The sequence below is a fragment of the Bacillus sp. 9.4 genome, from assembly GCF_055486415.1.
In genome coordinates this window covers 1-115343 of record NZ_JBVFMU010000003.1, presented here as the reverse complement: position 1 = coordinate 115343, position 115343 = coordinate 1, and the positions used below count along the sequence as shown (strand labels likewise).

Here is a 115343-nt window from a genome sequence, read left to right as displayed (position 1 = left end):
GCTGGACGACCAATCTGCCGCTTGATGATTTCTTAGCGGAAACTTCCCTTCTGGCTTATGCGCATAATGGCGAACCTTTAACCCCTGAACACGGCTTTCCGCTGCGGGGTGTATTTCCGCATCTATATTTTTGGAAAAGCGCCAAGTGGCTGCGCGGCATCCAATTTACGAAAGAAAATCACCCTGGCTTTTGGGAGCGGAATGGCTATCACATGAGAGGCGACCCATGGCAAAATCAAAGGTTTACATGGGATTAAGGTTCTATTTCAAATAGGACAATCCGCATCTTTATTAGGTTTTTATTTCCATATTGTTAGTCTGCAGGTACCTTATTTGATCAAGGTGCCTTTTTTATTCGGGAAAAAGTTGACTTTCTTTGGAAGAAAACCTATTATTTGAGGTGTCTAGTTGATAGTGAAAATCATTATCATACATTGCGGTTTAGTTTAAGGAGAGGAATGTCGTACTGCATGAAAGAGCAAACAACAGACCGGACAAATGGCGGGACATCAAACGCATTTACGATTCCTGGTACGGAAGTGCGTATGATGTCTTCACGCAATGAAAACCGTACCTATCACATTTTTATCTCGAAACCTAGTACGCCGCCGCCACCCGCTGGTTATCCTGTGATTTATCTGCTGGATGCCAATTCTGTCTTCGGAACGATGACGGAAGCCGTTCGAATACAGGGACGCCGACCCGAAAAAACCGGGGTGATCCCTGCAGTGATCGTCGGCATTGGCTATGAGACAGCGGAGCCGTTCTCTTCAGCACGCCACCGGGATTTTACAATGCCAACAGCCCAATCGAAGCTGCCGGAAAGGCCCGACGGCAGAGAATGGCCGGAGCATGGCGGAGCGGAGGGCTTTTTCAGATTTATTGAAGAGGATTTAAAACCGGAGATAGAACGAGATTACCAGATTGATAAAAATAGACAAACAATCTTTGGCCATTCGCTCGGAGGGCTTTTCGTGCTGCAGGTGCTGCTAACAAAGCCCGATGCGTTTCAAACGTATATCGCAGGAAGTCCGTCCATTCATTGGAATAAACCGTTTATTCTCGAGAAAACGGACCATTTCGTCTCTCTCACCAAGAAAAACAATCAGCCTATCAATATCCTGCTTGCCGCAGGAGAATTAGAGCAGCATCATAAAAGCCGGATGAATGATAATGCAAGGAAGCTTTATGAGCGGCTGGCCGTTTTATCTGAACAAGGCATACGGGCAGAATTTTGCGAGTTTTCAGGAGAAGGACATATTTCAGTTCTTCCTGTTTTGGTCAGCCGGGCGCTGCGTTTTGCGCTTCACCCTGACGGACCGCATCTTTCAATGGGCTGAGACATACTCAGCCTTGCCTTTAAAAAAATATTTGTCACTGAAATTATATTTGACTGTCACATGACATTTGGATATGATTATTTTTATAATTGATAATGATAATCATTATCAATATACTGCGTTTTTCAAGGCGCAGCAGTCTTTTTCGCTGGATGTCTGTTTGGCATTTAGAGCGAAGAAAGGAATTGATGATATGAATGCAAAGAGTATAGAGGGAAAAATTGCTTTTATAACAGGGGCTGCCCAAGGAATAGGCGAAGCTGTTGCGCGGACGCTTGCCAGTCAAGGCGCACATATTGCGGCAGTTGATTATAATCCTGAAAAGCTGGAAAAGGTTGTGAGCAGCCTCAAAGCAGAAGGCCGCCATGCAGAAGCTTTTCCTGCGGATGTGAGAGACAGCGCGGCGATTGACGAGATCACGGCGCGCATCGAACGTGAAATGGGGCCGATTGATATTTTAGTGAATGTAGCGGGTGTCCTTCGCCCGGGACTGATCCATTCGCTTAGCGATGAGGAATGGGAGGCGACGTTCTCAGTGAATTCGACTGGCGTATTTAACGCCTCGCGTTCAGTCAGCAAATATATGATGGACCGAAGATCAGGTTCGATTGTAACAGTCGGATCGAATGCTGCCGGTGTACCAAGAACATCTATGGCGGCATATGCGTCTTCAAAGGCTGCGGCTGTGATGTTTACGAAATGCCTTGGCCTTGAGCTTGCAGAATACAATATTCGCTGCAACATTGTATCTCCCGGATCAACGGAAACTGACATGCAGTGGTCATTATGGGCCGACGAGAATGGAGCGGAGCAAGTCATAAAAGGATCACTTGAGACATTTAAAACAGGGATCCCGCTCAAAAAACTAGCCAAGCCTTCGGATATTGCCGATGCGGTGCTCTTTTTGGTTTCTGGCCAGGCAGGGCATATTACGATGCATAATTTATGCGTAGATGGCGGCGCGACCTTAGGCGTGTAACTGAATTTAAAGGAGGTTCATGAGAATGTTGGATCAAAACGTTATAACAGAAACAAAAGCGGAGCATTTGCTTCATGAATATCAGCCGGGCGCCTTTTTCTTAGCGTCTCCTCATCGTGTACTGTTAGCGAAAGGTATATGTGAAATCGTACCGGAGGCAGACGGGCAAAACCAAATGGAAACCCTTTCTGGCCGAATTGCAGAGACGCTGCGTCAGGCAAAACAATCAGGGCAAAGCCGGCCGCTTGTTGTCGGGGCCGTTCCTTTTGATCAAGTAAAAGCAGCGCGGCTCGTTGTACCTGAAGAAGTGCGCTGGTCAGGACCGCTTCAATTTGATCATGAGGAAAAGGAACAGCAGGCTGGGCATACATACCACATAAAGCCTGTTCCTGAACCTGAGGATTATAAAAATGGTGTTGAACAAGGGCTGGCGCGCATTGCCGATGGAACACTCAGCAAAATCGTCCTGTCCAGATCGCTGCATTTGACATCGCCTGAACCGATTCAGACGGATGAATTGCTTCGCCATCTGGCTCAGCATAACACGCATGGCTACACGTTTGCCGCAGACGTGTCCAGTCAGGAGGAAACGTCTCCCCACCGAACATTGCTCGGAGCAAGTCCGGAGCTTCTCGTTTCAAGGATGGGAACACAGGTCGTTTCCAACCCATTAGCCGGCTCAAGGCCGCGCAGTAATGATCCTGTTGAAGACCAGCGCCGGGCAGCTGAATTGCTTTCTTCCGCAAAGGATCTTCATGAGCACGCGGTTGTCGCTGACGCGGTTGCGGCAGCGCTGAGACCTTTCTGCCGGACGCTGGAGGTTCCGGAGAAGCCTTCACTGATCAAAACGGAAACGATGTGGCACCTGTCCAGCGTGATTAAGGGAGAGCTTTCCGATCCGTCTGTAACCGCACTTGAATTGGCGGCGGCGCTCCACCCGACGCCAGCAGTCTGCGGAACACCGACTGATCTTGCAAGAGAAGCGATTCTCAGCATTGAACCATTTGACCGCGGTTTCTTTACCGGCATGGTCGGATGGTGTGACGATGCCGGTGACGGAGAATGGATCGTGACCATCCGTTGTGCAGAAGCAGAAGAACGCTCACTCCGCCTGTATGCTGGAGCTGGTGTTGTGGCCGGTTCAAAGCCTGAGGACGAGCTTCAGGAGACGTCCGCAAAGTTTCGGACAATGCTGCGGGCAATGGGCGTGGATCACATATGAACAGAATGAATTGCTGGAGGGATACAACATGCTGAAAGGATTTACGCCTTGGCCTGATGAGTTAGCTGAGACCTATCGAAAGAACGGCTGCTGGGCTGGTGAGACGTTTGGAGATTTGTTAAGGGACCGGGCAGCCAAATATGGTGATCGCATTGCCATTACATGCGGAAACACCCATTGGAGCTATCGAGAGCTTGACACAAGGGCTGATCGCCTGGCTGCCGGATTTCAAAAGCTCGGCATTCAACAGATGGATCGTGTTGTGGTGCAGTTGCCAAATATCAAAGAGTTTTTTGAAGTCATTTTCGCGCTTTTCCGTCTGGGGGCGCTTCCAGTCTTTGCACTGCCTTCTCATCGAAGCAGTGAAATTACATATTTTTGCGAGTTTGCTGAAGCGGCTGCATATATCATTCCCGACGCTTATTCCGGTTTTGACTACCGTTCGCTTGCCAGACAGGTTCAAAGCAAGCTGCCGACTTTGAAAAACATCATTGTCGCAGGTGAGGCAGAGGAATTTTTACCGCTGGAGGATTTGCATGGAGAACCTGTAAAACTGCCTGAAGTCAAATCTTCGGATGTGGCGTTCCTCCAGCTTTCTGGCGGGAGCACCGGGCTATCGAAACTGATTCCGAGGACCCACGATGACTACATATACAGCCTGAAGCGGAGTGTGGAGGTCTGCTGGCTCGACCACAGCACGGTGTACTTGGCCGCGCTGCCGGTGGCACACAATTATCCGCTGAGCTCACCTGGCGTTCTCGGCGTATTATACGCTGGAGGAAGAGTGGTATTATCTCCTTCTCCAAGTCCAGATGACGCATTTCCTTTGATTGAACGGGAAAAGGTCACGATAACTGCTCTTGTTCCACCTCTTGCGATGGTATGGATGGATGCGGCATCCTCACGCCGTGATGATTTATCCAGCCTCCAAGTGCTGCAGGTCGGCGGTGCCAAGTTTAGTGCTGAAGCCGCGCGCAGGGTAAAAGCTGTTTTCGGCTGCACGCTGCAGCAGGTGTTCGGAATGGCAGAGGGTCTCGTCAATTATACGAGATTGGATGATCCTGAGGAGATCATTGTCAACACCCAAGGAAAACCGATGTCCCCATATGATGAAGTGCGTGTTTGGGATGACCATGATCGCGACGTAAAACCTGGTGAAACAGGCCATCTGCTGACGCGGGGACCGTATACAATTCGCGGTTACTATAAGGCAGAAGAGCATAACGCCGCTTCATTTACTGAGGACGGTTTTTACCGTACGGGTGATATCGTCAGGCTGACACGAGACGGCTATATTGTCGTTGAAGGCCGGGCGAAGGATCAAATTAACCGTGGAGGAGAAAAGGTTGCGGCTGAAGAGGTAGAAAATCATCTGCTGGCGCATCCGGCTGTCCATGATGCAGCAATGGTCTCCATGCCTGATCAATTTCTTGGCGAAAGATCTTGTGTGTTCATTATTCCCCGGGATGAAGCCCCAAAAGCCGCAGAGCTTAAAGCATTTTTGAGAGAGCGCGGACTGGCGGCATATAAAATCCCTGATCGAGTTGAATTTGTCGAATCCTTTCCGCAGACAGGGGTAGGAAAGGTAAGCAAAAAGGCTCTTCGTGAAGCTATTTCCGAGAAACTTCTTGCAGGGTCAAAAAAATAAATCAACAATTTGAGAGGAAGTGTTCATATGGCTATACCTGCCATTCAGCCGTATCAAATGCCGACAGCATCTGATATGCCGCAAAACAAAGTCTCATGGGTGCCTGATCCAAATCGGGCGGTCCTATTAATACACGATATGCAAAACTATTTTGTCGATGCTTTCACAGCGGAAGCATCTCCGGTAATAGAGCTTTCAGCGAATATACGAAAGCTGAAGAATCAATGTGTTCAGCTTGGGATTCCTGTTGTCTATACCGCACAGCCGGGAAGCCAAAATCCGGATGACCGTGCGCTGCTGACAGACTTTTGGGGCCCGGGATTAAACAGCGGTCCTTATGAGGAGAAAATTATAACCGAGCTGGCACCGGAGGATGATGATCTTGTGCTGACAAAATGGAGATACAGCGCGTTTAAGAGAACGAATCTGCTTGAAATGATGCGCAAAGAGGGACGCGATCAGCTGATCATTACAGGAATTTACGCCCATATCGGCTGTCTTGTTACAGCATGCGAAGCATTTATGGAGGATATTAAAGCCTTTTTTGTGGGAGATGCAGTTGCTGATTTTTCATTAGAAAAACATCAAATGGCGCTGGACTATGCGGCTGGACGCTGTGCGTTTACCGTGATGACTGACAGTCTTCTTGATCAGCTGCAGAATGCGCCGACAGACGTTCAAAAAACGTCAGCAAACACTGGCAAAAAGAACGTGTTTACATGTGAGAATATCCGTAAACAAATTGCTGAGCTTCTACAAGAAACATCGGAAGACATCACAGATCAAGAGGATTTGCTCGATCGTGGTCTTGATTCGGTAAGGATCATGACATTGGTGGAACAATGGCGCCGTGAAGGGGCAGAGGTGACTTTCGTGGAATTGGCTGAACGCCCAACGATCGAAGAATGGCAGAAATTGCTCACAACCCGCAGCCAGCAAGTGCTGCCAAACGCGGATTATTTATAAAAGGAGGGTAAACAAACGGATGCCTGATACAAAAGATCTTCAATATTCTTTGACCGGGGCGCAAACTGGCATATGGTTTGCTCAGCAGCTTGATCCGGACAATCCAATCTACAATACAGCGGAATATATAGAAATCAATGGACCAATCAATATTGCTCTTTTTGAAGAAGCTTTGCGGCACGTGATCAAGGAAGCGGAATCGCTGCATGTCCGCTTCGGTGAAAATATGGACGGACCTTGGCAGATGATAAACCCGTCTCCGGATGTACAGCTGCACGTCATTGACGTCAGCTCTGAGCCTGATCCGGAAAAAACAGCATTAAACTGGATGAAAGCTGATTTAGCAAAGCCGGTTGATTTAGGGTATGACCCTTTGTTCAATGAAGCTCTGTTTATTGCCGGGCCTGATCGTTTCTTTTGGTATCAGCGCATTCACCATATAGCGATCGACGGCTTCGGTTTTTCCCTGATAGCCCAGCGTGTGGCAAGTACATATACTGCGCTTATAAAAGGACAAACAGCTAAAAGCCGTTCCTTTGGGTCTCTCCAGGCCATTTTGGAGGAGGATACAGATTATCGCGGATCAGAGCAGTATGAGAAGGATCGTCAATTCTGGCTGGACCGTTTTGCAGATGCACCTGAAGTTGTGAGCTTGGCTGATCGGGCGCCAAGAACATCTAACAGTTTTCTTCGTCATACGGCATATCTGCCTCCGTCTGATGTAAACGCGTTAAAAGAAGCGGCGCGCTATTTCTCAGGAAGCTGGCATGAAGTCATGATTGCGGTGTCAGCTGTTTATGTGCACCGTATGACCGGCTCTGAGGATGTTGTGCTCGGCCTGCCCATGATGGGTCGGATAGGGTCCGCGTCACTGAATGTACCGGCTATGGTGATGAACCTTCTCCCGCTCCGGCTGACGGTAAGCTCTTCGATGAGCTTTTCTGAACTGATTCAGCAAATTTCCCGGGAAATCCGCAGTATTCGGCGACATCATAAGTATCGCCATGAAGAGCTTCGGCGCGATCTGAAATTGATAGGAGAAAATCATAGATTATTTGGCCCTCAAATCAATCTTATGCCGTTTGATTACGGACTCGACTTTGCCGGCGCCCGGGGCACAACGCATAATCTTTCAGCCGGTCCTGTTGATGATCTATCAATCAATGTATATGACAGAACAGACGGCAGCGGGCTGCGAATTGATGTTGATGCGAATCCCGAGGTATACAATGAGTCTGATATTAAGCTTCATCAGCAGTGTATCCTGCAGCTGCTGCAAACGGCTTCTGCCGGAGAGGACATGCTGATTGGGCAAATGGAGCTTCTGTTGCCAGAGGAGAAAGAAAAAGTCATTTCTAAATGGAATGAGACGGCAAAATCCGAGAAGCTGGTCAGCCTTCAGGACATGTTCGAAAAGCAGGCAGTTCTTACGCCAGAACGTATCGCTCTCATGTGTGATGACATTCAAGTCAACTATCGAAAGCTCAATGAAGAGGCAAACCGCCTCGCGCGTCTGTTGATCGAAAAAGGGATTGGTCCGGAGCAATTTGTCGCTTTGGCGCTGCCGCGTTCCCCTGAGATGGTGGCCTCAATGCTTGGTGTGCTCAAGACTGGTGCGGCGTATCTCCCCCTTGATCCGGAGTTTCCAGCCGACCGCATTTCTTACATGCTGGAGGATGCGAAACCTTCATGCATCATAACGACTGAGGAAATAGCAGCCAGTCTGCCTGATAACCTGGCTGTACCGGAGCTTGTGCTTGATCAGGCTGTTACACAGGAGATTATAAAACGCTATTCGCCGGAAAATCCGGATGTATCGGTTTCTCTTGACCATCCTGCGTATATCATCTATACCTCAGGATCAACAGGAAGACCGAAGGGAGTTGTTGTGACACAGAAAAGCTTAAGCAATTTTCTGCTGTCCATGCAGGAGGCATTTTCTCTAGGAGAAGAAGACAGGCTGTTGGCTGTGACGACTGTCGCTTTTGATATTTCAGCATTGGAGTTATATCTTCCGCTGATTAGCGGAGCGCAAATTGTGATCGCAAAGAAAGAAACGATCCGTGAGCCGCAGGCATTAGCTCAAATGATTGAAAATTTCGATATTAACATCATGCAGGCGACACCGACACTGTGGCACGCTTTGGTAACGAGTGAACCTGAGAAACTTCGGGGGCTTAGAGTGCTTGTAGGAGGCGAGGCGCTGCCGAGCGGTCTTTTGCAGGCGCTTCAAGACCTTCATTGTTCAGTCACGAACTTATACGGTCCCACTGAAACAACGATTTGGTCTGCCGCAGCTTTTCTTGAAGAAGGGTTGCAGGGCGTTCCTCCGATTGGGAAACCGATTTGGAACACGCAGGTGTATGTGCTTGATAATGGATTGCAGCCGGTGCCGCCGGGCGTTGTCGGAGAGCTTTATATTGCAGGCACCGGCTTGGCCAGAGGTTATTTCCATCGCCCTGATTTAACGGCGGAGCGCTTCGTTGCAGATCCATACGGACCGCCGGGAACTAGGATGTATCGGACCGGAGACCAGGCCCGCTGGCGTGCCGATGGGTCTTTGGATTATATCGGGCGGGCGGATCATCAAATCAAAATTCGCGGATTCCGAATTGAACTTGGAGAAATTGATGCCGTGCTTGCCAATCACCCGCACATTGAACAGGCCGCGGTTGTCGTACGGGAAGATCAGCCGGGAGACAAACGATTGGCGGCTTATGTAGTCGCTGATGCTGCTATTGATACTGCAGAGCTTCGTCGTTATATGGGGGCCAGTCTTCCTGATTATATGGTACCGGCGGCGTTTGTGGAGATGGACGAGCTGCCATTAACACCTAATGGCAAGCTTGACCGGAAAGCACTGCCGGCACCAGACTTCAGCACATCTGTCAGTGATCGGGCCCCGCGGACTCCTCAGGAAGAGATATTGTGTGACTTGTTTGCAGAGGTTCTCGGTTTGGCACGCGTCGGTATCGATGACAGTTTCTTCGAGCTTGGGGGCCATTCTCTTCTTGCAGCCCGTTTGATGAGCCGCATTCGCGAGGTAATGGGAGCCGAACTTGGTATCGCCAAGCTCTTTGACGAACCGACAGTAGCCGGACTCGCTGCCCATCTTGATTTGGCGCAGAGTGCACGTCCCGCTTTGCAGAGAGCTGAGCGGCCTGAAAAGATCCCGCTATCATTTGCCCAGCGCCGGCTATGGTTCCTGCATTGTCTGGAAGGACCGAGTCCTACTTATAATATTCCGGTTGCTGTCCGTTTGTCAGGTGAGTTGGATCAAGGATTGCTGAAAGCGGCACTTTATGACCTCGTCTGCCGTCATGAAAGCCTTCGGACGATCTTCCCTGAATCACAGGGGACATCCTATCAGCATATTTTAGATGCCGATCAAGCCCATCCTGAGTTACATGTTACTGAAATTGCTAAGAAGGAGCTTTCTGATCGGCTTGCCGAAGCTGTACGCTACAGCTTTGATCTAGCAGCTGAACCTGCTTTTCGTGCCGAGCTTTTTGTGATCGGTCCTGACGAGTACGTGCTGCTTCTTCTCGTCCATCATATTGTCGGGGACGGCTGGTCCTTAACACCGCTGACCAGAGACCTTGGGACGGCTTATGCGGCTCGCTGCCACGGACGATCTCCAGAATGGACGCCTCTTGCTGTGCAGTATGCAGACTATGCGCTTTGGCAGCAAGAACTGCTTGGAAACGAGGATGATCCAAATAGCTTGATTGCCGGACAGCTTGCTTTCTGGAAAGAAACCTTGAAAAACCTGCCTGATCAGCTTGAACTGCCAACCGATTATTCACGTCCGGCTGAGCCGAGTCATGATGGAGATACGATTCATTTTCGTATTGAGCCCGAGCTTCACAAGCGATTGCAGGAGCTGGCTCGCGCAAATAGGGTGAGCATGTTTATGGTGCTTCAATCCGGTCTCGCCGCTTTATTGACAAGGCTCGGGGCGGGCACCGACATTCCGATCGGCAGTCCGATCGCGGGACGGAATGATGATGCGCTGGGCGATCTTGTAGGGCTGTTCATTAATACATTGGTGCTCAGAACTGATACGTCCGGTGACCCAAGCTTTCGTGAGCTTCTAGACAGAGTACGGGAAGTGAATCTGGCCGCCTATGACAATCAGGATCTACCGTTTGAGAGACTTGTAGAGGTGCTCAATCCGGCTCGTTCGCGTGCGACGCATCCTTTATTCCAAATCATGCTTGCGTTCCAAAACACACCGGACGCTGAACTGCATCTTCCTGATATGGAGAGCAGCCTGCGAATCAACAGTGTCGGTTCTGCCAAGTTTGATTTGACGCTGGAAATCAGTGAAGATCGCCTTGCTGACGGGACACCAAACGGAATGGAAGGACTGCTTGAATACAGCACTGATCTTTTCAAGCGGGAAACTGCTCAGGCTCTTGCTGACCGTTTGATGCGGCTGTTGGAGGCTGCCGAGTCTGATCCTGACGAGCAAATCGGAAATCTGGATATTCTTGCGCCAGAGGAACGCAGCAGCATGGTGACAGATTGGCAAAGTGAATCTGAAAAGATTCCGCACGCAAGTTTGCCAGAGCAGTTTGAGAAGCAGGCTGCTTTACGTCCTGATGCTATTGCCGTTGTATATGAAGATCAGGCACTGAGCTATGCAGAGCTGAATGAAAGAGCAAATCGGCTTGCCCGAATGCTGATTAGTGAAGGTGTCGGGCCGGAGCAATTTGTGGCATTGGCACTGCCCCGATCGTTGGAAATGGCTGTCGGCCTATTGGCGGTGCTAAAGGCCGGGGCAGCTTATCTCCCTCTTGATCCGGATTATCCGGCTGATCGAATTGCTTTTATGCTAAAAGATGCCCAGCCTGCGTTTATCATGACGAACACTAAAGCTGCAGATCACATTCCGCAAGTTGAAAACGTGCCGAAAATCGTGCTGGATGATCCCGAGCTGGCAGAGAAACTAAACACGTACCCTGCAGAGAATCCAAAAAATAAGGACAGGACTCAGCCGCTTTCGCCTTTGAATACGGCGTATGTCATTTATACATCCGGCTCAACAGGTGTTCCAAAAGGTGTGATGATTCCTCACCAAAATGTAACACGTTTATTTGCAGCGACTGAGCACTGGTTCCGTTTCAGCTCAGACGATATCTGGACCATGTTCCATTCCTATGCGTTTGATTTTTCGGTGTGGGAGATCTGGGGTCCTCTGCTGCATGGCGGACGTCTTGTGATCGTACCTCACCACGTCAGCAGATCGCCAGAAGCGTTTTTGCGCCTGCTTGTCAAAGAGGGGGTGACTGTTCTGAACCAGACACCGTCTGCTTTCTATCAGTTTATGCAGGCGGAACGGGAACAGCCGGATCTCGGACAGGCACTCAGTCTGCGCTATGTCATTTTTGGCGGAGAAGCGCTTGAACTCAGCCGTTTAGAGGATTGGTACAACCGCCACCCTGAAAATAGACCGCAGCTTATCAATATGTATGGTATTACAGAAACGACGGTGCATGTGAGCTATATCGAATTAGACCGAAGCATGGCAGCTTTACGGGCAAACAGCTTGATCGGCTGCGGCATTCCCGATCTTGGTGTATACGTGCTGGATGAACGCCTGCAGCCGGTTCCGCCGGGTGTTGCCGGAGAGCTGTATGTATCAGGAGCGGGGTTAGCACGAGGTTATCTAGGCCGGCCTGGTTTAACATCTGAACGCTTCATAGCTGATCCGTTCGGTCCTCCAGGCACCCGGATGTACCGCACTGGGGATGTGGCCCGCCTCCGCGCTGACGGTTCTCTCGACTATGTCGGCCGTGCAGATCATCAAGTGAAAATTCGGGGATTCCGGATTGAATTGGGAGAAATTGAAGCAGCGCTTGTTCAGCATCCGCAGCTTGAAGATGCGGCAGTGATCGTTCGTGAGGATCAGCCGGGAGATAAACGGTTGGCAGCTTATGTCATCCCTTCGGAAGAAACATTTGATACGGCGGAACTGCGCAGATATGCTGCTGAGAGACTGCCGGATTACATGGTGCCTGCTGCCTTTGTGACGATGAAAGAATTGCCGCTGACACCGAATGGAAAGCTTGATCGTAAAGCACTGCCCGCTCCGGATTTCGCAGCGGCAGTGACAGGACGAGGACCGAGAACGCCGCAGGAAGAAATTCTCTGTGACCTCTTTATGGAGGTGCTTCACTTGCCGCGTGTCGGCATTGATGACCGTTTCTTTGATTTAGGCGGACATTCCTTGCTTGCTGTACAGCTCATGAGCCGCATTCGTGAAGCGCTCGGCGTTGAACTCAGCATCGGCAACTTGTTCGAAGCACCTACTGTAGCCGGGCTCGCTGAAAGACTTGAAATGGGATCAAGCCAAAGCGCTCTTGACGTTCTGCTGCCGCTCCGAACAAGTGGAGACAAGCCTCCTTTATTCTGTGTTCATCCGGCAGGGGGGCTCAGCTGGTGTTATGCCGGTTTGATGACCAATATAGGAACAGATTATCCAATCTACGGCTTGCAGGCACGGGGAATCGGGCAGCGCGAGGAGCTTCCGAAAACACTTGATGACATGGCTGCCGATTACATTAAACAAATCCGAACGGTCCAGCCAAAAGGCCCATACCATCTGCTGGGCTGGTCCCTGGGCGGGAATGTCGTTCAAGCGATGGCTACCCAGCTGCAAAATCAAGGAGAAGAAGTATCCCTGTTGGTGATGCTGGACGCCTATCCGAACCACTTCCTTCCTATAAAAGAGGCACCGGATGATGAGGAAGCGCTTATTGCCCTTCTGGCGTTAGGCGGGTACGATCCAGACAGCTTAGGGGACAAACCGCTAGATTTTGAAGCGGCGATTGAGATTCTTCGCCGTGACGGCAGTGCGCTTGCGAGCCTGGATGAAACGGTCATTTTAAATTTGAAGAATACGTATGTCAATTCTGTCGGCATTTTAGGCTCCTATAAGCCGAAAACCTTCCGTGGAAATGTTTTGTTTTTCAGATCAACAATCATTCCTGAATGGTTTGATCCGATTGAACCTGATTCGTGGAAGCCTTATATTAACGGACAGATTGAACAAATTGACATCGACTGCCGTCATAAAGATTTATGTCAGCCGGAACCTCTGGCTCAAATCGGCAAGGTTCTCGCTGTCAAACTGGAAGAGTTGAATAAATAAGGGAGGAGAAATAGAATGGCAAATCCTTTTGAAAATGCGGATGGCACGTATTTGGTGCTGATCAATGAAGAAGGCCAATATTCCCTATGGCCCGGTTTTATAGATGTGCCGAGCGGCTGGACAGTCGTTCATGAGCAAAAAGGGCGTGAAGCTTGTTTGGACTATATCCAATCGCATTGGAGCGATATGAGGCCAAACAGCCTAAAGACTGTTGAAAATGTGTAATCGTATCAAAAAGAGACTGCTCGCCGCAGTCTCTTTTTCTATCTTACGCAGACGTTTGGGTATGATCACAATCTCTGACCGGGTTTCCGTTTTCATCGGTACACCAAGATTGGGATAAAAACGCTAAAAACACAGCGGCCCACTGATCTGCAAACTGAATCAGAATACCCCCGTCATGCCAAGAGCCGTTGTCTTTTTTCCAGCGCGTATCCATTGCATTCCCTTGATTCATATGGATATTGTGCATTCCGTTAGTCGGGGTAAAGCCGAATATTTTATCTGCAGCCTGTTCAGGGCCGAATTTTGAACCGAATATATAAACCGGCGCTTTCTCATCTTGTGCTTTCTTCATATAGGTTTCAATAAAATCATTTAAATCATTATCAGGTCCTGTGATTTCATGAGGCAAAGGCTTCATTTCCCGCGGGTCAAACAAATTGCCCCGCACATAATCCAGTGCCACTTCACGGTTTGCTTCATTGATCCTTGTATATCCATACGGCATGTTCGGAAGGATGGTAATTGAGCCCGAATCAAACTGATCGTCAGCCAAATACAATACTTCAGATTCCTCAGAACTGGACATCACATTGATGGCGCACCTGTAATACGTATTCTCTTCACCGAGCATTTTGACTTGGAAATGAGGACTGTCATCATCTGTTTCCCGCTTCATGTCTAAGACTATGCCTTTTAACACGCCATATTGCTGAACAGCCATATGAATCCTCCTTTATGATCAACTTCATAGTCATAATTCGTGAAATGGTCTCTTTTTTCCTTTTAAAAAATAAAAAAGCCTGCAGAAATCTTTCTGCAAGCTCAATGTGAATTAAGCACCCGCCACAGATGATTCATCCTGTAAAGCTTTCTCGGCAGGAATATACTCATAGCCTAGATCTCTTGCTACAGCTTCATAGGTCACGTGTCCGTTAGCGGTGTTTAAACCCGCTCTCAGTGCCGCATTGTCTGTGAGCGCTTTCACTGCCCCTTTGTTCGCGATTTGCAGCGCGTATGGAACAGTAACGTTAGTCAGGGCGATTGTTGATGTACGAGGGACTGCGCCTGGCATGTTCGCTACAGCATAATGCACAACCCCGTGTTTTTCATATGTTGGCTGATCATGTGTTGTGATATGGTCGACAGTTTCGACGATGCCGCCTTGGTCGATCGCTACATCAACAATGACTGAACCGGGTTTCATTTGTTTTACCATTTCCTCAGTGACAAGAGTCGGAGCTTTAGCACCCGGAATTAATACCGCGCAAATGAGGAGATCCGCTTCCGCCACAGCATCAGCAATATTGACCGGATTAGAAATTAACGTTTTAATCTGATGGCCGAAGATGTCATCAAGCTGGCGCAAGCGGTCTGCGTTTAAGTCAATGATCGTCACATCTGCACCGAGTCCGACAGCCATTTTGGCCGCGTTTGTGCCGACAACGCCTCCTCCGATAATTGTTACTTTTCCGCGGGAAACGCCAGGCACCCCGGCAAGCAGAATGCCTTTTCCGCCTTTAGGCTTTTCTAAGAATTGAGCGCCGATTTGCGCCGCCATTCTGCCCGCAACCTCTGACATTGGCGTCAGAAGAGGCAATGTCCGGCCTTCACTGACCGTTTCATATGCGATGGCAGTTACTCCTTTATCCTTCAAGGCCTGTGCAAGCTCAGGCTCAGCTGCTAAATGAAGGTACGTAAACAGCACAAGTCCTTTGCGGAAATAAACATATTCTTCCGGCAGCGGTTCTTTTACCTTCATGACCATTTCGGCGTCCCAGACCTGTTTCGGATCAGCAATGATTTCCGCTCCTGCTGACTCATAGGCTTCATTTTCAAATCCGCTTCCAAGGCCCGCGCCTGTTTCAACCAGCACCCGGTGGCCGTTTGAAATGAGCTGAGAAACGCCCCCGGGTGTTAATGCGACACGGTTTTCATTGTTTTTTATCTCTTTAGGAACCCCTATGATCATATCTGTCTCCTCCTGTATCCTGTGATATTTTTAGTGTAGCTTGATATTTTGGAAAATTCTTTGTTTGATTAAGAAAATAAAAAAACATGGATTTGTGAAATTTCACAAATCCATGTGCCGAAGTTTGATATCTAAATAGATGGTGAATTTTTGATTCACATTTTTCAAATCAATTTCAGCGATCTGGCTGATCCGCTTGAGTCGGTAATTCAACGTATTAACGTGTATATTTAACAGCTTGGAAGCGGTATTCACGTTGCTGTCCGCTTCAATAAAGCGCTCTAGCGTCTCTACCAGATTTGACTGGTGATCCCGGTCATATTGTTCCAGTTTGGAAAGCGAGTAATTATAATGGCCCGCCTGTTTCCGTTTTTCATATAAGACATCTAAGTATTGATAAATGCCTAACTCAGAAAAGCTGAAAAGATGTTTGGTCTCTTCAGTGAACCGTTCCTTCGTTTTTAAGACGGACAATGCTTCCTGATAGGAGCGGGAGACAAAAGAAATAGAGTTGTATATTCCGCCAAAAGCGATAGAAACGTCTTCTATTTTATACCGCTCCTTCAGCTGTTTTTGCGTACTTAAAGCAAACTGTTTTAAATCTTGAAAAGGATGATCTGTTTTGGGTGAGGTTAATATAATAAGTTCATTGGAATCTACGGTCGCCAGCAGCACGTAAACCTGCTGGGTCGTTTCCTGTAAATATTGCAGCTGCTGTTCGATTTTTTCAGTCAGCTCACCATTTATGCGGATGATCATAACGGAAAACTCTGAAGGAGCGGCCATTCCAAGCTTATGGAACCCATCCGCCATATCATCCTCCTGATGGATGTGTCCGGTCAGCATTTTCCAGAAAAATTCTTGGCTGCGTTCTTCATTTTTCGTTTTTCTGATTTGAAGTTTGAGAAGCTTGTTTTTCACTGCTTTTGCTGCCATTTGCAATGTCAGCAGATCTTCATCGGACAATGTTTTTTGGATCTCAAGCGCCCATATGAAGCCAAGCACTTGATTGTTTTTCCAAATCGAAATAGCGACGCGATTGCTCAGCCCGACTTCATCAATTTGCTTGACTCTGATCGGCTGGTCCGTTTTTAAGAGAGCTGGAATTGTCCCATCTTTCCACAACTTGTTAATCACCTTCTCCGGTACCCTTCTGCCAATAATGGTAGACGTCCGGGCAGGGTCTGTGCAGTCGCTGTGTGTACTGTAGGCAAGCAGCTTGTGGTTAACATCCTCTATGGTGATCGGGCACCGCAGAACGTCGCTGATATGATCAGCCACATCTTCAAGTCTGTCAAAACTATATTTAAACGGATCATTCGGCATGGTCATAAATCTCCCTACTTTTCGTGCTTGATTTCTCTTTGACATCTCATCCCCTTCCTTTTATTATGATTGTTGTTGTTTGTGAAAATCAACAACAAAGAACAGAAGCAAAAAAACAATTTCATGAGAGAAACGGTCTTTATACATTTGGCGGTGTAATCGCCTTTTTGCAGGACAGTTGTATGCCTCATATAACGACAGCTTATCCTATTAATCTTCTAAGAAAGTCATCGGAGGCGAGACTAATTAAGGAAAGAAAAAACTGAACCTTTCAGAAATGGTGCTGTAGCATCAAATTTTCTGAAAGGTTTTTTTTGGGAGTTGGGGAGTTATTTGGGTCTTTTGGATTATTCGGAGAATGCAGAGGAGAGTAAGAAAATAAACCTATTTACTTTACAGTATATGTCATTTTTAAGTGATTCGGGGTAAACCATTGGACTCATTTTGTAAAATTAAAACATATTTGTTTGACTATGCCGAAAAACTGTTTTTATAATAATGACGTTCTAAAAATAAGTGAATTAGCCCATATTTAGGCTGATGGCACAGGAGGTAATGAGGAATATGGCAGGATTAATTCGTGTCACACCCGAAGAGCTAAGAGCGATGGCGAAGCAATACGGCGTTGAAAGCCAAGAAGTATTAAATCAGGTTGATCGTTTAAACCGAATGATCTCTGATTTGAAAAGCATGTGGGAAGGTGCTTCAAGCGAAGCGTTCGCAGATCAATACGAGCAGCTCAAACCTTCATTTATCAAAATGTCAGATTTGCTTCAAGATGTGAATCAGCAGCTTGATCAAACAGCAAATACACTTGAGTCTACTGACCAAGACATCGCAAATCAAATCCGCGGATAACAGTATGAAAGGGAAGGAGCGCCTGATTCAAAAGAAGACGGCGCTCTTTCTATGTAAGGGTGATCCTAAATGTATATTGATATTACAATAGATTTGAAACATTATAACGGCAGTGTCTTTGATCTCAGATTGTCAGATTACCACCCGGTGAAAAAAGTAATTGATATTGCTTGGCAGGCCCAAAGCGTATCTATGCCTCCGCGCGAAGGGCACTGGATCAGAGTGGTGAACAAGGATAAGGTGTTTTCCGGAGAATGCAAGCTGTCTGATTGCGGCATTACAAACGGAGACCGGCTTGAAATATTATGAAAGGATCTGGTTGAATGTCAGGTAAACAAAAATCATATTTAGAAAACCAATTAGAAGCTGTTGCCGAGAAAACAGATGCCGGCTATACATTTACCTTTCAACGGGAAAAAATAAAGCTTCTCGACGGTCTTGAAGCTAACGTGATCAAAGATATAAATCCATTTTTTCATAAAGAAATCGATGTGACGGATGATGAAGTAATCATCACAATCCAACCTCCCTCCTCCTATAAAGCATTCCGCTTCATGAAAGCTAAGGATAAAAAAAGTAAATGGCAGTTTGCCTATCAGCTTGTTCAAGCCGTACAGCAGCACAATCTGTCTAGGCTGAATTTGATTGTCGCTCCTGAAAACATTGTATTCGATAAAGGGCTTACGCCTTATTTTCTCCATTATGGAGTAAAAGAAAGCATTCCTCCTTACGAGCGTGATGAGGAAAGAGTATGGCAGGAGCTGAAAGCGGCAGCGGCTTTGGCAGTTGACGGCGCTTTTGCGTTTGAAGACTACCTGAAATTCAATGAAACGCTGACGTTCTCCGCAGAGGCAAAGGCGATATTAGATGCTGAATCCTATGATGATTTGCTCGAGCTGATTCAAACCCATATTGATGAGCTCGAAGCCAAAGCAAAAACATACATACATATCCCGAGAAAGAAGTGGAACATCCAGCGATATATCGGCCTGGGGCTCATTGTTTTGCTTGTACCGGCACTTATTTATTCGATGTACGCCTTATTTTTCGCGCAGCCAAAGCACCAAGCGATAGTGGACAGCAATCGTGCGTTCTTAAACAAGCAGTACAGTGAAGTCATCAGCACACTGTCCAAGTACGATGCGGAAAGCCTGCCTGAATCGGTGCAGTATCAGCTGGCGACGTCCTATGTTGAGGTCGAAAACCTGGGGAGTGCAAAAACCAAAAATATAGAAAATAATTTAGTCACCCTTCAATCAGACCCTCAGCATTTCTTATATTGGATTGATTATGGTCGAGGAGAATACAAAGAAGCGATCAGTATCGGCCGCAAGCTGGAATACAATGATTATATTTACTTTGCCCTAGCTAAATATAAACAGCAGCTTTTATCTGAGGATACAAATGATGAAGATATACAAAAAGAACTTGATTCAGTAAATAGTGAGCTTGAAAAAGCGCAAAAAGAACGTCAAGAAAATAAACAGTCTAATTCTGAAACATCGTTAGTCGATACAAGCGAAGAACAGACACAAACAGACGAAGAAAAACAAGCAGAAGAGAAAGCGGCCGAAGAAAAAGCCGCAGCCGAGGAAAAAGCGAAAAAAGAAGAACAGAAGAAAAAAGAAGACGAGAAAAAAGAAACAGAAAAGAAAGATGAGAAAAAAGATGACAAATAACGTGAGACATGAAGCGCAGGTCATCGCATGCTGCCATTCGGCCGTAAGGGGGTTCGCCATTTGAGTCTATTATGGGTTTTTTACCAAAATAACGTTCAAAAATTAAATCTGTCTAACCTCCCGTCGTCTCATCCGGTGACCATAGGGCCTGATGTGAAGGATTCTGTTACGATCAGCTCCATTCCATTTAATAGCGGAGTCATTTCTCTTCAAAGAAAGGAATCCGGCGGCCAATACGAAGTTTTCCTGGGAAATGATTGTCTCGGCACGATTGAGACGGATATATCATTTACTCTCCAAACGGATCAGCAGGATATACGCTTGATATTGACGGGCAGTGAACCTGAGAAATCCGTTTATTTTACGGGAAATCGGGATGAAATTGTATGTTCCTCAGAAAAAACGAATGCAGATATTTATCTGAATCCGCAAGATTTTGCATTTGCAGAACAAAGCACGTTTTCTTTGCTTCGTGCAGGCGGCAGCTGGTCGGTCCGCCCTGAAAGCGGAACGATCTTCTTGAACGGAGAGAAAATCAACGCCAATACGCCGCTCAAGCCGGGGGATGAAATATTCTGGAACTTCACGCAAATGAGGGTGACGGAACAAGACCTTTTAGAAATTGTTCATTATGCCCAGTTTGAAACAGCGTTAACAGAAACGGTCAAACCGAGTACAGAGATGCAGAAAAAATATCCGCAGTACAGAAGAACGCCGCGGATGGTATACGATCTGCCGGATGACCGTGTTTCTTTCAGTTTTCCCTCTCAGGAGAGCGATCAAACCAACAGAGGGCTGTGGCTCGTCATCCTGCCTCCGCTTGTGATGCTGATCGTGATGGGCGTAGTTGCCATCATCCAGCCGCGCGGCATATTTATACTCGTTTCTTTGGCCATGTTTATGATGACTCTCATTACCTCGACAGTGCAATATTTCCGGGATAAAAACCAGCGGAAAAAACGCGAGGAAAAACGGGAGCGTGTATATAAGCTTTACTTAGACAATAAGCGGAAAGAGCTTCAGGCACTTGCTGAAAAGCAAAAGCAGGTTCTTGAATTTCACTTTCCCTCATTTGAACAAATGAAATACTTAACAAGTGAAATCAGTGACCGGATCTGGGAAAAATCACTTGAAAGCAAGGATTATCTCCAGCTGCGGCTTGGGACGGGAACAGTTCCGTCAAGCTATGAAATCAATATGAGCGGCGGAGACTTGGCGAATCGTGATATCGATGACCTCATGGAGAAATCGCAGCACATGCAGCGCGTCTATAAAGATATCCGCAATGCGCCGGTGACGGTCGATTTGGCAGAAGGTCCGATGGGGCTTGTCGGTAAATCACAAATTGTGAAAAATGAGATTCACCAGCTGATCGGACAGCTGTCGTTCTTTAACAGCTATCACGATTTGCGTTTTGTATTTATTTTTCATGAAGATGAGTATAAAGACTGGGAGTGGATGAAGTGGCTTCCGCAATTTCAAATGCCCCATATTTATGCAAAGGGATTTATTTATAATGAGCAAACGCGAGATCAGCTCCTGTCTTCACTTTACGAATTGATCAGAGAGCGTGATCTCGAAGATGACAAAGAAAAACTGCAGTTCAAACCGCATTTTGTATTTGTCATCACGAATCAGCAGCTGATCTCCGAGCATGTCATTCTCGAATATTTAGAAGGACAGCATGAGCATCTGGGCATCTCGACAATTGTCGCTGCGGAAACAAAGGAAAGCTTGTCGGAAAACATTACAACCCTTGTCCGCTACATCAATGAGCATGAAGGCGACATTTTAATACAAAAGAAAAAAGCGGTAAGAATTCCGTTCCGTCTCGATCATCATCAGCGTGAGGACAACGAACGGTTTTCACGCACACTGCGGACGCTGAACCACCAGGTCGGCATTACGAATTCCATTCCGGAAACGGTATCGTTCCTGGAGCTTTTTCATGCGAAGGAAGTAAAAGAAATCGGCATTCAGCAAAGATGGCTGACAAGTGAATCGTCGAAGTCGCTGTCAGTGCCGATCGGCTATAAAGGGAAAGATGACATTGTGTATCTGAACCTTCACGAAAAAGCACACGGTCCGCACGGCTTGCTTGCGGGGACAACGGGATCAGGGAAAAGTGAATTTCTCCAGACCTACATCTTGTCACTTGCAGTGCATTTTCATCCGCATGAAGCGGCTTTCTTACTAATTGACTATAAAGGCGGAGGAATGGCGCAGCCGTTCCGTAACATTCCCCACCTCCTCGGCACGATCACAAATATTGAAGGAAGCAAAAACTTCAGTATGCGTGCGCTTGCTTCCATTAAAAGCGAGCTGAAAAAAAGGCAGCGTCTGTTTGACCAGTATCAAGTCAATCACATCAATGACTATACAAAGCTATACAAGCAAGGGAAAGCAGAAGTGGCGATGCCTCACTTGTTCTTAATTTCTGATGAGTTTGCCGAGCTGAAAAGCGAGGAGCCTGATTTTATCAGGGAGCTTGTCAGCGCCGCGCGTATCGGACGAAGCCTCGGCGTTCATTTGATTTTGGCGACACAGAAGCCAGGCGGCATCATCGACGACCAGATCTGGAGTAACTCGCGCTTTAAAGTAGCGCTCAAGGTCCAGGATGCCACCGACAGTAAAGAAATTTTGAAAAACAGCGATGCCGCAAACATTACCGTAACAGGCCGCGGCTATTTGCAGGTCGGAAACAATGAAGTGTATGAGCTGTTCCAATCTGCATGGAGCGGGGCGCCTTACTTAGAGGAAGTCTACGGTACCGAGGATGAAATCGCGATCGTTACAGATACGGGTCTGATCCCGCTTTCTGAGGTTGATACCGAAGATATCGCGAAAAAAGACGTTCAAACCGAAATCGAAGCTGTAGTTGACGAAATTGAACGCATCCAAGATGAAATGGGAATCGAGAAGCTGCCAAGCCCTTGGCTGCCGCCGCTTGCGGAACGTATTCCGCGCACTCTTTTCCCTTCAGACGAAAAAGACCATTTCCACTTTGCGTATGTCGATGAACCTGATCTGCAAAGACAGGCGCCAATTGCTTATAAGATGATGGAAGATGGAAATATCGGCATCTTCGGCTCTTCGGGCTACGGAAAATCGATTGCAGCCGCAACGTTCCTGATGAGTTTTGCGGACGTATACACACCTGAAGAGCTTCATGTCTATATCTTTGATTTCGGAAATGGAACGCTGCTGCCATTAGCGAAGCTCCCGCATACCGCGGATTACTTCCTGATGGACCAGTCAAGAAAAATTGAAAAGTTCATGATTCGCATCAAAGAAGAAATTGACCGTCGTAAACGTTTGTTCCGGGAAAAAGAAATCAGCCACATCAAAATGTACAATGCGCTGAGCGAAGAAGAGCTTCCGTTCATTTTTATCACCATTGACAACTTTGACATTGTCAAGGATGAGATGCATGAGCTTGAATCGGAATTTGTCCAGCTTTCCAGAGACGGACAAAGCTTGGGTATCTACTTTATGCTGACAGCAACGCGGGTGAATGCTGTCCGCCAGTCATTGTTAAATAACTTGAAAACAAAGGTTGTCCATTATCTCATGGATCAATCAGAAGGATATTCCATTTACGGCCGTCCGAAATTCAATCTTGAGCCGATTCCGGGACGCGTCATCATTCAAAAGGAAGAGCTTTATTTCGCGCAAATGTTCCTGCCTGTTGACGCCGATGATGATATCGGCATGTTCAACGAGCTGAAATCAGACGTACAGAAACTTCAAGGGCGATTTGCTTCAATGGAGCAGCCAGCACCGATTCCGATGCTGCCTGAGAGCTTGTCTACGAGAGAATTTTCTATCCGCTTCAAGCTGGAACACAAGCCTTTATCTGTACCGATCGGGCTTCATGAAGAAACAGTCAGCCCAGTCTATTTTGATTTAGGCAAGCATAAGCACTGCCTGATTTTAGGCCAGACTCAGCGTGGGAAAACAAACGTCTTAAAAGTAATGCTCGAACATCTGATTGATGATGAAACTGAAATGATCGGCCTGTTTGACTCGATTGACCGCGGCTTATCTCATTATGCGAAGGAATCAGATGTTTCATATTTGGAAACGAAAGAAGATATTGAGCAGTGGATTGAAACAGCAGAAGACATTTTCAAAACTAGAGAGGCCATGTATGTAGAAGCCGTCCGCCAAGGAGACGCACAAAATCTGCGATTCTCACAAGTGGTGCTGATGATTGACGGGATAACGAGATTCCAGCAGACGATTGATACGAGAATACAAGACCGTCTCGCTAACTTCATGAAATCATACGCTCATCTTGGGTTCAGCTTTATCCCGGGCGGAAATCACAGCGAATTCTCAAAAGGCTATGACTCCTTGACGACTGAGATGAAGCAAATCCGCCACGCGATTCTGCTGATGAAAAAGTCTGAGCAAAATGTCATTCCTCTCCCGTACCAAAGACAGGAGCCTGAGATTCAGCCGGGCTTCGGATATGTTGTGGAAAACGGGAAGGAGCAAAAAGTTCAAATTCCTTTATGTTCTGCTGAAAGGGAGAGTGCTAGATGACAGAACAACGAAAAAGCTTGATCAAGTTAATATCCGCCGTCATCATCATTTTGCTGCTGCCGGTTTTGTTTTTCCGATTTATCGGAGACGATCCGACGAAAAAAGCAGTCAATTCCACCCGGCAAATCGCGGTGGTGAATGAAGACACAGGCGTATTGAGTGATGAGGTAAAGTCTGATGAAGAGGACAAATCCGCCCAGTTCGGCAAGGAAGTAGCGGCCGTTCTGGGTGAACGTCCTGATTATTCGTGGACGGTCGTAAACCGAAGCGCGGCCGAGACCGGTCTCGCTTCAAAGAAATATGATGCGATCGTCTACATTCCCTCAGACTTCTCAAAAAACATTTTGAGCTATGACAAAGACCATCCTCAAAAAGCAACGCTCGAATTCAGCATTCAAGATAACCTGAATGCGGTTAACAAAGAAAAAGTTCAGCGGGAGCTTGAGGATGCCCAAAAGACAATGAACAAAAAAATGTCGGCCTTATACTGGAACTTTGTTTCGCAAAAAGTGGACAACATCAGAGGAGAATTTGACAAGATCGTCAATAAAGAATCTGAATTCCAGAATGTCATGTACAACTTTTACAAACCAAGCTCTAATGATTTAGCAGGTGAAATCAAACAGCAAAAAGACTTAATCGATGAGCTGAAGAAATCAATGAATGAAGCGCAAGGCACGACAAAAGAAAAAGCTTCTACAGCGGAGGAAGCTAAAAACACGTTGAAAGAATTCATTGAAACAGTTGAAAGATACAAGGAATATCAAGAAAATCAGAAAAAGCTGCTTTTGGCAGCCCAGGATTCAACACAGCAGCAAATCCGGACAGGTCTGGATGCCATCCAAGCACAGCAAAAGGCGAATCAGTTCAGCGAACGCATGAGCGGATTGGCAACTGGGATCAGCCAAGCTAAGACACAGCTCGGACAAACCAGTAATGTGCTGGCAAACGCCCAGCAAATTAGGGAAGGCCAAGTGTCCCAGCAGGAACTTGGCATGGCAAAAATCCAAAGTAATTTAATCGAACAATATCAGGCCGCATCAAGACAGGCTGCATTAAATCAGGTGTATGAATTGCTTGTTCCGGCACGTCAGGCATTGACAGTTGCGAAAGGGGACGACCCAGTCATAGACGATGGTTCTGACAACAATGATAAAGATAAAGACCCTAAAGAAGAAGATCCTGAAGAACTCAAAATTGATCTTGAAAAACAGCGTGAAGAACTGAAAAATATCGCTGCTGATATTCAGGATATTTCAGACAATCTGAAGGAGCCTGAAAAAGAGGACCCAACACCGGAGGACCCGGGTACTGAACCAGACGATCCGTCCACTGATAATCCAGAAAAACCTGATGACGGGGGCAGTACAAATCCCGATGATACACAGGGCGACACAGGGAATGACAATAACAGCAGTGATACCGGTAATGACGGACAAACGGACGGCAGTACTCAGGATCAAGACCAGCAGAAGGGAACAGACGGTCAGGAGCAGAACGGCGATGCCTCTGATGGTGCGTCCGACAGCGGACAAACCGAAACGGGCACATCTGCCGAACAGACTGCATCTTCTGATTCAGCCCTTCAATTTATCAAGCTGGCAAATGAAGGCGGAACCGGAGATTCAGGAGATACCGGTAGCGGCGGAGATACGACGGAGCCTGGGGACCAAGATCAACCAGGAAACGATGACATTTCTGATATCGCCAAAGCAAAAGAACAGCTCAGCAAAGCGTCAGAACGAATTAAGCAAATCGAAGAAGAGCTGAAGGAAAAAGAAAATACACATAATGAAGCACTGAAGAAGAAGCTTCAAGAATTGAAAGAGCAAATGGACGATCTAAATGATGAAATAGATGATCTCAAAGACCAAGTGAAAACACTCGATGATAATCTCAAAAGACTCGAAGCGAAACGGAAGCGGGAGTTTGAAGGGATTTACAGTGCGATTCGCGAGCTTGAAAATAAAGATCAGCTTCAATTTTCAGGAGAAATCAATACAGAAAGCATCTCCGCTTTAATGAGATACTATAAATATCTATCTGTTTATGATTCTGTATTATCCGGTACGATTGACAGTGCTGCAAAAGCCGGCGCTATTGACGGCCAGCAGGGCAACGTCAAATCAGTCCTGGCTCTCTCACCTGAAGAATCAGCCAGCTGGGAAGATCTCAAAAACAACACGATGCAAACTGATGAAGATATTAACAGCTTCATCGACGGCATGACCAAATTTGCGGACGACTACAGCGGCTATATCCGTGACTCTCAAGCAGGTGTTCTCGACGAACTGACGAAAATCTCTGAAAGTGCCGCAAAAGCGTCAGAACAGCTTGTAACGGGCGCAACACAGGAATCTGCGACGTTCAGCAACGATGGGCTGTCTGGTACCATGGCACTGAGTGTCCAAGATACGGTCGGCCAGGAAGTGCTGCAAATGTCAGACATGATGGGTTCATTGTCTGATCGCCAGTCCGGCATCATTGATTACACAACCAACATGCAGCAAAGCGTCAATGATGTTCAAGCGAAAGCCGACACCTTAAACAACAACTGGGGGAAAAATGTCGCCTCCACGAAACTCGTGCGCAATGACGTATACGGCATACTCGGAAACACATTAGTAGACGGGCAAAACAATGGCTATGTATATGATTACTTAGCGAATCCGCTTAAAATCAGCGGAGAGGTTCCGGAAGAAAAAATTCAGACGGTACCGCCGGTTGTCATCCTTGTCATTGTGTTGATCAGCAGTCTGTTAATCGGCTATTTCAGCTCGTATTACCAAAACGCACCGCTTCTCGTCAAAGGAGCGTTATTCGGAATTCTGAATATCCTTGTCGGACTTATGATCAGCTTGTTCGGTTTGAATATTTATTCACTGCCGGACGATCAGACGATTAAGTGGTCGGTGTTCACGATTCTATTGCTGGTCGCAAGCTCTGCCTTCATCCGGACGGCATTCAGATTCGGATCAATCCCTGGCTGGGTTGCTTCAGCGGCAATGATCCTATTCTATGTCGCACCGCTTATTGATTTGATCATGCCGAACTTTACATTTGAAGATCCGGTTTCGAAAGTATATATCGACATCCAGTACGGTACTGGGCACTTGTTTACAATGGGAATAACAGTTCTGCTGATTATTACGGTGATTGCCGCGGCTCTGCCGCTGATTATCCGGCTGATGGCTGAACACACAGCAGAAAGCGATGAAACGTATGAAGCGTGATCGCAGCATGGAAAAGGGGATCATGATTTGTATGCTCTCCTTTTCCCTTTTCATACCCTCTGCAGCTGCTGCCCAAACTGAAGAAAATACAGATGTCGCGCCAAACCAGTATGAGAAAAAAGACATCGAAATCGATACGAATTATTTGCATGAAGATACCTACTATGAAGAAAAAACAGAACTGCCTGAGGAACAGAAGGATATCACTTTTGATAAACCGAAGGACAAGGACGCCGAGCTGATAAAAGATTTGTTTACATCAACAAATGCCGAGGATTCCAACACGATTGCGGCCCAGTCGAAACAGCTTGGAATTACATTTGCAGAAAAACCAATAACAAAGACATCATCAACGGAAACAGAAGATGAACAAGAAACATCATCATTGCTGCTGCCGATGATCTATGTCGTACTGATCCTGCTCGGAATTGCAGGCATCGTGTTCCTCATCCCAAAAGTCACAGCGCAGGAAAACAAGAAGGCGTAGGCCGCGTGCTTGTGTTGTGTAAAAGCGGTGCCGTACAATAATAACGGAAAAGGAGGTTTCCAATGGAACTTTATATCATCACCGGAGCGTCAAAAGGGCTGGGTCAAGCCATTGCATTACAGGCTTTAGAAAAGGGGCATGAAGTCCATGCCTTATCCAGAACGAAAACGGATGTCTCTCATGAAAAACTAACGCAGCATCAAATAGACCTCATCAATCTCGAAGAAGCTGAACAGCAATTTGAAACATTGCTCTCATCCATCGATCCAGATCGTTATTCCGGTATTACCCTTATCAATAACGCCGGAATGGTAACGCCGATCAAACGTGCTGGCGAAGCGTCTCTTGACGAGCTTCAGCGCCATTATCAGCTGAACCTGACTGCGCCCGTGCTTTTGAGTCAGCTGTTTACAAAACGATTTGCTTCATACAGCGGCAAAAAGACGGTTGTCAACATTACTTCAGGAGCCGCCAAAAATCCATATAAGGGATGGAGCGCGTATTGCAGTTCAAAAGCCGGGCTCGACATGTTTACGAGGACATTCGGATTTGAACAGGAGGATGAAGAGCTGCCGGTGAACATGATTTCGTTCTCACCTGGAGTGATGGACACTGAGATGCAGGCCGTCATCCGTTCTTCATCGAAAAAGGATTTCCACCACATTGAACGATTCCGGAAATTAAATGAAACAGGAAGCCTTCGCAGTCCGGACTTTATTGCCGGCACGCTGCTTTCTTTACTAGAAAAAGGGACGGAAAACGGCCGCATTTATGATATTAAAGAGTTTTTGTAGAGCAGATATTTTCTGCTCTTTTTTTTATACAAAAGGCTACAGCCATCGCATTTTATTGAACAGCCGCATATACTGACTGAAACGCTGCTTTTAGGGTATAACAATGATGATAAGAAGATCAAAATGATGTGACATAAGAATTGAGTTTCTCTGCAAATTATGTTAGGATTCTAAAAATATCTAAAGGAGGGGTTTCCATGAGAAAGGTTACATTAATGGATGTTTTCACCCATCCAATTGCACAAAAATATCTTCAGCGTTCCGGCGTGGCACATGCGATTGCCTGCGCTTATCATGCATACAGGCTGTCTGTGAAGGCTGACATTAATCCTGATTTAGCAGCAAAAGCGGCACTGCTTCATGACATCGGCCATTATGAATGGTATACAGACGGAAAGTGGGATTATGAGAAATACAAAAGAAATGACATTCATGCCATTAAAGGGGCGGAACGGGCGCATAAGCTTCTGATTCGGCTTGGCGAGGAACCGAAAGCGGCAAAAGAGATTGCACTAGCCATTTTGCTTCATACAGATTCCTATTTGCCTGAAGGCGAATTAGATAAAAACACGCTGCAGCAGATTGTCAAAAAAGCGGACGAACTGGATGAAGAGCCGGGCGGCCACCATCATTACCGCCAAATTGATCCTTCAACCGCACGAAAAAAAATAGAAAAGCTGGACCAATTAATCGACCAAGCCCAGGCATCCGTGATAAAGCCTGTATAAGTACGGAACAGCGCCAGCTTTCTTCGCTGTCTCCGCTTCATCGATACTTCCTTTACACCCGCTTCCAAACGTATTCTCCTAAAATCTCCGCACTCCTTTGTTTTATCAGGTAAGCCTGTGTCATTATCCATAAGCGCGGCATAAGCTGAGATAAAACACACAAAGGGGATAAAAGTATGGTCAACCAAGGTAGTCCGCAACTGGTCTCTTTAGTCGATCCTTATGTCTATCAGACCATTAAAAAGCTCATCGGCTCAAGGTTCGTTATACAGACAGTACGAGATACGGTCAGAGGCAGACTGATCGATGTAAAACCTGACCATATCACAATTGAAGGAGCCCGAAATTCTGTTTGTTTGATCAGAATCCAGCACATGATTTCCGTCACCCCAGATTACAGTGAGCGGGTCTAACAGTGCTTGCGCATGAAAAATAGGCGTACAACAGGACGTCCTATTTTTCAGTTAAGCGCTGTAAAAACGCACTATGATACATTGTTCCGTCAAGGTCAAAACCGGCAAATTCCTGATAGTCACCATCTGAAAAACAGAAAGTGACGCCGTACACCGTATAGCAGGAACGGACTGAAGCATGCTGACGGACACGAAAATGATAACCGTCTGAATCTTTTACATACAGCCGGGATTTCCCGGTAAATGGGGCACAGAGGTGTGCTGGCTCACCAAAACATTCGAATCCGGCAATTTTGCCGTCTTGGTCGATATCCAGCAGGATACAATCATTGACCTTAAGCTCCTCAGACCGCATATTCCTGTTCTTTTTCGGAGGATGAACATAGATATAAGCCAGTTCTGGATCTGTATCGTATGTCACGGCCTTCATCACCAACACTCCTTTCATTATATTAAGAGTTCTGATATGAGTTCATTTTTGTTACAATGATGGGGTATAAGTTCTTTTATCTGACAGACAAAGAAAAACTAGGAGGAACAAAGCTTGTTGAAATCAAAAGTCCATTTTTGGACATTGCAGATTTTATTTGTTTTGCTGATTATTTTTGTAGCAACAAAAGTTTCATTTGTATTTCAGCCGTTTATTGTTTTTATCTCGACATTGTTTTTCCCGATGCTGATTGCGGGAATTTTGTATTTCATATTTAATCCGGTCGTCCGCCTGCTTGAGAAAAAAATTCCGCGGACATTATCCATTCTATTGATCTATTTACTGTTTATCGGTTTGCTTGCCTTTATTTCAGCGTCAGTTGGACCTATCATCACCTCACAGGTGACAGGGCTGTTTAACAACCTTCCTGATTATATAAAACAGATTCAGGTGCTGACAAAGGATTTGTCCCATTCTCAATGGTTTACCTGGATGATGAACCAGGATTATGTATCGATATCAAAAATTGAACAGTCATTGACAAGTTTTCTCCAAAACCTGCCGCAAAATATCACGTCCAGTTTATCTGCGGTGTTTGGCGTCGTGACAAACATCACGCTTGTTATTATAACTGTTCCATTTATCCTTTTTTACATGCTGAAAGACGGACACCGCTTTCCGCATTTGGCAGTAAAAATTCTTCCGGCTTCTTATCGGACAGAAGGCTTAAAGATTTTTAAAGATTTATCCGATACGCTTGCGGCATACTTCCAGGGTCAGCTGTTAATCTGTCTTTTTGTCGGGACAGCGTGTTTTATCGGCTATTTAATTGCCGGACTGCCGTATGCTCTGATTCTTGGGATTGTCATGGCGATTACCAATATCATTCCCTATGTCGGGCCTTTTCTCGGTGCCGCGCCGGCTGTCATTGTCGGTTTTATGGACTCGCCGGCCAAAGCGCTGTTTGCGATTATTGTGGTCGTCATCGTTCAGCAGCTGGACGGAAACCTGCTGTCTCCTCTTGTGATCGGAAAGCGTCTGAATACCCATCCGCTTACGATTATTTTGCTGTTAATCGGAGCGGGAAGCTTCGGCGGAATTCTCGGCATGATTTTAGCGGTGCCGGTTTATGCGGTAGTGAAGGCGTTCTTCCTGAATATTGTCCGCTTGATCAAGCTGCGCCAGCGGTCACGACTCGAGGAAAACGCAAAGCCAGCTGAATAGGCGGGCACCATTAGCGGCTCTTTGCATATGATGCTGTAAATCAATGCGGAGGTGGGGAAATGCCTGCAATTGTGGGGCCGATTTATATCATGTCAGTTACGGGTAATGCCGCGGCAAGCTTTGGAGACGTATTTGCGATTTCGCCAAAAAGCGTCGCTCATTCAGGGGCGGGGTCAGGCGCATTTCAGCTTGGTGATTTTGTGAAGATTAACAACCAAACGAGTAAAACTCTCTTCAAAGATGCCGATATCACTGATGAAACAGTTTCGTTTAACGGGTAACAGCCTTTTCACAAGAGGCTGTTGCTTTTTTATTGTATAATATGGGTAGTCTTTAAATAGAGAGGTCATGTTATGAAAATCAGAAAAGCAAATATCAATACGCAAACCGGAATGATCACGGACGTGTATCTGCATGAAAACAGAAAAGAACTGCGCACGCTTGTAGCGGTACCGCAGCTGGAGTGGAGCACGATCATTTCCTATGAAGAAGATAAAGCAACTCTGCCTGAACGGCTGGAAGCGTCGTTGCGCCGGCATACAGAGGAAACCCCTGCTGGTGAGCTGGCCAAAAAAATCATTCATTGGGTAACAGAAATGTAAACGGCGCTTGAAAGTTTAGCTCCTGCCTGATCAGGTGATAATGAAGACAAACAAGACGGGAGGACAGGCTTTTGAGTGAAGACAAAATGGATCTCTATTTGCAGCAAGGAATGTATGGGCCTTTGGAGACAAAGCCTGACGAGCGCCATTTGTTTTTAGGCTCTTTAAGAGAAAGAGTCGTTTTGGCACTGACGAAAGGACAGGTGCTTAGAAGTAAACCGTATAAAGAGGCGGAGCACGAGCTGAAAAACAGCCATAACGTCACCCTTTTGGTTAATGGAGAGCTTCAGTATCAGTCTTACTCTCCTTATATCCAAATGGCGAACCGGTACGGAGTGCCCTTCAAGATTGTATCTGATCTTCAGTTTCATACGCCTTTAGGCCTCGTTATTGCGGCTGACATCGCTGTGAATCGTGAATTGATATATATTCAGGACGACATTTATAATCGGTCAGTGCTGAAATCTTAAGAGACAAACGGACCGTTTGTCTTTTTGTTCATGGCAATTCACTTACAACTGGAGATAAGATATAATGTTCTCATACTGATGGCGGGGAGGCCGGCTATGAAAAAAGCACTTATTTGTATTGATTATACGAATGATTTTGTGGCGAGTGACGGAAAATTGACCTGCGGGGAGCCCGGCAGAATGATTGAAGAGGCGATCGTCAATTTAACTGAAGAATTCATCACAAACGGTGATTACGTCGTATTAGCAGTAGATTCTCATGATGAAGGGGATCAATATCACCCTGAAACCCGTCTTTTTCCTCCGCATAATATAAAAGGCACGGAAGGAAAAGATCTGTACGGAAAGCTTTTGCCTCTATATCAGAAACATGAACATGAGCCTAATGTTTACTACATGGAAAAAACGAGATATTCTGCTTTTGCGGGAACTGATTTAGAGCTCAAACTCAGAGAGCGGCAGATTGGCGAACTGCACCTTGCCGGTGTCTGCACAGATATTTGTGTGTTGCATACAGCTGTTGACGCATATAACAAAGGTTTTGGGATTGTTGTGCATAAACAAGCTGTTGCCAGCTTTAATCAGGAGGGGCACGCATGGGCTCTTTCCCATTTTGCAAACAGCATCGGAGCGCAAGTGGCAGAGTAAGGAAGGGGAAAAACAGTGTTAGAGTACGGATTTAAAGATGACAGCCTGTCATTACATACAGACCTTTATCAGATCAATATGGCGGAAACGTACTGGAGAGACGGCATTCATGAAAAGAAAGCGATTTTTGAGCTGTTTTTCAGAAGGCTTCCGTTTGAAAATGGCTATGCCGTATTTGCGGGCTTGGAAAAGGCCATTGAATACTTGGAAAATTTCAAGTTTACGGATAGCGATTTGAGTTATTTACAGGATGAACTCGGGTATCATGAAGATTTTATTGAATATTTGCGCGGCTTATCTTTTACAGGTTCACTTTACTCCATGAAAGAAGGAGAGCTCGTTTTTAACAATGAGCCGATTATGAGGGTGGAGGCACCCCTGGTAGAAGCGCAGCTGATTGAAACAGCTTTGCTCAACATTGTGAACTATCAAACATTAATCGCAACAAAGGCTGCCCGGATTAAAGGCGTCATTGGTGATGAAGTTGCGCTTGAATTCGGAACAAGACGGGCGCACGAAATGGATGCGGCCATGTGGGGAGCAAGAGCAGCCTTAATCGGCGGCTTTAGCGCGACAAGCAATGTAAGAGCCGGAAAGCGCTTTAATATCCCGGTTTCCGGCACACATGCGCATGCGCTTGTGCAGGCTTACCGCGATGAATATACAGCTTTCAAAAAATACGCGGAAACACATAAGGATTGCGTCTTCTTAGTTGACACGTATGACACGCTTCGTTCAGGCATGCCGAACGCGATTAGGGTTGCCAAGGAATTCGGCGACCGCATTAATTTCATTGGCATCCGTCTGGACAGCGGCGATTTGGCGTACCTGTCAAAAAAAGCCCGGAAAATGCTTGATGAAGCAGGATTTACAGATGCGAAGGTGATTGCTTCAAGCGATTTGGATGAGCACACCATTATGAATTTAAAGGCTCAGGGAGCGCGCATTGATGTCTGGGGTGTCGGTACGAAGCTGATCACTGCCTATGACCAGCCGGCTCTCGGCGCAGTTTATAAACTCGTTGCCATTGAAGAAGATGGGAAAATGGTTGACACGATCAAAATTTCGTCCAATCCTGAAAAAGTGACGACACCGGGCAGAAAGAAAGTCTACCGCATTATTAATCAGTCCAACCATCATTCTGAAGGCGACTATATTGCGCTTTATGATGAGCAGGTGAATGATCAGAAGCGGCTCAGAATGTTCCACCCGGTTCATACATTCATCAGCAAATTTGTCACGAATTTTTATGCGAAGGATCTTCATGAGCTGATTTTTGAGAAGGGTATTCTTTGCTACCAAAACCCTGAGATTTCAGACATACAGCAGTATGTGCAGGATAACCTCAGCCTGCTTTGGGAGGAATATAAGAGAATCAGCAAGCCGGAGGAATACCCGGTTGATTTAAGCGAGGACTGCTGGAGCAATAAAATGCAGCGGATCCACGAAGTGAAAAGCAGAATTGAAGAAGAGCTTGAGGAAGAATAAAGAAAAACTGGCCTTTCGTTCGCGAGGGGCCAGTTTTCTTTATGTATATATTATTTTTCATGTTTAGACAATTTTCGTCAAATTATTTGATATACTTAGGGGTGAAAGCCGCGCGTATTGTAAGGGGGATAAATCAATGAGGGTGTTTGTTGCAAGACAGCCTATTTTTAATAGAAAAGAACAGGTTGTTGCTTATGAACTGCTGTATAGAGAAAGCGAAGAGAACGTGTATAGCGCTAAAGACGGCGATCAGGCAACAACAGATTTGGTGATCAACAGCTTTTTAAACATCGGAATTGAGAAGCTGACGGAAGGGAAACGCTGTTTTGTTAATTTTACGGAAAGCCTGATGTTTTCGAATCTTCCCACCTCCTTCAATCCGAAACAGCTTGTCATTGAAATCCTTGAAGATATACCGATCACGCCGGCCCTCATTTCTAGATGCAAAGAATTGAAAAAAATGGGGTATATGCTGGCGCTTGATGATTTTTATGCAATAAACCCGCAAGATGAGGACTTACTGGAAAAACTCATGAGCTATATTGATATATTGAAAATTGATTTTCTCAAAACAACACGAATGGAACGCAGAACAATTTTGCAAACCTACGGCTGCCGCGGCCTGATTTTTTTAGCGGAAAAAGTAGAGACCCGAAAAGAATATAAACAGGCGGTCCAAGACGGCTTTCAATTATTCCAAGGCTACTTTTTCAGCGAGCCGCGCATCATCAGCGGGCATGACCTATCGACTCATTTCTATTCTTACTATGAACTGCTTAACGAACTGAGTAAAGAGCAGCCTAACATAAAGCGTGTGACAGAGTACATAGAGCGGGATTTATCACTGTCCTATCAGATTTTAAAATTTTTAAACTCATCCCACAGCCGTTTGAGCCAGAAAATTGAAAGCATTCAACAGGCCATTATGCTGTTGGGATTTAATGAAATCAAACGGTGGATATATATTCTTTCCTTTAAGGATTTAAGCAGGAAAGGGCATTCCAGCAAGCACGAAATCATTAAGATTTCTTTGATAAGAGCAAAGCTTTGCGAACTGCTGGCGAGAAAGACATCCCGGCCGCAGCCTGCTTCTTATATGCTGATCGGAATGTTTTCTCTCATAGACACCCTCCTGCATAGAGAAATAGAGGAAATTGTTCAAGAATTGCCTTTAAAAGATGAAGTCGGGCAAGCATTATTAGGCCATCAAAACGACTACTACCAAATGCTTGAGCTTGTGAAATTAATTGAAAGCAACAACTGGGACACTTGCTCGGAATTAGGCAATCAACTCGACAAAGAAGAAGCGTATGAATGTTATTTAGAGGCTCTGGAATGGTGTCATAATCTTATGGACGCAAAATGATTGCGGTCCTCTGACCACCGCAAAGCAAGAATCATTCGGCTTTGTGTTCCGATAAGGCTGATATAGATGCCGTCGGGATTAAAGACCGTATCCACTTCATGCCGGACGCCCATTTGTTTGATTAGGCGCTTGATGGTTTGTTTATCGGACTGCTCGGCTGCGGTCAGAATGCGGCGCGAGAGCTCCCGCGAGCCCGCAATGCGGCTGAGAACAAGCTGGGCATCCGCAAATATCCCTCCGGCCTGCTTCGCTGAACGGATAAAGGTATCAATATTGTTGGCAGGAGCGGGCGGACGGCGTACCTCATACGGATACACGTAAAACCAGGGATAACGATATCTCATGGGAGCACCTCACAAAAAAGGGATGTTTCTATATGTATAGATCCCTAATTGCCGAATATGACAAAGCGAAAAGGCCACAACTTTAGCGTTGCGGTCTTTTTCGGTGTTTGTCGGTCAGGAAACGCCAAGAATCGCATATTCAATTTTGAAAATACGGTATGAAGGACTATAGTCTTACTTAGTAAAAATGCGAAACACGTTAAAATCAAGGGAGTTAAGAATCTTTCTCAATTTGAGCAGAAAAATACGCTTCTGCACATAGAAAAATAGTCCCGTTCTTGTTGTGATCTCTTTGAGTATAAGGGCCTATTGATATTTGCGGTGTCACGCAGGATCTTTTTGCATACTTTTCGGTGAAAAATGAGCCGAAAGCAGATACACTATTAGTAACAGATCAAATACCTAGGACTCGTTCACCATACACAATTCATTGATCTTTCAAAAAAAGGAGTGTGGAAACGATGGAAAAGAAACTTGAAGAAGTAAAACAATTGTTATTCCGACTCGAACTTGATATTAAAGAAACGACAGATTCATTACGAAACATTAACAAAAGCATTGATCAACTCGATAAATACAATTATGCAATGAAAATTTCGTGAAAAAGACTTGGAAACAAGTCTTTTTTTTCGTTCTACCGATACAATAAATGGATAAAGTATTATATGATTGTTAAAAAACGAAAAACCTGCTGTCCTTTAAATGTCCCATTTAGTAAAATGGAATGGGAGGGGGGAAGTCGTTATTGAGCAGATATGTTTAGATTCTGTCCGGATCAAGGAGAAAATGAAGGAGATTGTAGATGAAAATATTTCAAATGAAGACTTAAAAATAAAACTTATTTCTTTTATTGAAGAAAAAAAACAATTTTCATTTGCAGAATTAGCTTATCACCATTACATAGCATTTGACGGAAAAGATGTTACAGCAATTGAGTTGTTGGCTTCTGGTATAGAACTTTTAATTTTATCTGCTGACATTTTTGACGATATTGAGGATAAGGACAATCTTCAGGCTTCTTGGATGAAAATAGATCCTTCGATAGTGATTAACGCAGCTACTACACTTTATACATTAAGTTTGCAAGTGATAAGTTTAGTTTCAAACAATCCGCAACTTCTAAGTCTGACTTTACAATATTCACTTCAATCTTTACAAGGGCAACATGCAGATTTAAATGTAAAAATCTCTTCAGAATCAGAGTATATTGAAATGATTAAACTTAAGTCAGGTTCTCTTGTAACATTGCCTAGTGTTCTTGGTGTATATTTGGCAACTGGAGAAATTAATGAAACAGTCGAGGAGTATTCACTTTATTTGGGTATAGTCGAGCAAATTGCGAATGATCACCATGGGCTATATTATCCTGACAATAATGACATAAAAACTAGACACAATCTTGCCTTCTACTATCTAAAAAATAAATATAACCAATCATCGATTGACTTATTAAATTTTTATGCGCAAGAAAATAATCAGATAAATAACATGGATGAATTGAAAAAGAGGTTACAAGGATCAGGTGTAATCCAATACCTGAATGTTATTAAAAATATAGCACTGGAAAATTTTAAAGAATCATTCAAAAAACTGAGATTAGATGAACAAAGAAAGAATAAACTACTTGATCAATTATTAAGGGGGAATATAAATTGAAACATATCGATAAAATCATCAGCCATTTAGTAAACAATCCGGAAGCTTTTGATCAATTTAAGAATGGGAACTTAACCTTGCTAAATATAAATGAAAAAGAAAAGAAAGCAATATTATATGCGTTTGAAGAAGGAGAGGCACCGAGAACAAGCAATTGGCCCCCAATAGAAACTATCAGTAGTTTTTTTGAGGATGATAAAAGAAAAAGTTTTATTTAATTATGGGATGATGAGATGCACAGAAATAATAACTTCTATAAATATTTGTCTCTAGCTTTTATCATTTTAAGTTTTGTTTATGTGATCTACCTCTCTTATATTTCTGTTTTTAATATCTTTGTAGGTGCGGATGTGAAGATTAATGAACAGGGTAAGTTAGAGGTTACCAAAGTTGTGGATTATACAGATGAATATTATTCGGGTGTAAAAAAGGGTGACATCATTCTCGAAGTTAATGGGCAAAAAGGAAGTGAAATCCAGTTAGAAAGCGGAAGATTGGTCAATGTAGAAAGCTTAACTGTTGAAAGAGATAATAAATCATTTCATTTACAAAATGTAAGCCTAATAAGTGAAGAAAATTTATTTATGTATCTCATTCCGCTCATATCTTATTCAATCTGTTTATTTTGTATATTTTTTGTTTACAGAATAAATAAAGTAAGAAAATCACCTTCTGCTTTTGTTTTAATCTTATTTTTGTTATTTGTATCAGTAGCATATGTAAGTGCCTGCGGGGCAAGAAGAGGTGAAGAGGTTAGCACTTATCTACTTGTCCTTACTTTAGTAAGTTGTCCAATTTTATATATACATTTCATATATAAATACTTTGCGGAATTGGGTACAAAGTTATTCAAAAAGAAGATTTTAATCATTATGTATATACTTCCACTCGTAAACCTGTTACTAGAAGCTGTTTTGAGTAATAGATTAAATTCTTCGGCTTTTTTGTCAAACTTGAACTTGATTTCCTTTTTTGTCCTAGTCCTTACTGTATCTATTCTTATCCATCAAGGGATTAGAAAAATCAAACAAAATGAGCAAAAGTCAATTTTAAAAATCCTTGCTTATATAAATATCCTGTCTTTTAGTCCTTTTATTATCTTTTTTGTTATTCCCTATGTGTTGTTTGATAAGTATCTTTCACCCTTTAGTTTGGCAGCTTTTACACTTGTTATACCTTTTTCTTTAGTGTATCAATTTATGACAAATAGACTTTATAATATTGACTTTGTTGTAGGACGGCTTAAATACTATGGATTTTTAGCCATTACACCTACTGTTATTGTGGTCACCATATTTAATTACATTCAAAAACCAGAAGATAACTTTTACTCCGTTAAACTAACAGTTGTAATATATTTGCTTATGTTTGCTGTCTTTTACTTTAAAGAAATCATTGATTTTCGTTTCAAGTTGAAAAGATTTACAGAGAAATTTAATTATCAAGATGGGATTTTTAAATTTACTCAGTTGATTAAGCAAGCATCATCAGTAGATCAAGTACTTAATCACTTTAAAAATACAATCCTAGAAGTATTAAACATAGATAATGCTTGCGTGTATGATAATTCTAAAGGGGAAATCACCCTTCTTAGTAAGAACAACTTTAAAGATTTGACTTATAAAAATCATGAGCAATATGTGAAAAATTTTTCTGGTGATATCGGTAAAATTAAAGAGTTTAAACAAGGTTTTATTATTAAAATAGGTGAACGAGGAGACAGATCATTTTTAGTACTCTGTTTCTCAAGTTATAATACTTTTAAATTAACAAGGGATGAAATTGCATGGCTTCAAACATTAGCGTTTTATACAAATGTCTCATTGGAAAACGTTATGAAAATCGAAGAATTGATGGTGCATCTTGAGGATTTAAAACAACAAGAATCCAACCCCGTATGGCTCAAAAAACTCATGTACACGATCGAAGAAAAACAACGCTCTGATCTCGCCCGTGATCTCCACGATTCGGTTCTTCAGGACTTGATTTCCTTAAAACGCCAGTGTGAGCTGTTTTTGGGTGATTTTAAGAAGAATGATAATCCGTGCCGTGAAGAGGTGCAGGACAAGCTTGTGCAGATGAATGAGCAGATGTCTGATGTGATTTCGATGACGAGGGAGACGTGTCATGAGCTGCGGCCGCAGCTTCTGTATGATCTTGGATTGGTGAAGGCTCTGTCGAAGCTGGTGGCGCAGCAGCAGGAGCGGGTTCCGTTTCATATCCGTTTAAATACCGGGAGATTTACGGCTTCCCTTGATCTGGATTCGCAGCTAAATTTATACCGGATCATTCAAGAATTCCTGTCTAATGCGGTTAAACACTCTCAAGCCACAGATGTACTGATTATGCTCATTAGTATACAAAACAAAATCGTTCTTCATTATGAGGACGATGGCGTAGGGTTTGACCTTGAAAAAAATACCGAGCATTCCATGAGCATGGGGCTTTCTGGCATTAAGGAGAGAGTCAGGGCTTTAGATGGGCGCCTTCGGATTGAAACAAGTGAAGGAAAGGGCTTTAAGGCTGATATTGAAATCGAATTGTAATGGATTTATAACGGAAACGACTTGGCACAGGCCAAGTCTTTTTTATAAAATGGAAAAGAGTGAGTAAAAGGGAGGAAAACATGAAAAAGATACTAGTGATTGATGACCATCCGGCTGTCATGGAAGGCACCAAGACAATTTTGGAAACGGATTCGAATTTGTCTGTTGATTGTCTCAGTCCTGAACCGAGCGAACAGTTTATCAAGCAGCATGATTTCTCGTCATATGATCTCATTTTAATGGATCTGAATCTAGGCGGCGAGGTCAATGGGATGGAGCTTTCTAAACAGATTTTACAAGAGAATCCTCATTGTAAAATTATCGTGTATACCGGTTATGAGGTCGAGGATTATTTCGAGGAAGCGATTCGTGCGGGTCTGCACGGTGCCATCAGCAAAACGGAATCTAAAGAAAAGATCACCCAATACATATACCACGTACTCAATGGAGAAATTTTAGTCGATTTTGCTTACTTTAAACAGCTGATGACTCAGCAAAAAAACAAAGCCGGCTCCTTCCTCTCAAAAAGAACAAGATGTGCTCACACCTAGAGAATGCCTGATTCTTCAAGAAGTTGAAAAGGGATTTACAAACCAAGAAATCGCAGATGCCCTTCATTTAAGCAAGCGGTCCATTGAATACAGCTTGACATCGATTTTCAATAAGCTGAATGTCGGTTCCCGGACGGAAGCGGTTTTGATTGCGAAATCAGACGGTGTACTTTAAATGTTGGGGGTGTAGATGATGGATACGAAACACACATTGCTTGAAGCGCTTGGTATAGAGATTGTTGAAAACACAGCGGAACGATGCGTTGCGGTCATGCCTGTGGATCATCGGACGGTGCAGCCGTTCGGATATTTGCATGGGGGCGCTTCAGTGGCCCTGGCGGAAACAGCGGCGAGCGCAGGTGCACAGAACCTGATTGATCATTCAACACAGGCTTGTGTCGGTTTGGAGATTAACGCCAACCATTTAAAATCTGTAAAGGAAGGAACGGTAAAGGCGATAGCCGAGCCCGTTCATATCGGCAGAACGACGATTGTCTATCACATTCACATATATGACGAGCAAGAGAGGCTGATCTGTATATCCAGATGCACGCTGGCTGTCATCAAGAAATAAAAAAACAGCCGGAACTCTGCCTGTCCGGCTGCTTATTTTTATAAATATGAATCCTCTTTTCGTTTAATCACAAAGTTTCTGATTCCGTTATAGTCATCCTGTACGCTTCTCTCATCAAGCTTGACGCCGGAGTTATACGCAGCACGGCAGATCAAGTGCCCGCCGATAGGCGACGTAATAAAGATAAAGAGAATCCCAAGCAGGATTTTAGCGGAGAGTTCCCCCGTCACAAACCACAAATAGAAGAAGACACCAAGCAGAATCATATTGACACCCAATGTTGAGCCTTTAGAAGCAGCATGAGCGCGTGTAAACACATCGGGAAGGCGAAGTACGCCAAATGAAGCAATGAGGCATACAAGAGCACCCAGCAAAATGAATACAGCCACAACGACCTTAGCGATTTCGATCATTTTCGATAATCTCTCCTTTCTCCAGGAACTTGGAAAATGCGATCGTTCCGATAAACGATAAAATCCCCAGCAGCAAAATAATATCCAAAAACGCACTTGTTTTCAGCAAAATGGAGACAAGCGCCGTGATTGCGATCAGATTGATGCCGATTGCATCCAGAGCCACGACCCGGTCAGGCACAGTCGGACCTTTAATGACACGAATGACATACAAAAAGGTAGACACTGCCATAATGCCGAGCGCGATTTGCAGGATCAGCGTAAACATCACCGGCTCACCTCCTGTATGGCTTTTTCAAATGACTCCCGAATGTCAAAAATCGCTTTTTCCGCATCCTCGATATCCATTGCATGAATATAAAGTATTGTTCTGTCATCTGAAATATCCATCACCAAGGTTCCCGGCGTTAATGTAATGAGCAGAGAAAGCAGGGTGATTTCCCAGTCCTTCGTCAGTTCAGTTTTAAAAGCAAAAATACCCGGTCTGATATTCAGTTTTGGAGATAAGACTGATTTCATCACACTGACATTGGCAAGGTACAGTTCCTTTATAAAAATGAAACAGAGCTTGATGATAGAAATCAATTTCCATAGATAAAACTGGCGAGTGAAAAAGCGCCGGAAGAAAAAGAGAGAGAGCATTCCCAGAATATAGCCTGTAATGAATCCTGCGGCGCTTGGACTGTTGCTTAAGAACATCCAGCAAAAAGCGAGAAACACATTTAATAAAATTTGAAATGCCATGCGATCTACTCCTTCAGAACAGCTTCGATATATTTTTCCGGATTCAGCAGCGTCTCGGCCGCTTGATCAACGTAAGGCGACACCCATTCTGTACCCAACCCGAAGAGAAGAGACAGCAAGAGAAAAATAGCTGCCGGATAAAGAAGTCCTTTAGCTGTTCGATGATTTGGTTTTGGCGTTTCTTTTTCTTCGCCCCAAAACGCATGTATAAAGATCCTCAGCACAGAGTACAGTACGAGCAGACTTGAAAGCAGAATCAGCATGGATATCGTAAATTCACCTTCTGCGAAGCCGCCCTCCGCAATTTTAAATTTGCCGACAAATCCGCTCAGTGGCGGAATGCCTGCAAGAGAAATAGCGGAAATGAAAAACATCCATCCAAGAACAGGATAGCGTTTGATCAGCCCGCCCATTTTATGCAGGCTCGCGGTTCCAGTCAATGCGATCAGCGTACCTGCCAGCATAAACAAAGCGCCCTTAATCAGCATATCGTGAATCAGATAGTAGATCGCGCCCTGAATGGATGCGGGGGTGTGTACTGCCACACCGAACAAAATCACGCCGACAGCGGTAATAATGTTATAGATCACAATTTTCATGACATTTGAATAAGCGAGTGAACCGATCACACCAAAAATCACAGTCAGCGCCGCCAGCCAAATCATCAGCTGATGGGTAAAAGCTGTATCGTGAATAAAAATCAATGTGAAAACCCTCGCAATCGCATATAACCCGACTTTTGTCAGCAAAGCGCCGAACAACGCGGAGATTGCTGCCGGTGGCGCGTAATAAGAGCCTGGAAGCCAAAAGTAGAGGGGGAAGATTCCGCCCTTCATGCCAAATACCAAAAGCAGCAGGACACCAATCACAGTAATCAGCCCGGTTTGTCCTGATTCGCTGATTTTCACGCTAAGATCCGCCATGTTTAACGTGCCGGTTACAGCGTATAAAAAGCCGACCCCTATGACAAACAGGGCAGACGATACGATATTAAACACAATATATTTAAGGGATTCCCGCAGCTGAATTTTTGTGCCGCCTAATACAATCAGCATATAGGAAGCAATAAGCAGAAGCTCAAAAAATACGTACATATTAAATAAATCGCCTGTTAAAAACGCTCCGCTGACGCCGGCAAGCAAGAACTGAACGCCGGAGTAGTAAAAGGAGCGCTCCCGTTTTTCACCGACAGAACGGAAGGAATAAAGCCCAACCAATAAACCGATGATCGCTGTTGTGAGAACGAGAAGGCTGGCGAATTGGTCTGCAGCAAGCACAATGCCGTACGGCGCTTTCCATCCGCCTAAGCTGAGTGTCTGGATACCTTTTGTGAAGACAGTCTGTACAAGTATGCCGCTAATCACAATCCCGATGGCCGATGCCGCCGTGCTGAAGATTCTCATGAGCATAAGATTCTTCGACATGAAAATCAGAAGAATAGCCGACAAAAGCGGGATCAGGATTGGCAAAATAACAAAATTATTCATGTTGATCATTTCCCCTCATTTGATCCATATCATCCGATTTCAATTCCTGATAAGCGCGAAAGGCCATGACGAGGATGAATGATGTAACGCCAAAAGAAATGACAATTGCGGTCAAAATCAGGGCTTGCGGAAGCGGATCGACAAATGATTTGGCATGCTCGCTCAAAATCGGAGCGGCGCCTTTCTTTAATCCTCCCATAGTCAAAAGCATTAAATGAACGCCATGGCTTAACAGTGCTGTTCCGATAATGACGCGAAGCAGGCTTTTAGACAGCAGCAAATACGTGGCAGCCATAAAAATAATACCGGCTAATACAGCCATTAAGATTTCCATTATTCTTCCTCTCCAATCGTTTGAATAATGGTCATCGTTATGCCTACGACAACAAGATAAACGCCTAAATCAAATATCGTCGCTGTGGCGAGCTCCGTTTTCCCAAGGATCGGCAGCTGAAAGTATCCGAATGTGTGGGTTAAAAAAGGAGCCCCGAAGACAAAGGAGCCAACGCCTGTTAATACAGCGAGCAGAAGGCCGGCTCCCGCGACATAAATGAAATTGACCGGCAAAAGGGAACGCACGGTTTTTAAATCATACGCCAAGAGCAAGAGAACGATGGAAGAGGACGTGATCAGTCCGCCGACAAAGCCTCCTCCGGGCGCGTTATGCCCTGATAAAAATAAATAGAAAGAGAAAAGCAAAATGATAAAGGATACAAGCTTTGTCGCGGTTTGGAGAATCAAGTCATTTGTTTTTTGTTCATTCACCGCTTTTCCCCTCCTCTTTTACTTTTGTTTTAATCATGCTGTAAATGCCGAGAGCGGCTATCGTTAATACCGTAATTTCAAACATTGTATCAAATCCCCTGAAATCAACGAGAATGACATTGACGACATTATCCCCTCCGCCGAGATCGTGGCTGTGTTTGACAAAGAAGGACGCAATGCTGTCTTTTGTCCGCTGGCTTGAGGATGCGATGCCGAGCACAGTAACGATAACACCGACGCCTAAAGAAATGATAAAATTCGTCATCCGGAACGTTCTCGTTTTTGTTTTCAGCCTCAGTTTCGGCAAATGGTAGAAGCAAAGCAGAAACAGTGCCACAGAAATCGTTTCAATGACGAGCTGAGTCAATGCCAAGTCCGGCGCTCTGAAAATGACAAAAAACAATGCAAGCGTATAACCGACAACACCGAGTGCAATGATCGCCGTCAGTCTTGACCTAGCAAAAACAGTCGCCACTGTGGCGCTGATCATGACAAGCGTCAAAATGATTTCGTATACACCGATTTTAGCCATGCCTTCCGTTTTAAATGAAAATCCGCCTTTAATGGCAAAAGCTCCGCCTATCAGAATGATGAAACCAGCGAAGATATACAGCAAATAATCTCTTAAAAACCCGGTCATATATTGTTTTGTGATCCGGTAAGAGCCTTTCTCCATCAGAGTCAAAAGCTTATCGTATAACCGGTTGAGTGTGAGTTTCGAAGGAAACAGTTTATAGATTCCCTTCCACTTATTCAGCGACAAATAACCAATTGTTCCGATCACAACAATACCCGCAGTCATGAGCAATTCCGTTGTAACCCCATGCCACTGTGAAATATGAACGTGGAATTTCTCATGGCCGTCAAGCAGTGTCGGATAGATTGAGTTCATCGCAGGCTCTATCAGGCTGTACGACAATATATTCGGGAAAAAGAAGAGACTGACAGCCAAAGCGACAAGAATGACCGGTGGAACGAGCATACCGACAGGCGCCTCGTGAGCCGGTTTTTCAAGCTGCTCAGGCTGGTAATTTCCTCTGAATGTTTTAAACAGCAATTTCATGCTGTAGATAAACGTAAATACACTTCCGACCCAGGCGAGAACAGGGAACAAAATGCCCCATGTCTGCACGTTGAACAGATCAAAATGTGTTACGCGAAGCATGCTTGTAAAAAACATTTCTTTACTCAAAAATCCGTTAAACGGCGGTAGGCCGGCCATTGAAAATGTCCCGATTAAGGAAATGGTAAAAGTAATCGGCATAATCGCCATCAGGCCGCCTAGCTTCCGGATATCCCGTGTGCCTGTTTCGTGATCGATAATCCCGACTGCCATAAACAAGCTTCCTTTAAAGGTTGCGTGGTTGATCAAATGGAAAATGGCAGCCATAGCGGCAACTGTATAATATTCTGTATGTCCGTAATGAAGGGCCGCAGCACTGACTCCGAGCATGGAGATGATCATGCCGAGCTGGCTGACGGTTGAAAACGCCAAAATCGATTTTAAATCAGTTTGTTTCACGGCATGGAATGAACCCCAAACCATCGTAAAGAGGCCAACGAGGGACACGATCCAAAACCACTGAGCTGAAAAGGCGAAAATAGGACTGAATCTCGCAATCACATAAATGCCGGCTTTTACCATAGTAGCTGAATGGAGATAAGCGCTGACAGGCGTCGGAGCTTCCATTGCGTCAGGGAGCCAGATGTAAAAAGGAAATTGCGCTGATTTCGTAAAAGCCCCTAATAAAATGAGAATCATAGCCGGTATAAACAATTCGTGGCCGGCAATTAATTGAACCTGATGAACCATCTCTCTAATACTGAAGGAATCCGTTATCAAATAAAGGAGAATAAATCCGCCGAGCATGCACAGCCCGCCGCTGACCGTAATCAAAAGTGATTTGGCTGCGCCATAGCGCGACTTTTCTCGCTTATACCAATAGCCGATCAGCAAAAAGGATGAAAGGCTTGTAAGCTCCCAGAACATGTAGAGAACCATGACATTGTCTACTAGAACGACACCGAGCATGGCGCCCATGAACATCAATAAGTAGACATAAAAGGGCCCAAGCTGTTCTTTTTCTTTCGATAAATAAAAAATGCTGTAAAGAGTGACCAAAGAGCCGATGCCTGTGATCAGTAAGGCGAATAATAACCCGAGGCCGTCTATATAAACGGTAAAGTTAATGCCGAGTGACGGAATCCACTCTAATACCGATCGAAGTGTTTCTCCAGATTGTGTCATCCTGATCATTGGGAGAAAGTATATAAACAGCAAGACGGGCAGGATCAACACAAACCAGCCCGTATGCACTCTTTTTGCGTATTTTGCCAAGAAGGGAATGATAAAAGCAAATAAAAAAGGCGATAAAATAGCAAGATGTAAGAGCTGCAAAGATAAGACCTCCTTTTCTCGTTCTCAATTGAAAAATGCGTTATGTATGAGATATACGGTCAAACGACCTAGTCCAAATTATATCGCACTTTTCTGCAAGCTGCCACGCTTCGAACTGCTGTAATGGGTTTTTATGAGTTCTTTTGACCTCAAAATAAGTCTAACAAAAAAGAGGTTATTTGTATATTTAAAATCAATCCTGATCAAGCTGAGGGTAAGGAGCTGGTCATGTGAAAAGAAAAGTCGTGATGTGCTCAGGTTTATTCTGCTCAGTATTTGCAGGGGCATTCATGTTGAATCAATATGACGGGCGCAGCGGTGTGGCGGCTAGTGATGAGTGGGAGCTGTATTTACTGGAGCACCACCTGTCAGCCAGAATGAGTGAGACGGAATCAAAGGATCTGCCGTTTGGTCCCCGAGAGTATATTCGGATTGTGAATAAATAAAAAAAGAGTTCCGCATAAAACGGAACTCTTTCTGTTTATGAAGTGAAAAAACGAAGCAAAACTGTCGCGCAAATAACTGTGCCTGCACCGCCGAGACGGGTTGAAATTTGGGCAAACGGCATAAGGCCCATTCTTCCTGATGCTGATAAAATGGCAACATCACCCGTTCCGCCGAGGCCGCTGTGGCAGCAAGTAACGATTGCGGATTCAACCGGATACATGTTCATCAGCTTGCCTACAAAATATCCAGAACCAATCATCGCGATAACAACTGAAATACAAATGATGACAAACGGAATAGAAATCACAGACGCTACGTCATCCAACGGAATAAAGAGGATGCCGAGACCGACCATCAGCGGCCATGTAAAGCTTGAAGAAATAAACTTATAAAGCTGGTAAGCGCCTTCTTCCATTTTTTTCGGAAGAATATTCGCATACTTGACAGCCGCAGCTGAAATAATCATTAAGATCGCGCCCGGGATGAAGATGAATTTCTCCAATAACCCGCCAAAAATAAAGAATGTACACGCGAGCAGAACTCCTGCTCCCATTAATTTGAAATCAATTTTTGCTTCGGCTTCTTTTTGATTGAAAATCTCATTTGCTTTTTTAGATTTTACGAGACGTCCGTTCCCATTTAGATCTGGACGCTTATCGCCAAGCTTTTTCATTAAGGCTGCACATATGATAGCAAAAACGTTTCCTATAATTGCGGCTGGAACCAGCTGAGACACAAATACATCAGCAGATGAGCCCAGTATTTGTGAGTAGGCGATTGAAAGCGGCAAAATTCCTTCGCCTATTCCCCCGGCAATAATCGGGACAACAACAAAGAAAAAGGAATCATAGGCACTATAGCCAAAAATAAATCCGACAAGGATGCCGGCTGCAACGGCCGCGATCGTTCCTGCAACCAGTGGAACGAACATTCTGATAAACCCCTGTATTAAAACAATTCTGTTCATACCGAGGATACTTCCCACAACAAGGCAAGCGATATAGAAATAAAGGAAGTTAGACGTTTTCATCAAGTTGGTTACAGCGTCTAAAGATGTTGAATTCAGTACATTGTAAAAGACTAAAAATGAAGGAACAAACAAAGATAAAATAGCAGGGCCGCCAATATCCTTCAATATCGGTATGCGTTGGCCTATGTCTCCGAGAAACACACCAAGAATCATAATGATGGCAAACCCGCCAAGCATATTTGCCGGCAGCTCATTGTAATAGGCTGCAAGAATAATAATAACAGCTAATACTGTGTATAAAGGCAGAGGAATCACACCGATTTCCCAAGACCAGATTTTTTGAAACAGGTTTTTCCCCTGTGAGTCTTTTTGCTCAGGTGAAATTGTCCCCGTTTTTGGAATTGCTCCCATGTCATACACCCCCATGTATTGTTTGTTACAGTCTACAAGAAAGCGTTAACACTTCATATTTTTTTAAGTTAAAAAACTAATAAACAATTAAATTAAGGGGGTCTTTTGGATTAGAAAAAAATCCCTGAGAATCGTCTTCCCAGGGGAGAATGTTTATCTTTTTCCTTTAATATAAGGCACGCCATTGGCTTTTGGCGCATCTGCCCGCCCGATAAAGCCGGTTAAAGCGAGAATCGTTAAGACATAAGGAGCCATCAGCATATACACATTTGGTATGTCTTTAAAAAGAGGGAGCAGCGATCCAATGATGCTTAAGCTTTGGGCGAATCCGAAAAACAGGGCGGCCCCCAGTGCTCCGATCGGATGCCATTTTCCGAATACAAGCGCTGCCAGGGCGATAAAGCCTTGCCCGGAGATGGTAGAGTGCGTGAAATCAAGCGCAATTGTGGAGGCATATACGCCGCCGCCGAGACCGCCGAACAATCCGCTGATCATCACACCGATGTAGCGCATTTTATATACGTTGATTCCCATCGTATCGGCCGCCATCGGATGCTCGCCGACAGAACGGATACGAAGGCCGAACGGCGTTTTGAACAAGATAAACCAGGAAATAAAGGCAAGTGCTATTGCAAGAATAGACGTATAATAGACATCCGAAAAGAAGATCTTTCCCAAGACGGGAATATCGCCCAAACCGGGGATTTTCGTCTTATAAAAAGGCTCTGGAATTTTGTCTGTCTGCGCTTTGCCGTAGATCAGTTTGACGATAAATAAAGTTGCCCCAAGCGCCAGCATGTTAATGGCGACACCGCTGACTGTCTGGTCGGCGCGAAACGAAATCGCTGCTGCCGCGTGAATCAGTGAAAACAGGGCGCCTGCTGCCATGGCGGCAAGGAGCGAAAGCCAAGGTGCGGCGGCACCTAATTCCGGACCAAAAAATAAATTAAATAACACGCTGGTGAACGCCCCGATAATCATGAGGCCTTCTAGGCCGATATTCACCACACCTGATCTCTCGGAAAACACGCCGCCGAGAGCAGTTAAAATAAGCGGGGCCGCATAGACGAGTGTTGCAGGGACAATGATAGATAAAATCTGCACAATGTCCACTTAGTTCGCCCCCTTTTTCTTCAATTTGCCCATGACGAAACGAATCGCATAGCTTGAAGCCACAAACAGAATAATAATAGCAATCACAATATCAACGACCTCTGATGGAACGCCTGATTCAATCGGCATATTTAATGCGCCGATTTTCAGCCCGCCAAGCAGGCATGCTGCCAGTACAACCCCGATGGCTGTGTTTCCCCCGAGAAGAGCGACAGCGATACCGTCAAAGCCTACGCCAGTAAATGCGCCTTTCACTGCTGCGTATTCGAATGTTCCTAGCCCCTCCATGGCTCCGGCAAGGCCTGCAAAAGCGCCGGAGATAAGCATGGAGGTCATGATATTCTTCCGCACGCTCATGCCGGCATACTGGGAAGCGTGCTGGTTAAACCCGACCGCCCGGAGCTCAAATCCTTTTGTAGTTTTGTTGATGATAAACCACATGATAACTGCTGCGAGAAGGGCAACGATGATTCCCAAATGCAGCCGTGAGTAATCGGTGATCTGTTCAAGAAAAGGAGAGCGGAGGGAGGCGGATTCGTGAATTTTCCCCGTTTTGTCCTGATGATCTGTCAAGACGTTTGAAATGATGTAATTGGTCATGTGCAGCGCGATATAATTCATCATAATGGTGACAATGACTTCATGAACGTAAAATCGCGCTTTCAAAATGCCGGGAATAAACCCCCATAATCCTCCTGCAGCTGCCGCTGTAATCAATGCGAGCGGCAAGTGAATATATGCCGGTCCGTCAAACGCCGTACCGACCCAAACCGCTGCTGTCCAGCCGACGAGCAGCTGGCCCTCGACGCCGATATTAAAGAGTCCGGTTCGGAATGCAAAGGCGACAGCCAATCCGGATAAAATATAAGGCGTAATTTGCCGGATGGTTTCTCCGACATAATAGATTTCTCCGAATATTCCATTCCACAAAGCCGAATATCCGCTAGCCACACTGTAGCCGCTCACAAGCATAATCAACGCGCCGGCCGCAAGACCAAGGATGATTGCGATGAGCGGCACGAGTAAATGAGAGAGTCGTTTAACCATTTGCTTTCCCCGCTTCCTTTTGCGTGCTTCCTGCCATCAAGAGACCAAGCTCCTGTTCAGTGGTTTCCTGCGGATTAACGCTGGCGATAATGCGTCCTTCAAAAATAACGGCGATTCTGTCACTGAGATTCATAATTTCTTCAAGCTCAAACGAGAGGAGAAGAACGGCTTTCCCGGCATCACGCTGCTCAATGAGCTTTTTATGGACAAATTCAATCGCTCCGACATCAAGGCCGCGAGTCGGCTGGGCGGCAATTAATAAATCAGGATTTCGGTCTATTTCCCGCCCGATAATCGCTTTTTGCTGGTTTCCGCCTGACAATGCCCGAGCGTGTGTATATTCATCCGGCGTTCTGACATCGTACTCAGTGATCAGGCTGCGTGCTTTTTTGTACATTTCGCCTTTATGTAAAACGCCCAATGCTGAATACGGCTTTTTGTAATAGCTTTGCAACAGGATATTCTCTCCGATTGGAAAATCAAGGACGAGACCGTGTTTATGGCGATCCTGAGGGATATGGCCGATCCCGGATTCAGTGATTTTTCTTGGCGTCAGGTTTTGGATCTGTTTTCCGTTTAAGGTGATTGTTCCTGAATCTGTTTTGCGGAGTCCTGTCACCGCTTCGATCAGCTCTGATTGCCCGTTTCCGTCGACGCCTGCTATGCCGACTATTTCTCCCGCTTTGACAGAAAGAGACAAATCTCTGACTGTCTCTATTCCGCGGGTATCCTTTACAGTTATGCCGTCAATCGCAAGCACTTCCGCTCCCGGCTGAGCAGCTCTCTTTTCAGTTTTGAACGATACCTCACGGCCGACCATTAGACTGGCGAGTTCGTCTTGGTTTGTATCACGGACATCAAGGGTTTTGATGCCTTTTCCTTTACGGATAACCGTAACGCGGTCACAAATCTCCATAATCTCTTTCAGCTTATGGGTGATTAAGATGATGGACTTCCCTTCTTTGACCAGGTTCTTCATAATTTGCATCAGTTCCTTAATTTCATGAGGCGTCAAAACAGCCGTCGGTTCATCAAAAATCAGAATGTCGGCACCGCGGTAGAGGGTTTTTAATATTTCTGCGCGCTGCTGCATACCGACTGATATGTCAGCTGCTTTTGCTTCAGGATGGATCTGCAGGCCGTATCGATCGGAAATGTCCTGCACCTCTTGGCCAGCACGCTTCCGGTCAATTCTGCCAAACTTCTTTGGCTCCTTCCCGAGAATAATATTTTCAGCAACTGTAAAGGTGTCAACAAGCATAAAGTGCTGGTGCACCATTCCAATTCCAAGGTCATTCGCTTTGTTCGGGCTGTTGATGTGCACCTTCTCGCCGCGCACCCGAATTTCACCCCGCTCCGGCTGATACAGCCCGAAAAGGACATTCATCAATGTTGATTTCCCCGCTCCGTTTTCACCGAGCAACGCGTGTATTTCGCCTTTTTTGACTTGAAGATTGATATTGTCATTGGCGACGATACCTGGAAACGCCTTGCGGATATTGAGCATTTCAATGACATATTCCATTGATTGACCGCTCCTTTATTTCAAAATAAAAGAAAAACAAGGGATAAGGGCTCGACCTCCTTATCCCTGCGATTCTTATTCAGCTTTGAAGGTTTTGAGCTCTTTCTCAGTTGCCGGGACTTCCAATCCGTCGATGATTTTTTTCTTCCATTTATCGACCGCTTTGATCACATCATCCGATAGATTTTGTTTAGATGGAGAAATGCCGACTCCGTCTTGATCAAGCCCGTAGGTAAGTGTTTCGCCGCCCGGGAACTTTCCGTCACTCGCTTTTTTCGTTACATCTTCAACGACTGTATCTACTTTTTTCACCATGGAAGTGAGGGTGACGTTATCATCTGTTCCTTCTACCTGGCCTTCTGCGTATTGGTCTTTATCGACACCGATGACCCAGACATCGCGTTTTGGATCTTCTTTTTTCAGGTTTTTCGCTTCAGTAAAGACGCCTGTGCCAGTGGCGCCCGCAGAGTGATAAATAACATCTACGCCTGATTTATACATGCTTTCGGCGGTTGCTTTGCCGACATCGGCTTTATCGAACCCCCCTGCGTATTTCACTTCTACAACGGCTTTAGGGTTAACTGCTTGCACGCCGGCACGGAAGCCGACCTCGAATTTTTTGATTAACTCTGATTCCATGCCGCCTACAAAGCCGATTTTTCCTGATTTGCTTGATAGGGCTGCGGCCACTCCGACGAGAAATGAGCCTTCCTGCTCTTTAAACGTAATACTTGCGACGTTGTCTTTATCGACAACAGCATCTATAATCGCAAAGTTTGTATTTTTGCGCTGGTCAGCAATTTCGCTGATTGAATCCTCCATTAAGTAGCCGACGCCGTAAATTAAGTCAAAATTCTCACGCGCCAATTTATTTAAGTTCGTTGTATAGTCTGCATCTGATTTGGATTGAAGATAGTCGTAACCGTTTTTGCCTTTTTTCAGCCCATTCTCTTTCCCAAAGGCTTGGATGCCTTCCCAGGCTGATTGGTTGAAGGATTTGTCATCCACTCCGCCTACGTCAGTAACCATCGCCACACTGAATTTGTTTTTGCCTTCGCCTGAGCCGCTGCTTTTTTCGCTGTTTCCGCATGCTCCTAATATGGTGCCTGCTGCGATCACAAGTGACATCGCCAATCCGATTTTTCGTTTATTCAAGATATAACCCCCCAGAAAAATTTGGTTCAAAGCTGATCCGGCCAGTCATGTGATGGGCTGTCCTGAACAATTTCTTAGAATCGATAAAATTTTCTGATAATAACAAATGGAATGTGCTGAGACAGTTCTATTCTTCCCTGAATAAGCGTGGTGTGAGTATTTCCTTCGAAAGGCGGGGAAGAGAAGGATGCGGAAGGCGTTCCGGGCGGAAAACCGTGACATCGTTTTCTGAAGTAAGACTTATGACTTAGTTTTTCGGGATCAACTAACCAATCATAATTTATCATTTAACTAATAAGAAATAAATAGAATTTCGCATAATTTTTTAAAAAGTATCTATTTTTAGAATTATTTGCTTAAAAATGTGAAAGGCTCTTTGTTATTCTTGTATAACTTATCAACAATAGAATCAAGCATCTTGGCAAGAGATATGACAGAAAAACGCACTGCTCAAAGCAAGCAGTGCGTTTTCTTATAGATATTGCTTTATTCCGTTAAGGTTACTGTTGTTGACGTTGTACTGAAACACAGGTCTTCCGATCGTTCCGTACGCCATTTCTACATTCAGAACCTGTATATCTTCAAGAAACTTTAAGTATTTTCGTATGGATACTTGAGAGATTTCTGTGTGCTTTGCCAAGTCTTCTGTCGTAAAAGATTCATTTTCAAATGACTGGATACTGGACCAGATCAGCTTCAGCGTGCTTTTTGTCAGGCCTTTAGGAAGCTGCACTTTTTCTGTTGCTTCTTTCTTTTGAAAAAGCTCGGCGTCCAGTTCTTTTTGGCTCATGTTGCGATGGGTTGAATACACCTTTTGTTTTCGTCTGTAATCAGACAAAGCCGTTTGGAAACGTTCAAATTCAAACGGTTTGATTAAATAATCAACAGCTCCGTACCGAAGTGTTTTCTTGATCACGTCAAGCTCGCTGGCCGCTGAGATGACAATCACGTCAACCGCTTCATTTTGGGCTCTCAATTCCGTCAGCAGTTCCAGCCCGTTTTTTCCCGGCATATAAATATCAAGCAAAATGAGGTCGATATGGTGCTCGCCTAAAATATGCAGAGCGCTTTGAAAGGAAGAAGCGATGCCTTTCAGCTGAAAGCCATCTATTTGGCTTAAGTATCGTTTATTTAATTCACCCACCATGGGGTCATCTTCAACTATTAGTACATTAATCATGATTTTCCTCCTTCGGTTCGTACGGGATGCGAATACTGAATGTCGTTCCTTCATTCTTTTCGCTTGTGAGGATCATTTGGCCTTTTAAATTTTCGATGCTTTGCTGTGTGAAATAAAGGCCGAATCCCCGGTTTTTGCCCTTTGTTGAATAGCCTTGTTCAAATACTTTGGCTTGGTCTTCTTCAGACATGCCTGCTCCAGTATCGGTAATTTCAATATCAAGTATGCTGTTATGGAAGCGCATGGACATGGTGATTTGTTTTTTCGGCATATCGGCAACGGCGTCTAAGCCATTGTTGATGAGATTTCCGATGATTGTAATAAGTTCATGGATGACAGAAGGGTCTGCCGCGTTCGGGATGACACCGTTGCATTCAATATCAAGATTTGCGCCCTGCTCACGTATGAAGCTTTGCTTTCCGAGCAGAAAACCGGCCAGTACGGAGCTTTTGACATCATTTATAATTTCACTTGTTTCTGATTTTTGCTGAATGGCAATATCTTTAATATAATCTCCAAGATCGTCATACTCTTTCAGCTGGACGAGCCCTAATATCACATGCAGTTTGTTCATAAATTCATGAGACTGCGCTCTCAGTGCGTTTGCATACATTTTAACACCGGATAGCTGTTCAGCTAAATGTTTTACCTCGGTCTTGTCTCGGAATGTCGCAATCGCTCCGACAGTTTGTCCTTTCAGCTGGATAGGAACTTCATTAAACACAAGCTCCAGCCCGTTAATGCGGACGTCTCTGTCTTGAAGAGGTTTTTTTGTCTCAATAACCTTTTTCAAGCGGCTTTTCGGCAAGATGTCATCTACATCCTGATCAATGGGATTTGTGTTGATGCCCATTTTGACGAATAGGCGTTTTGCTTCCGCGTTGGCAAGTTTAATTTTGCCATGTTCATCGACAGCGAGTATTCCTTCCTTCGTCGATTCCAGCATCGCGCTCCGTTCTTCAAGCAGAGTCGCAATTTCATAAGGTTCAAGTCCGTACATGATATTTTTCACTGTACGGGCGACGATAACGGCTCCGATCACACCGACGAAGATGCTGACGCAAATAATAAAGTAAAGCGGCCGTAAGCTATGGCTGATCACTTCATCAATTTCATTTACGGTGATGCCGACCGCGACTGCACCGACTTGTTTTCCATTCTCCGCGTAGACAGGGACGAACGCTCTCTGCGATTTCCCGAGCGTGCCAGAGGCTGTGCTGATATGGACATGCCCTTTTAATACCTCGGACTCATCACCGCCTCTGAATTTTTTTCCGATTTTGCTCGGGTCAGGATGGGTTTTGCGGATACCGTTCATATCCATGACGACAACAAATTCCGTGCCGGTAATTTTCTGAACCCGCTTTGTGTAGCTCTGCAGTTCCTTTTGTTTTTTTCCGCTTTCTAAAGCAGCGGCTGTCATCGGCGCTTCAGCTACCATTTCAGCAGTCTGCAGCGCAGTGGCCTTTTCCTGATCTCTAATTCGTTTGGTGGTTTGGGCACCGACTGTAAAAAACGTAATGAGCAATGCGATTAATACAACGATACAAACAAATATGGTGAGTCTGGTTTGCAGTTTTAATGTTTTTTTCATATAAAACTTCCTTACGTTTTATGATTCCTGCGTACTACTTTACTCTCAAAATGCTGCTTTGTGAAGATTTGGGACCGTAATTCGTAAAAAGGAGAAAAAATGGAATAATTTATCTTGTCAATGTGTTTTAAGTCCTCCATAATAAATGAGGTAGATTATAGAAAGGGACTTTTTTATATGAAAAATACTTATTTGACAGGATATTTTCCGCTGATTGCGATCCTGCTTTTTAGTTCGTCCTTATCCATCTCAACTTCACTTTATGCGTTGAAGATGCTGTCTTCATTTGGAATGTATGATGGAATGCTCGATTATTTTTCAGAGAAAGGAATCAGGCTTGCGTTATTTGCTGCCTTTGCACTTTTATATTTTATGGTTCTGTCCGCTCTGAAATTAATTGCAAATACCGTGACCGAGCTGTCATTGCTGTTTTTTGCTAATGATCCGGAAGGGAACAACCTGAAAAAACTCAGAATGGGTTCCATGATTTATTTGGGTGGCGGGATTTTATCCTTTGTGCTCTTGCAAAATGTCATTTGGATTGTGATCTGGTTTGCGGTCGTCACGCTCGCTTACTTTGTGTTTACCGTGTACCGGATTTATTCGACGCTTTCTCTCATGTCATTAGTCGGATTCATTCTATTGGAACTGCTGTTTTGGTTTACCTTTGTTATCGGTATTCTGTTCATATTTATCAAGCTTTATAATAGCATAATGGCTAGCTTACCTGTGTAAGCTAGCCATTTCAGCGTTTGGTGGTCAGATTTGCGCTTCGTGCTCTGTACGCAATGAAACGGCGGCTAGATTCTCAGGTTTCCGCCGTTTCACAACTTCAAAAGTTTTCAATCACGCTGAATAGATGACAAAATCCTAAAACGAAGCCGTTTTAGGATTTTGTCAACAATCTGTGATGGCTAGCTTCCTAGCCATTTTTTATTTACGGTAAAAATCTTTTTTTAATAGAAGGGGAGGGGAGCATACATTCATTTTTTTTGCCAAACCACTTATAGCGGTTGTTGGCAATGAAAGAATAGACCATATCTCTGACAGGCTTCGGTACTGCGAAAAACAGGACGAAGAGCCGCCATGGGCCTCGCAGATGCCTGAAAACCTTAATGGCTGCAGTTGACTTTGTGTGCACTTGGCCGTCTTCAATAAAGACAAAGCTGTCAAACCGATCAGTCGGAAGCCCGCTTTTTTTCAGCAGGCTCTGTCCTGTTTCCGACTGCAGCGATGTGAAAGAAATCAATCCGTCCGGATCACGTTTAATGATAAATTGCACGGCGCCATTGCATAAATTGCAGACACCGTCAAACAGCAAAACGCGATTTGGAATTTGTTCTGAAGTCACCCCATATCCCCTCCGATCCTTTAATAAGCAGCTTGCAGCGTTCCTTTCCAGATGGAAAGCTGAGGGCTGATGCTGTGAAGATATTCAACGCTGGTCGGTGTGTCCTTTCCGACCCAGACACCCATTGTATACGTATCAGTCAGGCCGACAAACCACATATCGTGATAATCATTTGATGTTCCGGTTTTACCGCCGATGTAAGGCGCATTGAAATATGCTTTTTTCCCTGTTCCGCTTTTCACAACGGAAGACATCAGTTTTTTCAGCTGCATGTTCGTGCGGACGCTGAATATTTGAGTCGCTTTATCATTCCATTTATAAAGTGTTTTTCCTTTAAGGTCTGTCACCTTTGTAATCGCATGGCTCGGCGTATAGCTTCCGCTGTTGCCGAATGTCGTATAAGCCTTTGTCATCTCAAGAGGCGTCATGCCGTTTGTAAATCCGCCAAGCGCCGCCGGAAGAAGATAGTCACTGTCGACAAGTTTGGCAAAATGATACGGCTCAATATAACTGAATGCCTTTTGGATGCCGACGCGGTCGAGCATTCTAATAGCCGGTGTATTATATGAATTTTTAAACGCCGTATCAAGCGTCACTGTGCCGTAAGTGCGGTTATTGTAGTTTTGCGGACAGTAGTCTTTGCTGCAAAACTTGCTGGCATCAATGGTGCTGCTTCCTGTCGCGCCGGTCTGTTCAATATAAGGGCCATAATCAAGAAGCGGCTTAATGGATGACCCCGGCTGCCTGTACGCCTGGTAGGCGCGGTTAAAGTCATATTTTTGATAGTTTTTCCCGCCGGATAGAGCGATGATTTGATGCGTCTGGTGATTAATCACAGCCGCTCCGCCCTGTACGTCCGCATACGGGAGCTTGGAATTCATTTGTGCCACAACTTGATTTTGCATGTACGGATCAAGTGCAGTATAAATTTTCACGCCGTCTTTCATCAGCGTGCTGACTCTTGCGGACAGCTCGTTTTCGATCTTTTCTTTTTGTTTTCCTGATGCTTTTTGAAGGCGTTTATCAAAGCCTTCTGATTTAGACACCAGCTGAGTGAATTCATCATTGACGTAGGAAACGTAGTCAGGATATTTGTCTTCTCTTTTTTCAACATCCAGTTTGATTTTTTGTTTTACGGCTTTTTTCAGCTCTTTGTCCGTAATGACCCCGGCATCTTTTAGCCCTTTAAGCAAACGTTCTTGACGGCTTTTCGTGTAGTCAAAATGCTTGAGAGGATCATATAATGTAGGGTTATTAGGTATAGCACAGATAAAAGCCATTTCTCCCACTGTGAGAGATTTCAGCGGTTTGCTGAAATAGAATTCAGCCGCTGAACCGACGCCATAAACACCATTGTTAAAATAAATGGTATTTAAGTAAGCTTCAAGAATTTCATTTTTCGTATATTTTTTCTCCAGCTGATAGGAATACGCGAGCTCTGTCAGCTTGCGGCTGAAGGAGCGTTCGTGGCTCAAATACAAGTTTCTTGAAAGCTGCTGTGTGATGGTGCTGGCACCCTGGTCAATTTTCTTGTCTTTTACGTTAGAAGCAGTAGCCCGCACCATTCCCATAAAGTCAAAGCCTTTATGCTCGTAAAAATGGCGGTCCTCAGATGTTAAGAAAATCTGTTTGACTTCCTCGGGAATCTTGTTAAATGGAACGAGCACACGGTTTTCGTGGTCGCTGACGATTTCCGAGACAAGGGAGCCGTCCCTGTCATACATGTAGCTGTTCTGAACAAGGCTGATATCTTTCAGATTAATATTTTTATCAAGCACCTGATCCAGGGACTTCATTTGTTTTACTTCTTTTCCGGAAGCGATAACTGTAAATGCAAACAATGGGATTATGCAAAGGAGCAAAATCCATCCGATTATTTTTCGTAACATGGTCACTCTCTTTTCTCCTAAATTCTAGCCATATCGTACCATTCTTTTGAGATTACGAGAAGGTTAAATTTAGAAGATTCCTCAGTTTTTTCTCGGAATCAGCTTGCTTTGGCATAAGAATCTTTCCGAAGTTTCTGCATGATCCAAAGCATGCAGGCGCCGGCGAAAAAGAGAAACGCCGTGACGTAAAAGGTGGCCGAAATGGTAAAATGGCTCGATATGATTCCGCCGAGCAGAGGCCCGAGCACGTTTCCTAAAAAGCGAAAGCTGACATTGTAGCCGAGAACTTCACCTTGAATGCTGCCGGGAGCCTGAACGCGGATCGCTGCCGTAATGCATGGCAGCAAACCGCCCATCGCCATTCCGAATAAAAATCTGAAAACAAGGAGCACGCTGAGTGAGGACGCGAGCGCCTGCGGAATAAAAAAGAAAGAGGCGGCGAGCAAAAGTCCGATTAAAATGCGGCGGTGGCCGTAGCGGTCGCCCAGATCACCCCATTTTCTAGCCAGCAGCAAACTTCCGAGCCCCGTTGCTGAAAATGCCATGCCGGAGAAAAAGGCAAGATTGACAGGTCCGTGCAGCTCATTTACATATAAAGCGAGCAGGGGCTGGATACTGAAATTGCCTGTTTGAATCAGCATGGTTAACAGCATCATGACCCACAGCGCCGGATGGTGAAAAATATAGGAGAGCACTTCTTTTCTCGAGTAAGACGTACGTTTGGCTGTTTTCTCTGCAAGAGGCTTTTCTTTGACACCAAATAACACGAGAAGAACAGACGAGAAAATCACAAAGGATGTGATAAAAAAGGTATACGTAAAGCCGAAATGATCAGCAAGCATGCCTCCCAAAAGCGGGCCGAACAAGCTTCCGGACACTTGCCCCATTTGCAGCGTGCCAAGTGTTTTGCCGGCTGAGCTCTTCGGAGTCTGTGCCGAAATCATCGCAAGAGATGTCGGGATGAATCCGGTTACAAGACCCATTGCCATACGCAGAAAAAACAATTGGTACACCGATGTAACAAAGCCCATGAAGAAAATGCTAAGGGCAATGCCTGTTCCGGTTGCCATAAGGATTTTCTTATATCCGCGTTTGTCTCCGAACCGTCCCCAAAACGGGGATACCAAAAACGCCATGAGAAATGTAATGCCGAACACATAGCCGCTCCACCTTTGCACAAAGCCGTTTGAAAAAGAGCTGAGCGTCTCAATGTATAAGGAGAGAAAAGGAACGATCATCGTTGTGCTAGCGGAGACAAAAAAGTTCGCCAGCCACACAATGACAAAGTTTTTCTTACGGATAGAAATAACATCACCTTCTTATTATTTCGGGTTCCTTACTAATTATAAAGAAACGATTCACAATTTAAAAGAAACGAAGCGGCTGGGAAAATTCATTATTTTTAGAAAATGAAGAAATGTCGAGAAGGGGAATTGATATACTATAAAGATAGCATTTTCTGATCGGAGGAAAGGCAGGTGTAAAAAGGTGACGACAAACAGCTTACTCATTATTGATTTCGAATTTACAATGCCTGATGGAAAGTACAGTCCTCAAAACTTCTTCCCGGAAATCATTGAAGCCGGAATTGTAAAGTCGATTGATGATGAAGTGGTTGAGACGTTTTCTAGCTATGTTAGACCGAAAAAGTTCCCGAAGCTTACGAAACGCTGCAAATCATTTTTAAAAATAACCCAAAAACAGGTAGACGAAGGAATGAGATTCGAGGATTTCATCCGTAAACTAAACGAGCTGGATCCTGAGAAAAACAGCACAATTATTACGTGGGGAAACATGGATATGAAAGTGCTGAAGCAAAACTGTATGTTTAACCATATCCCTTTCCCGTTTAAGGGAGAAATGAGAGATTTATCGCTTGAATACAAAAACTTTTTTGGAGACCGGACATTGACGGGTTTATGGAAAGCTGCCGAAGAGTATGGAGATTCCGGAACCGGCACCCATCATAAAGCGCTTGATGATGCTCTCACAGCATATAAACTTTTTAAGCTTGTTGAGCAGGATAAGCAGTATCTCGAAAAGCCAAAACCGCCCACAATCGGCGAAAGAATCGATTTAACCGAACTGTTCAAGCGCGCGACGTGAAAAACCCAATCTTTTGTCAGACTGGGTTATGGCAGGTTAAAATATTCTTTTTCTAAAATGTCCAGATTATGAAGGGAGCGCTTTGCCCACTCCGAACCATCCTCATTCAATTTGGCTCTCATCTGTGCTGTCGCCTCCCGCAGAGATTCGGTATAATCCGGCACTTCACCGTCATAAGGCTTCACCATATGGTGGGGGATATTGGTCTGTTCACCATATGCGAGCGCTTTTCTCTCATGAAAAAATGGCACATCCGCCTGTTTGGGATGATGAAGGTCTCCCTGAGCGGGATGGGTAAGAACCGCTTTCACTTTCACTAAATAATGCTGCGGCCTGCAAGCCGTGATTGCTCCTATGTATACACCTGTTTTGTAAAATCCTTTAACGATAGAGCCTGTCTCAAACGTGCTCATCTGTCATCACCTCGCATTTATTCTATTAAAGTTCCAATCGATTTGCTAGTGAGGAAGATCAGCGGGAAGCTTAATGGTCACCGTAGTGCCTTTTTGGAAGCTGCTGTTAAATGAAATGGTCCCGTGATGATGTTCAATAATGGAAAAGGTTACGGTGAGGCCGAGTCCCGTTCCGTTCGTTTTTAAGGAATAATAAGGTTCGCCGAGTTTTTGCATTTGATGGTCTGTCATCCCGACCCCATTGTCTGTGATGTTGATCATGATCGTATGGCCGTTTCTTTTGGCTGATATGTGGATCATCCCCTTACCGTGAGGAACCGCTTCAATACTGTTTTTCATCAGGTTGATGACAGCCTGCTTCAGCTTTGTTGCGTCTCCGTATATCAAAAGGTCCGGTTCTGTTTCAGCCTCGACGGTTACTGACTTGTAATTGGCGTACGACACCATAAGGGAGCTTGTCTCTTTGATAAGGGCAGATAGGTCAAAAACCTCTTTTTCGTATAATTGCTGTTTGGCCATATCGAGATAGTTTGTAATAATGCCTTGCGCCCGGTCAAGCTCTGACAGTACAAGCTTTTTGTAATCCGCACTCGACTTGTTTTGTAAGGTTTCGTCATTAAAAAGCAGCTGGACAAACCCGCGGACAACTGTCAGCGGATTCCTGACCTCATGAGCGACGCTCGCTGCCAGTTCACTCACAATCGTCATTTTTTCAGAATGGATAAGCTGTGAACGCAGGGCGATATTTTCGGCGATGCTTTCGATAATATAGATGCTTAATAGAAGAACACTGGAGCGGAAAAGCCCTGACACTGCCGCCTCGTAAACGAAGATTCCTGATTTTTGAAAATTTAAAATATTCAAGGCGGAAAGAATCCAGCTTGAGGCGAAAAATAGGAAAATCTCCACGCAGCTGATCAATAAAGACAGCAGCAGTTTTTTCGCTTTGGACATGAATGGCCATTTTTTCTGAAATAAGATTGGGATAATGATAAGAAAAGGCAGCAAAGTGAAAACAAACATTGCGGAAGGTTCGTAAAAAAGCAGTTCAAAACATAGGACAGATGCGGCGACTGTAAGTCCGGAAGCGGTACTAATGTAAAATAAACAAATGATAACGGGAATCATCTGAAGGCCGTATTGTATGTAGTCCATTTCATGAATCGGGAAAATAATGCATAAAACGGAGGCGCCGCAGGCGAAGAGCGTGACCAAACCGCTGTTTATTTTTGGCACAAGAATCGCAGGTTTTCCAAGCCAAAACACTTGGTAAAGAAGAATAGGAAACAAAATAAAGCAGATGTGCAGAAGATAGTCTTTTAGAATTTCCATTCGTGTGAAATCCTTTCGTATAAAATATGAATCTATTATAACACTAAATATTAGAAGTAAAATATAAAATTCCTTTATTAAGAACGCCTTTACAAATGAAGACGTAAAGGCGTTTAACAGCTATATTTACGATAATGCGGCTTTGATGCGGCGCAGGCCGTCCTGCAGGGTTGCAAGAGAGCATCCCGCGTTCAGGCGCATAAATCCTTCTCCGCCAGGCCCGTATTTCGTCCCGGGCTCTAAAATAACTTTTCCTTTTTTTAGCATTCTTTGCTGAAGCTCTGCATCGGACAAACCGTAAGCGCTGAAGTCGAGCCAAATCAAGTATGATGCATCCGGCTTCATCATTTTGACCTTTGGCAGCTCGGTGCTCAAAAAAGCTTCCGCTTCGTTCATGTTTTTCTCAATGTAAGAGATCAATTCATCAAGCCACGGTCCCCCTTTTGAATACGCGGCTTCGATTGCAGTGACGGCAAACGCGTTCAGTCCGCCTAAACCATTGCGCTGAAGGCTTGCGGAAAACTTGGCGCGCTTCAGGCGATCCGGAATAATGATTGCTGAAGCCTGCAATCCGGCGATATTAAATGTTTTGCTTGGAGCAGCACATGTCACAGAAATATCAGCGAAATCGTCAGAGAGCGAAGCGAACGGCGTGTGTTTGTGTCCGGACAGCATTAAATCGGAATGGATTTCATCCGATACAACTGTGACGCCATGCTCAAGGCACAATTCGCCTAGCTTCAGTAAATCTTCCCGGCCCCATGAACGCCCAGAAGGGTTATGAGGATTGCATAAAATAAACAATGTAACGCTTGGGTCACTAAGCTTCGTCTCCAAATCTTCAAAATCCATTGCATATGCGCCGTCTTTTTCTAGCAGCGGATTATGTAAAATGTGCCGGCCGTTTTTCTCCACCATATGGTAAAAAGGCGTATAAACTGGAGGCTGAACAACTACTTGATCGCCCGGCTCCGTAAAAGCTTGTACCGCCATGCTCAAAGCCGTTACAACGCCGGGGCTGAATGTGATGCTTTCCGGATTCACCTTCCAGCCGTGCCTGTTTTGCATCCATCCGCACACAGCATCCCTCGTTTTTTGATCTGGAGTTGTATAACCAAAAATACCGTGGTCAAGACGCTCTTTTAACGCTTCAGTTACCGCTTCCGGAGCGCGAAAATCCATATCCGCCACCCACATCGGGAGTGCGTCTGTCACGCCAAATAATTCGCCTGTTTTGTCCCATTTGACAGATTGGGTGCCAAGGCGTTCTTCTCGTTTATCAAAGTTCATTCTGTTACCCCCTCATGTATGTTTATTCTTCTAAGCTTCACTATGATAAGATAGAACTGCAAATTTTATTATAAGCGGTGATGAATATGGAAGAAAGTCAAGCGGTCAGGGAAATGATTAAGATCATTGCCAAATGGGACCCGTTTAAATATGGAGAAGAGTTTTACGAAACGGAGGCTGTTGATGTCGTGCAGGCAGTCTATGATGAAAACGATCCCGACGTGCTGGCGAAAAGCATTCAGCATATATTTGAAACTTCTTTTGAACAAACGCTGCCGATCGACAGCTGCCGGGAAGTGGCTGGCCAGCTTTTATTCATTAAAAACAGCAGCTCCTGCACGCCTTAAAAAAACCGGTTCAGCACCGGTTTTTTTAATTGATAAAATCAGCAATGTGTTCAGAAACAAGTTCAGGCCGTTCTTCAGGCACCAGATGTCCGGTCTGGCCAAGTGAGTACAGCACGGAATTAGGCAAATCTGCGTGCAGCCGTTTACCGATCTCCATTGGGACAATTCGATCCTCCTCGCCCCAAATCAATAGAGCAGGCTTGTTCATTTTCTTCAATTGCTCGGGTTCTAAATCTCCTTCTCTGTGGCGGATAAACCTTGTCATGGCTTTGAAAATCTGCTCGTCCTGAAACGGTCTGCCATAGCCGTCAATCATCTCCTCATCAATCAGCGATTTGTCATGCACCACATTTAATAAATTTTTCATCACGCCTTCTTTCGAGAGCCAGCGTTTGATATAAAGATGAAAATACGGGATATGGGTCCCGAAAATGATCGTCGGGTGTGAACGTTTTAAATACCCTGAACTGCAAAGCAGCACAACCTTTGAAAAAAGCTCAGGTTTTTGGAGAGCAGCAGACAGCGATATCTGTCCGCCCATAGAATGTCCGACAAGCACAGCCTGTTTCACTTGCAAGTGCTCCAAAATCCCAATGACAAGCTTAGCAAGATTTTGATAGGTATAGATAAACGTTCTTGATTTTTCAGATTGGCCGAAAGGAGGCAAATCAAGCGCGATGATGTCGTACTTGGCCCGAAGGAGAGGGATTACTTTTCTGAAGCTGAATGCAGATGATAAAAAACCGTGTACGCAAACCAGCGTTTGCCTGCCGGGATTTTGATAATGTTCGTAGTATACATTGACTCCATCGACCGTAAACCGCCTTATTGGTGAAACCGCCTCCATTCTGTGTCACTCCCTTTTTTTGATGGTTGTATTATGCCCTGAAATTGTCAATTCTAGCGGAAGTTTCTCCTCGTTTTTTTCTTAGCATTCGTCAAAAAACGTGATATAATGTCATGAGATTTCTTGACATTGCAAAGGTGTGAATCAAATGAAATTGACAGAAAAAGAAACAGAAATATTAGAAATTTTAGACGAAAACAGCCGCGCCGATTTAGAAACAATCGCAAAGATGGCGGGCATCCCTGTAAATGAAGTAAAAACAATTATTGACAAACTGGAGAAAGAAAAGGTTATTATCGATTATTCGGCTATGATTGATTGGCGAAAAGTAGACGGACATGAGGGCGTTACGGCCATGATCGACGTCAAAGTAACGCCGAAGCGGGGCGTCGGTTTCGATGAAGTGGCGGAACGGATTTACCGATTCCAAGAGGTTGAATCAGTTTACCTGATGTCTGGCGTATACGATTTGTCTGTCGTGATTCGCGGCAATTCGATGTCTGACGTAGCGCGTTTTGTTTCGGATAAACTCTCAACGCTTGATTCAGTTGTATCTACGACAACCCATTTTATCCTGAAAAAATACAAGCATGACGGCAAAGTGTTTGAAACAGGAGACGACGACAAAAGAATCGTGGTGTCACCGTAAATGACTTCGTATTTATCAGACTATGTACAACAAATAAAACCATCCGGCATCCGCAAATTCTTTGATTTGGCGGCAACGATGGAAGGCGTCATTTCTTTAGGCGTCGGCGAGCCTGATTTTGTCACCGCGTGGAATGTCCGCGAAGCAAGCATTCTCTCTCTTGAACAAGGATATACGTCATACACGGCAAATGCGGGTTTATACTCATTGCGGGAGGAAATCAGCCGTTATTTGAGCAACAGGTTTGACCTTAGCTACTCGCCAGATAATGAGCTGATTGTGACAGTGGGGGCAAGTCAGGCTTTGGATATCGCGATCCGCGCCATTGTGAATCCAGGTGAGGAAGTCATCATTCCTGAGCCGTGTTTTGTGGCGTACGATGCGCTTGTTTCTTTGGCAGGCGGTATCCCGGTTCACGTTCATACAACGGCAGACAAAGGATTTAAAGCAACGGCTGCTGATTTTGAAGCGGCAGTCACTGAAAAAACAAAGGCCATTCTCATCTGCTCACCATCGAATCCGACAGGTTCGGTTTATTCGAAGGAAGAGCTGAATGAGATTGCTGAGTTTGCCAAAAAACATGATGTCATCGTTTTAGCCGACGAGATCTACGCGGAGCTGACATATGATGAGGAATTTACAAGTATAGCGGCATTACCGGGAATGAAGGAACGGACGGTAGTCATCTCAGGCTTTTCAAAAGCATTTGCAATGACGGGCTGGAGGCTCGGTTTTGCTGCGGCACCATCCTTGCTTCGGGATGCGATGCTTAAAATTCATCAGTATGCGATGATGTGCGCGCCCGCAATGGCGCAGTTTGCCGCCCTTGAAGGCCTGAAGAACGGCATGGAAGACGTAGAAAAAATGAAAAAAAGCTATCGAAGAAGACGGAATCTGTTTGTAGAATCGCTCAATGAAATCGGCCTCAGCTGTCATCATCCGGGCGGCGCTTTCTATGCTTTTCCATCTATTAAAAGCACGGGAATGAGTTCAGAACAGTTTGCCGAGGAGCTTCTGACGCAGGAAAAAGTGGCAGTTGTTCCTGGAAGTGTGTTTGGTCCGAGCGGTGAGGGATATATCCGTTGTTCATACGCAACCTCGATTGAACAGCTTCAAGAAGCGTTAGTCAGAATGAAACGCTTCCTGCACAAAACAACATAAAAAAAGATACGAACCTTTTGTTCGCATCCAATAAAAGGGGGGAATACTAGAAAGCCTTTGGTATTTTCAGTTTACCCCCTTTTTGCTGTGCATAAACCTGATTTTTTATAAAAAGTTTTCTTTGCGGAAATAAGACATGTGTGATATAATTTTAAATTGCGTATAAACAGATATTTAATTTAACTTAGGAGTTGTTATGAATGGCAGCAAAATTTGAAGTGGGCAGTGTTTACACTGGTAAAGTTACAGGATTACAAGCGTATGGTGCGTTTGTTGCATTAGATGAAGAAACTCAAGGTTTAGTACACATTTCTGAAGTGACTCACGGTTTCGTAAAAGATATCAACGAGCACCTTTCAGTTGGCGACGAAGTACAAGTAAAAGTACTTGCTGTTGATGAAGAAAAAGGCAAAATCAGCCTTTCAATTCGTGCGACACAAGCTGCGCCTGAGAAAAAAGAAAGCAAACCAAGAAAACCTAAAGCTGCTCAAGTAAGCGAAGAAGCTTCTACACCACAAGGTTTCAACACATTAAAAGATAAGCTTGAAGAGTGGATCGAAATGTCCAACCGCAAAGACCTTATCAAAAAATAAGCATGAAAAAAAGCACCGGACAGGAATGTTCGGTGCTTTTGATTTAATACAAAATCCTATTTCAGCGTGATTGATATCCTATCGCATTTCAGGATTTGCTGCTTCTTCACGTGATCTTTCCTCGTTTGGCTTAAATAGCAGACCGAGGTTGATTAAGCCGGCGATTCCGACAAGTCCGTAAATGATTCGGGAAAGAGCTGACCCTTGGCCGCCGAAGATAGCCGCTACTAAGTCAAATTGGAAAAATCCGATCAGTCCCCAGTTAATGGCGCCAATGATGGTTAATACAAGACAAATTCTTTGAATGGTACTCATGTTTTGCAACCTCCTCCATGAATTATTAAAACAGTTATAGATTGTGACATATTGGAGAATCTATACATGCATTCTCCATATGAGGGAAGCTGGCCTGCCCTCGCTTATATCAGCTTCTTTCCCAGCGACATGCAAAATAAAACCATCTGGTATGCTGACCGGTGAGAGCTGATTGCTTTACATGTGGTGAGGACATTCTGCATAATAAAAAATCTAAGGAGGAGATGTCATGCAAAACTTTACATACTGGAATCCGACCAAATTAATTTTCGGGCGCGGCGAAGTGGAAAGACTTCCGGAGGAACTCAAACCTTACGGAAAAAACGTATTGCTTGTGTACGGAGGCGGCAGCATTAAACGCAGCGGCCTGTATGATCAAGTGATTGAACAGCTGAATAAAGCCGGAGCGACCGTGCATGAATTAGCAGGTGTGGAACCGAATCCGCGTGTGTCGACTGTTAATAAAGGTGTTGCCATCTGTAAAGAACACAACATTGATTTCTTGCTGGCTGTCGGAGGCGGAAGCGTAATCGACTGTACAAAAGCGATTGCCGCAGGAGCGAAGTATGATGGTGATGCGTGGGATATCGTTACGAAAAAGCATCAGCCAAAAGATGCTTTGCCATTCGGAACGGTATTGACTCTCGCTGCGACTGGTTCAGAAATGAACTCAGGATCTGTTATTACAAACTGGGAAACAAAAGAAAAATACGGCTGGGGCAGCCCGCTCGTATTCCCTAAATTCTCGATTCTTGATCCGGTGAATACATTCACCGTACCTAAAAACCACACGATCTACGGGATGGTTGACATGATGAGCCACGTATTCGAACAATACTTCCATCATGTATCAAACACGCCGTATCAGGACCGCATGTGTGAATCACTTCTGCGTACAGTCATTGAAACAGCGCCTAAGCTGATTAATGATCTCGAAAATTACGAATTGCGTGAGACGATCCTGTACACAGGAACAATCGCATTAAACGGCATGCTTTCTATGGGTGCAAGAGGGGATTGGGCTACTCATAATATTGAACATGCAGTATCAGCCGTTTATGATATTCCGCATGCCGGCGGACTGGCAATTTTGTTCCCGAACTGGATGAGACACACATTGTCTGAAAACCCTGCCCGCATGAAACAGCTTGCAGTTCGCGTGTTTGATGTTGAAGAAGCCGGTAAAACAGATGAAGAAATCGCACGTGAAGGTATCGATAAGCTGTCCGCATTCTGGACAAGCCTTGGCGCTCCGAACCGTCTTGCTGATTATGATATTAATGATGAGCAGCTTGACACAATTGCTGACAAGGCAATGGCTAACGGTACATTCGGCCAATTTAAATCACTCAACAAAGAAGATGTGCTGTCAATTTTGAAAGCATCTCTATAAAAAAAGGGGAAATAGCCGTTTGGCTGCTTCCCTTTTTCTTTTTGTCAACTTATGTTACAATGGAAAATCTGTTTTTTACCAGCATCATTTGGAGGTTTTACTATGGAAAATTTCACTTATTATAATCCGACAAAGCTGATTTTTGGAAAAGGTCAGCTTGAACAATTAAGAAAAGAATTCAAACGATACGGCAAGAATGTACTGCTTGTTTACGGGGGCGGCAGCATTAAACGCAACGGCCTTTATGATCAAGTCACAGGCATTTTAAAAGAAGAGGGCGCTGTTGTTCATGAGCTGACAGGTGTAGAGCCGAACCCGCGTCTTGCGACAGTGGAAAAAGGCATAGACCTTTGCAGAGAGCATAACATTGATTTTCTGCTTGCTGTCGGCGGAGGCAGTGTGATTGACTGTACAAAGGCAATCGCAGCTGGCGTCAAATACGATGGCGACGCTTGGGATATTTTCAGCAAAAAAGTAACAGCGGAGGATGCGCTGCCGTTTGGAACTGTTTTAACGCTTGCTGCGACAGGGTCTGAAATGAACCCTGATTCCGTGATTACAAACTGGGAAACAAACGAGAAATTTGTATGGGGCAGCAATGTGACTCATCCGCGTTTCTCTATTTTAGACCCTGAAAATACGTTCACGGTTCCGGAAAATCAAACAGTATACGGCATGGTTGACATGATGAGCCACGTATTCGAACAATACTTCCACAATGTTGAAAACACGCCGCTTCAGGATAGAATGTGCTTTGCTGTTTTGCAGACGGTCATCGAAACAGCTCCTAAGCTTCTTGAAGATCTGGAAAACTACGAGCTTCGTGAAACGATTTTGTATGCTGGTACAATCGCTTTAAACGGCACGCTCCAAATGGGCTACTTTGGTGACTGGGCTTCTCATACAATGGAACACGCCGTTTCAGCTGTGTATGATATTCCGCACGCGGGCGGTTTGGCGATACTGTTCCCGAACTGGATGAGATACACGCTTGATACAAATGTAGGCCGTTTTAAAAACCTTATGCTCAACATGTTTGACATTGATACTGAAGGCAAAACAGATAAAGAAATTGCGCTTGAAGGAATCGATAAACTATCTGCGTTCTGGACAAGCCTCGGTGCGCCTTCTCGTCTTGCTGATTACAATATTGGAGAAGAAAAACTTGAGCTGATTGCTGATATCGCAGCCAAGGAAATGGAACACGGCGGCTTCGGCAACTTCCAAAAACTGAACAAAGATGACGTGCTTGCCATCCTTCGCGCGTCTCTATAAACTCAAAGGGCGGAATCCAGTCATTCCGCCCTTTCTTCTTGACTTGATTTCACAGATAAGTTCATATAAAGTGAAAGATGAAAACATTATACCGTTATGGAGGGACAAGCAATGACGCATGTACGCTTTGACTACTCAAAAGCGTTGACTTTCTTCAACGAACATGAACTTACATATCTGCGGGACTTTGTAAAAACAGCACACCATAATATCCATGAAAAAACAGGCGCGGGCAGCGATTTTCTAGGCTGGGTGGACCTCCCTGAACATTATGATAAAGAAGAATTCGCGCGCATCAAAAAAAGTGCGGAAAAAATCAAATCAGACTCTGATGTCTTGCTTGTTGTCGGCATTGGCGGTTCTTATCTTGGAGCGCGGGCAGCGATTGAAGCGCTGAATCACGCGTTTTATAACACTTTGCCAAAAGCAAAACGCGGCAATCCGCAAGTCATTTTTATCGGAAACAACATCAGTTCATCTTATATGAGAGACGTCATGGATCTTCTTGAAGATGTTGACTTCTCTATTAATGTGATTTCTAAATCAGGTACGACAACTGAACCTGCAATCGCTTTCCGTATTTTCCGCAAGCTTCTTGAAGAGAAATACGGTAAAGAAGAAGCGAAAGCGCGGATTTATGCAACAACTGATAAAGAGCGCGGCGCATTAAAAACGCTTTCTAACGAAGAAGGCTTCGAATCATTCGTTATTCCTGACGATGTCGGCGGCCGTTATTCAGTTTTAACAGCTGTAGGTCTCTTGCCGATTGCTGTCAGCGGCGTCAACATTGATGACATGATGAAAGGCGCCCTGGATGCGAGCAAAGATTTTGCTACATCTGAACTGGAAGATAACCCAGCATACCAATATGCGGTTGTTCGCAATGTCCTTTATAATAAGGGCAAAACAATTGAAATGCTCATCAACTACGAACCGGCGCTTCAATACTTTGCGGAATGGTGGAAGCAGCTGTTCGGAGAAAGCGAAGGGAAAGATGAGAAGGGCATTTATCCTTCTTCAGCGAACTATTCAACAGACCTTCATTCTTTAGGCCAGTATGTACAAGAAGGCCGCAGAGATTTATTCGAAACGGTCCTGAATGTAGAGAAGCCTAAACATGAACTGACAATTGAGGAAGCGGATAACGATCTTGACGGCTTGAACTATTTAGCCGGTAAAACTGTTGATTTCGTTAACAAAAAAGCATTCCAAGGCACGATGCTTGCCCATACAGACGGAAATGTTCCGAACTTAATCGTTAACATTCCTGAGCTGAATGCATATACTTTTGGATACCTTGTATATTTCTTCGAAAAAGCCTGCGCGATGAGCGGTTACCTCCTTGGCGTCAATCCGTTTGACCAGCCTGGTGTAGAAGCGTATAAAGTCAATATGTTTGCGTTACTCGGCAAACCTGGCTTTGAAGAGAAAAAAGCAGAGCTTGAAAAACGTCTGGAAGATTAATGTGAGAAAGCTGACTGGCATTTGCCGGTCGGCTTTTTATAAAATCAGAAAGGTGCTGATGTTCATGAAACAATTGGTTAAACATCTCATCATTGCCGGTTTTTCTGCAGCTATTTTAAGTTTCCTTATCTCCTTTGATGCCGTGTATACAGAGTTTTCTTCAAGCTTTGGCGGCACGCTGTCACATTTTTTCATCCACGCCTTTCTTCTCATTGGTTTGCCGCTTGCCCTTTTTACCGATGCGGTACATCGGATTTTGCATTTGAAACGAACCCATACTCTTTTCACTAAATTAGGACTCTATGCAACGGTTGTTTATGTGTCTTGGGATTCAGCTGTATGGCTTGCAGCGGCAATGACTGTTTACTTCTTAATTGAATGCGCTTTCTTTTCTGTTGGCCGCGCGAAAGAAACAACGATTTCCATGTAGGCGCCTCTGAATGAAGTCTTGTTCGGCGGGACAGGATAAGTGAAAAAAGGGGCATTCTGATGATACCAATACCTTCCGCGATAGATGGGCAGTCTTTTCTGCTTCAAGAACTGGAACAAGTGATGAAGCCGCTCGGTTATGTGATAAACGGCGGCTGGGAATACGATCATGGCTACTTTGATTATAAAATTGATGATAGAGACGGCTATTTATTTTTAAGAATTCCCGTCAATGCGGTACAGGGCAGTCTCGATGAACGAGGGGCGGCCGTCCGGATCGGAACGCCGTTTATGCTGAGACAGGTGTTTCAGGCGGATGTTGACGATTACGCCGAGGGAGGGCCTTTCCAATCACTGTTTAATCAATTTTCCGAACCGGAAAGGCGGGACGCGGAAATTGATCCGGCATTTTTGGATATCGGCGCCTCTCTCGTGAAAGAATTGGAGGATGTTCTGTTACACTAGATGGCAAGGAATTGGTCTGTTTCGAGCACCTTGTATGTAAGAGGAGGGGAAATCATCGGCCCCTCCTCTTTTTGTACGCCTATAATTGTTGTGTTGTGATCAAGAAAATAGAGAACACAGGTTTTGTAAGCCGCTCCCTTTAGTTCGTCAGGAACAGCAAGAAGCTCCACATGCTGATCAAGTGTCAGCTTGATTCCGTTCTGCTGTTTAGACGGCCGTAACTTGACTTGGTAATGCTGCAGCATCGCCCGGCTGATAAATTCTGAAGTTCCGATGATTTGGTTTGCGCCTGCCCGCTCCGCATTGGTGACAAAACGGTCAGTCAAAATCTCGACGATGCAGTAAGCAAGGGGATTAAGCCCTTTGACAGATAAAAGAGTCAGCACTGACAGCATATCAGCATCAGTTTCACTTTTATACTGATCGGCAGTAATCATCACTGATTCCGCTTCAGTAATATTGGCCCGTTTCAGTGTCCCATCATCGGCAGCGTGCCCGCGTATGAAATGAACGTTTTCAATAAGCGGGCCTTCTGTTAAGGATTCATCGATTAGTACGACCGTTTTGGAAGGGGCGGCAAGCTGAAGGTCCTTCAGAAGCCGATTTGTTTTTTCATTCCACCCGATCAGAATGATGTGGTCCCGGCCTTTGTAAGCAACTTTTCCTTCGATGTAGCGATGCTGTCTGCTGAATGCGGCCGCTGATAACGTAGCGAAATATGCTGTGACAAAGCTTGCTCCGCTCAAAATCAGCAGTATTCCGGCTGCCTGTCCCAGCGGCGTGTGCGGCACATAGTCTCCATAACCGACTGTCGAAACCGTAACGACAGCCCACCAAATGCCTTCGAATACCGAAGTGAACTGCTTAGGCTCAAGTATATAAATGATTTGGCCGAACAAAAGAATCAGACATAAAATAATAACCCCGATTCGGATAAATAACGGCCACCTGAGCCATGAAATAAATATCCGATTTGATTTCATTCTTTTTCTCCTTCTTCAGATACTGAGATGGATAAAATCTGTTTAATAATTGTATTTAATTTTTCATTTAGCTTTTTCTGGCCGTACATATTTCGGGCCTGCTTCATTAACTCGGCTGTATCATCATCAAGCTGAATAAGCGGTTCATCAATTTCCGATTCATTATAAAGCTGGATAAACGCGTCCAGTCCTTCATTCATTCGGTCGATTGCTGTGCTCAGCTGTTCCTTTTCCTCACTCGTCACTTTCATAGCTTCCATCACACCCGTGCTTTTTTCTAACAGTATGTCCCACTTCCGGTGATGTTTTTCAAAAAATGTACAAAACATATAAAACCGGATTTCTCCATAAACTAAAACAAAAAGGATGAAAAAGATGACGATCTTTCAAAGAACGATCGTGGTTTTGATCGGTACGCAGCTGGCGGCATCCGCGGTGATTTTGTTTATTTTCGATTTGAATTCATATAATCACTTTTCCGGCAGCTTCTCCTGGCTTCATTTTCTGAAAGAACTGGCCGGCAGTTTCGCCTTTTATTTGTTTTCAGCAGGCCTGTTCTTTTTGCTGATTGGATTGTGTGCTCCAAGCCGGAAGAAAAAGCGCATTTCTGTACACGGGAAAGAAAACTCATTAAAATAATCGTAATAGAGAAATGATCATGGAAAAAGGATGATGAAAAAATGCTGTTTATATTTTTAACAATAGCCGCATTGGGATTGTCGTTTTGGGCACAATTTAAAGTAAAGAGCAACTTTGAAAAATATTCAAAAGTGGAAGCCTCAAGCGGACGTACAGGGGCAGAAACGGCAAGACGGATTTTAGATATAAACGGTCTTTACGACGTGCCGGTCGAACCGGTAAGAGGCACTTTAACAGACCATTACGACCCGACAAGACGGGTGGTGCGTTTATCTGAGCCGGTCTATTACGGCCGCTCAATTTCCGCCATATCCGTAGCTTCCCATGAAGTCGGACATGCCTTGCAGCATCAGGAGTCATATGGTGCGCTTGTGCTGAGACATAAAATCTTCCCAGTCGTGAATTTTGCATCCGGTGTAGCTCCTTTGCTTTTCTTAGGAGGCATGCTTCTCGGCAGCCTGAATTTGATCGGGCTTGGCATCATACTGTTTTCAGCGGCAGTCTTTTTCCAGCTGATTACATTGCCTGTCGAATTCAATGCAAGTTCACGCGCCAAGCAGATTATTGTGTCAGAAGGATTCATCCGAAACAATGAAGAAAATGGGGTAAATAAAGTGCTGAGCGCTGCTGCCTTAACGTATGTGGCCGCCGCCCTGGTTTCCCTGTTTGAACTACTTCGTTTTGTGATGATTTTCTTAAACGGTCGTGATGAGAATTAACGTTAAGGAGGTGGCCCCTTACCATTTATGGTAAGGGCTTTTTTTGCTTATTTTACAATTGATCGCCATTTTTGTTTTGATTGGCATTACGGCTGTTTTCGTTGCAGCGGAATTTGCGATCGTCAAAATCAGAGGTTCAAAAATCAATCAGCTCATCGAAAGCGGTGACAGCCGAGCGCTAGCCGCACATAAAATCATCTCCAATCTTGACGAGTATTTATCAGCCTGCCAGCTCGGGATTACGATTACTGCCCTCGGCCTTGGATGGCTTGGTGAACCTACATTTGAACGTTTTCTTCATCCCTTATTTACAATGACAGGCATGCCGGAACCGTTTAACCACATTGTCACATTTGTAGTTGCATTTATCATCGTCACTTTTTTGCATGTGGTGATGGGGGAGCTTGCTCCGAAAACGGTTTCTATTCAAAAAGCTGAAGCTGTAAGCTTATGGATTGCAAAGCCGCTGATCTGGTTTTATAAAATCACGTACCCGTTTATTAAAGCATTAAACGGCTCTGCAAGTTTTCTTGTGAAATTGTTTGGCTTTCATTCAGTAAAGGAGCATCAGGTTGTCATCAGCGAGGAGGAACTAAGACTGATCCTTTCAGAAAGCTATGAAAAGGGAGAAATCAATCAGTCTGAATTCCGTTATGTAAATAAGATTTTTGAATTTGACAACCGGGTAGCGAGAGAGATTATGATTCCGCGGACAGAAATTGCAGTTATCTCTCTGGAGCAGTCGCTTGAAGAGGCAATTCATCACATCATTAATGAACGGTATACACGCTACCCTGTCATCAAAGATGACAAGGATCATATTTTAGGGATCATCAACAGCAAAGATATGTTTAAAGCTTATTTTCTCGGCCAGCCGATAAAGCTGGAGCAAATCATGAGGCCCGTTATCAGGGTCATTGAAAGCATTCCTGTTCAGCAGCTTTTAATCCGCATGCAGAAGGAGCGGATTCACATGGCGATTCTCGTCGATGAATACGGGGGAACGGCGGGGCTTGTCACTGTAGAGGATATTATCGAGGAAATCGTCGGGGAAATCCGCGATGAGTATGATCAGGATGAAACACCGCACATCCTGAAAAAGGGCGAGCACCATTATGTGATGGATGGAAAAGCGCTAATAGACGAAGTGAATGACCTTCTCGACATTGCGATTGAAAATGAAGAAATTGATACGATTGCAGGCTGGCTTCTAACGCAAAAAATGGAGCTGAAAGCAGGGGATGTGATACACGCGGAGGGCTGTGAATTTAAAATCCTCGACGCCGAAGATCATCACATCCGTTTTGTAGAAATAAAAAAAACTGATTTTTGATAAAAAACAGCCGGGGAACAAACGGCTGTTTTTTGTGTCATCAAGTCATTTCTTAAAAAGCAATGCTGTAAAGACCTTTTTCTACATAGGATATATAAGAACGGTACACTGGGAAGGAGTGGCTGTATGAAAAAGGCTTGGTGGAAGGAAGCCGTAGTTTACCAAATTTACCCCCGCAGTTTTAAAGATTCAAATGGCGACGGAATCGGGGATATTCAAGGAATCAGATCCAAGCTTTCTTACATAAAAGAGCTGGGCGCTGACGTCATATGGATTTGCCCGCTGTATGATTCACCGAATGCCGATAATGGCTATGATATCAGGGATTATCAAAACATATTAAGCGAGTTTGGCACGATGGAAGATTTTGATGAGCTGCTTGGTGACATTCATGATCTGGATATGAAGCTGATTATGGATCTCGTTGTGAACCACACAAGCGACGAACATCCATGGTTCATAGAATCCCGTTCATCCATACACTCGGAAAAGCGCGACTGGTATATTTGGAAAGACGGCAAAAATGGAAAAACACCCAACAATTGGGAAAGCATTTTCGGCGGGCCGGCTTGGGAGTATGATCAAAAGACAAGCCAGTATTATCTGCACCTTTTTGATAAAAAACAGCCTGATTTGAATTGGGAAAATGAAAAGGTGAGGAATGCCGTTTATGACATGATCAATTGGTGGCTTGATAAAGGAATTGACGGATTTCGGGTGGATGCCATTACGCATATTAAGAAAAAAGAAGGGTTTCCTGACATGCCGAATCCAAAGGGACTGGACTATGTCCCTTCCTTTCCTTATCATATGAATGCTGACGGCATTATGGATTTGTTAACAGAACTGAAGGAAAACACGTTTTCCCGCTATCCGATTATGACAGTTGGTGAAGCGAACGGCGTCGCTGCAAAAGAAGCAGCTGATTGGGCTGGAGAAAAAAACGGCATATTCAGCATGATTTTTCAATTTGAGCATCTCGGCCTGTGGGATGTAGAGATCAATGAAAGTATTGATATCGTTGCATTTAAACGAATTTTAACTGACTGGCAGGACAGTCTGGAAGGGATCGGCTGGAATGCTTTGTTTATGGAGAATCACGACCAGCCCCGTTCAGTTTCTGTGTGGGGAGACGACGGAGTGTACCTGAAAGAAAGTGCAAAAGCGCTTTCCGCTGTTTATTTTCTCATGAAAGGCACACCGTTTATTTATCAGGGACAGGAACTCGGGATGACGAACGTGGCTTTTCCATCTATTGATGACTATGATGATGTCGCAATGAAACGCCTGTATGAAACAAAAACGGCGAAAGGCACATCACACGAGGATGTGATGAAGATTGTCTGGAAAAAGGGAAGAGACAATTCAAGAACGCCGATGCAATGGAATGCAGGTCCATACGCCGGATTTTCTGAGGCCAAACCGTGGATCGGAATCAATGAGAATTACAAATGGCTGAATGCCGAGGCGCAAAAAAATGATAAAACATCCGTTTACCATTTTTACAAAAGCTTGATCAAGCTGCGCCAAACATATGATGTTTTTATTAACGGGACATACGAGCTCATTTTACCGGAAGATCAGCAAATCTTTGCATATCTTCGGAAAAACGAGAGCCATACTGCACTGATTGTGGCCAATCTGACAGGAACACCGGCGTTGTTCAAGCACTCTGGCTTGCCATTGTCATCAGATGCACTCGTCTTGTCAAATATTGAAGCAGAGCCGCACAAGCATATGACATCAGCACTCTTAAAGCCGTATGAAGCAAGAATATATCTATGGCGTTAATCTCCAGCCTTAGACTGGAGTTTTTTTGTTGTATCAGGTTTATGAGAGCGGTTTAACAGGAAAAAAAGAACACAGAAAGAATTAAGCAATGAGAGCGGACAAACGAAAGGAGAAACAAATGCTGAAAACACTGCAAATCAAAACGACCAAACGAGATGAAATGATTGATATCACCCGTGAGGTGGAAACGTTTCTTCAAGAAACAGGTATAACGAGCGGCGCAGCGCTAATTTACTGTCCGCATACGACTGCGGGTATTACAATTAATGAAAATGCCGATCCGGACGTCAAAAAAGATATGCTCAGAAGGTTTGATGAGGTATATCCGTGGGAACATAAGCTGGACCGCCATATGGAGGGCAATACAGCTGCACACATGAAGTCGAGTACAGTCGGAGCTTCACAGCATGTCATTGTGGAAAACGGCCGGCTCATTCTTGGAACGTGGCAGGGCATTTATTTCTGCGAATTTGACGGCCCTCGCACCCGGACATGCTATATCAAAATGATGGGATAATAGGCTGTTTTTTTGACAAAAGCATGATCGCTGAACAAACGCCGATAGCCGGAGGGCTTGTCACACCCGCCCCGGCTGCCGCTTTATCGAATGAAGGCGCGCTTGGCATTCGTCCATATGCGAAATAAAAAGCGAGGGAAAGAGACACGCGCCTCACCCTTTGTTTTCAGGAAAGCCTTGCATGAGGGATAGTCAATCAATGGATGTAAACGTACCGAGCTTTGCCGAACGTAACTTGATAAACTGAGGTGACAGATATGAACATTCTTCAATATTCTTATAAAAAAAGAGGGAAAATTGAGTTTGTATTTGAAGGCTGGCCTCACTCAAAAGTTACAATGGTTCCTATCAAAGGCTACTATTTTGTCCGCTTTATCAAATGGAGCAGCCAGGATCCAATCGTGACAAGAAATGACCTTGAAAAAATGGAGTGGGCTGTGAACCAATATTTCGGCACAGCCCCCTTCTATCGAAAACGAAAGGCATTTGAAACCCCATCGTCCGGAAAATAGGCGATGGGGCTTTTTAGCGGACGATGCGGAAAAGAGACGGAACATCCAGTCTGGTCGCCTGAGACAGAAGGTAGGCTGACTGTAAGGCTCCTTTTTTCCTAAAAGAATTCAGCTTATCAATAATTTGCTTTCCGTTTAAGATTCCAAGACCATGGGCAAAATATTTATCTTCCCCCAGTAGTATCACATTTTCGCCTCTCCATTGCGCCTTTTGCGGATCAAATTCAGGATTCTTAAAATACAAACAATCTCCAAGGAAAAAGTGGTGTCCTGTTTCCGTATATATCGGCAATTTCTCATAATGCCAGTCATATAAAATAATTCTGTCAAAGCTGGCATTGAATTTATCTTCTCCGATTGTATCGATTAAGGCCAAGTAATAAATGATAACGATTGCGGTTGCGCATTCAAACGCATAAAACGGGCCGTTCTCTGCAATGTCCCGAATCGCTTTGGAAGGCGGCATTCTGTATTTCAGCTCCAAGGCACCCTCCGGTGAAACCCTCCAATACGTTGTATTCCCGTATGTTTTTAAAAAAGTGGCAAACTTCGCCCCGCTTTTGTGCAGCGTCTTTGCCGCTGCTACAATATTCATCCGCAGTTTAAGCTCAAACATCAGTTCAGCAATTGAATGATAATCAAACTGAACAGGCGTCTCAATCATCTCTTTTAACAGCGGATTCAGATTTTGATCAATCTGCCAATTTTCAATATCCTGGGGACGGAGCAATTGTCCTGATACAATAATCATGTTTAGCCCCCCTTGTTTTTTATAAGATATGCAAAGGGCTTGGGCAATGAAAGTTAAAAAGACAGAAGACAGCCAAAAAGAACTTCTTCCATTTTTTATTTTAAAACTTTTTTAAGCAGCCGATATATACTGTATCAAACCTGAAGGAGCAAGTGACATGAAGACTTTTATCAATTGGCTGAAGAAACCGTCTATTTCAAAGAAATTAATCGTCTCATTTATCGCGATTCTCATTATCCCTATTCTTATATTAGAATTTAGCTCTTACCGAAGCGCCAGCGGAAAGCTGGATCAGGAAATTATGGGAAATGCGAAAAACAGTGTCGATACATTTAATACAACCGTTACAAATAATCTGGGAGAAAAAGCGAAAGCAGTCACCTTTTTCAGTGAATCTCTTAAAAGATCCGCATTCAAAGGGAAAACGAATCAGGAAGAGATCAAAGCTAAATTTTCACAATATGTATCTATTAATCAAGGAGTAGCCAGAATTTATGGAGGCGCAGATAACGGCACTTACGTACAAGCGCCAAAAGAAAAATTGCCGGACGGATACGACCCGAGACAACGCCCTTGGTACCAGGATGCGATGAAGGCCGGCGGTGAAATTGTCGTGACAGATCCTTACGTGGCTGCGAGTGACGGAAGCATGGTCATTACCATTGCACAGGAGCTGAAGGACGGATCTGGCGTTGTCGCCATGGATATTACCATTGATAAATTGTTAGAACAAATGAAACAAATCAAGGTCGGAAAAGAAGGTTATGCTTTCATTGCAACAAAAAACAAAACCTATGTCGCCCACAAGAACCATAAGGCTGGAGAAAAGCTTTCAGGCGACTGGGTAGCCAAAATGTATGCGAATGACAGCGGTGAACTCCAGTATACTCTTAATAACGAAGATAAAAAGATGACCTATACTACAAACGAACTGACTGGTTGGAAAATAGCCGGCACAATGTATATGGATGAAATTAAGGATGCCTCAAAGTCTGTGCTGACAACAGGAATGATCGTGCTGATTGCTTCCATTGTGGCAGGCGGAATTTTAATTCTGTTTATCGTTCGTTCGATTACAAAACCGTTAAAACGTCTTGTTCAATCATCGAAAACGATCAGCAGGGGGGATCTGACCGAAACGATCGAAATCCATTCAAAGGATGAGCTTGGCGAGCTTGGGGAAAGCTTCAATGAAATGGGACAATCTCTCCGCTCTCTGATCAGCGCTATTCAGGACTCGGTGAACAATGTGGCCGCATCTTCCGAACAGCTTACCGCATCTGCCGGGCAGACGAGTAAAGCCACCGAGCATATTACGATGGCGATTGAGCAGTTCTCAAACGGAAACGAGGAGCAAAGCGAAAAGGTTGAATCCAGCTCTCATCAGCTGAACTTAATGAATGAAGGACTCCAGCAAGTCTCACAAACATCGTCAGATATTACAAAGGCATCTATTCAATCAACGGAAATCGCCGGAACGGGTGAGAAGTTTGTGCAGCAGACAGTCGGACAAATGAACTCGATTAATCAATCTGTTCAGCAGGCTGAAGCTGTTGTCAAAGGCTTAGAAGGAAAATCAAAAGACATCACAAGCATTTTGAGAGTCATCAACGGAATCGCTGACCAAACAAATCTGCTTGCACTAAACGCAGCCATTGAAGCGGCGCGTGCCGGAGAGTCAGGACGCGGCTTCTCTGTCGTAGCGGAGGAAGTGCGCAAGCTGGCTGTCCAATCAGCCGATTCAGCAAAAGAAATCGAAAAGCTGATCCAAGAAATCGTCGCAGAAATCGACACCTCTCTTCACATGTTTAAAGAGGTCAATCAGGAAGTACAGTCCGGACTTGTTGTCACAGACAATACAAAAGAAAGCTTCCAGAGCATTTTCAGCATGACAAACGAAATCGCGGGCAAGCTGCAGACGATGAATTCCACCGTCGAGCAGCTGTCAGACCGTTCACAGCATGTTTCAGCAGCAGTCAGCGGCATTGCAGACGTGTCGAAAGAAAGCTCGGCTAGCATCCAGGACATTGCCGCATCAGCTGAAGAACAGCTTGCTTCCATGGAAGAAATCAGTTCCTCAGCGACCACTCTTGCGCAGATGGCAGAAGAGCTTCGTGATCTGACGAAACAATTTAAAATCGAGTAAAAACCGAAAAACAGCGCTATCAAAGCGCTGTTTTTTTATATGGTAAACAATAATAAAGTCCTAGTTTAACCGGTGAATTTAGAATTATTTTTCATTTTTACCTTCATTTTCAATGTAATTTAAAGGAAGATCCGCCGATATAATTTGTAAATTATTGAAAGAAGGTTCAAAAGGAAATGAAAAAAACACTCACCACTATTCGCAGATCATCAATTGCAAGGAGACTTATTATTTCTTTCCTGCTGATCTTAATTGTTCCGATAACCGCCCTTTCGGTTAGCGCTTATCAATCAGCAGTTGCCTCACTTGATGTACAGATGACGCAAAGCGCAAAGGAAAATGTTCAGATATTAGATCACATCATTGATGATAAAATCAGCACGACTGAAAAAAGCCTCGCGTATTTCAGCGATTGGGCTACAGCAGAAAAATTTCAGGATAAAAAGAAAACTGAGCTGAAACAGGAATTTAAACAATTTATCCAAATGAATGATAATGTCGCTGCGGTATTTTCAAGCGGCAAAGACGGGGAATTCACCCGTTATCCGTACGCTGACATGCCAAGTGACTTTAATGCTTTGGAACGAGATTGGTACAAAGAAGCAATGGCCAATAAAGGCAAAACAATTGTCACTGAGCCTTATGAATCGATTTCATCAGGAAAAATGGTCGTCACCATCGCCCGTCAAACGGTGGATGGATCAGGCGTTGTCGCCATTGATATGAAAATTGATGACTTAGTCACTACCGCGAAAGGAATCCATATCGGAAAAGAAGGCTATGCTTTTATCTTGAACCAAAACAAGAAAGTCATCGCCTACTCCGGAGAAAAAGCGGGAACAGAGCTAAAAGGGGACTGGGTTGATAAGCTCTACAAGGATAAAAGCGGAGACTTTGAATATATGCACAAAGGCAAAAAGAAAAAAATGGCATTTGCAACAAGCGAAACAACAGGCTGGAAAATCAGCGGCACGATGTATGCAAACGAGATTCACGATGCTGCAAGCAAGGTTCTGATCATGGCTTCAATCGTTCTGGCGATTGCCATCGGAGCTGGAATGACGGCGATTTATTTTGTGATTCGATCCATCACAAAGCCATTGAGACGCATTGTCGCATCAGCTGAAAAAATTAGTGAAGGCGATCTAACCGAAACGATTGAAATCAATTCAAAAGATGAACTCGGCGTTCTGAGCGAGAGCTTCAATCATATGGCACACTCGCTTCGCTCGCTCATTCACGGGATCAAAGACTCAGTAGAACACGTTGCCTCATCGTCTGAAGAGCTGACTGCATCGGCAGACCAGACAAGCAGAGCCACTGAGCACATTACGATGGCTATCGAGCAATTTTCAAACGGCAGTGAAAGCCAAAGCGAGAAAATAGAAACGACAACCGAACAAATTAATGAAATGAATGACGGATTGGCAGAGCTGGCGCGGGCAGCAGCAGTGATTACAGAAACATCCGCAGATTCAACAGAAGTGTCAAGTAAAGGGGAGACACTCGTCCAGAAAACAGCCGGCCAAATGAACACAATTGACCATTCCGTAAAAGCAGCGGAACAAGTGGTGAAAGGGCTGGAGATCAAATCAAAGGATATCACAAATATTTTGCGTGTCATCAACGGTATTGCGGATCAAACCAATCTTTTGGCTTTAAATGCCGCCATTGAAGCGGCCAGAGCGGGTGAATACGGCCGGGGCTTTTCAGTCGTCGCTGAGGAAGTGAGAAAGCTCGCGGTACAGTCGGCTGACTCGGCAAAAGAAATTGAATCGCTGATCAGTGAAATCGTAAAGGAAATTCACACATCACTGAACGTGCTTCAGTCCGTAAACAAAGAAGTTGAAACAGGGCTTGTCATGACGGATGAAACTAAACAGAGCTTCAAACATATATCTCAAATGACCAATCAAATTGCTTCCGAGCTGCAAAACATGAATGCGACGGTTGAGGAGCTGTCAGCGGGAGCTCAAGAAATTTCCGCAGCTTCAAATGATATCACAGCCATTTCTAAGGAAAGCTCGGATGGCATCCAAGATATCGCCGCTTCAGCTGAGGAACAACTGGCATCCATGGAGGAGATTAGTTCATCTGCACTGACGCTTGAAAGAATGTCTGAAGAACTCCGTGATCTGACAAAACAATTTAAATTAGATAAATAATAGGTCTAAAATACTATTTATTTATGGGAAATTAGTTACTTTTGTTAAATTTCTTCTTTTTTGCTGTATATATTTACCCATTTCCAGCCGATATGAAGGGTAGCATAAAAAAGGAGAAATGAATGATGAAAAAAATACTCCAACTCATAAAACAAAGATCAATTACACGGAAGCTTCTCGTTTCCTTTCTGTCGATCCTCATCATACCGGTTGTCATATTGGCGATCTTTGCGTATCAATCGGCTAGCAGCTCACTCGACAGACAGATGATGGGGAGCGCATTGGAAAATGTACAGCAATTAAACGAAATCATTAACACCAGCATCGGCGAAAAAGAAAACAGTGCTGATTATTTCAGCGAATGGCTGACAAAAGAGAAATACAATGCAAAAAGCAATGCAAGCATTGCAGAGAAATTCTCACAATATATCAGCCTTAACAAGGATGTAGAATCCATTTATACAAGCGACACAAAAGGACACTTTACCCGCTATCCGGATCTTCCGATGCCAAGCGGCTATAATCCGGTTGAACGCGACTGGTACAAAAAAGCGGTTGCGAATAAAGGAAAAGTCGTTGTGACAGATCCTTATAAAACCGCGTCGACAAATACGATGGTTGTGACAATCGCCCAGCAGACAAAAGATGGTTCAGGCGTTATCGCAATCAACATGACCATTGAAAATCTGCTGAAAACAACCAAAAAAGTCAACATCGGCACACAAGGCTACGCATTTATCATGACGAAGGACAAAAAAGTTGTCGCTCATCCTAATGAAAAATCAGGAACTGAATTAAAAGGCGACTGGCTCGATAAGATGCTGAACGCTGATAAAGGCGATTTTCAATACACCATGGACGGCGATAAGAAAAAAATGGCCTTTGACACAAACAAGTTGACGGGATGGAAGATCGGCGGCACCATGTATTTGGATGAAATCCATGAGGCAGCCCAGCCTGTCCTTCACCTTGCTTTAATTGTCTTGGCCGCAGCTATTATCATAGGGATTATCGTCATGACTTTGATCATTCGGTCGATTACAACACCGCTGAAACAGCTTGTCGGTTCCTCTAAGCGGATCAGCGAGGGAGATTTGACGGAAACCATTGATATCCGTTCAAAAGATGAATTGGGAGAGCTCGGCAAAAGCTTTAACAATATGGCGTCGTCACTTCGTTCTCTCATACACGCCATCCAGGATTCGGTAGATAATGTTGCCGCTTCCTCTGAGGAGCTCACTGCATCAGCTGCGCAAACGAGCAAGGCAACAGAGCACATTACATTGGCGATTGAACAATTTTCTAACGGCAATGAAAAACAAAACGAAAACATTGAAACGGCAGCAGAGCACATTTATCAAATGAATGACGGGTTGACGAATATGGCTCAAGCTTCTGAAGTGATCACTGATTCATCTGTTCAATCGACAGAAATTGCAAGTGAAGGCGGCAAGCTTGTTCATCAAACCGTCGGCCAAATGAATGTCATTGACAAGTCCGTTAAAGAAGCGGAGCAAGTCGTACGCGGATTGGAAACGAAATCGAAAGATATTACAAACATTTTGCGTGTGATCAACGGCATCGCAGACCAGACGAACCTGCTTGCCTTAAACGCAGCAATTGAAGCAGCGCGCGCAGGCGAGTACGGCCGCGGCTTCTCCGTTGTAGCGGAAGAAGTAAGAAAACTGGCAGTACAGTCAGCAGATTCAGCAAAAGAGATTGAAGGATTAATCATCGAAATTGTGAAGGAAATCAATACATCTCTCGGCATGTTCCAATCTGTCAATCAAGAGGTGCAGACAGGCCTTGACATCACAGATAAAACAGAAATGAGCTTCAAACGCATTTCTGAAATGACAAACCAAATCGCCGGCGAACTGCAAAATATGAGTGCGACGGTTCAGCAGCTTTCTGCCAGCTCCGAAGAAGTTTCGGGAGCGTCTGAGCACATTGCATCGATTTCAAAAGAAAGCTCAGCGCATATACAAGATATCGCGGCGTCAGCCGAAGAGCAGCTTGCTTCCATGGAAGAAATAAGCTCGTCTGCAGAGACCCTTTCGTCTATGGCGGAAGAGCTTCGCGATATGACCAAACGATTCAAAATCGAATAATAAGCCTTAACACCCAAGCTTGTTGCGCTTGGGTGTTTTTTTTAGTTTTTTTATTAAACCTTTTATCCTAGTTTGACGATATTAGATTTATCTTAAAGGAGGAGTCAACAAGAATGGGAAAATTCATACATTGGATCAAACAGCCATCGATCAGCAAACCGCTAATCGCTGCGTTTCTGGCAGTGCTTATTTTGCCGGTTGGGGTTTTAGCATATTTCAGTTATCAATCAGCTTGGAACGCGTTAGACAGAGAGCTCATAAACAGTGCGAAGGGAAATGTTGAAGAACTAAACAGTACGCTGCAAAATAAATTAGAAGATAAAGTAAAAGCAATAGATTATTATAGTGAGACAGTCGATAAAGACATATTGCTAGGCAAAAACAAAACATTACTGAAAGAGAAATTTAAGCAGTACACGACACTTAACGACGATGTAGGCGCAATCTATGCTGCTTCAGAAGATAAGAAGCTTTATAAATATCCGGATAGCGGTGTTCCGAAAGGTTTTGATCCGACAGGACGTGACTGGTACAAACAGGCGGTTGCGGAAAAAGGACAAGCTGTTTTCTCAGAACCGTATACTGATGAAGCGACAGGAGATATCGTTGTCACAATTTCAAAACAATTAAAAGACGGTTCAGGGGTTATAGCGCTTGATTTAAACCTGGATGAAGTGCTTACTGCATCACAAAGAATCAAAATCGGTAAAGAAGGCTTTGCATTTATTACAACTGGCAACAAAAAATATATCGCCCATCCGACCATTAAGCCGGGGACAACCGGTTCCGGCGATTGGACAAACCAAGTATATTCCAAAAAAGAAGGCTCATTTGAATATACATTCGAAGGCAAAGAAAAGAAAATGGCCTTTACGACAAATAAATTGACTGGCTGGAAAATCGCAGGCACATATTTTGTCAGTGAATTGCAAGATGCTTCAAGCCCGGTGCTGAACACTGCGGTTATCATTCTATGCGTGTCAATTGTAATCGGCGGCATACTCATTCTCTATATTATCCGTGCCATCACCAAGCCGTTAAGAAAACTTGTCTCAACGTCTGCAAAAATCAGCAGCGGAGATCTCACAGAAGTCATTGACATTCACTCGAAAAACGAGTTTGGCCAGCTTGGCGAAAGCTTTAATGAAATGTCTGCATCATTGCGTTCTGTAATCGGCGTTATTCAAACGTCTGTAGAAAACGTTGCTTCATCTTCTGAGGAGCTGACGGCAAGCGCAGCCCAAACGAGCAAGGCAACTGAGCATATTACACTTGCCATCGAACAGTTCTCAGATGGCAACGAGGCACAAAGCGAGAAACTGGAAACAAGCTCAAATCATCTTTCTCAAATGAACGAGGGGATTTCAAAAGTGGCTCAGGCCTCTTCAACCATTACGAAATCATCGATTCAGTCCTCTGAGGCAGCGGGCAGCGGAGAAAAGCTGGTGGAGCATACAGTCGGCCAGATGAAAACAATTGACCAATCCGTTCAAAAAGCGGAAGCGGTTGTAAAGGGTCTTGAAACAAAATCGCAAGACATCACAAGCATCTTGAATGTGATTAATGGCATTGCTGATCAAACCAACCTGCTTGCATTAAATGCTGCGATTGAGGCGGCAAGAGCGGGAGAATACGGAAGAGGTTTCTCAGTAGTTGCGGAAGAGGTTAGAAAACTTGCTGTACAGTCAGCAGACTCCGCCAAGGAAATTGAAGGATTAATTCAAGAGATTGTCAGAGAAATCAGCACCTCACTTTCGATGTTCCAATCCGTGAATCATGAAGTGAAAGAAGGCTTGCAGATTACGGATCAAACAGCGGAAAGCTTTAAACAAATCTATGAGATGACAACCCAAATTTCCGGCGAATTGCAAAACTTGAACGCGACGGTTGAACAACTGTCAGCCGGATCACAGGAAGTGTCAAGTGCTGTTGAAGATATTTCTGCAGTGGCGAAAGAAAGCTCAGCAGGCATTCAGGATATCGCAGCTTCGGCGGAAGAACAGCTTGCGTCTATGGAAGAAATCAGCTCTTCAGCGGAAACGTTGGCAAACATGGCGGAAGAACTTCAGGACATTACGAAGAAATTTAAAATTGAATCATAATGAAACGAGAAAGCGGCATATCTGCTGCTTTCTTTTTTATTAAAAACAAAAATAAACAAAAATAATTCAAAAACAAACGGAAATCATATATAATGAAAACGGATACAAATAAAAGGGGATGGAGGAATATCAAATATGGTGAAACATATATGGGATTCAGAGCGAGCTGCACAGCTGCCTAAAGGTGTAGAGGAATTGGTGTACAGGTCCAATCTGATCGGGTCAGACCGCACTGTCTGCAACTGGGGCGGGGGGAATACATCTATGAAAACAACGGAAAAGGATTTTAGAGGCCGTGAAATAGAAGTCATGTGGGTAAAAGGAAGCGGTTCGGATTTGGCAACAATGAAAACGCATAACTTTACCGGTTTGAAATTAGATGATATCCGCCCGCTGATTAAAAGGGACCAAATGCCAGATGAAGAAATGGTAGACTACCTGTCTCATTGTATGATAGACAGCAAACATCCCCGCCCTTCAATTGAAACGCTATTACACGCTTTTCTGCCATACAAACATGTTGACCATACCCATCCAGATGCGATTATCAGCATATGCTGTGCAGATAATGGAAAACAAATCGCTGAAGACATTTACGGAAACCGATTTGTATGGGTGCCATACGTCCGTCCTGGATTTACTTTGTCTAAAATGATCGCTGAAGGCGTAGCAAACAATCCCCACGCCGAGCTTGTATTAATGGAGAAACACGGCTTAGTCACTTGGGGAGAGACGTCTGAAACATGTTATCAAAAAACGATATCCATCATTCAAGAAGCCGAGCAGTATATTAACGATCGTATCAATCAGCATGAGGTATTCGGAGGCAAAAGGTATCAGCCGCTGCCGGAGGATAAAAGAAAACAAATCTTGGCAGGCATCATGCCTGTGATCAGAGGAGCAGTAAGTGAAGAAAAGAAAATGATCCTTTCCTATGATGATCATGACGATGTCTTGGAATTTGTAAACAGTGTCCAAGCGCCAGCACTTTCGCAAATCGGTGCGGCATGCCCGGATCACCTTGTTCACACAAAACGGGTTCCGCTGTACATTGATTGGAATCCGGAAACTCAAGATGTGCACAAGCTTGCAGATCTGATCAAGTCAGGAGTCGAGACCTTTACATCAGAGTATCAGGCTTACTTTACACGCAATCAGCAGGATGGGGATCAAATCTTTGAATCCGCCCCGCGGGTGATATTGATTCCTGGAATCGGAATGGTGAATACAGGAAAAAGTTATGCCATGTCTAAAGTAAGCGGGGCTTTATATCGGAGGGCCATCGCCGTGATGAAAGGAGCAACCGCTCTGGGGCAATTTGTTTCTTTACATGAAAATGAATCCTACCATGTCGAATATTGGCCGCTCGAACTATATAAACTCACGCTGGCCCCGCCGGAAGCAGAATTTTCCCGAAAAGTAGCGTTGATAACTGGAGGAGCCGGCGGAATCGGCAGTGCAGCATGCCGCCGATTTGCAGCTGAGGGAGGGCACGTGATCGTAGCTGATCTGAATATAGAAGGTGCACAGAAAATTGCCGGGGAAATAAACGATGCATACGGAGAAGGACGGGCAATGGCTGTCAAAATGGATGTGACAAAGGAGGAAGACGTACAATCAGCTTTTGAACGAGCGGCGCTTGCTTACGGCGGCATTGATATCGTCGTCAATAATGCCGGGCTGGCCACATCAAGCCCATTTGACGAAACAAGTCTAAAAGAATGGAATCTTAATATGAATGTTTTAGGAACAGGCTATTTCCTTGTAGCCCGTGAAGCGTTTAAACAGATGAAACACCAAAATAGAGGCGGAAGCATGGTATTTGTCGGATCGAAAAATTCGGTTTATGCGGGCAAAAACGCCTCTGCCTACAGCTCGGTTAAGGCGCTTGAAACCCATTTAGCAAGATGCATTGCTGCAGAAGGTGGAGAATTCGGCATTAGGGTCAACTCTGTTTTGCCTGATGCGGTTCTTCAAGGATCGGCAATCTGGGGTTCAAGCTGGCGGGAGGAACGAGCCGCGGCGTACGGGATTGAACCAGATCAGCTGGAGGAACATTACCGGAAACGGACAGCATTGCTCGTCAATATTTATCCGGAGGATATTGCCGAAGCCATTGCATTCTTAACTTCTTCCAAAGCCGAAAAAACAACGGGCTGCATGATCACGGTAGACGGCGGCGTCCCTGCTGCTTTTACGCGTTAGAAATATGCTATGATAAAAAATATAAGACGGACTACGATATGAGGAAGGGCGTTACCGATGCTAGTAGCAGAACGGCAGCAAAAAATAGTGGAAATAGTAAATAAGCGTTCAAGCATCCGCGTTTCCGAATTAAGTGACATATTTTCAGTCACAGAGGAAACCATTCGGCGTGATCTTGAAAAGCTTGAAAAAGAACATAAACTGAGCCGGAGCCACGGAGGAGCGGTCAGTATTCAGCAGAAGGAATCAGAAATTCATTTTTCTGAACGGGAAATCACGAATGTCATCGAAAAAAAAGCCATCGCTCACGAAGCGGCCAAATATGTAAAAAGCGGAGACCGAATCATTCTCGATGCAAGCACAACCGCTTGGTACATGGCAAAAATACTCCCTGACATTGAGCTCACCGTGATTACAAACTCAATGAAAGCAGCTATTGAACTCAGCAATAAAGAAAACATATCAGTCATTTCAACAGGCGGCATTTTGCTGGAAAAATCATTATCGTTTGCCGGCCCGTTAGCAGAGCGTTCACTTGAGACCTATCATGTCAATAAAACCTTTCTGTCATGTAAGGGATTTGACGTACACAACGGGATGAGTGATTCAAATGAGTGGCAGGCGCTGCTCAAAAAACGGATGATCGAAAGGTCGGACCAGACCATTTTGATGGCCGATTCAAGCAAATGGGGGAACCGCGAGTTTTCACATATTGCCTCGCTGCAAGATGTCAGCCGCCTTATTACGGATTCTGGACTTGATCCGGCATCGGTAAAAGCTCTTGAGGACAAAAAGGTGAAGGTGACAGCTGTTCCTCTTTCGAAGAGAGGGTGAAAGGATGATTTATACTGCCATTGATATAGGCGCATCAAGCGGGAGAATCATGGTAGGTGAACTGAATGAAGGGAAGCTTGACATACAAGAGATTCACAGGTTCGCTAACGGTTTCAGTCAAAGAGACGGGCATTGCTTTTGGGATATTGATCATTTGCTAAAACAAATCCTGCAAGGACTGCAAAAAGTAAAGACGCTTGGGTATGAACACTGCACCGTAGGCATTGATACATGGGCAGTTGATTATGTCTTACTGGACGAAAAAGGCGATCGGTTGCGGGAAGCAATCTCCTACCGTGATAGAAGAACAGATCACACAATAGACAAACTGGAACATACCCTCTCAAAAGCCGCAATTTATCAAAAAACAGGAATACAATTTCAGCCTTTCAACACGATCTATCAATTGTATGAGGAAGACCGTGAGCTGCTGATAAAGACAGACAAAATTATGATGATTCCTGATTATTTAGGCTATTGTTTAACCGGAAAAGCTGTAACGGAAATCACAAATGCGTCCACAACACAGCTTTTAAACGCCTCAACGGGAAATCTTGATCCTGAATTGCTTGAAGCCGTGTCCGTTCAGGAACAGCAATTTGCCCCGCTGACTGAACCGGGGTGTGAACTCGGGAAGCTAAGAAATGAGTGGTTCCCGGATTATGATCTCCCGGCGTGCAAGGTGATGACAGTCGCAACACATGATACGGCCTCGGCCGTCATTGCAGCGCCAGGAATAAATGATGGCTGGGCGTATATCAGCAGCGGAACATGGTCGTTAATCGGGGTTGAAAACAAAACACCGATAATAACTGATCTTGCTTTAGAAAACAACTATACAAATGAACGCGGCGCAAACAACACCATTCGCTTTCTCAAAAACATTATCGGCATGTGGGTGATACAAGAAGTCAGACAACAGTTACAAGCAGATTACTCTTTCCAGCAGCTTGCAGAAGAAGCCAAAAAAACAGAACCATTCCAGCAATTTATAAACTTAAATGATAAACGTTTCCTGAATCCAGAAAACATGATAAAGGAAATACAACATTATTGCAGACAAACCCGCCAAAAGACTCCTCGCACTGCAGGCGAACTTGCCTGCTGCATCTACAGCAATTTAGCCATCATCTATGCGATAGCCATCAAAGAGCTCGAAACAATCACAGAAAAACCGATCGAGCAATTTCATATCATCGGCGGCGGAGCCCGGAATGATTTCTTAAATCAATTAACGGCAGACATGAGTGGAAAAGCGGTATATGCAGGGCCGATAGAGGCAACTGCCACCGGAAATCTTTTGATGCAAATGATTGCTGCCAAAGAAGTCAAAGACATAAAAGAAGCCCGGCAAGTCGTCAGAAATTCCTTTCCGATCAAAGTGTTTACACCTAAAGACATCGACAGAAGCACGATCATTCAGTCATTTCAGCAAACTGTTTTGAAAGCGCTATCTAAATGATGAAGAGGTGAAAAGGTTTGAAAAGAAAAGCCAGTATCATGTTTGTCCATCAAGACAAGTACGAAGAATACAAACAGCGGCATGATGACATTTGGCCTGAGATGGCAGAAGCACTCAAAGCTCATGGAGCACACCATTATTCCATTTTTCTAGACGAGGAAACAGGCAGGCTTTTTGCATATTTAGAAATAGAGGATGAAGAGAAATGGAGAAAGATGGCGGACACGGAAGTTTGCCGAAGATGGTGGAAATCGATGGCGCCATTAATGAAAACAAATTCGGATTTCAGTCCTGTTTCGATAGATCTAAAGGAAGTTTTTTATTTGGATTAAAAAACTGATAAAGGGAGAGAGCCGTATGACCATAAAAGCCAATTATGACAGTGCAAAACAGGCATATGAAAAATGGGGAATTGATGTTGAAGAGGCGCTTCGGCAATTAGAGCAAGTGCCCATTTCGATCCACTGCTGGCAGGGTGACGACATTGGAGGCTTTGAAGTAAATAAGGGCGAGCTTTCAGGCGGAATTGACGTGACCGGCAATTATCCCGGAAAAGCGCAAACTCCTGAAGAATTAAGAAAAGATTTGGAGAAGGCTCTTTCTCTCATTCCTGGAAAGCACCGCGTAAACCTGCATGCGATATACGCAGAAACAAACAGGGAAGCGGTAGAACGTGACGAATTGAAGCCGCAGCATTTTGAAAACTGGGTGAAATGGGCAAAAAACCTTGGTCTCGGTTTAGATTTTAATCCAACCTTGTTTTCGCATGAGAAAGCGGCTGACGGACTCACCCTTTCACACCCTGATCCGGACATCAGAGAATTTTGGATCAGGCATTGCATCGCTTGCCGCCGTATCGGGGAATACTTCGGGAAAGAATTAGGAACACCTTGTTTGACGAATATTTGGATTCCCGACGGCTATAAGGATATCCCGAGTGATAGGCTGACACCGCGTAAAAGACTAAAAGAATCACTGGATCGGATCTTCGCAGAGGAGATCAGTGAACAACACAATCTTGATTCAATCGAGAGCAAGCTGTTCGGGCTTGGCTCCGAATCATATGTTGTCGGATCTCATGAATTTTATTTAGCTTATGCTTTGACGAATCATAAGCTTTGTTTACTTGATACAGGCCATTTCCATCCGACTGAGACGGTATCAAACAAGATCTCGTCCATGCTGCTTTACACAGACAAGCTTGCCTTGCACGTATCTCGGCCTGTTCGTTGGGATAGCGACCATGTAGTGGTTTTGGATGATGAATTGAGAGAAATCGCTCTTGAAATTGTACGAAATCAGGCTCTTGAGAAGGTCGCCATCGGTCTGGATTTTTTCGATGCCAGCATTAACCGTGTAGCCGCCTGGACCATCGGAACGAGAAATATGATCAAAGCTTTATTGTATGCCTTGCTTCTCCCGAACGGCTATTTAAAACAATTGCAGGAAGAGGGCCGCTATACAGAAAGGCTGGCCCTGATGGAGGAATTCAAAACATATCCTTTCGGAGCCATCTGGGATTCCTACTGTGAGCAAATGGGCGTTCCGGTAAAAGAGGCATGGCTTCATGACATCAAAGAATATGAGCAACAGGTGCTTTTAAAAAGGAAGGCATCTTCTCCGATTGTCTAATAAAAAATCCGCCGCGGCATTTGCACGCGTGCGGATTTTTTTAAGCTTGATCAGCAGGGTATATAATTCCCATTTGCTTTCTTGCTTCTTCCATAATTTTTGCAGTGGTCAAAGACCGTTCAAATGTATTTTCTTCAGATTCCAGCTTATTCTCTTTTATGAGCGTGACAAATTCTTCTGCTTCATAGAACATCGCCGGTTTAGGATCAGGAATCGCAATGTTTTCAAGGCGGCCGTCCCGGTAGCGGATTTCAACACGTTCAGGCCGGTGAATCGTATCGATTACAATCGTCCCGTCTTCACCCTGGATTTCCGCCGGGGCATAGGAAGTAGAGATTTTGGAATGCATCAGAACAGCTTCGAACCCGTCGTAAGACAGAATGACAGTTCCCTCTCCATCCACTCCGGAAGATAAAACATATCCGTTTGCTTTTACATCCTTCGGCGCGCCAAACAACACAACAGCCGGATAAATACAATAGACGCCAATATCCATTAATGACCCATTGGAAAGCTCAGGCTGAAACGCATTCAAAACAGTTCCGCTTCTGAACGCGTCATATCGTGAGGAATACTGGCAGTAGCTTGCGGTAAATCTGCGGACAGTGCCGATTTTATGCAGGTGTTTTTTCAGCTCTTTGAAATTCGGCAGGAAAGTGGTCTTCATTGCTTCCATGAGAACAACGCCGTTTGCCTTAGCCGCTGAGATCATCTCTTCTGTTTCTTTTGTATTCGAAGCAAACGGCTTCTCACAAAGCACATGCTTGCCATGGTTCATAAAGAGAACGGCTTGTTCCTTGTGAAGAGCGTTCGGGCTGGCTATGTATACGGCATCAAAGCAATCGCTCGCCGCCATTTCCTGAAGGTCTGAGAAGGCATGCGCAGCGTTGTGTTTAGCAGCAAACTCGCCAGCGCGTTCAGCCGATCTTGAATAAACAGCAGTCAGCTGAAAATCTTCGATATCCGCTGCTGACTCAAGAAAGCGGTCTGTAATCCAGTTGGTTCCTATTATTGCAAAACGTATCACTCGTATCGCTCCTTTTGTATGATATAGCTAAATTATAGCTTAAAAAGAACAAAATCACATGATAGATATAAATAGAATGTTAAAACCGTGAAAGCTTTTCCAGCAATTAACGGTTTTTATTTTTCATTATAGGGACGATAGTGTACAATTTAATTAAACTATGTATGACGGAGGAACGATAGTGGAGACGTTGCAAACATGGAGCGGCAGATTCAAGCGATTCTTCTTGGACAATAAGTTTGTTTTATTTTTGCTTGTGCTGCTGCTGATTGGTTTAAATATTCTAGTATTTACAAAAACATCATTTATTTTCACCCCGATTATTGTTTTGCTCAAAACGATATCACTTCCGATTATTTTGACAGGCATTGTTTTTTATCTGTTAAACCCGGTCGTCGATTTCCTTGAGAGAAGAAGAATAAGAAGAATCTATTCTATTTTACTGTTGTATCTATTGATTATCGGGCTGATCACGATCACAATCGTGTCGATCATTCCCTTCTTAAAAGAACAAATTATGAGTTTAATCGACAACATCCCAAGATATGTGGATATCGTTGAAAATCAGACGAAACAGCTGATCGGCAGCAACTTCGTCAATCAGGCCCAGCAAACGACGAACATCAATATATCTGATCTCGCAACAAAGGTTTCAGATCAGGCAGCGACAATTGTGAACAGTACCTTTACCGGCGTTGGGAATTTTATCGGCGCCCTGACTGAGATTATCATTTCAATCGTTACGGTTCCGTTTATCCTTTTCTATTTGTTAAAGGACGGAAAAAAATTGCCGGTCTACATACTGAAGTTTGTTCCGACGCAATTGAAAGAACAGACATACACAGTCTTAAGCGAAATGAATCATCGGTTAAGCTCTTATATCAGAGGCCAGATCATTGTCAGCTTCTGTATCGGGTTTTTGCTGTTTATCGGTTATTTGATTATCGGGCTGGATTATGCTTCATTGCTAGCCGTCATTGCGGCTTGTACTAGCATCGTTCCATATTTAGGGCCAACGATTGCCATTACGCCTGCGATTATCATTGCCATAGTGACATCGCCGCTTATGCTGCTTAAATTGGTGATCGTTTGGACCATTGTTCAGCTGATTGAAGGGAAGCTGATCTCTCCGCAAATTATGGGAAAAAACCTTCACATCCACCCTATCACAATTATTTTTCTGCTGTTAACAGCTGGCAAACTGTTTGGCGTTGTTGGAATCATTCTTGCCATTCCGGGCTATGCAGTTGCTAAAGTCATTACGACACATTTATTTGACTGGTTTAAAATGCGGTCACATTTATACGACGAAGAAAAAAATGAAAATACGCCGGGTCATAAAGTGTGATTTTCGTTTATAGTTATATAAGACGGGCTTTCCATTTATGGAAAGCTCCCGTTATGTAAAAAAATAAATGTCTAATGGGGAGAATCAAAATCATGACTCTATGGGAATTGTTTGTAGCCGCCATTTTAGGAATCGTAGAAGGATTAACAGAGTACGCGCCGGTTTCTTCGACAGGACATATGATTATAGTAGACGACATCTGGCTTAAATCAAGTAATCTGATGTCAGAAGAAGCTGCTAACTCATTCAAGGTGGTTATTCAGCTAGGCTCCATTTTAGCAGTAGCTATCGTGTTTAAAGACCGAATTTTAAACTTACTCGGCTTGAAAAAAAATATCACAAGCGACCAGGAGCAGGGACATAAATTAAGCATTGCCCAAATTGCCGTCGGACTCGTGCCTGCAGCTGTTCTCGGCTTTTTGTTTGAAGATTACATTGATGAATATTTATTTTCCGTTAAAACTGTGGCCATCGGTTTAATTGCCGGGGCAATCCTCATGCTTTTTGCTGACTGGGTCAATAAGCGGAAAACAGCGACAGACACACTTGACCGCATTTCCTATAAACAGGCGATAGCCGTCGGCTTATTCCAATGTCTTGCCCTTTGGCCGGGTTTCTCGCGTTCGGGTTCAACCATTTCCGGCGGTGTTATTCTCGGATTAAACCACCGAGCTGCAGCCGACTTTACGTTTATTATGGCGATGCCGATCATGATGGGAGCCAGCTTTCTAAGCCTCGTGAAGCATTGGGACAGCTTAAGCTCGGATCTGATGCCATTTTTCATCGTCGGCTTTATCTGTGCCTTTGTTGTCGCACTGTTTGTCGTCCGTTTCTTCTTAAGGCTGATTAACAAAATCAAACTTGTCCCATTTGCAATCTATCGAATTATTCTCGGTGTGATTTTACTTTTGATCATGATGTAAGTCGAAAAATAAGGCTCTTTTCCGAGCCTTATTTTTTCTGTCAATTCAAGAGGAAACAGCTTGTTTTTCAAAAAAAAATCATCTATAATAAACATGACGTTACATACGGGGCCATAGCTCAGCTGGGAGAGCGCTACGCTGGCAGCGTAGAGGTCAGGGGTTCGAGCCCCCTTGGCTCCATACCTTTAAACCCTTATTCTATAAGGGTTTTTTTGTTTTGAGGAAAAGGTTTCATTCTCTGAATCCTCCAGTTGAGCGAAGTCAAAGTGAGCAGTTTATCTGTCAATCATGAATTTTCCAATACCTCCTTTTGTTCCTCAAAGACCGTCATGTCTTCCAAAGGAGGGGAGTAGACATGAAGAGACACCATTCGTTCGGATGTTGGATTGGACATTTTGTGAATTAAACCTTTGGTTGAAATAAGGCATTCTCCTTCGTGGACAAAGTATGAATTGGAGAGTTCTGCGTGTTCGCCGGTTGAACGATAAATAGAATTAAGAAGCTTTCCTTCTAACACCATTGCACAACCAATGGATTGACCATGATCGTGTACTGTTGTCTCCTTGTTTGGCGGAATGTTAATCACGATAATTTCTAATTCATTATTTCGATAGATGGCATTTCGGCCGTAAGCGTACTGGTCTGGTTCCTTAATATACGGTTGACTCAATTTTGCTGCGTTTGGAATTTGTTTTAAAGACGTTGCTAAATCTTTAACCGATGGATTTTTCAAGCCGCTAAAAATGTCTTGGATACACTCATACAGTTCCATTCGTTTTTGCCTCCCGGAATATTTAGAATTTCCTTACATTGGTATTTCATAGGTTAATTCATGGTATTTACCCATATACAATTTAGAGGCGGCAAACGCCCAGTGAACACAAAAAAATGTGCGGCCAAAATGTTGTCTTATCACCAACTTATTCGAGTTTATTAGTTGGAATAGTGGATTGAAAGGGTTAAAACGGCCTGTTATAATTCGCTTGAGGGAACGAGCAGGGCTCCATAAGTGCAGTTCTAGGCCCCTTGGCTCCAAAACACAATATCGAGGAAAAGCTTTCAGACTTTTTATGTTGTGCTTGAAATTTACTCCATTGACAAAACACAATCGATTTGAAATAATATTTGATTATATGCTCATTCATTCACATAATTATAATAAAATAATATCATTTCCCCTGAAAGGGAGAATATTAGACTGAAAGCTAATGGTATGCAAAATCTATTAGCTTCTTTTGGTTTCAAAAAATGATGTGTTTCGCATGTATTCATATAGGAAGGAATGACAACATGAAGACAAAACACTATTGGGTGATTTCTTTGCTCGCCGTCTTAGCGGTCGGGCCGGGATTGATGTCTAACACGGCATTGTCGTCAGTTCAAGGCCTTGTTCAGAAAGCGGTTGGAACAAGTGTCTTCACATCAGTAAATCCGATATTGATCGGCAATATGGCCTTTGCCTTGTTAGTTCCGGCAGGACCGCTGCTGAGGAAAAAATTCGGTGCGCGTCCCGTCTATCTGGCTTCATTACCTGTCTTTATACTAGGCTCACTGCTCATCGCATGTTCAGGCGATATTGCATGGATGGCGGCAGGGCGCTTTTTACAGGGGGCGGCAACAGGCGTCATGCTGATGATTATGATTCCAATGCTTGTACTGTCATTCCCGATTGAACGCAGGAACTATGCACTGCTTGTGCTGATCGGGGGATTCTATGGTTCTGTTATCATCGGCACAATCCTCGGAACCATTGCAACAAGCTGCGGACATTGGAGATGGCTGTTTTTCATCTTTGGCACCTTGTCCCTGATCGGTGTCGCGGTGAGCTATTTCTTTCTCCATGACGAGCATCACGGAGCGGCGGATCAAGAACAGCCGCTTGATCGTGCGGGAATTCTTTTATCTGTTTTCCTTGCCGCAGCCTCAGCGGTTTCATTCATTTTTCTGCAAAAATGGGGGCTGTCATCGGGTTATGTATGGATTGGTTTCGGGGTGACGTTATGTTTGCTCATTGGTCTATTGATTGTGGAATATAAAGTGAAAAACCCATTCATATCTATTAAACTGATGCTGCTGCCAAAACCGGTGCTTGGCTTATTGATCATAGCTGCAGGGACGATAACGGTAGCTGTCAGCCTGTCTGCTTTTCAAGGCTTGCTCCGTCAAATGTATGATATTTCTCAGGAGCATCTCATTCTTTTAAACTTGACTCTTTTAATCGGAGTGGCGATCGCGGCCATTTTGAGCGCTCTGTTTTATGATAAAGTCGGACCAGGGATGCTCGGTATTATCGGCGGACTCATTCTCGTCTTTGTGAATTTTCAATGGCTGCATATGCAGGATCGATCATCTCTTTATATGTTCGCGGCACTGTTTATCATGCTTGCAGCGGGAACAGGCCTGACAGTCGCCGCAGGGCTGATGGGAGCTGCCATGGGAGGCCCGCTGCCTGATTTGGTCAAGAGAATGACAGCTGTTCAGTTTTTAAGATTGTTTGTCTATATGGGAGTTCCTATTCTCATCGGCTTTTTCACGAAAAAAGATGCTGCCAGACAAAGCGGTTCGGTACAGGATTCTATGATGACTGCTTATCATGATCTCTTCTTCATTTCTTTTATCCTTAGCGTGCTGCTCGTCTGCCTGTCATTTTGTATGAATGCCACTGGAATGGGGCACAAGCTGGCACATAAACCACATGATAAAGCGAAAACAGCTCCGGAAAAACCGGCCGTTTCAGCAGAAGGTTTGTCGAAGGCAACTGTCAAATCGTATAAAGTAATAAATGATACGGAATATCGGAATGCACTCAGAAATTTACAAAAATAGAAACATGGTAAAAACCTTTTCATTGAGCGAAAAGGTTTTTATTTTGCAATCTTTTCCCAACTTTATCCCTAAAGAATTGAAAAATATTAGAAGTGCAAGTAAAATTCTAAAAGGTAGATTCTTTTACATTCGTAATCTTTTAATTCGAAGGAAGGTTTTCATGGCCCGTAAAAAACTTAAAAAACGTAAACTCTTGATTTCACTATTTTTCCTTGTATCGATTCCGCTAGCTCTGTTTGTTTTAGCGACAACTTTATCAAAACCGATTGAAATATCCAAAGAAACTGAAGAAATCGATGAACAGCAAGTATTTATAGACAGTCTGTCCGGACATGCCCAAATTTTGTATGAAAAATACCATGTTCTCCCCAGCATCACAATTGCTCAGGCCATTCTCGAATCGGACTGGGGGAACAGTGAACTGGCTGCTAAGGCCAACAACCTTTTTGGCGTAAAAGGGAATTATAAAGGCCATCATGTCACGATGGAAACGGACGAAGTTGAAAAAGGGAAAAGAAAAACCATTCGCGCGAAGTTTCGAAAATACAGCACGTTTTTTGAATCTATGGATGATCACGCCCAATTGTTCGTCCGTGGCACATCGTGGAATAAAAAGAAGTATAAACCGGTGCTTGAGGCAGGGAATTATAAGGAAGCGGCAATCGCCCTGCAAACATCAGGATATGCTACAGATCCTGACTACGCTGACAAAATCAGCGCTATTGTGGAAAAATACGATTTAGATGAGTACGATGAGGTAAATCCATCCCTCAAATCTGTGGATTTAAACGCCTCTATTAAAGACAGTGCCGTTCAAGACGTATGGTCCAAGCCCTCTACTGATGATCGGTCCATAAGGCTTACCTCTGCCCAATCTTACGTCGGCAAAGACATAAAGGTTGTGTCTAAAAAACAGAAAGGCCAGTCTGTTTGGTACCAATTCCAAATCAATGATAAACTTATCGGCTGGATTGATGATTCAGCTGTTGAAATAAAGGAGGCAACCTAAGCCCTTTTTACTGGTATTTTTAATTCTTTGTTCCATTCCGGGGAATTTGAGGTATAATATTCCACGGAAGTTATCACTTTTTAACTATGCTTTCGGGAGGGAACAAAGATGCAGAAATATAGACGCAGAAACACGGTTGCCTTTACAGTATTAGCTTATTTTACTTTTTTTGCGGGAGTATTTTTGTTTAGTATCGGACTCTATAATGCTGATAACCTGGAACTCAATGAAAAAGGTTATTACATCGCTGTTATGATACTTGTAGCAGTTGGTGCGATTCTCACACAAAAAGTAACCCGTGATAACGCGGAGGATAACGAAATCATCGCGGAACAGGAAAAAAGACAAAATCAATCTCATATCGAATCATAAAAAAATCCGGCGACTGCACGCCGGATTTTTTTGATATCACCCTGTAAACACTTCGCCATCAGGATAACGGATATTTGATTGCTCTGTTTTTGCGAATGAAAACACGAACGTTAAAGGACCAATTCTTCCGATAAACATGATGACAATAATGATACACTTGCCAGCTGTTGTCAGTTCAGGAGTAAGCCCCATCGTAAGGCCGACAGTTCCGAATGCGGAAAAGGTTTCAAACACAATTTGAAGAAATGGCGCTTGTTCTGTGATCGTCAGGGTAAAAATCCCTAAAAACACGATGAACAAACTGGTGACGCTCACAGCTAAAGCTTTAATGATAATCGGATATTTGATGGAACGGCGGAAAATAACCGTTTCTTTTTTACCTCTCAAGTAAGCAATAACAGATGTTAAAATCACGATGAACGTAGTCAGCTTAATGCCGCTCGCCGTTGATGCGCTTCCTGCTCCGATAAACATCAATAATAAAGTAAATACAATTGTTCCTTCTCTCATGCTTCCAAAATCTAGAGAATTGAAGCCTGCGGTTCTCGGCGTCACTGCCTGAAAATAGGACGCCCACAGTTTATCCACTATATGCAGGTGGCCGAGCGTCCCAGGGTTGCTGTATTCTAAAATAAAGACCGTAAGCATAGCAATCGCATTCAACATCAGCGTTCCTGTAAGCATGAGCTTTGTATGTAAAGAAAAAGCTTTAAAACGCCGATTTTTCATCACATCAAACAGAACCGTAAATCCGATCCCTCCTGTAATAAATAAGAAAGTAATCACGAGGTTTACTGTAGGATCGCCAACGTAGCTCATCAAATTATCAGGCCACAACGAAAACCCGGCATTGTTAAAAGCAGATATTGCGTGAAACAAACTTGCAAACAAGCCGGATGACCAGCCGTATTGAGGTACAAGCCGGATGGATAAAATGAGTGCTGCTATCAATTCAATACTGATCGAAAACAGAAACAGGACTTTGACAAGGCCAATGACACCGCCGATTGTCGGCTGGTTTAAGGCTTCCTGGACGAGCATTCGTTCTTTTAATCCGATTTTTTTTCCTAATATCATGACGATCAAGACCGCAAACGTCATAAATCCAAGCCCGCCAATCTGAATCAGCCCCATAATAACTGTTTGCCCGAATACCGTAAATTGAGTACCGGTATCGACAACAGCAAGCCCTGTAACAGTTGTAGCGGAAGCCGCAGTAAAAAGAGCATCTATCCATGACAATGGCTTCGTAGTGGAAATCGGAAGCATTAATAGGACAGCCCCGATGATAATGGTAAGGAAAAAACCAATGGCAAGCACTTGAGGCGGTGTAAACCGAACCCATTTAATCACTTTATCCTTTTGAAGTGTCACCTTTGTCTACATCCCTTCGTTTTCAAAACGTTTAATATCCTTTTTGTGGCCCATGATCACCAGGCAATCTTGCTCGTGAATGATGTCTTCAGGCGCGGGGGAAAGACAGATATCTCCATGATGTTTAATGGCCAGGATCGTGCAGCCGTACTTTGCTCTTACATTCAGGTCAATAATCGATTTTGAATCAAGCTTGCGCGTAGCCAGCAGCTCGACAATACTGTATTCATCAGATAGATCAATGTAATTCAAAACATTTTCGTCTGAAAGGCTTTGTGCGATTTTAACTCCCATATCTTTTTCAGGATGAATAATGCGGTCAGCGCCGATTTTTTCAAGCACCTTGTGATGATAATAGTTTTGAGCCTTCACCCAAATATTTGGAATATCAAGCTCCTTTAATAATAGGGTGGTCAGCGTACTCGCTTGAATATTTGCTCCGATGGCAACAATCACATATTCAAAATTGCGTATTCCTAATGAAAGCAATTCGTTTTCTTCGGTGGCGTTGGCAATTACCGCATGAGTGGCGTAAGAAGCATATGCATTGACCTTTTCTTCGTTGATATCAACCGCAAGGACCTCATGCCCCATTCTATGAAGTTCTTTACAAATGCTGCCGCCAAACCGGCCCAGACCGATCACGGCAAATTGCTTATTTTTAATTCTTCCCAATGTTCATATCTCCCTTAGTGAATTAACGTTTCTGAAGCAAAAAAGACCATTGCAAAGAATGGCCAAATAATAGACCTCCTCTCTGTATACGCCTACGAGGTTAGCTGTCGGATTAGGGATTCAGAGTACCCCCTCTTACTTAGTAAGATTCACCCCAAGGCTGTTAATATAACAGCCAATCGTTGGTTCCCCCGTTCGTGTTTGATTAAGCGGTAAAAGAGACTGTATGAAATTGAACACTCAAGAATTTACTCCTGTTTCTAGTGTTTGTCAATTTAAATTTTAAACCAGAAAAAAGATAACGGGAATTAGAGAAAAAGGGGAGGGTAAAACGCAAAAAAGACCGGCATTAACCGGTCTTTTACATTAGTTGCAACCGCAAGGCTGAGTCGGAGGAGTGCTGCGCTTAGCCACGTCAATGCTGGCTTCTGCGTAAAATTTATTTCCGATGCTTAATGATTTATTCTCTGCACGGAAAGTATATGTACCAGCGGCAGGAAGTGTTTTGTTATTCAGTTTTAATTTGAATTCGCCAGCTCCTAACAAATCAAGTGCCAAAGGAACTCTTACTGTTTTCCCGTTATTGAGGATCTGTGTTGTACGCAAGGCATTTCCGTTCAATGTGTCTTTCGTGTTTGCAGTAAATCCGCTTGGCAATGTAAACTCCATAACGCCAAGGCTGAGAAGCGTGTTTGGACGGTAAGTCAATTCGATATCTGAGAAAGACCATTCCGTTTTGCTGGCGCCAGTGATTGTTGCGAACAATGAAGCTGTAGACTGTGTTCTCATAGTAGATTCAGTATGAGCTTTAGTTGATGTAGATTCAGCCGCGAAAGAAGCTGTAGGTGCAGAAACGAGTAACCCGAGACTTAATGCACTAATTGCCAAAGAAGATAATAATTTGCGTTTCATAACAAAATTCCCCCTAAAAAATGATAAATTAAACAGGCCTGCCCGCTTTTCACCTCCTCTGAAAGGCCAAATACAAATTTTACCTACATAAAATTACCATCAAATATTTTGGAAGTAAATGGGGTGTTTTTCCCGTATTTTTCAAATTTGTAGTAGTTACATCAAAAAAACGCCTGGTTTCCCAGGCGTTTTCTGCTTTACTTTGTTTCGATCGGTATAAATTTAAAAATTTCTCCGGTCTGCACCGATTCAGCAAGCCGTTTCAGCCAGTCATAGTAAGCTTTAGAGCTTTCCAGCTGATCGTATAACTGCAGTGCCTCATTTTTGATATCCTCATCGAGATCTTCCTTGCTTAAAACCTTTTGTAAATCAGCTTGAGCTTCCTCGATCGCTGCTACATTCACTTGAACCTCCCGCTCCCATTTAGGTGGAAAGAAATTTGTGAAAAATTTAAAGAAATCCTTTTCAGCCACAAATGTATGCTTGCGGATTCCCCGGTGAAATGTTTTTTTCACTACATTTAAGTCTTGAAGCTTTTTGACGCCAGTGCTCATGCTTGGTTTGCTCATTTGCAACTCCTCACGCATTTCGTCAAGCGTCATCTCATCCCTCATATACATCGTCCCATATAAAATCCCGACACTGCGGGTAATTCCGTAAAGATCCATCGTTTCAGCAATGGAGTCAATAACAAGATCCCGAGCCTGTTCTATAGCTGCAAATTCTGGATTTTCATCCATACTGACCCTCTTTTCCTTTAGAAAATTAAATTCGTTAAGTTATTTCTTTATGTTCTTTATCTTAACGAATCATGAGGAAAAGTCAAAAAGAAAAATCGAAATGGGACTTTGACAGTTTAAAAACCATATGTTAGATTAATATTGTTAAAAACATTAAATTTTTATTTAACAAACTTTATTTACGTCAAGGAGGCTTATATGAGTCAAACATTATTCATTGACGGAGAATGGATCAGTGCCGAAAAAGAACAGATCCGCAGTATTATCAACCCATTTAATCAAGAAGAAATTGCAACTGTAAGCGAGGGAGGGCGAGAGGACGCCATCAAAGCAATCGCAGCCGCACGCAGAGCATTTGACAAAGGAGAATGGTCATCGCTATCCGGGCTTGAACGCGGGAAAATTGTTCTGAAAATTGCGGAATTAATCAGACGCGATCTTGAGGAGCTGGCTGAGCTTGAATCTCTTGATACAGGAAAAACACTCGAAGAAAGCAAGGCCGATATGGACGATATCGCCAATGTTTTTCAATATTACGCCGGCTTGGCAGACAAAGATGGCGGAGAGATCATTTCATCTCCGATTCCTGATTCAGAAAGCAAAATTATTAGGGAGCCAATCGGGGTTTGCGGCCAGATCACTCCATGGAATTATCCACTCCTTCAAGCAAGCTGGAAAATCGCCCCTGCACTGGCTGCAGGAAACACAATCGTCATGAAGCCGAGTGAGATTACGCCGCTGACGACAATCAAAGTCTTTAAGCTGATGGAAGAAGCCGGTGTTCCAAAAGGTGTCGCAAATCTTGTTCTTGGACCGGGAGCCACAGTGGGCGACGAGCTTGCCGTAAACAAAGACGTCGATTTGATTTCATTTACGGGCGGAATTGAAACAGGCAAAAAAATCATGCGGGCGGCAAGCGGAAACGTCAAAAAAATCGCCCTTGAACTTGGCGGGAAAAACCCAAATATTGTTTTCAAGGACGCGGATTTAGAAGTTGCGGTTGATCAAGCCTTAAACGCTGTATTTTTCCACGCCGGCCAAGTATGCTCTGCAGGTTCCCGCTTGCTTGTTGAGGACGCCATTCATGATCAATTTTTGGCGGAGCTGGTCAAACGGGCAAAACGCATAAAACTCGGAAACGGTTTTCATGCTGAGACAGAAAGCGGTCCGCTTATTTCGGCGGAGCACAGGGCAAAGGTAGAAAAATATGTAGAGATCGGAATAGAGGAAGGCGCGAAGCTGGAGACAGGAGGCAAACGCCCGGAAGATCCTGCGCTTCAAAACGGCTTTTTCTATGAACCTACTATTTTCTCAAACTGTAATTCTGACATGAGAATCGTTCAGGAAGAGGTTTTCGGTCCTGTATTGACAGTCGAAACCTTCAGCTCTGAAGAAGAGGTAATCGAGCTTGCGAATGATACCATCTATGGCTTGGCTGGAGCGGTATGGTCAAAAGATATTGAAAAGTGCGAACGGGTAGCAGCCCGCTTGAGAATGGGAACCGTTTGGATCAACGATTTTCATCCGTACTTTGCACAAGCGCCATGGGGCGGATATAAGCAATCCGGGTTCGGACGCGAGCTTGGAAAAATAGGCCTTGAAGAATACACAGAAGTCAAACATGTATACCGTAATACAAAACCGGCAGCGGTTAACTGGTTCAATTCATAAGAGGGGGAGATTGATGATGACATTAAATATGAAGGTAGAAAGCATGCAGAAATTCCACACATTTGAAATTCCGACTGTGATTAAGCATGGAATCGGAGCCATCAAGCATACGGGTGAGGAAGTAGCTGCACTGGGCGTTTCAAAAGCGCTCCTTGTCACAGACCCAGGGATTTATAAAGCCGGTGTTGCTGATCCTGTAATCGAATCACTTAAAGAAGCAGGCATTGAAGTGGTGCTCTTTAATAAAGTTGAGCCAAACCCGCCTGTCCGTCTGGTGAATGAAGGATCTGAGCTTTACAAAAAAGAGAACTGTAATGGTTTGGTGGCAGTCGGAGGCGGAAGCTCCATGGATACGGCAAAAGCAATCGGAGTAGAAGCGACTCACGAAGGAAGCGTGCTTGATTATGAAGCGGCAGATGGGAAAAAACCGCTGGAAAACCGCATTCCTCCGCTGACGACAATTCCCACTACAGCTGGAACAGGATCAGAAGTAACCCAATGGGCGGTTATCACAGATGAAGAAAGAGAATTCAAATTCAACACGGGCGGTCCGCTGATTGCAGCGCACTTGACAATCATTGATCCTGAGCTTCATGTTTCAATGCCTCCGCATGTAACAGCTATGACGGGAATTGATGCGCTCGCCCATGCCATTGAATGCTATACAATGAAATTTGCACAGCCAATCACGGATGCGGTTGCCTTAATGGCGATTGAGTATGCCGCTCATTACATCAAGAGGGCATTTGCTGATGGAGAGGATCTGGAAGCAAGGTACGGAATGGCGCAGGCTGCGATGCTTGCCGGTCTTTCTTACGGAAGTGAATCAGCGGGCGCTGCTCATGCGATGAGCCAAACGCTTGGCGGTATTATCCCAGTCGCTCACGGCCAATGTGTAGCGGCGATGATGGGCCCTGTCATGGAATACAACTGGAAGGGCTATCCTGAGAAGTTTGCGCGTATTGCGAAAGCGTTCGGTATTGATACAAGCAAGATGACAACAGAAGAAGCTGCGAAAGCATCTGTCAATTGGATGTATGATCTGGTCGAAGATTTAGAAGTGCCGACTTTAGAAGAGCAGGGAGTATCACCTGATATGATCGAACGCTTGTCTAAAGAAGCAATGAAAGATCCGCAAACCTTCGGAAACCCTAGAGATTTAAATGAAAAAGCATACAACTGGATCTACAAGCGCTGCTTTAACCTTACGCCTAAAACGGTATAATCAAAATCCCGCTCCTTTACAGAGCGGGATTTTTTGGGATAATGAAGCATAGGTGGAAATTTTAGATAAGAAGGAAGGTGCCAGCTGATGTGGAAGCGTATGACTGCAAAAGCGGAAGGCTTATATATCGCAGATACAAAAAGCTTCGTAACAAAGCAAATGGACAAGCTTGATTTTGATTATGGCGGCATCCCCGGCGACTTGCATTTTGGCCTGACCAAAAAAGCGGGAGCCAGAGAACCAATGTTTTCAAGAGGGACTGAAATTTTCAATCGCAGACAAATTTCAATTGTTTCAATAGAGGAATGTAACGAAATCGCTTTAAAAATGGGAGTGCCGAGGATTTTGCCGGAATGGCTCGGGGCGAATGTGGCAGTCAGCGGTATGCCAGATCTTACTTCATTAAAAGAAGGAAGCCGGATTATTTTTCCGAGCGGAGCGGCTCTGCTGTGTGAGGGCGAAAATGATCCGTGTATCCAGCCGGGAGAAATCATTCAGTCTTATTATCCGGACCAACCGAAGCTGGCGCCGGCTTTCGTCCGCCACGCACTGGGCATTAGAGGGATTGTCTGTATTGTGGAGAGACCTGGTGCTGTTTACACAGGTGATGAAATAGAAGTTCATTCCTATCAGCGAAAAGTTAAACGAAAAGCAGAAAGGGTCTGATCAAATCAGGCCCTTTCTATCTTTTCTTTAATTTCTTTCATTTGGCTGAGGTGCCGTTTTTCATGATGGCCGATAAAATCGATCCACTGTCTGACAGTCAGCTCTTGAAACACAGGATGCGGAAGCACTCTTTCAAAATCTTCTTCTTTCAGAGAGGCAATCGCAGCAGTCAGCTGCTCTCTTACCACATCAAGCTCACGTTTCATTTGGCTGCCTGAAATAAAATCATGCGCAGGCTCAAGATGACTCGGGGCTTTCCGTTTATTATTTCTGTCCTGTGCTACCTCAAGCGGTTTTTCTTCAATTTCTTTAATCGGAGCGTCCTTTACACGTTCCTTCAACATTTTTTGTGCGGTCATATCGATTTTTTTCAAATGGTCAAGAACTTCCCGTATGCTCCATTCTTCAGCAGAAGGCTTTTGGTTCAGCTTTTCGTCAGAAAGTCCTTTCAATTCGTTCCACGTTTCTAATCTGGCTTCATTAAAGATACTCATCATATCTCCTCCTAAAATGACATTACCATATATATAAGCAATTATCATTTATAAACACTTCAAACGGGTTATTTATCTTAAAATTTTGAAACTTTTCCCGGGGTGTCTCGTATAAATGGTAACGGCAGCCGTTCATCAATGCATTGATGAAGAAAGGATGAGGAAGTTGGAGTTATTTGGAGTACCTATACAAACAATGTATCTTTATACGCTTATTATTGCGGGCAGCCTTACGCTGTTATTCCTGTTTTTCGGAGATGTATTTGCAGGGCTGCCAGAAGGCATTCCGTTTCTTAATCCGACATTAGTGCTCTCATTTTTCACATGTTTTTCAGCGGGCGGATATATAGGTGAACTCGTATTGCCTCTGTCAAGCTTGCTGATTGCGCTTTTATCTTGCATCCTTTCGATCATGCTGGTGGTATTGCTTCACATCTTTGTACTGGTGCCATTATCATCTGCAGAAGAATCATTGGCATATAGAGAAGATGATCTCAGAGGAAGACTCGGTAAAGTGATTACAGCTGTGCCGGTTGACGGGTTTGGTGAAGTGGTCATAGAAGGGATAGGCGGGACCATTTCAAAGTCAGCGGTCAGTTTTGATAATCAGCAGATCAGTTACGGGACAACGGTGTTAGTCGTAGATATTAACAACGGAGTTCTTTCGGTTACTCCGCATGAACCCATTTAACATAAAAGGAGGAATTTGATATGACAATGCCGATTATAATGATCATCGGAGTTGTATTCTTTTTATTAATTGCACTAATAGCTGTGTTTATTACGAAGTATCGTACAGCAGGGCCTGATGAAGCGTTAATTGTAACAGGGAGCTATCTGGGCAATAAAAATGTTCATGTCGATGAAGGCGGCAACCGTATTAAAATCGTCCGCGGCGGAGGAACCTTTGTCCTTCCCGTCTTCCAGCAGGCAGAGCCGCTAAGCTTATTATCAAGCAAACTCGATGTTTCCACACCTGAAGTCTATACAGAACAAGGAGTGCCAGTAATGGCCGATGGAACTGCGATTATTAAAATCGGCGGTTCTATAGGAGAAATCGCTACAGCGGCCGAACAATTTTTAGGGAAATCAAAAGACGACCGTGAGCAGGAAGCGCGGGAGGTTTTAGAAGGCCACCTTCGTTCCATTCTCGGCTCAATGACAGTAGAAGAAATCTATAAAAACAGAGAAAAATTCTCTCAAGAGGTGCAGCGTGTCGCTTCACAGGATCTCGCGAAAATGGGGCTTGTAATCGTCTCGTTTACCATTAAAGATGTTCGTGATAAAAACGGTTATCTTGAATCATTAGGGAAACCGAGAATTGCCCAAGTAAAACGCGATGCTGATATCGCAACAGCAGAGGCTGATAAAGAAACCCGAATTAAGCGGGCAGAAGCCGATAAAGACGCAAAAAAATCAGAACTTGAACGGGCGACGGAAATCGCTGAAGCTGAAAAACTCAATCAGCTCAAAATGGCTGAATTCCGCAGAGAACAAGATACGGCAAAAGCGAATGCCGACCAAGCATATGATTTAGAGACTGCCAGAGCGCGCCAGCAAGTCACAGAGCAGGAAATGCAGGTTAAAATTATCGAACGCCAAAAACAAATAGAGCTAGAAGAAAAAGAAATTCTTCGCCGTGAACGTCAATACGACTCAGAGGTAAAGAAAAAAGCCGATGCAGACCGTTATTCTGTTGAGCAGTCCGCAGCAGCTGAGAAAGCCAAACAGCTCGCGGAAGCCGATGCCAAGAAGTACAGTATTGAAGCAATGGCAAAGGCTGAGGCGGAAAAAGTAAGAATTGACGGGCTAGCAAAAGCAGAAGCGGAAAAAGCGAAAGGAGAGACAGAGGCAGAGGTTATCCGCCTGAAAGGTCTTGCAGAAGCGGAAGCAAAAGAGAAAATTGCGGCTGCCTTTGAACAGTACGGGCAGGCGGCGATTTTCGATATGATTGTCAAAATGCTTCCGGAATACGCGAAACAAGCAGCGGCGCCTCTTTCAAATATTGATAAAATCACCGTTGTCGATACAGGAGGAAGCGGTGAATCAAGCGGAGCAAACAAAGTAACCAGCTATGCGACGAACTTAATGTCAAGTCTGCAAGAAAGTTTAAAAGCATCCTCAGGAATTGATGTAAAAGAAATGCTTGAGAACTTTTCAGGAAAAGGAAACGTAAAACAAAGCATTAATGAATTAACAAATGAAATCAAAGAAGCCAAAACGGTCCAAAAATCAGAGTAAGGAAAGGGCAGAACCGTATGGTAACTGTACGTGAAGCGAAGTTAGAGGATATAAAGGACATTGCAAAAGTGCATGTAGACAGCTGGAGGACAACATACCACGAAATTATCCCGATTGATTATTTAAACAGCCTGAACTATAAGGAATTTGAAGACAAATGGAAAAGTCGCTCGTTAAAAGGAGTATTTGTTGCTCAGGACGAAATGGATTCAGTATTCGGCTTTGCTTCATTTGGACCTATTCGCTCTGAACAAGAAGGCTATGACGGCGAGTTATACGCTATTTATCTTCTGGAAGAGCGCCAGCGGCAAGGTGCAGGCAGGGCGCTCTTAGCAAAAGGAGCGGAGTTTTTGCTTCAACATGGATTTTCAAGTATGTTTGTTTGGGTTATTGAGCAGAATCCCTTAATTATATTTTATCAGGCCTATTCACCTGAAAGAGTAGCGGAGGACAACTTTGAAATTGCCGGAGTAAGGCTGAAAGAAGTAGGTCTTGGCTGGCTGGATCTTTCAGCTTTAAAAACACTTCTTAACAGATAACGAACAATCCCCCAGCGGAATTCGCTGGGGGATTGTTACTTTTACGCTTTGTCACTTTTAAGCAGACGGGGTGCTGTCATAAATAATAAACATAGGACAATTGCACAAATAATGAATGAAGGAACCATGTAAGTCGCATTATAAGTTAAAGAATAAATCCATACCGGTGTTCCTTTTGGAGCAAAGCTGCCGAAAAACACAGCTCCTGAAATGACATGCGCGGCATAGCGCAGCAAACTGCCGATAAAAACTGCGCTGACCACTGAAACAATCAATTTCCCTTTTGTTTTTGATACAGCGGCTTTACGGACAGAAGAAGCGAAACAGCCGCTTATGCCGATTGCTGCGAAAGCGACAATGTAATCTAACAATAGCTGTACAGGATGTTGAGCAAACAAGTTTCCGATTGCTATTTGTACTAGACCTGTCAACAAACCTGTAGTAAGACCTGCTTTGACACCCCAGCGAAACGAAATTAAAAAGATCGGAATCATCATGATGGAGACCGAGCCTCCTTGAGGCATGCTAAGAAACATTCCTGAGACAATGTCTAAAATAACGGCTGCCGCTGTCATAATGGCAATTTCAATAAGGCGAACCAGTTGCTTAGATTGATTCATATCTATCTCCTTCCATTGACAGACAACCAAAAGGACAACAAAAAAGCAGCACGCGGAAGGATGAGAAAAGTTCCACGCACTGCTTTACGATCTGCAATTCATTTGACTTTGCCACATCCCTACGCCAGCGTTAACTAACAGGTTCAAAGGGTCAGAACGAAACCGCTCACTCTCAGCTTTAATGCTCCCCTTGTGGTCATCAGTATTTAGTTCGTTTCTACTATACAAGAAAACGAAAAAAACAACAAGATCACATGACTGATGTATATGTTCTTTTAAGAAAGTTATATGATACACACGCTTTAGAAATCATGGCGAGGATTATAGTTTATTTGTTTTATAGATTTTTTTAAAAAAACTATTGCGATAAATAAATACAGGTGTTATATTATTAAACGTCGCTGATGCACAGCGGACACAAACTAGATGCTTCAAAACAACTTGAAAAAGTTATTGACAAAAAAGAAGCTGAATGTTATATTAGTAAAGCTGCTTCATTGAGAAGTAACGAAATGATCTTTGAAAACTAAACAAGACAAAACGTACCTGTTAATTCATTTTTATAAATCGCACAGCGATGTGCGTAGTCAGTCAAACTAGGGCCTGCACGACGCAGGTCACACAGGTGTCGCCGCAGGATGCGGTGAACTTAACCTGTGATCCATTTATCGGAGAGTTTGATCCTGGCTCAGGACGAACGCTGGCGGCGTGCCTAATACATGCAAGTCGAGCGGACAGATG

General features: G+C 44.1%; 106 protein-coding genes, 1 tRNA gene, 1 rRNA gene, 3 pseudogenes and 2 riboswitches (1 of these 113 running past the window's edge). Of the genes and pseudogenes, 72 read left to right on the top strand and 39 right to left on the bottom strand.

Annotated features, from left to right (window positions below; translation table 11 throughout):
• The 8 genes from ACZ07B_RS12490 to ACZ07B_RS12455 all read left to right on the top strand — a co-directional run.
• Positions 1–257, top strand: partial view of a sulfite oxidase-like oxidoreductase gene (locus ACZ07B_RS12490; RefSeq protein WP_003228739.1) — the 3' portion only. It extends 340 nt beyond the left edge of the window; only the last 257 of its 597 coding nucleotides appear in the window; the start codon falls outside the window, past its left edge; it ends in the stop codon at positions 255–257.
• Positions 258–470: 213 nt separating this feature from the next.
• Positions 471–1340 (top strand): ferri-bacillibactin esterase BesA, encoded by an 870-nt coding sequence (gene besA / locus ACZ07B_RS12485; protein WP_350415561.1) that lies wholly within the window; start codon positions 471–473, stop codon positions 1338–1340.
• Positions 1341–1533: 193 nt separating this feature from the next.
• Positions 1534–2319, top strand: coding sequence for a 2,3-dihydro-2,3-dihydroxybenzoate dehydrogenase (locus ACZ07B_RS12480; RefSeq protein ID WP_014480725.1), 786 nt, complete (start codon positions 1534–1536; stop codon positions 2317–2319).
• A gap of 25 nt (positions 2320–2344) precedes the next feature.
• Positions 2345–3541, top strand: coding sequence for an isochorismate synthase DhbC (gene dhbC, locus ACZ07B_RS12475; protein WP_464877246.1), 1197 nt, complete (start codon positions 2345–2347; stop codon positions 3539–3541).
• Positions 3542–3569: 28 nt separating this feature from the next.
• Positions 3570–5189 carry a (2,3-dihydroxybenzoyl)adenylate synthase gene (locus ACZ07B_RS12470; protein WP_464877245.1) on the top strand — a complete coding sequence of 540 codons (1620 nt, stop codon included), beginning with the start codon at positions 3570–3572 and terminating at the stop codon, positions 5187–5189.
• A 27-nt stretch (positions 5190–5216) separates the two neighbouring features.
• Complete coding sequence (locus ACZ07B_RS12465; RefSeq protein ID WP_464877244.1) at positions 5217–6155, top strand: isochorismatase; 939 nt, start codon at positions 5217–5219, stop codon at positions 6153–6155.
• A 19-nt stretch (positions 6156–6174) separates the two neighbouring features.
• The gene (gene dhbF, locus ACZ07B_RS12460) at positions 6175–13311 is read left to right on the top strand and encodes a non-ribosomal peptide synthetase DhbF (RefSeq protein WP_464877243.1); all 7137 of its coding nucleotides are present in this window, start codon (positions 6175–6177) and stop codon (positions 13309–13311) included.
• A gap of 15 nt (positions 13312–13326) precedes the next feature.
• Positions 13327–13536, top strand: coding sequence for an MbtH family protein (locus ACZ07B_RS12455; protein WP_003228753.1), 210 nt, complete (start codon positions 13327–13329; stop codon positions 13534–13536).
• Between the two features lie 43 nt (positions 13537–13579).
• On the opposite strand, the gene ACZ07B_RS12450 is transcribed toward ACZ07B_RS12455, so the two are convergent.
• The 3 genes from ACZ07B_RS12450 to adeR all read right to left on the bottom strand — a co-directional run bounded on the left by ACZ07B_RS12450 (position 13580) and on the right by adeR (position 16876).
• The gene (locus ACZ07B_RS12450) at positions 13580–14257 is read right to left on the bottom strand and encodes a YukJ family protein (RefSeq protein ID WP_003228755.1); all 678 of its coding nucleotides are present in this window, start codon (positions 14255–14257) and stop codon (positions 13580–13582) included.
• A 111-nt stretch (positions 14258–14368) separates the two neighbouring features.
• Entirely contained in the window at positions 14369–15505 is a 1137-nt protein-coding gene (gene ald, locus ACZ07B_RS12445; protein ID WP_032726798.1) for an alanine dehydrogenase, read from the bottom strand.
• Positions 15506–15607: 102 nt separating this feature from the next.
• Positions 15608–16876 (bottom strand): sporulation transcriptional activator AdeR, encoded by a 1269-nt coding sequence (gene adeR, locus ACZ07B_RS12440; RefSeq protein WP_064911644.1) that lies wholly within the window; start codon positions 16874–16876, stop codon positions 15608–15610.
• A gap of 519 nt (positions 16877–17395) precedes the next feature.
• Between adeR and ACZ07B_RS12435 the strand changes: the two genes are divergently transcribed.
• From ACZ07B_RS12435 to ACZ07B_RS12395, 9 genes are all read left to right on the top strand, one after another.
• Positions 17396–17689, top strand: coding sequence for a WXG100 family type VII secretion target (locus ACZ07B_RS12435; RefSeq protein ID WP_003220661.1), 294 nt, complete (start codon positions 17396–17398; stop codon positions 17687–17689).
• Between the two features lie 69 nt (positions 17690–17758).
• Positions 17759–17998 (top strand): ESX secretion system protein YukD, encoded by a 240-nt coding sequence (yukD, locus tag ACZ07B_RS12430; protein WP_003228763.1) that lies wholly within the window; start codon positions 17759–17761, stop codon positions 17996–17998.
• 14 nt (positions 17999–18012) lie between these two features.
• Positions 18013–19368, top strand: a complete 1356-nt coding sequence (gene essB, locus ACZ07B_RS12425; RefSeq protein WP_024573120.1) for a type VII secretion protein EssB — start codon at positions 18013–18015, stop codon at positions 19366–19368.
• 60 nt (positions 19369–19428) lie between these two features.
• The gene (gene essC, locus ACZ07B_RS12420) at positions 19429–23916 is read left to right on the top strand and encodes a type VII secretion protein EssC (protein WP_464877242.1); all 4488 of its coding nucleotides are present in this window, start codon (positions 19429–19431) and stop codon (positions 23914–23916) included.
• Entirely contained in the window at positions 23913–27149 is a 3237-nt protein-coding gene (gene esaA / locus ACZ07B_RS12415) for a type VII secretion protein EsaA (RefSeq protein WP_464877241.1), read from the top strand. Before essC ends, esaA begins: the two co-directional genes overlap by 4 nt.
• Positions 27150–27180: 31 nt before the next feature.
• The gene (essA, locus tag ACZ07B_RS12410) at positions 27181–27636 is read left to right on the top strand and encodes a type VII secretion protein EssA (protein WP_015251327.1); all 456 of its coding nucleotides are present in this window, start codon (positions 27181–27183) and stop codon (positions 27634–27636) included.
• A gap of 62 nt (positions 27637–27698) precedes the next feature.
• Positions 27699–28430 (top strand): (S)-benzoin forming benzil reductase, encoded by a 732-nt coding sequence (locus ACZ07B_RS12405; protein WP_167408412.1) that lies wholly within the window; start codon positions 27699–27701, stop codon positions 28428–28430.
• Positions 28431–28627: 197 nt separating this feature from the next.
• Entirely contained in the window at positions 28628–29158 is a 531-nt protein-coding gene (locus tag ACZ07B_RS12400) for an HD domain-containing protein (protein WP_003244444.1), read from the top strand.
• A 176-nt stretch (positions 29159–29334) separates the two neighbouring features.
• A complete protein-coding gene (locus ACZ07B_RS12395; RefSeq protein ID WP_003220677.1) occupies positions 29335–29571 on the top strand; it encodes a YuzF family protein in 237 nt (78 codons plus the stop codon).
• A 40-nt stretch (positions 29572–29611) separates the two neighbouring features.
• Here the strand turns inward: ACZ07B_RS12395 and ACZ07B_RS12390 are convergent, their stop codons facing one another.
• Entirely contained in the window at positions 29612–30001 is a 390-nt protein-coding gene (locus tag ACZ07B_RS12390; RefSeq protein WP_464877240.1) for a DUF2283 domain-containing protein, read from the bottom strand.
• Between the two features lie 114 nt (positions 30002–30115).
• On the opposite strand from ACZ07B_RS12390, the gene ACZ07B_RS12385 reads away from it, so the two are divergent.
• The 7 genes from ACZ07B_RS12385 (at position 30116) to pdeH (ending at position 35799) form a co-directional block, all read left to right on the top strand.
• Positions 30116–31225: an AI-2E family transporter gene (locus ACZ07B_RS12385; protein ID WP_464877239.1), complete on the top strand. Its 1110-nt coding sequence runs from the start codon at positions 30116–30118 to the stop codon at positions 31223–31225.
• A 59-nt stretch (positions 31226–31284) separates the two neighbouring features.
• On the top strand, positions 31285–31506 hold the full coding sequence (locus ACZ07B_RS12380; protein WP_015384524.1) for a spore germination protein: 222 nt from the start codon (positions 31285–31287) through the stop codon (positions 31504–31506).
• Between the two features lie 72 nt (positions 31507–31578).
• Positions 31579–31827 carry a YueH family protein gene (locus ACZ07B_RS12375; protein ID WP_003228783.1) on the top strand — a complete coding sequence of 83 codons (249 nt, stop codon included), beginning with the start codon at positions 31579–31581 and terminating at the stop codon, positions 31825–31827.
• A gap of 71 nt (positions 31828–31898) precedes the next feature.
• On the top strand, positions 31899–32297 hold the full coding sequence (locus ACZ07B_RS12370) for a YueI family protein (protein WP_014480710.1): 399 nt from the start codon (positions 31899–31901) through the stop codon (positions 32295–32297).
• A gap of 96 nt (positions 32298–32393) precedes the next feature.
• Positions 32394–32945, top strand: coding sequence for a cysteine hydrolase family protein (locus ACZ07B_RS12365; protein WP_015714627.1), 552 nt, complete (start codon positions 32394–32396; stop codon positions 32943–32945).
• Positions 32946–32960: 15 nt separating this feature from the next.
• The gene (locus ACZ07B_RS12360) at positions 32961–34433 is read left to right on the top strand and encodes a nicotinate phosphoribosyltransferase (protein ID WP_003228788.1); all 1473 of its coding nucleotides are present in this window, start codon (positions 32961–32963) and stop codon (positions 34431–34433) included.
• 136 nt (positions 34434–34569) lie between these two features.
• Positions 34570–35799 (top strand): cyclic di-GMP phosphodiesterase, encoded by a 1230-nt coding sequence (gene pdeH, locus ACZ07B_RS12355; RefSeq protein ID WP_003243525.1) that lies wholly within the window; start codon positions 34570–34572, stop codon positions 35797–35799.
• On the opposite strand, the gene ACZ07B_RS12350 is transcribed toward pdeH, so the two are convergent.
• Together ACZ07B_RS12350 and ACZ07B_RS12345 are read right to left on the bottom strand one after the other, a co-directional pair.
• Complete coding sequence (locus ACZ07B_RS12350) at positions 35775–36143, bottom strand: YuzC family spore coat inner layer protein (RefSeq protein WP_038828672.1); 369 nt, start codon at positions 36141–36143, stop codon at positions 35775–35777. The genes pdeH and ACZ07B_RS12350 overlap by 25 nt on opposite strands.
• A gap of 177 nt (positions 36144–36320) precedes the next feature.
• Positions 36321–36383: pseudogene (locus ACZ07B_RS12345) on the bottom strand (hypothetical protein); the annotation flags it as partial.
• Positions 36384–36604: 221 nt separating this feature from the next.
• On the opposite strand from ACZ07B_RS12345, the gene degQ reads away from it, so the two are divergent.
• From degQ to ACZ07B_RS12315, 6 genes and pseudogenes are all read left to right on the top strand, one after another.
• Entirely contained in the window at positions 36605–36745 is a 141-nt protein-coding gene (gene degQ / locus ACZ07B_RS12340) for a degradation enzyme regulation protein DegQ (protein WP_003220708.1), read from the top strand.
• A gap of 184 nt (positions 36746–36929) precedes the next feature.
• Positions 36930–37799: a polyprenyl synthetase family protein gene (locus ACZ07B_RS12335; RefSeq protein ID WP_464877238.1), complete on the top strand. Its 870-nt coding sequence runs from the start codon at positions 36930–36932 to the stop codon at positions 37797–37799.
• Positions 37796–38017 (top strand): competence pheromone ComX, encoded by a 222-nt coding sequence (gene comX / locus ACZ07B_RS12330; protein ID WP_014114983.1) that lies wholly within the window; start codon positions 37796–37798, stop codon positions 38015–38017. The genes ACZ07B_RS12335 and comX overlap by 4 nt, the downstream gene beginning before the upstream one ends.
• A gap of 15 nt (positions 38018–38032) precedes the next feature.
• Positions 38033–40345, top strand: coding sequence for a sensor histidine kinase (locus ACZ07B_RS12325; protein ID WP_464877237.1), 2313 nt, complete (start codon positions 38033–38035; stop codon positions 40343–40345).
• 80 nt (positions 40346–40425) lie between these two features.
• Positions 40426–41071 (top strand): annotated as a pseudogene (gene comA / locus ACZ07B_RS12320) (two-component system response regulator ComA).
• A gap of 18 nt (positions 41072–41089) precedes the next feature.
• Entirely contained in the window at positions 41090–41470 is a 381-nt protein-coding gene (locus ACZ07B_RS12315; protein WP_017695528.1) for a hotdog fold thioesterase, read from the top strand.
• Positions 41471–41508: 38 nt separating this feature from the next.
• Here ACZ07B_RS12315 and mnhG read toward each other — a convergent pair whose 3' ends face one another.
• From mnhG to ACZ07B_RS12280, 7 genes are read right to left on the bottom strand one after another with little or no spacing between them, the layout of a single operon-like run.
• Positions 41509–41883: a monovalent cation/H(+) antiporter subunit G gene (gene mnhG, locus ACZ07B_RS12310; protein WP_047183109.1), complete on the bottom strand. Its 375-nt coding sequence runs from the start codon at positions 41881–41883 to the stop codon at positions 41509–41511.
• Complete coding sequence (locus ACZ07B_RS12305) at positions 41867–42151, bottom strand: Na(+)/H(+) antiporter subunit F1 (protein WP_003228814.1); 285 nt, start codon at positions 42149–42151, stop codon at positions 41867–41869. The genes mnhG and ACZ07B_RS12305 overlap by 17 nt, the downstream gene beginning before the upstream one ends.
• The gene (locus ACZ07B_RS12300) at positions 42151–42627 is read right to left on the bottom strand and encodes a Na+/H+ antiporter subunit E (protein ID WP_003228815.1); all 477 of its coding nucleotides are present in this window, start codon (positions 42625–42627) and stop codon (positions 42151–42153) included. The genes ACZ07B_RS12305 and ACZ07B_RS12300 overlap by 1 nt, the downstream gene beginning before the upstream one ends.
• 5 nt (positions 42628–42632) lie before the next feature.
• Positions 42633–44114 carry a Na+/H+ antiporter subunit D gene (locus tag ACZ07B_RS12295; protein ID WP_464877236.1) on the bottom strand — a complete coding sequence of 494 codons (1482 nt, stop codon included), beginning with the start codon at positions 44112–44114 and terminating at the stop codon, positions 42633–42635.
• Positions 44107–44448 carry a Na(+)/H(+) antiporter subunit C gene (locus ACZ07B_RS12290; protein WP_003220730.1) on the bottom strand — a complete coding sequence of 114 codons (342 nt, stop codon included), beginning with the start codon at positions 44446–44448 and terminating at the stop codon, positions 44107–44109. The genes ACZ07B_RS12295 and ACZ07B_RS12290 overlap by 8 nt, the downstream gene beginning before the upstream one ends.
• A complete protein-coding gene (locus ACZ07B_RS12285) occupies positions 44448–44879 on the bottom strand; it encodes a Na(+)/H(+) antiporter subunit B (protein ID WP_003228819.1) in 432 nt (143 codons plus the stop codon). Before ACZ07B_RS12285 ends, ACZ07B_RS12290 begins: the two co-directional genes overlap by 1 nt.
• On the bottom strand, positions 44872–47277 hold the full coding sequence (locus tag ACZ07B_RS12280; protein ID WP_464877235.1) for a Na+/H+ antiporter subunit A: 2406 nt from the start codon (positions 47275–47277) through the stop codon (positions 44872–44874). The genes ACZ07B_RS12285 and ACZ07B_RS12280 overlap by 8 nt, the downstream gene beginning before the upstream one ends.
• Positions 47278–47507: 230 nt before the next feature.
• Between ACZ07B_RS12280 and ACZ07B_RS12275 the strand changes: the two genes are divergently transcribed.
• On the top strand, positions 47508–47723 hold the full coding sequence (locus ACZ07B_RS12275; RefSeq protein WP_015483630.1) for a hypothetical protein: 216 nt from the start codon (positions 47508–47510) through the stop codon (positions 47721–47723).
• A gap of 35 nt (positions 47724–47758) precedes the next feature.
• On the opposite strand, the gene maeN is transcribed toward ACZ07B_RS12275, so the two are convergent.
• The 7 genes from maeN to maeL form a co-directional block, all read right to left on the bottom strand.
• Positions 47759–49105, bottom strand: coding sequence for a sodium/malate symporter MaeN (gene maeN / locus ACZ07B_RS12270; protein WP_021480493.1), 1347 nt, complete (start codon positions 49103–49105; stop codon positions 47759–47761).
• Between the two features lie 153 nt (positions 49106–49258).
• A complete protein-coding gene (nupQ, locus tag ACZ07B_RS12265; protein WP_014480697.1) occupies positions 49259–50218 on the bottom strand; it encodes a guanosine ABC transporter permease NupQ in 960 nt (319 codons plus the stop codon).
• Entirely contained in the window at positions 50219–51265 is a 1047-nt protein-coding gene (gene nupP / locus ACZ07B_RS12260) for a guanosine ABC transporter permease NupP (protein WP_029318495.1), read from the bottom strand.
• Positions 51258–52790 carry a guanosine ABC transporter ATP-binding protein NupO gene (nupO, locus tag ACZ07B_RS12255; RefSeq protein ID WP_003228830.1) on the bottom strand — a complete coding sequence of 511 codons (1533 nt, stop codon included), beginning with the start codon at positions 52788–52790 and terminating at the stop codon, positions 51258–51260. The genes nupP and nupO overlap by 8 nt, the downstream gene beginning before the upstream one ends.
• Positions 52791–52865: 75 nt before the next feature.
• Complete coding sequence (gene nupN, locus ACZ07B_RS12250) at positions 52866–53945, bottom strand: guanosine ABC transporter substrate-binding protein NupN (protein ID WP_015384509.1); 1080 nt, start codon at positions 53943–53945, stop codon at positions 52866–52868.
• A gap of 472 nt (positions 53946–54417) precedes the next feature.
• Positions 54418–55125: a two-component system response regulator MaeM gene (maeM, locus tag ACZ07B_RS12245; RefSeq protein WP_014477821.1), complete on the bottom strand. Its 708-nt coding sequence runs from the start codon at positions 55123–55125 to the stop codon at positions 54418–54420.
• A complete protein-coding gene (gene maeL, locus ACZ07B_RS12240) occupies positions 55118–56719 on the bottom strand; it encodes a two-component system sensor histidine kinase MaeL (RefSeq protein WP_003228835.1) in 1602 nt (533 codons plus the stop codon). The genes maeM and maeL overlap by 8 nt, the downstream gene beginning before the upstream one ends.
• A gap of 177 nt (positions 56720–56896) precedes the next feature.
• On the opposite strand from maeL, the gene ACZ07B_RS12235 reads away from it, so the two are divergent.
• Positions 56897–57454, top strand: a complete 558-nt coding sequence (locus ACZ07B_RS12235; RefSeq protein ID WP_003228837.1) for a YufK family protein — start codon at positions 56897–56899, stop codon at positions 57452–57454.
• A gap of 202 nt (positions 57455–57656) precedes the next feature.
• On the opposite strand, the gene ACZ07B_RS12230 is transcribed toward ACZ07B_RS12235, so the two are convergent.
• The 3 genes from ACZ07B_RS12230 to ACZ07B_RS12220 form a co-directional block, all read right to left on the bottom strand.
• Positions 57657–58070, bottom strand: a complete 414-nt coding sequence (locus ACZ07B_RS12230; protein ID WP_043858567.1) for a thiol-disulfide oxidoreductase DCC family protein — start codon at positions 58068–58070, stop codon at positions 57657–57659.
• Between the two features lie 20 nt (positions 58071–58090).
• Positions 58091–59965, bottom strand: a complete 1875-nt coding sequence (locus ACZ07B_RS12225; RefSeq protein ID WP_464877234.1) for a transglycosylase domain-containing protein — start codon at positions 59963–59965, stop codon at positions 58091–58093.
• A gap of 92 nt (positions 59966–60057) precedes the next feature.
• Positions 60058–61266, bottom strand: a complete 1209-nt coding sequence (locus tag ACZ07B_RS12220; protein WP_220396896.1) for a multidrug efflux MFS transporter — start codon at positions 61264–61266, stop codon at positions 60058–60060.
• On the opposite strand from ACZ07B_RS12220, the gene ACZ07B_RS12215 reads away from it, so the two are divergent.
• The gene (locus ACZ07B_RS12215) at positions 61169–61372 is read left to right on the top strand and encodes a hypothetical protein (RefSeq protein WP_003243502.1); all 204 of its coding nucleotides are present in this window, start codon (positions 61169–61171) and stop codon (positions 61370–61372) included. The genes ACZ07B_RS12220 and ACZ07B_RS12215 overlap by 98 nt on opposite strands.
• A 75-nt stretch (positions 61373–61447) precedes the next feature.
• Entirely contained in the window at positions 61448–62065 is a 618-nt protein-coding gene (gene kapD / locus ACZ07B_RS12210) for a 3'-5' exonuclease KapD (protein WP_014480688.1), read from the top strand.
• Positions 62066–62091: 26 nt separating this feature from the next.
• Here kapD and kapB read toward each other — a convergent pair whose 3' ends face one another.
• From kapB to patB, 3 genes are all read right to left on the bottom strand, one after another.
• The gene (kapB, locus tag ACZ07B_RS12205) at positions 62092–62478 is read right to left on the bottom strand and encodes a kinase-associated lipoprotein KapB (protein ID WP_124058987.1); all 387 of its coding nucleotides are present in this window, start codon (positions 62476–62478) and stop codon (positions 62092–62094) included.
• Between the two features lie 45 nt (positions 62479–62523).
• Positions 62524–63810: a sporulation sensor histidine kinase KinB gene (gene kinB / locus ACZ07B_RS12200; RefSeq protein WP_003228853.1), complete on the bottom strand. Its 1287-nt coding sequence runs from the start codon at positions 63808–63810 to the stop codon at positions 62524–62526.
• A 126-nt stretch (positions 63811–63936) separates the two neighbouring features.
• Positions 63937–65100, bottom strand: a complete 1164-nt coding sequence (patB, locus tag ACZ07B_RS12195) for a cystathionine beta-lyase PatB (RefSeq protein WP_464877233.1) — start codon at positions 65098–65100, stop codon at positions 63937–63939.
• Positions 65101–65186: 86 nt separating this feature from the next.
• Here patB and ACZ07B_RS12190 point away from each other — a divergent pair, with 86 nt between their 5' ends.
• The gene (locus tag ACZ07B_RS12190) at positions 65187–65447 is read left to right on the top strand and encodes a YugE family protein (protein WP_024571519.1); all 261 of its coding nucleotides are present in this window, start codon (positions 65187–65189) and stop codon (positions 65445–65447) included.
• Between the two features lie 25 nt (positions 65448–65472).
• Here the strand turns inward: ACZ07B_RS12190 and ACZ07B_RS12185 are convergent, their stop codons facing one another.
• Positions 65473–66294, bottom strand: a complete 822-nt coding sequence (locus ACZ07B_RS12185) for an alpha/beta fold hydrolase (protein WP_217020283.1) — start codon at positions 66292–66294, stop codon at positions 65473–65475.
• A 148-nt stretch (positions 66295–66442) separates the two neighbouring features.
• Here ACZ07B_RS12185 and ACZ07B_RS12180 point away from each other — a divergent pair, with 148 nt between their 5' ends.
• The 3 genes from ACZ07B_RS12180 to yugI all read left to right on the top strand — a co-directional run bounded on the left by ACZ07B_RS12180 (position 66443) and on the right by yugI (position 68697).
• Positions 66443–66943 (top strand): Lrp/AsnC family transcriptional regulator, encoded by a 501-nt coding sequence (locus ACZ07B_RS12180; RefSeq protein ID WP_009968070.1) that lies wholly within the window; start codon positions 66443–66445, stop codon positions 66941–66943.
• Complete coding sequence (locus ACZ07B_RS12175; protein WP_003228862.1) at positions 66944–68104, top strand: aminotransferase; 1161 nt, start codon at positions 66944–66946, stop codon at positions 68102–68104.
• 200 nt (positions 68105–68304) lie between these two features.
• Positions 68305–68697, top strand: a complete 393-nt coding sequence (yugI, locus tag ACZ07B_RS12170) for a S1 domain-containing post-transcriptional regulator GSP13 (protein WP_003228864.1) — start codon at positions 68305–68307, stop codon at positions 68695–68697.
• 78 nt (positions 68698–68775) lie between these two features.
• On the opposite strand, the gene ACZ07B_RS12165 is transcribed toward yugI, so the two are convergent.
• A complete protein-coding gene (locus ACZ07B_RS12165) occupies positions 68776–69012 on the bottom strand; it encodes a DUF378 domain-containing protein (protein ID WP_003220771.1) in 237 nt (78 codons plus the stop codon).
• 229 nt (positions 69013–69241) lie between these two features.
• Here ACZ07B_RS12165 and ACZ07B_RS12160 point away from each other — a divergent pair, with 229 nt between their 5' ends.
• From ACZ07B_RS12160 to ACZ07B_RS12140, 5 genes are all read left to right on the top strand, one after another.
• Positions 69242–70405: an iron-containing alcohol dehydrogenase gene (locus ACZ07B_RS12160; RefSeq protein WP_040081983.1), complete on the top strand. Its 1164-nt coding sequence runs from the start codon at positions 69242–69244 to the stop codon at positions 70403–70405.
• Between the two features lie 102 nt (positions 70406–70507).
• Positions 70508–71680, top strand: coding sequence for an iron-containing alcohol dehydrogenase (locus ACZ07B_RS12155; RefSeq protein ID WP_464877232.1), 1173 nt, complete (start codon positions 70508–70510; stop codon positions 71678–71680).
• 111 nt (positions 71681–71791) lie between these two features.
• Positions 71792–73144, top strand: coding sequence for a glucose-6-phosphate isomerase (locus tag ACZ07B_RS12150; RefSeq protein WP_003243401.1), 1353 nt, complete (start codon positions 71792–71794; stop codon positions 73142–73144).
• A 58-nt stretch (positions 73145–73202) separates the two neighbouring features.
• Positions 73203–73574, top strand: coding sequence for a hypothetical protein (locus ACZ07B_RS12145; protein WP_074794719.1), 372 nt, complete (start codon positions 73203–73205; stop codon positions 73572–73574).
• 59 nt (positions 73575–73633) lie between these two features.
• The gene (locus ACZ07B_RS12140) at positions 73634–74038 is read left to right on the top strand and encodes a YugN-like family protein (protein WP_021480481.1); all 405 of its coding nucleotides are present in this window, start codon (positions 73634–73636) and stop codon (positions 74036–74038) included.
• Here ACZ07B_RS12140 and kbfO read toward each other — a convergent pair.
• Complete coding sequence (gene kbfO / locus ACZ07B_RS12135) at positions 74035–75021, bottom strand: potassium channel protein KbfO (RefSeq protein ID WP_015384493.1); 987 nt, start codon at positions 75019–75021, stop codon at positions 74035–74037. The two genes, ACZ07B_RS12140 and kbfO, sit on opposite strands and share 4 nt — an antisense overlap.
• A complete protein-coding gene (mstX, locus tag ACZ07B_RS12130; RefSeq protein ID WP_217020287.1) occupies positions 75018–75350 on the bottom strand; it encodes a biofilm formation protein MstX in 333 nt (110 codons plus the stop codon). The genes kbfO and mstX overlap by 4 nt, the downstream gene beginning before the upstream one ends.
• Positions 75351–75396: 46 nt before the next feature.
• Between mstX and ACZ07B_RS12125 the strand changes: the two genes are divergently transcribed.
• The 7 genes and pseudogenes from ACZ07B_RS12125 (at position 75397) to ACZ07B_RS12095 (ending at position 80532) form a co-directional block, all read left to right on the top strand.
• Complete coding sequence (locus tag ACZ07B_RS12125) at positions 75397–75660, top strand: membrane protein (RefSeq protein WP_015483620.1); 264 nt, start codon at positions 75397–75399, stop codon at positions 75658–75660.
• 41 nt (positions 75661–75701) lie between these two features.
• Positions 75702–76379 carry a zinc metallopeptidase gene (locus ACZ07B_RS12120; protein ID WP_003228889.1) on the top strand — a complete coding sequence of 226 codons (678 nt, stop codon included), beginning with the start codon at positions 75702–75704 and terminating at the stop codon, positions 76377–76379.
• Between the two features lie 43 nt (positions 76380–76422).
• Positions 76423–77712: a hemolysin family protein gene (locus ACZ07B_RS12115; RefSeq protein ID WP_024571512.1), complete on the top strand. Its 1290-nt coding sequence runs from the start codon at positions 76423–76425 to the stop codon at positions 77710–77712.
• Positions 77713–77838: 126 nt separating this feature from the next.
• Positions 77839–79503 (top strand): glycoside hydrolase family 13 protein, encoded by a 1665-nt coding sequence (locus ACZ07B_RS12110; RefSeq protein ID WP_134154315.1) that lies wholly within the window; start codon positions 77839–77841, stop codon positions 79501–79503.
• 25 nt (positions 79504–79528) lie between these two features.
• A pseudogene (locus ACZ07B_RS12105) lies at positions 79529–79662 on the top strand (hypothetical protein).
• Positions 79622–80020, top strand: a complete 399-nt coding sequence (locus tag ACZ07B_RS12100) for a secondary thiamine-phosphate synthase enzyme YjbQ (protein ID WP_086344250.1) — start codon at positions 79622–79624, stop codon at positions 80018–80020. The pseudogene ACZ07B_RS12105 and the gene ACZ07B_RS12100 overlap by 41 nt, the downstream one beginning before the upstream one ends.
• Before the next feature lie 257 nt (positions 80021–80277).
• Positions 80278–80532, top strand: coding sequence for a hypothetical protein (locus ACZ07B_RS12095; RefSeq protein ID WP_038828455.1), 255 nt, complete (start codon positions 80278–80280; stop codon positions 80530–80532).
• 13 nt (positions 80533–80545) lie between these two features.
• On the opposite strand, the gene ACZ07B_RS12090 is transcribed toward ACZ07B_RS12095, so the two are convergent.
• The gene (locus ACZ07B_RS12090; RefSeq protein WP_003228904.1) at positions 80546–81283 is read right to left on the bottom strand and encodes a protein-glutamine gamma-glutamyltransferase; all 738 of its coding nucleotides are present in this window, start codon (positions 81281–81283) and stop codon (positions 80546–80548) included.
• Positions 81284–81440: 157 nt separating this feature from the next.
• Here ACZ07B_RS12090 and mcpB point away from each other — a divergent pair, with 157 nt between their 5' ends.
• The 9 genes from mcpB (at position 81441) to rhaA (ending at position 95940) form a co-directional block, all read left to right on the top strand.
• Positions 81441–83429 carry a methyl-accepting chemotaxis protein McpB gene (gene mcpB, locus ACZ07B_RS12085; RefSeq protein WP_167560289.1) on the top strand — a complete coding sequence of 663 codons (1989 nt, stop codon included), beginning with the start codon at positions 81441–81443 and terminating at the stop codon, positions 83427–83429.
• 176 nt (positions 83430–83605) lie between these two features.
• Entirely contained in the window at positions 83606–85594 is a 1989-nt protein-coding gene (tlpA, locus tag ACZ07B_RS12080) for a methyl-accepting chemotaxis protein TlpA (protein ID WP_464877231.1), read from the top strand.
• Between the two features lie 122 nt (positions 85595–85716).
• Positions 85717–87705, top strand: coding sequence for a methyl-accepting chemotaxis protein (mcpA, locus tag ACZ07B_RS12075; protein ID WP_438800802.1), 1989 nt, complete (start codon positions 85717–85719; stop codon positions 87703–87705).
• A gap of 113 nt (positions 87706–87818) precedes the next feature.
• A complete protein-coding gene (gene tlpB, locus ACZ07B_RS12070; protein WP_015251357.1) occupies positions 87819–89807 on the top strand; it encodes a methyl-accepting chemotaxis protein TlpB in 1989 nt (662 codons plus the stop codon).
• Positions 89808–89942: 135 nt separating this feature from the next.
• Positions 89943–92012, top strand: coding sequence for a bifunctional aldolase/short-chain dehydrogenase (locus tag ACZ07B_RS12065; protein ID WP_464877230.1), 2070 nt, complete (start codon positions 89943–89945; stop codon positions 92010–92012).
• Between the two features lie 57 nt (positions 92013–92069).
• Positions 92070–92846, top strand: a complete 777-nt coding sequence (rhaR, locus tag ACZ07B_RS12060) for a rhamnose catabolism operon transcriptional regulator RhaR (protein ID WP_029318508.1) — start codon at positions 92070–92072, stop codon at positions 92844–92846.
• Between the two features lie 4 nt (positions 92847–92850).
• Complete coding sequence (gene rhaB / locus ACZ07B_RS12055) at positions 92851–94308, top strand: rhamnulokinase (RefSeq protein WP_003228920.1); 1458 nt, start codon at positions 92851–92853, stop codon at positions 94306–94308.
• A gap of 17 nt (positions 94309–94325) precedes the next feature.
• Positions 94326–94640 (top strand): L-rhamnose mutarotase, encoded by a 315-nt coding sequence (gene rhaM, locus ACZ07B_RS12050; RefSeq protein WP_014480666.1) that lies wholly within the window; start codon positions 94326–94328, stop codon positions 94638–94640.
• Between the two features lie 25 nt (positions 94641–94665).
• Positions 94666–95940: an L-rhamnose isomerase gene (gene rhaA / locus ACZ07B_RS12045; protein WP_086344245.1), complete on the top strand. Its 1275-nt coding sequence runs from the start codon at positions 94666–94668 to the stop codon at positions 95938–95940.
• A 40-nt stretch (positions 95941–95980) separates the two neighbouring features.
• On the opposite strand, the gene iolU is transcribed toward rhaA, so the two are convergent.
• Positions 95981–96967 carry a scyllo-inositol 2-dehydrogenase gene (gene iolU, locus ACZ07B_RS12040; RefSeq protein ID WP_134154305.1) on the bottom strand — a complete coding sequence of 329 codons (987 nt, stop codon included), beginning with the start codon at positions 96965–96967 and terminating at the stop codon, positions 95981–95983.
• Positions 96968–97148: 181 nt separating this feature from the next.
• Here iolU and ACZ07B_RS12035 point away from each other — a divergent pair, with 181 nt between their 5' ends.
• From ACZ07B_RS12035 to ACZ07B_RS12025, 3 genes are all read left to right on the top strand, one after another.
• A complete protein-coding gene (locus ACZ07B_RS12035) occupies positions 97149–98315 on the top strand; it encodes an AI-2E family transporter (RefSeq protein ID WP_024571881.1) in 1167 nt (388 codons plus the stop codon).
• Positions 98316–98407: 92 nt separating this feature from the next.
• Positions 98408–99238: an undecaprenyl-diphosphate phosphatase gene (locus tag ACZ07B_RS12030; RefSeq protein WP_014477785.1), complete on the top strand. Its 831-nt coding sequence runs from the start codon at positions 98408–98410 to the stop codon at positions 99236–99238.
• A gap of 107 nt (positions 99239–99345) precedes the next feature.
• Positions 99346–99418 (top strand) — tRNA-Ala (locus ACZ07B_RS12025).
• 106 nt (positions 99419–99524) lie between these two features.
• On the opposite strand, the gene cdoA is transcribed toward ACZ07B_RS12025, so the two are convergent.
• On the bottom strand, positions 99525–100010 hold the full coding sequence (gene cdoA / locus ACZ07B_RS12020; RefSeq protein WP_024571879.1) for a cysteine dioxygenase: 486 nt from the start codon (positions 100008–100010) through the stop codon (positions 99525–99527).
• A 518-nt stretch (positions 100011–100528) separates the two neighbouring features.
• Between cdoA and ACZ07B_RS12015 the strand changes: the two genes are divergently transcribed.
• From ACZ07B_RS12015 to ACZ07B_RS12005, 3 genes are all read left to right on the top strand, one after another.
• Positions 100529–102064 (top strand): MFS transporter, encoded by a 1536-nt coding sequence (locus ACZ07B_RS12015; protein WP_061891028.1) that lies wholly within the window; start codon positions 100529–100531, stop codon positions 102062–102064.
• Between the two features lie 160 nt (positions 102065–102224).
• Positions 102225–103073, top strand: coding sequence for an exo-glucosaminidase LytG (gene lytG / locus ACZ07B_RS12010; RefSeq protein WP_464877229.1), 849 nt, complete (start codon positions 102225–102227; stop codon positions 103071–103073).
• Between the two features lie 108 nt (positions 103074–103181).
• Positions 103182–103445 (top strand): YiaA/YiaB family inner membrane protein, encoded by a 264-nt coding sequence (locus ACZ07B_RS12005; RefSeq protein WP_003222348.1) that lies wholly within the window; start codon positions 103182–103184, stop codon positions 103443–103445.
• A 36-nt stretch (positions 103446–103481) separates the two neighbouring features.
• Here ACZ07B_RS12005 and ktrB read toward each other — a convergent pair whose 3' ends face one another.
• The 4 genes from ktrB to gbsR form a co-directional block, all read right to left on the bottom strand.
• The gene (ktrB, locus tag ACZ07B_RS12000; RefSeq protein ID WP_464877228.1) at positions 103482–104819 is read right to left on the bottom strand and encodes a Ktr system potassium transporter KtrB; all 1338 of its coding nucleotides are present in this window, start codon (positions 104817–104819) and stop codon (positions 103482–103484) included.
• A gap of 6 nt (positions 104820–104825) precedes the next feature.
• A complete protein-coding gene (ktrA, locus tag ACZ07B_RS11995) occupies positions 104826–105494 on the bottom strand; it encodes a potassium uptake protein KtrA (protein ID WP_003228942.1) in 669 nt (222 codons plus the stop codon).
• Positions 105495–105567: 73 nt separating this feature from the next.
• Positions 105568–105716: riboswitch (cyclic di-AMP (ydaO/yuaA leader) on the bottom strand.
• A 144-nt stretch (positions 105717–105860) separates the two neighbouring features.
• Positions 105861–106406, bottom strand: a complete 546-nt coding sequence (gene bslA, locus ACZ07B_RS11990; protein ID WP_003243556.1) for a biofilm surface layer hydrophobin BslA — start codon at positions 106404–106406, stop codon at positions 105861–105863.
• A 197-nt stretch (positions 106407–106603) separates the two neighbouring features.
• Positions 106604–107146 carry a transcriptional regulator GbsR gene (gene gbsR, locus ACZ07B_RS11985; protein WP_014477778.1) on the bottom strand — a complete coding sequence of 181 codons (543 nt, stop codon included), beginning with the start codon at positions 107144–107146 and terminating at the stop codon, positions 106604–106606.
• A gap of 198 nt (positions 107147–107344) precedes the next feature.
• Between gbsR and betB the strand changes: the two genes are divergently transcribed.
• The 3 genes from betB to ACZ07B_RS11970 all read left to right on the top strand — a co-directional run bounded on the left by betB (position 107345) and on the right by ACZ07B_RS11970 (position 110708).
• Positions 107345–108817 carry a betaine-aldehyde dehydrogenase gene (betB, locus tag ACZ07B_RS11980; RefSeq protein WP_015483611.1) on the top strand — a complete coding sequence of 491 codons (1473 nt, stop codon included), beginning with the start codon at positions 107345–107347 and terminating at the stop codon, positions 108815–108817.
• Positions 108818–108833: 16 nt separating this feature from the next.
• Positions 108834–110042: a choline dehydrogenase gene (gene gbsB / locus ACZ07B_RS11975; RefSeq protein WP_003243227.1), complete on the top strand. Its 1209-nt coding sequence runs from the start codon at positions 108834–108836 to the stop codon at positions 110040–110042.
• Between the two features lie 87 nt (positions 110043–110129).
• Positions 110130–110708: an MOSC domain-containing protein gene (locus tag ACZ07B_RS11970; RefSeq protein WP_464877227.1), complete on the top strand. Its 579-nt coding sequence runs from the start codon at positions 110130–110132 to the stop codon at positions 110706–110708.
• Between the two features lie 5 nt (positions 110709–110713).
• On the opposite strand, the gene ACZ07B_RS11965 is transcribed toward ACZ07B_RS11970, so the two are convergent.
• Positions 110714–111202 carry a DinB family protein gene (locus ACZ07B_RS11965; RefSeq protein WP_003242867.1) on the bottom strand — a complete coding sequence of 163 codons (489 nt, stop codon included), beginning with the start codon at positions 111200–111202 and terminating at the stop codon, positions 110714–110716.
• A gap of 166 nt (positions 111203–111368) precedes the next feature.
• On the opposite strand from ACZ07B_RS11965, the gene ACZ07B_RS11960 reads away from it, so the two are divergent.
• From ACZ07B_RS11960 to ACZ07B_RS11950, 3 genes are read left to right on the top strand one after another with little or no spacing between them, the layout of a single operon-like run.
• Entirely contained in the window at positions 111369–111893 is a 525-nt protein-coding gene (locus ACZ07B_RS11960; protein ID WP_026113746.1) for an NfeD family membrane protein, read from the top strand.
• A 20-nt stretch (positions 111894–111913) separates the two neighbouring features.
• Positions 111914–113443, top strand: coding sequence for a flotillin lipid rafts scaffold protein FloT (floT, locus tag ACZ07B_RS11955; protein WP_014480656.1), 1530 nt, complete (start codon positions 111914–111916; stop codon positions 113441–113443).
• Between the two features lie 17 nt (positions 113444–113460).
• A complete protein-coding gene (locus tag ACZ07B_RS11950) occupies positions 113461–113982 on the top strand; it encodes an N-acetyltransferase family protein (protein ID WP_464877226.1) in 522 nt (173 codons plus the stop codon).
• 41 nt (positions 113983–114023) lie between these two features.
• Here the strand turns inward: ACZ07B_RS11950 and thiT are convergent, their stop codons facing one another.
• Positions 114024–114602 carry an energy-coupled thiamine transporter ThiT gene (gene thiT / locus ACZ07B_RS11945; protein ID WP_003228966.1) on the bottom strand — a complete coding sequence of 193 codons (579 nt, stop codon included), beginning with the start codon at positions 114600–114602 and terminating at the stop codon, positions 114024–114026.
• Between the two features lie 99 nt (positions 114603–114701).
• Positions 114702–114803, bottom strand: a riboswitch (TPP riboswitch).
• Positions 114804–115267: 464 nt separating this feature from the next.
• On the opposite strand from thiT, the gene ACZ07B_RS11940 reads away from it, so the two are divergent.
• Positions 115268–115343: ribosomal RNA gene (locus ACZ07B_RS11940) — 16S ribosomal RNA — on the top strand; the annotation flags it as partial.

Excerpts from the sequence above, each read along its gene's own strand:
- mcpB (WP_167560289.1), top strand. The coding sequence starts at position 81,441 with ATGAAGACTTTTATCAATTGGCTGAAGAAACCGTCTATTTCAAAGAAA.
- ACZ07B_RS12065 (WP_464877230.1), top strand. The coding sequence starts at position 89,943 with ATGGTGAAACATATATGGGATTCAGAGCGAGCTGCACAGCTGCCTAAA.
- ACZ07B_RS12190 (WP_024571519.1), top strand. The coding sequence starts at position 65,187 with ATGGAAGAAAGTCAAGCGGTCAGGGAAATGATTAAGATCATTGCCAAA.
- mstX (WP_217020287.1), bottom strand. The coding sequence starts at position 75,350 with ATGTTTTGTACATTTTTTGAAAAACATCACCGGAAGTGGGACATACTG.
- ACZ07B_RS12295 (WP_464877236.1), bottom strand. The coding sequence starts at position 44,114 with ATGAATAATTTTGTTATTTTGCCAATCCTGATCCCGCTTTTGTCGGCT.
- ACZ07B_RS12305 (WP_003228814.1), bottom strand. The coding sequence starts at position 42,151 with ATGTTTACGCTGATCCTGCAAATCGCGCTCGGCATTATGGCAGTGTCT.
- ACZ07B_RS12400 (WP_003244444.1), top strand. The coding sequence starts at position 28,628 with ATGAGAAAGGTTACATTAATGGATGTTTTCACCCATCCAATTGCACAA.
- maeM (WP_014477821.1), bottom strand. The coding sequence starts at position 55,125 with ATGATTAATGTACTAATAGTTGAAGATGACCCCATGGTGGGTGAATTA.
- esaA (WP_464877241.1), top strand. The coding sequence starts at position 23,913 with ATGACAGAACAACGAAAAAGCTTGATCAAGTTAATATCCGCCGTCATC.
- kapB (WP_124058987.1), bottom strand. The coding sequence starts at position 62,478 with ATGAGCACGTTTGAGACAGGCTCTATCGTTAAAGGATTTTACAAAACA.
- rhaR (WP_029318508.1), top strand. The coding sequence starts at position 92,070 with ATGCTAGTAGCAGAACGGCAGCAAAAAATAGTGGAAATAGTAAATAAG.
- ACZ07B_RS12365 (WP_015714627.1), top strand. The coding sequence starts at position 32,394 with ATGAAAAAAGCACTTATTTGTATTGATTATACGAATGATTTTGTGGCG.
- ACZ07B_RS12465 (WP_464877244.1), top strand. The coding sequence starts at position 5,217 with ATGGCTATACCTGCCATTCAGCCGTATCAAATGCCGACAGCATCTGAT.
- tlpB (WP_015251357.1), top strand. The coding sequence starts at position 87,819 with ATGGGAAAATTCATACATTGGATCAAACAGCCATCGATCAGCAAACCG.
- ACZ07B_RS12390 (WP_464877240.1), bottom strand. The coding sequence starts at position 30,001 with ATGAAGGCCGTGACATACGATACAGATCCAGAACTGGCTTATATCTAT.
- degQ (WP_003220708.1), top strand. The coding sequence starts at position 36,605 with ATGGAAAAGAAACTTGAAGAAGTAAAACAATTGTTATTCCGACTCGAA.
- dhbC (WP_464877246.1), top strand. The coding sequence starts at position 2,345 with ATGTTGGATCAAAACGTTATAACAGAAACAAAAGCGGAGCATTTGCTT.
- gbsB (WP_003243227.1), top strand. The coding sequence starts at position 108,834 with ATGACATTAAATATGAAGGTAGAAAGCATGCAGAAATTCCACACATTT.
- ACZ07B_RS12140 (WP_021480481.1), top strand. The coding sequence starts at position 73,634 with ATGATACCAATACCTTCCGCGATAGATGGGCAGTCTTTTCTGCTTCAA.
- ACZ07B_RS12150 (WP_003243401.1), top strand. The coding sequence starts at position 71,792 with ATGACGCATGTACGCTTTGACTACTCAAAAGCGTTGACTTTCTTCAAC.
- rhaB (WP_003228920.1), top strand. The coding sequence starts at position 92,851 with ATGATTTATACTGCCATTGATATAGGCGCATCAAGCGGGAGAATCATG.
- ACZ07B_RS12380 (WP_015384524.1), top strand. The coding sequence starts at position 31,285 with ATGCCTGCAATTGTGGGGCCGATTTATATCATGTCAGTTACGGGTAAT.
- ACZ07B_RS12090 (WP_003228904.1), bottom strand. The coding sequence starts at position 81,283 with ATGATTATTGTATCAGGACAATTGCTCCGTCCCCAGGATATTGAAAAT.
- nupP (WP_029318495.1), bottom strand. The coding sequence starts at position 51,265 with ATGGTTAAACGACTCTCTCATTTACTCGTGCCGCTCATCGCAATCATC.
- tlpA (WP_464877231.1), top strand. The coding sequence starts at position 83,606 with ATGAAAAAAACACTCACCACTATTCGCAGATCATCAATTGCAAGGAGA.
- dhbF (WP_464877243.1), top strand. The coding sequence starts at position 6,175 with ATGCCTGATACAAAAGATCTTCAATATTCTTTGACCGGGGCGCAAACT.
- yugI (WP_003228864.1), top strand. The coding sequence starts at position 68,305 with ATGGCAGCAAAATTTGAAGTGGGCAGTGTTTACACTGGTAAAGTTACA.
- ACZ07B_RS12480 (WP_014480725.1), top strand. The coding sequence starts at position 1,534 with ATGAATGCAAAGAGTATAGAGGGAAAAATTGCTTTTATAACAGGGGCT.
- ACZ07B_RS11970 (WP_464877227.1), top strand. The coding sequence starts at position 110,130 with ATGTGGAAGCGTATGACTGCAAAAGCGGAAGGCTTATATATCGCAGAT.
- ACZ07B_RS12315 (WP_017695528.1), top strand. The coding sequence starts at position 41,090 with ATGGATACGAAACACACATTGCTTGAAGCGCTTGGTATAGAGATTGTT.
- kinB (WP_003228853.1), bottom strand. The coding sequence starts at position 63,810 with ATGGAAATTCTAAAAGACTATCTTCTGCACATCTGCTTTATTTTGTTT.
- ACZ07B_RS12155 (WP_464877232.1), top strand. The coding sequence starts at position 70,508 with ATGGAAAATTTCACTTATTATAATCCGACAAAGCTGATTTTTGGAAAA.
- ACZ07B_RS12325 (WP_464877237.1), top strand. The coding sequence starts at position 38,033 with ATGCACAGAAATAATAACTTCTATAAATATTTGTCTCTAGCTTTTATC.
- ACZ07B_RS12375 (WP_003228783.1), top strand. The coding sequence starts at position 31,579 with ATGAAAATCAGAAAAGCAAATATCAATACGCAAACCGGAATGATCACG.
- ACZ07B_RS12100 (WP_086344250.1), top strand. The coding sequence starts at position 79,622 with ATGCTGAAAACACTGCAAATCAAAACGACCAAACGAGATGAAATGATT.
- ACZ07B_RS11965 (WP_003242867.1), bottom strand. The coding sequence starts at position 111,202 with ATGAGTATCTTTAATGAAGCCAGATTAGAAACGTGGAACGAATTGAAA.
- ACZ07B_RS12350 (WP_038828672.1), bottom strand. The coding sequence starts at position 36,143 with ATGAGATATCGTTATCCCTGGTTTTACGTGTATCCGTATGAGGTACGC.
- ACZ07B_RS12015 (WP_061891028.1), top strand. The coding sequence starts at position 100,529 with ATGAAGACAAAACACTATTGGGTGATTTCTTTGCTCGCCGTCTTAGCG.
- bslA (WP_003243556.1), bottom strand. The coding sequence starts at position 106,406 with ATGAAACGCAAATTATTATCTTCTTTGGCAATTAGTGCATTAAGTCTC.
- ACZ07B_RS12165 (WP_003220771.1), bottom strand. The coding sequence starts at position 69,012 with ATGAGTACCATTCAAAGAATTTGTCTTGTATTAACCATCATTGGCGCC.
- ACZ07B_RS12185 (WP_217020283.1), bottom strand. The coding sequence starts at position 66,294 with ATGGAGGCGGTTTCACCAATAAGGCGGTTTACGGTCGATGGAGTCAAT.
- ACZ07B_RS12160 (WP_040081983.1), top strand. The coding sequence starts at position 69,242 with ATGCAAAACTTTACATACTGGAATCCGACCAAATTAATTTTCGGGCGC.
- ACZ07B_RS12300 (WP_003228815.1), bottom strand. The coding sequence starts at position 42,627 with ATGGCATTTCAAATTTTATTAAATGTGTTTCTCGCTTTTTGCTGGATG.
- nupO (WP_003228830.1), bottom strand. The coding sequence starts at position 52,790 with ATGGAATATGTCATTGAAATGCTCAATATCCGCAAGGCGTTTCCAGGT.
- ACZ07B_RS12235 (WP_003228837.1), top strand. The coding sequence starts at position 56,897 with ATGAAAAATACTTATTTGACAGGATATTTTCCGCTGATTGCGATCCTG.
- ACZ07B_RS12290 (WP_003220730.1), bottom strand. The coding sequence starts at position 44,448 with ATGGAAATCTTAATGGCTGTATTAGCCGGTATTATTTTTATGGCTGCC.
- essA (WP_015251327.1), top strand. The coding sequence starts at position 27,181 with ATGCTCTCCTTTTCCCTTTTCATACCCTCTGCAGCTGCTGCCCAAACT.
- ACZ07B_RS12450 (WP_003228755.1), bottom strand. The coding sequence starts at position 14,257 with ATGGCTGTTCAGCAATATGGCGTGTTAAAAGGCATAGTCTTAGACATG.
- cdoA (WP_024571879.1), bottom strand. The coding sequence starts at position 100,010 with ATGGAACTGTATGAGTGTATCCAAGACATTTTTAGCGGCTTGAAAAAT.
- ACZ07B_RS12175 (WP_003228862.1), top strand. The coding sequence starts at position 66,944 with ATGACTTCGTATTTATCAGACTATGTACAACAAATAAAACCATCCGGC.
- ACZ07B_RS12125 (WP_015483620.1), top strand. The coding sequence starts at position 75,397 with ATGACGATCTTTCAAAGAACGATCGTGGTTTTGATCGGTACGCAGCTG.
- rhaA (WP_086344245.1), top strand. The coding sequence starts at position 94,666 with ATGACCATAAAAGCCAATTATGACAGTGCAAAACAGGCATATGAAAAA.
- floT (WP_014480656.1), top strand. The coding sequence starts at position 111,914 with ATGACAATGCCGATTATAATGATCATCGGAGTTGTATTCTTTTTATTA.
- adeR (WP_064911644.1), bottom strand. The coding sequence starts at position 16,876 with ATGTCAAAGAGAAATCAAGCACGAAAAGTAGGGAGATTTATGACCATG.
- maeL (WP_003228835.1), bottom strand. The coding sequence starts at position 56,719 with ATGAAAAAAACATTAAAACTGCAAACCAGACTCACCATATTTGTTTGT.
- ACZ07B_RS12180 (WP_009968070.1), top strand. The coding sequence starts at position 66,443 with ATGAAATTGACAGAAAAAGAAACAGAAATATTAGAAATTTTAGACGAA.
- ACZ07B_RS12335 (WP_464877238.1), top strand. The coding sequence starts at position 36,930 with ATGAAGGAGATTGTAGATGAAAATATTTCAAATGAAGACTTAAAAATA.
- mnhG (WP_047183109.1), bottom strand. The coding sequence starts at position 41,883 with ATGATCGAAATCGCTAAGGTCGTTGTGGCTGTATTCATTTTGCTGGGT.
- ACZ07B_RS12470 (WP_464877245.1), top strand. The coding sequence starts at position 3,570 with ATGCTGAAAGGATTTACGCCTTGGCCTGATGAGTTAGCTGAGACCTAT.
- essB (WP_024573120.1), top strand. The coding sequence starts at position 18,013 with ATGTCAGGTAAACAAAAATCATATTTAGAAAACCAATTAGAAGCTGTT.
- ACZ07B_RS12435 (WP_003220661.1), top strand. The coding sequence starts at position 17,396 with ATGGCAGGATTAATTCGTGTCACACCCGAAGAGCTAAGAGCGATGGCG.
- maeN (WP_021480493.1), bottom strand. The coding sequence starts at position 49,105 with ATGGGAGCAATTCCAAAAACGGGGACAATTTCACCTGAGCAAAAAGAC.
- ACZ07B_RS12215 (WP_003243502.1), top strand. The coding sequence starts at position 61,169 with ATGTATAAGGAGAGAAAAGGAACGATCATCGTTGTGCTAGCGGAGACA.
- ACZ07B_RS12030 (WP_014477785.1), top strand. The coding sequence starts at position 98,408 with ATGACTCTATGGGAATTGTTTGTAGCCGCCATTTTAGGAATCGTAGAA.
- ACZ07B_RS11950 (WP_464877226.1), top strand. The coding sequence starts at position 113,461 with ATGGTAACTGTACGTGAAGCGAAGTTAGAGGATATAAAGGACATTGCA.
- ACZ07B_RS12455 (WP_003228753.1), top strand. The coding sequence starts at position 13,327 with ATGGCAAATCCTTTTGAAAATGCGGATGGCACGTATTTGGTGCTGATC.
- betB (WP_015483611.1), top strand. The coding sequence starts at position 107,345 with ATGAGTCAAACATTATTCATTGACGGAGAATGGATCAGTGCCGAAAAA.
- ACZ07B_RS12110 (WP_134154315.1), top strand. The coding sequence starts at position 77,839 with ATGAAAAAGGCTTGGTGGAAGGAAGCCGTAGTTTACCAAATTTACCCC.
- ACZ07B_RS12405 (WP_167408412.1), top strand. The coding sequence starts at position 27,699 with ATGGAACTTTATATCATCACCGGAGCGTCAAAAGGGCTGGGTCAAGCC.
- thiT (WP_003228966.1), bottom strand. The coding sequence starts at position 114,602 with ATGAATCAATCTAAGCAACTGGTTCGCCTTATTGAAATTGCCATTATG.
- besA (WP_350415561.1), top strand. The coding sequence starts at position 471 with ATGAAAGAGCAAACAACAGACCGGACAAATGGCGGGACATCAAACGCA.
- ACZ07B_RS12145 (WP_074794719.1), top strand. The coding sequence starts at position 73,203 with ATGTTCATGAAACAATTGGTTAAACATCTCATCATTGCCGGTTTTTCT.
- patB (WP_464877233.1), bottom strand. The coding sequence starts at position 65,100 with ATGAACTTTGATAAACGAGAAGAACGCCTTGGCACCCAATCTGTCAAA.
- pdeH (WP_003243525.1), top strand. The coding sequence starts at position 34,570 with ATGAGGGTGTTTGTTGCAAGACAGCCTATTTTTAATAGAAAAGAACAG.
- ACZ07B_RS12120 (WP_003228889.1), top strand. The coding sequence starts at position 75,702 with ATGCTGTTTATATTTTTAACAATAGCCGCATTGGGATTGTCGTTTTGG.
- ACZ07B_RS12095 (WP_038828455.1), top strand. The coding sequence starts at position 80,278 with ATGAACATTCTTCAATATTCTTATAAAAAAAGAGGGAAAATTGAGTTT.
- gbsR (WP_014477778.1), bottom strand. The coding sequence starts at position 107,146 with ATGGATGAAAATCCAGAATTTGCAGCTATAGAACAGGCTCGGGATCTT.
- ACZ07B_RS12005 (WP_003222348.1), top strand. The coding sequence starts at position 103,182 with ATGCAGAAATATAGACGCAGAAACACGGTTGCCTTTACAGTATTAGCT.
- ald (WP_032726798.1), bottom strand. The coding sequence starts at position 15,505 with ATGATCATAGGGGTTCCTAAAGAGATAAAAAACAATGAAAACCGTGTC.
- ACZ07B_RS12395 (WP_003220677.1), top strand. The coding sequence starts at position 29,335 with ATGGTCAACCAAGGTAGTCCGCAACTGGTCTCTTTAGTCGATCCTTAT.
- yukD (WP_003228763.1), top strand. The coding sequence starts at position 17,759 with ATGTATATTGATATTACAATAGATTTGAAACATTATAACGGCAGTGTC.
- mcpA (WP_438800802.1), top strand. The coding sequence starts at position 85,717 with ATGATGAAAAAAATACTCCAACTCATAAAACAAAGATCAATTACACGG.
- kbfO (WP_015384493.1), bottom strand. The coding sequence starts at position 75,021 with ATGAAATCAAATCGGATATTTATTTCATGGCTCAGGTGGCCGTTATTT.
- lytG (WP_464877229.1), top strand. The coding sequence starts at position 102,225 with ATGGCCCGTAAAAAACTTAAAAAACGTAAACTCTTGATTTCACTATTT.